The sequence below is a fragment of the Micromonospora sp. WMMC250 genome (assembly GCF_027460215.1).
Lineage (GTDB): Bacteria > Actinomycetota > Actinomycetes > Mycobacteriales > Micromonosporaceae > Micromonospora > Micromonospora taraxaci.
This window is the reverse complement of the sequence record NZ_JAPZBJ010000002.1, coordinates 692,059-807,401: the sequence shown is the minus strand read 5'-3', so window position 1 is coordinate 807,401 and position 115,343 is coordinate 692,059. Positions and strand designations below refer to the sequence as shown.

Below are 115,343 nucleotides of genomic sequence, written 5' to 3'. Positions count from 1 at the left end.
GGCCCTCGCAGCCTGCGGCACCTCGTCGAACCCGACCGCCGACCCGCCGACCAATGCGCCGACGGCACCCCCCAGCGCAGGCCCGCCGGCCGCCGTCCGCTCCCCAGCGGCCTTCGACAAGGCGCTGCACGACGAGTTGGTCGCGATGCTGGACCGTGACCAGGCCGATCGTGGGGGCACACCGCAGACCGAGTCCGACCAGGCCCGCACCGCACGGTTGAAGGACATCATCGGCACCCACGGCTGGCCGACCTTCGCGCTGGTCGGCGAGGACGGCGCCAACGCCGCGTGGGCCATCGCCCAACACTCCGACCTGGACCCGGCCTTCCAACAGGAGGCCCTGGTTCTGCTGCGCGCGGCGGTCGCCAGCCGCCAGGCGTCGCCGGGCAACCTGGCCTATCTCGAGGACCGGGTCGCGGTGGGCAGGGGCGAGCCTCAGGTGTACGGCACACAGGTCCGCTGCGGTCCGGACGGACCTTCCCCGACGACCCCGATCACGGACGAGCCGGGTGTCGAGCGGCGTCGGGCCGAGGCGGGTCTGCCCACCCTGACCAGCTACCTGGCCGAGATGACCACGATCTGCGCGCAGGACAACCAGGGCACGCCCTAGCTCCGGTCGCGCTCGCGGGTGTCGCGGGCGGCCTGCACCTCGGGCACCGAGGCCTCCAACAGGTCGGCGAGCCCGCGTAGCTGGTCGGCGACCCGGGCGCCGAGGGGCGTCAGCGAGTATTCGACGCGGGGCGGGATCGCGGTGAGCACCTCGCGGGTCAGCATTCCGTCGCGTTCGAGTGTCTGCAGGGTCTGGGAGAGCATCCGCTCGCTGACCCCGTCGATCCGGCGGCGCAGGGCGTTGAACCGGTAGCGACCCTCGCCGAGCGCCAACAGCGCCAGCGAGGCCCACTTCGAGGTCACGTCCTCGAAGGCCGCCCGGGAGGTGCACCCTCGGGCGAAGACATCGCTGACGAATTCCTGGGTAGGCCCCGCCGGGTCCTGGACGGGCATGTCGCTCACCTCACCAGCCTACCTTACGGTTACTCGAAGATAGTGCTGTAGATTCGTAAGTGCATGCAGATTAGACACCACCTTTCGGAGGTTCCCATGCCCACCTATGCCGTGACCGGCGCCACCGGCCGCCTGGGCCGCCTCGTGGTCGGGCAGCTGCTCGACAGCGGCGTACCGGCCGCCGAGATCGCCGCTGTCGTCCGCAGCCCGGAGAAGGCCGCCGACCTGGCCGCGCGCGGGGTCGAGATCCGCCAGGCCAACTACGACGATCCGTCGACACTGCCCGGCGCCGTGGCCGGCGTACGCCGGCTGCTGCTCATCTCCGGCGACACCCCCGGTCAGCGCGTCCCGCAGCACACCGCGGTCATCGACGCCGCCAAGCTCGCCGGGGTCGAACGGCTGATCTACACCAGCATCCTGAAGGCGGACACCACCACGAACCCCCTCGCCCCGGAGCACAAGGCCACCGAGGAGGTCCTCGCCGCGTCCGGCCTGACCTACACCGTGCTGCGCAACGGCTGGTACACCGAGAACTACACCGACCAGCTGCCGCAGTACCTGGGGTCCGGCACCATCCTCGGCGCCACCGGCGGCAGCAAGATCTCCGCCGCGACCCGGGCCGACTACGCGGCGGCGGCCGTGGCGGCGCTGACCCGCGAGGAGGACGGCAACGCCGTCTACGAGCTGGGCGGCACCCCGTTCACCTTCGACGAGCTCGCCGAGGCCGTCACGGAGGTGACCGGCACCCCGGTCGTCCACCGGGACCTGTCCGCCGCCGAGCTGGCCTCGGCCCTGGAGAACGTCGGCCTCGACGCGGGCACGGCCGGATTCGTCGCCGCGCTCGACAACTCGATCGCCATCGGCGAGCTGGTGACCGACAGCGACGACCTCAGCCGGCTGACCGGGCGGCCGAGCACCCCGCTGCGGGACGCGATCCGGGCCGCGCAGGCCTGATCTGATCGTCGTCCACGCTGATTCCGGGCGGGTGACGGGCAGACGCCCGTCGCCCGCCCGGACCCACCCGTCCTCGTCGTGGGTCGACCGACACCGCCGGTACGCCGATCAGGTCAGCCCGCCTCGGTCGACCCGGCGAGCAGCAGACCGGTCAGCAGACCGCGCAGGGTCCGCTCGACGAGGTCGGCCCGGGGCGCCGGCTCGGAGGGCTGGCGGAACGCCGCGACCAGGTGCGGGTACGCCGCGAGGTCGGCCCCGGCGAGGCTGAACGCCCCGGCGGCGGGCTCGCGACGGGCGAAGAGGCTCACCACGCCGGTCATCATCGCGATGGCCTCGAACTTGGCCGCGACGGGGCAGCGTACGGGCTCCAGGACCCGGATGCAGTTGTCGAACCAGGCCAGGCTCTCCGGGCCGACCCCGGATGGCCGGTGGATCACGTCGCGCAGCCACGGGTGGGCGCCGAACAACGCCAACTGTCGACGTCCCAGCAGCACCATCGTGTCCAACCAGCCGCCGTCCGCCTGCGGGTACGGGCGCAACTCCCCCACCGCCCGGTCGGTCATCAGGTCGAGCAGGTCGTCACGGGACGACAGGTACCGGTAGAGGGATCCGGCCCCCGTGCCGAGCGCACCGGCCACGGCGCGCATCGACACCGCGGCCAGCCCTTCGGCGTCGGCCAGGGCGATGGCGGCCGCGACGATGGCGTCCCGACTGTGCGCCGGAGTGGGTCCACGGGTGCCGCGTTCCGGCCTGCTCCAGATCGACTGCCGGTCGGGGCCGGCACTGGCGGGTGCGTCGCTCACCGATCTACTGTAAACTGCAAACGTCGTTCGCAGTTGTTGTCGGTGTCGGAAGGATGGGCCAACCATGGAGCAGGTCAGGGCACGGGACGGCGCGACGATCGTGCTGCATTCCACGGGGGCGGGGCCGGGGATCGTCGTGGTGCACGGCGGCGGCACGACGATCGGCGTCTACCGACGGCTGGCCCGGGCGCTCGCCGACCGCTTCACCGTGCACCTCTACAACCGACGCGGGCGGGCCGACGCGCCGCCGAGGTCGATGCCCTACACCGCCGACCAGGAAATCGACGATCTCGCCGCCGTGCTGGAGCACACCGGGTCGGGCAACGTCATCGGCCACAGCAGCGGAGGGTTCCTGGCCCTCGAAGCCGCACTCCGACTGCCGATCGACCGGCTCGCCCTCTACGATGCCGCGATCTCGGTCGACGGCAGCTTCCCGTCGGCGTGGCTGCCGTCCGCGCGGGCGGCAGCGGAGGCTGGTGACACCGCCAGGAGCCTCGCCATCACGACCGCCGGGATCAACTCGCACATGGCGGCGGGGAAACTCCCGCTCGGCGTCCGGATCGCCATCATCCGCGCCTTCCTGCGTACGTCGATCGGCCGCACCATGGGCGATCTGCTGCCGACCACACTGGAGGAGACGGCCCTGATCCTGGCGCACGACGCCCCGGCCACCCGGTGGGCCGGGGTGAGCGCCGAGGTGCTGCTGGCCTGCGGCGCCGACGGTCCGCCGTACTACGTGGACCAGAACGCCGCGCTGGCCCACGCGCTGCCGCACGCCCGAACGCTGACGATTCCGCGCAGCGGCCACGACGCCATCAACCGGGCGCACCCGAGGATCGTCGACCCGCTCGCCGAGTTCTTCGGAGCGCCGGTGACGCCGGAGCGGGCGCGTCACTGACGAGCGGCGCACGATCGCGCACCGTCATTGATCTTGGCTAGGCTGGTGGGCATGCCCGCACACCAGCCGCACCGCCACGACGACGGCCGGAGGTGGGCCCCCGCCACCGCCCCGGCGCGCCCGATCGAACCGGCCGGTCGGTGAGCGACGCACCCGCACCCGCCCAGCGAGGCGGGCCGGCCACGGCCCCACCTGACCGAACCGGTTGGGCCGCCCGCTGCGCCCGACTCTCCCGGTCGCGGCCCTTCGAGATCGCCATCGTCGTGGTCATCCTCGCCAACGGAATCGTGCTGGGCCTGGAGACGTACGACGACCTCAGCCCGGCGGGCACGGCTCTGCACTGGCTGGAGTTGTTCTTCCGCGCCGTCTTCGTCGTCGAGATCGGCATCCGACTCGCCGCATACGGCAGGCGTCCGCAGGACTTCTTCCGGCACGCCTGGAACGTCTTCGACTTCGTGGTGATCGCCGCCATGTTCATACCGGGCCTGCACGGCGACCCGGCACTGCTGCGGGTCGTGCGGGTCGCCCGCATGGTGCGGCTGGTGCGGTTCTCGCCGGGTCTGCGGACCATCGTCTCCGCGCTGTGGCGCAGCCTGCCCGGCGTCACCGGCTTCCTCGCCCTGGCGGTGGTGACGCTCTACGTGTACGGAATGGCCGGCTGGTTGATCTTCGGTAACAGGTATCCGGAGGAGTACGGCGACATCGGCCGGTCGTTGCTGACGTTGTTCGTGCTGCTGTCGCTGGAGACACTGCCGGACCTCATCGAGCAGGGCATGGCCATCTCGCCGTGGACGCTGCTGTACTACGTCAGCTACGTCGTCATCACCGTCAACCTGCTGCTCAACATCCTCATCGCCGTCATCGTCAACTCGATGGAGGAGGCACGCCGGTTGGAGATGACCGAGCGGCTGGCCCCCGACTACGACGAGGACGGCGACGGCGTACCGGACGAGGTGGACCGCATCGCGCTGACCCAACGGCTGGACGACCTGCGGGCGGTCATCGCCGAGTTGGAACGGGAGTTGCGGATCGACCGGGAGGACGGGCACGGCCGGCCGCACGGCGCCCGCGCCAGACGGTGATCCGACACTCGCGCTGCGTACTTCAGTTCGGATAGTGTCGGCGGCGGTCCCACCGCTTCGGCCGAAGGGGCACCAGCATGACGTCCACTGTCGACAGTGCGCGATCCACCAGCGACGTCGCCGACACGCTCGGCGCCGTCATCGACGAGGTGATCCGGCCGCAGGCGCCGTCGGTCGACCGGGAGGGCGTCTTCCCCCGGTCGGGTGTCGACGCTCTCGCCGCAGCCGGCCTGCTCGGTCTGGCCTCCTCCACCGAGGTCGGTGGCGGCGGCCACGGCATGCGGACCGTCGCCGAGGTCGTCGAGCGGCTGGCCGCCGAGTGCGGCTCCACAGCGATGGTGGTGCTCATGCACTACGCGGCGACCGCCGTGATCGAGGCGCACGGCCCGCGCGAGGTCCGCGCGGCCATCGCGACCGGCGGCCACCTCACCACCCTGGCCTTCTCCGAGTACGGGTCACGCAGCCACTTCTGGTCGCCGACCGGCACCGCGACCGTCACCGACGACGGCAGCGTCCGCCTCGACGCCCGCAAGAGCTGGGTCACCTCTGCCGGCGAGGCCACCAGCTACGTCTGGTCGAGCCTCCCACTGTCCGGCGACGCCGGCCCGATGACGCTGTGGCTCGTGCCGGCCGACAGTGCCGGCCTCACCGTGAGCGGGAGCTTCGACGGGCTCGGCCTGCGCGGCAACGGTTCCCGGCCGATGACCGCCGACGGGCTGCGGGTCCCGCCGACGGCGATGATGGCTGCCGACGGGGCGGGGCTGGACACCGCGCTCGGCACGGTCCTGCCCTGGTTCCTGGTGCTCAACGCCGCGTTCTGTCTCGGCCTCGCCGACAGCGCGGTCGCCGAGGCGGGCCGGCACCTCACCGCGACCACGCTCACCCACACCGGTGCCGCCCTGCGCGATGCGCCGGTCACCCGCCGCGACCTCGCCCGACTGATGATCCGCACCGATGCGCTGCGCGCCTTCCTGGGTGACACCCTCACCGCACTGGAGACGGGCCGTGCCGACGCGATGCTGCGCGTGCTGCAGGTCAAGGCGCTCGCCGGGGAGACTGTCGCCGAGGTGACCGACGGCGCGATGCAGCTCTGCGGTGGCAGCGCGTTCCGCAAGGAGCTGGGCCTTGAGCGTCGCTTCCGCGACTCGCGTGCGGCCCGGGTGATGGCACCCACCTCCGACGCCCTGTACGACTTCGTCGGGCGGGTCGCCACCGGTCTGCCACTGCTCGACGAGGCGAATCGCTGATGTCGACGCCCGGCGTCCTGATGGGCGCGGTCGCGTACGACCCCAAGGTCGTGACCATCTGGGAGGGTTTCCGCGCCTGGCTGCGCGGCCGTGGCCTGGACTTCGACTTCGTCCTCTACTCGCACTACGAACGCCAGGTCGAGGATATCGTCGCCGGGCGGATCGACGCGGCGTGGAACTCTCCCCTGGCCTGGCTACGCGCCGAACGACTGGCGACCGCCAACGGCACGAGGGTGCGCGCGTTGACGATGCGCGACACCGACCAGGACCTCACCTCGGTCGTGGTGGTCCGGGCCGACTCACCGGTGCGCAGCACCGCCGACCTGCACGGGCTGACGGTCGCGGTCGGAGCGGTGGACAGCCCTCAGGCGACGTTGATTCCGCTGGGTCACCTCGCGGCGGCCGGGGTCGCTGTCGACATACGTCGCTTCGATGTCGGCGTCGGCCTGCACGGCGACCACATCGGCGGTGAGCGCGACGCCGCCCGTGCCCTGACGGCCGGTGAGGTCGACGCCGCCTGCATGATCGACGCCAACCACCTGGCGTTCGTCCGGGAGGGCACCCTGCCGCCCGACGGCACCCGGATCATCGCGCAGACCACACCGTACGACCACTGCAACATGACGGTCCGCGAACCGGAGTCCGCCGGGGTCCGGCTCTTCGGCACGCTGCTGCTCGGCATGTCGTACGCCGATCCGCAGGTACGCCCGCTGCTCGACCTGGAGGGGCTGACGGCCTGGAAGGACGGCCGGACCACGGGGTACGACGCCCTGGCCAGCGCTGTCGACGCCAGCGGTTTCTACTCCCCCGACGGGCGGGTGACGGCCACGGACTACCGGCCGTGAGCGCGACACCGGTCGCCGAGGTCGACCTCGGTGACCTCGGTTTCGGCCGGGGCGCGCACCTGCTCGTGCAACGCGCCCTGACCGGGCTGCCGCCCGGCGGCCGGTTGGCCGTCTCCGGCCGCGACCCGGCGTTGCGCGTACACCTGCCCGCCTGGTGTCGTGGTCGGGGCCATCGGGTCGAGTCGCCCGAGCGTGACGACCGGAGCGACCTGGTCGCGGTGATCGTGCGGGGCAAGGCGGACGACGACCGTTGGTTCGGCGCGGAGCGGGCCGGGCCGGCCCTGCCGACGGCGCTCAGCAGTCGCCCGCCGGCGCGGTGGGGGCTGGGTGCCCGGGGCGCGCTGCTCGAATCCGGTGGCCCCGAGGCCCGATTCGATCTGGACGACCGTGACCTGGTGTGGGCCGACGTCGCTCCGCACCTCTACGCCCAGGCGGCGGCGCGGCAGTGGGACCCGCAGACCGCGGTGCCGTGGGACGACACGTTCGCGCTGCCGGCCGACGTGGAGGCCGCTGTGGTGCAGGTGATGACCTACCTGGTCGAGAACGAGCAGGCAGCTCTCGTCGTGCCGGCCCGGTTCGTGGGGCGCATCCACCCGCACTTCCGGGAGGTGGTGCAACTCCTCGCCGTGCAGATGGCCGACGAGGCCCGACACATGGAGGTCTTCAGCCGGCGGGCGCTGCTGCGCGGCACCGAAATGGGCACGTCGTCGGCCGGCGGCCGGCAGTCGCTCTTCACGCTCGTCGCGGAGTCCGACTTCGCGCTGGCCTCGTTCCTGCTCTCCGTGCTCGGGGAGGGCAGCTTCGTCGACCTGCTCTCGTTCCTGCACGAGAACGCGCCGGACCCGGTGACGCGCCGGATCTGTTGGCTCGCCATGCAGGACGAGCGCCGGCACGTGGTGTTCGGCATGGCCCACCTGGAGCATCAGGCACGGCTCGACCCGATGGTGCGCGACCGGCTGCGGGCGGCCATCCACCGTCGCCACGACGCGCTCGCCGACACCGCCGGCCTCAACGCGGATGTCTTCGACGCGCTGGTGGTGCTCGCCGCGGGTGGATGGCACCCCGACGACGTGGCCGCCGGCTTCGACCGGGTGCAGGCTCTGCAACAGGCGATGGACCAGGGCCGTCAGCGCCGGCTGGTACGCCTGGGTTTCCGGCCCGACGAGGCTGCCGCGCTGTCGGCCCTGCACACCCGTAACTTCATGTAGGCGCGGCCCCCGCGCCCGACGTCTCGTCCGCGGGGGCCGAGGTCCGGCGTCACTGGCCGAGCAGGGTCCGGATCTGCTGGGCGTAGCCGGCCACCGTGAACTCCGGGCTGACCGAGTCCACCAGGATCAGGTCGTTGATCGTGTGTGCGGTGCGCAGCGACAGGATCGCCTGGTACTCGGGCGAGTTGTACCAGGCCTTCGCCGTCTCCGCGTCCGGGAACTCGATCAGCACGACGGAGCCGGGCCAGGCGCCCTCGATGACCTGCACCTGGGCGTCGACGGCGAGCCACTTGGCGCCGTACGCCTCGGTGGTGGCCTGGACCTGCTCCAGGTACCGCAGGGACTCCTCGGTGGGCACGCCGCCGGGGATACGCAGGTGGTTGATCAGGTAGGTGCTCATGTCGGACTCCTCAGTGCGGTTGGTGGGCCTGCCGGCCGAAGGCGTACGACCGGTCGTCTTATAATGGGCAGGAACCGAGGCTCAGGTACGACGCCCCTCGCCCCAGCTGGTGATCGACAGGGATCAGGTGAGGATCCGCGTCGTGGTGATCGCGAAGAACTCCCGCAGGGCATCCGGGTTGCCGGAAGCCTTCGCCCGCGCCGCCGCCCCCTCGTAGCCGGAGACCACGAAGCCGGCGAGGTCGCGGGCCGGTTCGTCGCCGTGCAGCTCGTCGGCGGCGCGTGCCTGTTCGATCGCTTCGCTGAGTGCGGCGACCCACCGACCGAAGCCGGCGTCGACGGCGGCGCGTAGGACGTCACTGTGCGCGGGGATCTCGCTGGCGAAGTTGCCGAGCAGGCAGCCCCGGTCACCCATGGTGTCGCCGAGGCCGGTGATGTAGCGAAGGTGGTTGACGATCCGCTCGCGCGGTGTGCCGCTCTGCTTCTCGTCGAGCATCTCCAGCCCCATCGCCGCGGAGTATCTCGCCACCGAGTCGAGGGCGAGGTCCTCCTTGCTGGCGAAGTGGTTGTAGAAGGTGCCCTTGGGCGCTCCGGCGGCGGCGACGATGTCCTGGACGCTCGTGCCGTTGTAGCCGCGCAGGTGGAACAGGTCCAACGCGGCGTCGGACAACCGTTGCCGCGTCCCGGCGGAGGCTGGCGACTTCGATCGTGCCATGACGGGCTCCTTCCGCTGACGGTTCCGGCTTGCTGACACCGCAAACGATATGACCGGTCGTCTCGGAATGCAAATACTGTGACCGCCGTCATTCGGCAGTACCGTGGAACGGCCATGGACAGGAACTCCGCCGCGATCCGCGAGGAACTACTGCGGCTGCGCCAGCAGACCGAGGCGCAGGTCGCCGCCCTCGACGGCGACCTGCGCAGCCTCTTCGAAGCGTCCCGGGCGTCGAACGCCGACGACGAGCACGACCCCGAGGGCGCCACCATCGCCTTCGAACGCGCACAGCTCACCGCCGTCCTGGACGCCGCCCGCCGCCGCCTCGCGGAGCTGGACGTCGCGCTGCGACGGGTCGAAGACGGCAGCTACGGGGTGTGTGAACGGTGCCGTCGTCCCATTCCCGCCGAGCGACTGGTCGCCCGCCCGTCGGCGCGCACCTGCGTGGCCTGCGCGAGCCGACGCTGACAGCCCTGGGCCGGTCAGGTGATGGTGGGACTGCGCCGCTCCAGCAGGACCACGTCACGCCAGCGTCCGTGGTGACGACCGACCCGTTCGCGTACGCCGACGACACGGAACCCAGCCCGCTGATGGAGTGCCAGGCTGGCGGTGTTCTCCGGGAAGATTCCGGACTGGATCGTCCAGATGCCGGCTGCCTCGGTGGAGGCGATCAGCACGTCCAGTAGCAGCCGACCGGCACCACGGCCCTGGGCAGCCGGGTCCACGTAGACGGAGTGTTCGACCACACCGGCGTACACCTTTCGGGTGGAGGTCGGCGAGACCGCGACCCAGCCGAGGACCGCGCCGACGCGGTCGACGGCCACGAAGCGGTGCGCGGTCAGGCGCGCGGCGTCGAACGCCGCCCACGTCGGCGCGGTGACCTCGAAGCTGGCGTTGCCGGCGTCGAGGCCGGCCTGGTAGATCTCCAGGACCCGACCGGCGTCGCCGTCGGCCATGGGCCGCACCGTGATGTCGCTCATCTCTGGGCGCAGCGACGGGCGCTGGGCTGGCCGCCATCGCGGGTGTGCTGACGAGCGGTATACCTCAGAGTCATCATCATGATGACTCTGAGGTATACCGCCTACCACCGCGTCCCTCCCCACAAGGTGCCCGACGGCTGGCGGCCGTCGCGCCAGTGCCGCATCCGCGCGGTGCGGCGATGTCAGCGACTCCCGGCGTAGACGGCGCGGTCGCCGAGCTCCTCCTCGATGCGGATGAGCTGGTTGTACTTGGCGGTGCGGTCCGAACGCGACAGCGAGCCGGTCTTGATCTGGCCACAGCCCACGCCCACGGCCAGGTCGGCGATGGTGGTGTCCTCGGTCTCGCCGGAGCGGTGTGACATCACCACCCGGTACCCCGCCTTGTGGGCGGCGTCCACCGTCGCGAGGGTCTCGGTGAGTGTGCCGATCTGGTTGACCTTGACCAGGATCGCGTTGGCGTAACCACCCTCGATGCCGTCGCGCAACCGGTCGACGTCCGTGCAGAAGACATCGTCGCCGACCAACTGCACCCGATCCCCCGCCAGTGCCGTCAGCCGCTGCCAGCCGGCGATGTCGTCCTCCGCCATCGGGTCCTCGATCGAGCTGATCGGGTACCGGGCGGCCAGGTCCACCAGGTGGTCGATGTGCTCATCCACGGTGCGCTGACGCCCCTCGCCGACGTAGTCGTAGACGCCGTCGCGGTAGAACTCCGAGCTGGCCGGGTCGAGGCAGATCGCCACCTCGGTCCCCGGCTGGTAGCCGGCGTCCTCGACGGCGCGCACCACGAAGCGCAGCGCCTCGTCGGCGGTCGAGAAGTTCGGCGCGAACCCGCCCTCGTCGCCCACGTTGGTCTGGTGACCGGCAGCGGCCAGGGACGCCTTCAGGGTGTGGAAGACCTCCGAGCCGACCCGGACCGCCTCGGCGAAGGTCCGTGCCCCGACCGGGGCGATCATGAACTCCTGGAAGTCCAGCGGGTTGTCGGCGTGCGCGCCGCCGTTGACGATGTTCATCATCGGCACCGGCAGCAGGCGGGCACCGACGCCGCCGACGTAGCGGTAGAGCGGCTGCCGGTGAGCCGACGCCGCTGCCTTCGCCGTCGCCAGGGACACCGCGAGGATCGCGTTGGCGCCCAGTCGACCCTTGTCCTTCGAGCCGTCGAGATCGATCATCGTCTCGTCGATCAGCGCCTGGTCCTCGGCGTCGAGCCCGATCACCGCGTCGGCGATCTCGCCGTTGACGGCGGCGACAGCAGTCGTCACACCCTTGCCGTGGAAGCGGGCCGGGTCCCCGTCGCGCAGCTCGACCGCCTCGTTCGCGCCGGTCGACGCACCGGACGGTACGGCCGCCCGGCCGACCGAGCCGTCGCCGAGTTCCACGTCGGCCTCGACGGTCGGGTTGCCCCGGCTGTCGAGGATCTGCCGCGCACGCACACGATTGATCACCGTCATCACACACTCCCTGGTCACACTGCCTTTTCGCCGCCAGACTGGCAGGAAACGGCGATCCTGGCACCGCGACGATGGACACGTTGACCCGTACCCCAGGGTGCGGGTTTAGGGTCGCGGGATGCGGGTGGGTGAGCTGGCACGACGGACCGGGACGACGGTCCGGGCACTGCGCTACTACGAGTCGGCGGGGCTGGTCGTGCCCCGGCGGCTCGGCAACGGCTACCGCGAGTACGACCCGATCGCGGTGCGACTGGTGGCGCAGATCCGCGAGCTGATGGCCCTCGGCCTCACCGTCGAGGAGACCCGCCCGTTCGTCGAGTCGATCGCCGGTGGCGCCGACGACACCGACGTGTGCGCGGCGGCGGTGGCGACGTACCGCAGCACCATCACCACCCTCCAGGAGCGGATCGGCAGGCTGACCGCCCAGCGGGACGCGCTGGACGCACGCCTGGACGCGGCGGCGACCCAGGTCGTACCCGGCGGTGGCGAGGTCGGCGGCGACCCCGCCGCGTTGGTCGGCACCAGCCTGCCGTCGCTGTCCTTCTACGGCACCGACGGCCGCCCGGTCGACCTCGGCGCGCTCGGCGTCGGACGCACCGTCATCTTCGTGTACCCACTGACCGGACGGCCGGGCGTCGACCTGCCGAACGGGCTGCTGGAGGTCCACGGCGCCCGGGGCAGCACCGAGCAGGCCGCCTGGTTCCGTGACCACCACGCGGAACTCCGCGCGGCCGGCGCCGCCCGGGTGTACGGCCTCTCCGCGCAGTCGACCGGGTACCAGCGGGAACTGGCGTACCGGTTGCGGCTGCCCTACCCGCTGATCCCCGACCCGAGGCTGACCCTGGCCGACGCGCTGCGCCTGCCGACCCGCACCGCTGGTGACATGACGCTCTACGAGCGGCTGACCCTGATCATCGCCGACGGCGTGGTGGAACACGTCTTCCACCCGATTCCGGACCCGGCGTCGCACCCCCTGCACGTGATGCGGTGGCTCACCAAGCGACGCCAGGCCCCGGGATCGGTTGCCGCCTAGAAGTCGTCGTCGAAGGCGACAGTGCCGGTCACCCCGACCTGGTACGCCGACACCCGCCGCTCGAAGAAGTTGGACAGCTCCTGCACGTCCTGCAACTCCATGAATGCGAACGGGTTGCCGGACCCGTACTGCGGGGCGATGCCGAGCTGGGCGAGTCGGCGGTCGGCGACGTGCTGGAGGTACTCCCGCATGTCGGCCAACGTCAGGCCGGGCACGCCCTGGCCCACCAGGTCCTCGGCGAACTGCACCTCACACTCGACGGCCTCGGTGAGCATCTGCCGCACCTGCTCGGCGAGGTCGTCGTCGAACAGGTCCGGCTCCTCGGCGCGAACGGTGTCCACGACGTCGAACGCGAACGCCATGTGCATGCTCTCGTCGCGGAACACCCAGTTGGTGCCGGAGGCGAGGCCGTGCAGCAGGCCACGGGAGCGCAGGAAGTAGACGTACGCGAACGCGCCGTAGAAGAACAGCCCCTCAATGCAGGCGGCGAAGCAGATCAGGTTGAGCAGGAACGCTCGCCGGTCCTCGCGCGAGCGCAGCTCCCGAAGGTCACCCAGGGAGTCGATCCAGCGGAAGCAGAACTCCGCCTTGCGGCGGATCGAGGGGATGTTCTCGATCGCGGCGAAGGCCTCGAACCGCTCGGTCTCGTCGGGCACGTACGTGTCGAGCAGGTTGAGATAGAACTGGACGTGCACCGCCTCCTCGAACAGTTGCCGGGACAGGTAGAGGCGACCCTCGGGGCTGTTCACGTGCTGGTACAGGTTGAGCACCAGGTTGTTCGCGACGATCGTGTCGCCGGTGGCGAAGAACGCCACCAGGCGGCTGACCAGATGCCGCTCGGCCGGGGACAGTTTGTCCAGGTCGGCAAGGTCGGCGTGCAGGTCGACCTCCTCGACCGTCCAGGTGTTGCGGATGGCGTCGCGGAAGCGGTCGAAGAAGTGCGGGTAGCGCATCGGGCGGAGGGTGAGGTCCATCCCGGGGTCGAGCAGCATGTGCGTGGTCCTCGTCTCGGAGGTGATGGGGTGGGCGGCGCTCACTGGCAGGCCTCGCACGACTCGGGGTTCTCCAGCGAGCAGGCCAGCGCCTCCGCGTCGAGGGCGACGGGCGCGAGGGCGAGGGGCGCGAGGGCCGCGGGCACGGGCGCGACGGCGCTGACGGTGGCCTGCTGGATCCGCGTCGCGGGGCGCGAGCGCAGGTAGTAGGTGGTCTTCAGCCCGGCCTTCCAGGCGTACAGGTACATCGAGGAGAGCTTGCCGATGGTCGGTGCGGCCAGGAACAGGTTCAGCGACTGGGACTGGTCGATGAACGGGGCACGGGCGGCGGCGAGGTCGATCAGCGCCCGCTGCGGCAGCTCCCACGCGGTGCGGAACAACTCCCGGACGCCGGCCGGCAGCTCGGCGATGTCCTGCACCGACCCCTCGGCCCGCTTGATCGCCGACCGGATCCGGTCGGTCCACAGACCACGGGCCTTCAGCTCGCGGACCAGAGCGGTGTTGACCTGGAGGAACTCCCCGGACAATGTCTCGCGCTTGAACAGGTTCGACACCTGCGGCTCGATGCACTCGTAGCACCCGGCGATCGAGGCGATGGTGGCGGTCGGGGCGACGGCCACCAGCAGCGAGTTACGCAGCCCGTGCGCCGCGACCCGCTCCCGCAGGGCGTCCCACCGCGCGGTCTGCGTACCCTCGACACCCCACAGGTCGGGCTGCAACTGACCCCGCGCGGCCCGGGTCTGCGGGTACGTCGGGTGCGCGCCGTACTGTCGGGCCAGGTCGGCGGAGGTCTCCAGCGCGGTCAGGTACAGCTCCTCGCTGACCCGGGTGGACAGCTCCCGCGCGGCGGGCGAGTCGAACGGCAGCCGCAGTGCGAAGAAGACGTCCTGCAGGCCCATCAGCCCGAGCCCGACCGGCCGCCAGCGGGGGTTGCTCGCCGCAGCCTGCGTGGTCGGGTAGTAGTTGATGTCGATGACCCGGTCGAGGAAGGTCACCGCGGTACGCACCGTGGCGCGCAGCCGCTCCCAGTCGATGTCACCGTCGACGAGGTGGGCGGCGAGGTTCACCGAGCCGAGGTTGCACACGGCGGTCTCGGCGTCGCTGGACACCTCGACGATCTCGGTGCAGAGGTTGGACAGGTGCACCACGTTGCCCGGTTCGGCGGTCTGGTTGCACAGCCGGTTCGACGCGTCCTTGAAGGTCATCCACCCGTTGCCGGTCTGCGCCAGGGTGCGCATCATCTTCCCGTACAGCTCCCGCGCCGGGACCTGCCGGACGTAGCGGCCCTGCGCCTCGGCCTCGCGGTACGCGGCGTCGAACCGTTCTCCCCACAGGTCGGGCAGCTCGGGCACCTCGTGCGGGTCGAACAGCGACCACATCTCGTCGGCCTCGACGCGGCGCATGAACTCGTCCGGCACCCAGTTGGCCAGGTTCAGGTTGTGGGTGCGGCGGGCGTCCTCGCCGGTGTTGTCCCGCAGCTGCAGGAACTCCTCGATGTCCGGGTGCCACGGCTCCAGGTAGACGCACGCCGCGCCCTTGCGCCGGCCGCCCTGGTTGACCGCCGCGACGCTCGCGTCCAACGTGCGCAGCCACGGCACGATCCCGTTGGACTGCCCGTTGGTGCCGCGGATCAACGCGCCTCGGGAGCGGACCCGGGAGTACGCGATGCCGATGCCGCCGGCGAACTTGGACAGGTTGGCGACTTGGGCGTACCGGGCGTAGATCGAGTCCAACTCGTCGAGCGGTGAGTCGACCAGGTAGCAGGAGGACATCTGGGTGTGCCGGGTGCCGGAGTTGAACAGCGTCGGTGAGCTGGGCAGGTACGCCAGGCTGGACATCAACCGGTAGAAGCCGACCGCCTCGTCCGGCGTACGGGACAGGCCACAGGCCACCCGCAGCAGCCAGTACTGCGGGGTCTCCAGCACGAACCGGCTGGTGGGGTGGCGCAGCAGGTACCTGTCGTAGACAGTGCGGAGGCCGAAGTACTCGAACCGCCGGTCGCCGTCCGGGTCGACGGCATCGTCGAGCACCGCGGCGTGCGTGGCGACGAACGCGGCGGTGTCGTCTCCGATCAGGCCCTCGGTGTGGCCGGTCCGGATCGCCGCGCTGAACGAGGCCATGCCCTGCCGACGCACCTCCTTGTCGACGTAGCCGGCGAGCAGCCGGGCGGCGAGGCGCGAGTACTGCGGTTCCTCACCGATCATCTCGGCCGCGGTCTGAATGGACAGCCGGTCCAGTTCGGCTGTCGTCGCGCCGTCGTACAGGCCGCTGATCGTGCGGGTGGCGACGCGCATCGGGTCGACGTCGGTCAGGTCGTCGGCCCACCGCTCGACCGCCCGGACGATCTTGTTCACGTCCACGGGTTCGGTGCCGCCGTCGCGCTTGCGGACCTGCATCGGCGTCCGCCGCAGTGCCGCGTCGGCGCCGGCCGGGACTACCTCGGTGACTGTCACCACTCGCTCCTCGGAGTTCGAGACCTGGAGGTCCGAACACGCGGAGACAGACACCGACGGACGCCACGCCGGCGGCGTGGGTCAGGTGGCGTCAGCCGTCCCACGCGGCCTCGGACCGCCGCACACCCGGGTGCGGGTACGCGGCGCGCTGGCAGGTCTTCGGACTCGTGGGCACGACCGGGCTCGCCGGTCTCCTACCGGCCGTCGCTTCCCAGACCGTGCGGTCCAGTGCTGATGACGGCTGTCGTTCCCACTCACCGCTGCGGGACAGTCCCGGATTTCCACCGGGTTCCCTCTTGCCTCGACCGCCCCGGGTGAGCGGTCGAACCAGCTGCGTTCGACACCATATATAGGGACGCAGCGGTTGTCACACCCCACATGTCGGTGTCGGCGTGTCGGCGGCGGAGGCGGTGACGACCGTCACCCGACCGCGCCCCGCCGCCCGACCTCCGGGCGGCCGACGCCGGCGGGAGGTGGCGGTCAGCGGCGGGACAAGGCCGCGGGATGGCCGAACAACGGTCCACAAAGATGTGATGTATGCAGGATCCAGATGTAAGGAACGTTGCTCATAACCCGCGGTCGATGTCGGCAGTCAGGGTGAACATCCAATCTTCAAAACCCTCGGTCGGGCGCTGACCCCGACCCTCGTTCCGACCGGCGCACCGCCGCCCAGCATTCGACACGTTCCACGGGCCGGGGTTCCACTTCGAACAGCACGCGCCCACCACCAGCGGTTAAGGTTTCGACCGCAGTGCCCATGCGCGAACGTGGGCCGCAACGGCGGGGCACCGCCGCCGTGACGGCGGTCGCTCGGCGTCCGAACACGCCACGTGGGAAGCGCCTCCCGCCAGACGTCCGATCCCGATAAGAAACATTGGATGTCTGCATCGGTCAGGTGATCGACGTCGTTGACGCACCTGAACCAGCCTCCGTATACTTCGATTGATCATCTGATCTTTTGCCTAGTCGGGCGAGGAGCGCATGCCGCAGATCACTGCTGTCACCGTCGAGGACGTCCGCTTCCCCACCTCCCTGACCGCTGACGGGTCAGACGCCATGAACAAGGACGGCGACTACTCGGCGGCCTACGTCGTCCTGCACACCGACGGCACCGACAGCGTGGGCGCGCCGCTCGCGGGCCACGGCCTGACCTTCACGATCGGTCGGGGCAACGACATCGTCGCCGCCGCGGCGGTCCACCAGGCACAGCTCCTCGTGGGCCTGGACGTGGCGACGATGGCGGCCGACATGGGGGCGGTCTACCGCCTCCTCACGTCCGACTCGCAGCTGCGGTGGCTCGGGCCCGAGAAGGGCGTCGTCCACCTGTCGCTCGCGGCCGTGCTGAACGCCTCGTGGGACCTGGTGGCCCGGCTCGCCGACAAGCCGCTGTGGCGGCTCCTGGTCGACATGACCCCCGAACAACTCGTCGACATCGCGGACCTGCGCTACCTGTCCGACGCGCTCACCCGGGACGAGGCACTGGCCATCCTGCGGGCCAAGGAGAGCACGAAGGCCGACCGCCTCGCCGAGCTCCACCGGACCGGCTACCCCGCCTACACCACCTCGGCCGGCTGGCTCGGCTACGGCGACGACAAGCTGCGCCGGCTGTGCCAGGAGGCCGTCGACAGCGGATACGGCTACGTCAAGCTCAAGGTGGGCGCCAACCTCGACGACGACATCCGTCGGTGCGCGATCGCCCGGGAGATCCTGGGCCCGGACCGCAACCTGATGATCGACGCCAACCAGGTGTGGGACGTCGGCCAGGCCATCGAGTGGGTCACCGCCCTCGCCCGGTTCACACCGCTGTGGATCGAGGAGCCGACCAGCCCCGACGACATCCTGGGCCACGCGGCCGTCCGCCGGGCGGTCGCCCCGATCGGCGTCGCCACCGGCGAGCACTGCCACAACCGGGTGATGTTCAAGCAGCTGTTCCAGGCCGGGGCCATCGACTTCTGCCAGTTGGACACCGGCCGGCTGGCCAGCATCAACGAGATCGTCGCCGTGCTGCTCCTCGCCGCGAAGTTCGACGTGCCGGTCTGTCCGCACGCCGGCGGCGTCGGGCTGTGCGAGATGGTCCAGCACGTGTCCGTGCTCGACTACGTCGCGGTCTCGGGAGACCTCACCAACCGGGTCACCGAGTTCGTCGACCACCTGCACGAGCACTTCACCGACCCGTGCGTCATCCGTGACACCGGCTCGGGCAGCGGTTACGTCCTGCCCGACCAGCCCGGCTACTCCACCCGGATGCGCCCCGAGTCGATCGCGCTCTACCGCTTTCCCGACGGCCACTACTGGGCGGCGGCGGACCCGACTACCGTGTCATCTCCGGAGCCGTACGTGATCGCGGGTGGGACGGCCACATCCGCTGGCCGCTAGGGGGACCATGTCACGCACCGACGAAGTGGTGAACGGCATCAAGCAGATGATCCTGGACGGGAAGTTCAAGCCCGGGGACCGCCTGCCGATCGAGAAGGACCTCGCCGAGTCCCTCGGTGTCTCGCGCGGCTCACTGCGCGAGGGAATGTCGGCCCTGTCGATCCTCGGCATCGTCAACATCCGCCAGGGTGACGGCACCTACGTCACCAACCTCGACGCGCCGCAACTGCTGGCCCCGATGGGCTTCGTGGTGGACTTCCAGGGTCAGGACGACCCTCGACACATCCACACCGTCCGGCGGCTGCTGGAGTGCGAGGCCGCCCGGTTGGCCGCCACCAGGATCACCGACGAGGCCCTCGCCCAGGCCGGGGAGCTGCTCGACGAGGCCGCCCGAATGGTCGGCCAGTCACCGCAGGACCACGAACGCATCCTCGAGATCGACATCGCCTTCCACCGGATCATCGCCGTGCACGCCGAGAATCCGGTGCTCGTCGGGCTCATCGAGGCGTTCGCCGGTCGCACCATCCGCGGGCGGCTCTGGCGGAGCCTGCACGAGGAGGGCGCGGACCGGCGTACCCATGACGAACACGTGGCGATCCTCAAGGCCCTCGTGGCGCGTGACCCGGAGCGGGCCCGCACCCGGATGGCCAACCACCTGATCGGTGTGGAGGAGTCGTTGCACGGATTGCCCGACGACGGTGACCCGACCACCACCGAGATGACGGGCCCCTGACCGCTGACGCTACGGCTGCACGTCGAGCAGCCCCGCCTCGTACAGCGCCGCCCAGAGCTGATCCGGGACGTCGGTGTCGAACCGGCGCAGGGTCTCGGTCACCTGGACCGCGTCACGCACGCCGACCACTGTCGAGACCACGGCCGGGTGCCGACGGACGAACGCCAACGCCGCCTGGGGCAGCGTGACCCCGTACGTCTGGCAGACCCGCGCTATCCGCCGGGCCTGACCGACCACCTCCACCGGCGCCCGCTGGTAGTTGTAGGCGGCGTCGCTGGGCGGCAGGTCCCGGGCCAGCAGCCCGGAGTTGTAGACCCCGGCGATCACCACACCGACGCGACGGGCCTGCGCGGCGGGTAACAGGTCGGTCAACGCGCCCTGCTCCAGCAGCGTGTACCGGCCGGCGCACATCACCACGTCGACGTCGGTCTCCGTGACGAAGCGGGCCAGCATCGCGGACTGGTTCATCCCCGCGCCGATCGCGCCGATCACGCCCTGCTCGCGCAGCTCCACCAACGCCGGCACCGCCTCGTACGCGGCCTGCTCCCAGTGGTCGTCCGGGTCGTGCAGGTACACCACGTCGATCCGGTCCAGGCCGGTGCGTCGAAGGCTCGCCTCCACCGACCGGTGTACGCCGTCCCGGCTGAAGTCCCAGACCCGCCGGTGGTCGGCGGGCACGTCGAACCCCTCCGGGTCACGCAGGTGCGCGGTCTCCGGCGACGGCACCAGCAGCCGACCGACCTTGGTGGACACCACGTACTCGGCACGGGGTCGGGAGCGGAGGGCGGCACCCAGACGCCGCTCGGACAGGCCGAGCCCGTAGTGCGGCGCGGTGTCGAAGTATCGGACACCCCCGGCCCACGCGGTGTCCACCGCTGCGGCGAACGCCTCGTCCGACGTCCTCCGGAAGAGATTGCCGCCCTGCGAGGCACCGAATCCCAGTGGGCTGAACCGCACCTGTGGGCGGGCGGTGTCCACCGCGGTCCGCCGACCGAGGGGGCCGGTCACCGGCTGCGCCAGCCGCCGTCGGCCGGGACGTTCGTCGTCACCGCTCGTCCCGGTCCGTGCTGGTGCTCCCGGTCATCGCCGCCACCAGGTCGTCGGTGGTGACCTCGTCGGCGCGGAGTTGGGCCGCGCGGCGGCCGAGGCGCAGCACCTCGACCCGGTCGGCGATGTCGAGCACCTGCGGCATGTTGTGGCTGACCAGCACCACCGACATGCCGGCGTCGCGGGCGCGCCGGACGACGTCGAGAACCCGCCCGGTCTGGACCACGCCGAGCGCCGCGGTGGGTTCGTCGAGGATGACCACGTTGGTGGCCCAGATGATGGCCCGGGCCACCGCGACACACTGCCGTTGCCCACCGGACAACATGGCGATCGGGGTGGTGACCCGGGGGATCCGCACACCGAGTTCGTCCAGGGCCGCTGCCGCGCCCTGCCGCATGGCGCGCTTGTCCAGCAGGCCCAGCCGACCGAGTGGTCCGGAGCGGAGGATCTCCCTCCCGAGATACAGGTTGGCGGCCACGCTGAGGTCGTCGGCGACGGCCAGATCCTGGTAGACGGTCTCCACCCCCGCGCGCCGGGCGTCGACCGGCGTCGAGAACTGCACCGGGCGGCCGCCCACGCGGATCTCGCCCTCGTCCGGTGGGTGCACACCGGAGAGCGTCTTGATCAGAGTGCTCTTCCCGGCGCCGTTGTCGCCGATCAGCGCGACGACCTCACCTCGGTGGACGGTGAAGTCGGCGCCCCGCAGCGCCTCGACGTGTCCGAACCGTTTGACGATGCCGCGAGCTTCCAGGACCGGCGCTTCCCCGCCGGATGACAGTTCGTCGGTGTCGGCGGTGGCCGTCGGAGTCGTTCCCATCACTGCACCGGGGGGTTGGCGCAGCTGGGCTCGAGCACCGCCTTGATCTCCGCCGTGTCGATGTTCTCCTTGGTGACGAAGGTGACGCCGGTGTCGGCCGACGCGAGGGGCGCCTTGTCCCGGAGGTGCTTGACCATCTTGTCGACGCCGAAGTAGCCCATCTTGAACGGGTTCTGCACGACCAGGGCCGAGATCTGGCCGCTGCGCAGCCCGGCCACCTCGTCCGGGGCGGCGTCCCACCCGATGATGACGATCTTGCCCGACTTGCCCGCCGCCTGGATGGCCTGGGCGGCGCCGAGCACGCTCGGCTCGTTGGCCGCGAAGATGCCCTTGAGGTTGGGGTTGGCGGTGAGGATGTTCTCGGTGACCCGTCGGGCCTCGTTGACGTCGCTCTTGCTGGGCTGTTGGCCGACCAGCTTCAGGTTGGGGAACTGGGCCAGGCCGGCCTTGAAGCCGTCGACCCGCTCGGTGTTGGTCTGTGATCCGGGCTGGAACTCGACCAGGGCCACGTCGTGGTTGCCGGGGCCCAGCTCCTTGGCGAGCAGCTTCGCCGCCTCGGTCGCCGAGGCGCGGTTGTCGGTGGCGAACAGCGGAACGCTCGACGGCTGCGGGCTGGTGCCGGAGTCGATCATCGCGACCGGGATCTTGGCGGCCAGCGCCTGGTCGGTGGCGGGCGCCAGGGCGCTGGAGTCGGTCGCCGCGTAGACGATGCCGTCGACCTTCTTGGTGACGAAGTTCTGGATCAGGTTGACCTGGCCCTCGACGTCGGTCTCGGCGGTCACCCCGTCCCACTGGACGGTGACGTCCCCGGCGCGCTGCGCGGCGCACTCCGCGCCCGCCTTCACCGTGTTCCAGTAGTCGGCGCCGACGGCCTTCGGTACGACGGCGAGCTTCAACGGCCCGCTCGCGTCCTTGCTCGCGCCGTCGCCGCCGCCGTCCCGGACCTCGACGCCGCCGCAGGCGCTGAGCAGGGCGGTGGCCGCGACCGCAGCCAGGATGGCCTGGGCACGAAGGAGACGCGTACGCGCCGGTCGACTGGTGGTGGTGTGTGCCATGGTGGGTGTCCTTCCTCGTTCGGACTCGTGGAATGGCATGTCAACCCCGCGATTCCAGCCGCCGGCGGCGGTACTGGTCGAAGTAGACGGCGGCCCAGATGATCAGGCCGACGATCACCTGCTGGTAGTGGATGCTGATGTCGAGCAGGACGGCCCCGTTACGCACCAGGGCGATGAGGAAGGCGCCGATGATCGTCCCGACGATGCGGCCCTGCCCCCCGAACAGGCTGGCTCCGCCGATGACCGCGGCGGCGATGACGTCGAGCTCCAGCGAGATCCCGTAGTTGGGCTGGCCGGAGTTGACCCGGGAAGCGGCGATCATGCCGCCGAGCCCGACCAGCACACCCGCCAGCACGTACACCCCGGTCAGGTGACGGCCCACCCGGATGCCGGAGCGACGCGCCGCCTCCAGGTTGGAGCCCATCGCGTACGTGTATTGCCCGAAGCGGGTCTGGGAGAGCAGGAAGGCGACCCCGACGGCGACCAGGACGGTGATCACGACGGCGAACGGAATGCCGATGATCTCCCCGTTGCCCAGCAGTTGGAACGACCGGGGCAGGCCGTAGACGCCGACCGCGCCGGTGATGATGAAGACGAGACCACGGCCGACGGACATCGTTCCCAGCGTCGCGATGAACGGCGGAATCCGGGCGGCCGTCACCAGCAGACCGTTCAACAGCCCGGCCAGAGCGCCGACGCCGATCGCGACCGCCGTCGCCGCCAGGAGGGAGAAGCCGAGGTCGCGGACTGTCATCGCGCCCAGCACGCCGGCGAGCGCGGCCACCGACCCGACCGAAAGGTCGATGCCCTTGGTGATGATGACCATCGTCTGCGCCGTGGCGATGATGGCGATCACCGCCGTCTGGGCCCCGATGTTGAAGAGGTTGTCCGCCGTCAGGAAGTAGGGACTCGCGAAGGTCAACGCGACGAACAGGACGACCAACGCGGTGGCGGCGGTGAACTCGGAGACGGCGTGGGAGATCCGTTCCCGGAGCCAGTCACCGATGTCGCCGCGCTGCGCGCCTGCGGATGCCTCGGCGGTACTCATCGTCGGACCTGACCTCCCCATGCGTGGGGCCGGCACTCGACGGAAGGACCCGCCGTCGCGCCGAGCACCTATGAGCGACCGAGCCTCCCCGCGGAGGAGAGAACTTGGCGTCGACCTGCCGCACCGTCACGATAGGTCAGATGTTTCCCTTGATCAGCCGTTACCATGCCATGCACCCCCGTGGATTGCCAAGGTCTTACAACCATGTTTTGACATCGTTACCCGAGCCGCCCCGCACATACGTCTGATCAAATCGGCACAAGTGCGGTCGAGCGACGCGGCGGCTTCTGGCGACGGTCGGTCACGGGACACTGGACCGGCACGAGTCCACACGGGATCGGCAGGTCCGGCCCCGACGACCATGCGCACCCCGCACCCTAGGGTGGCCCACCGGCTCGATCCGGCGGACCATCGCGAGCATGTTATCGATAACATGCTATGCCCGGCGGCGGTTGCGGGCACCTCTTTCTCCGCCGAACTCCCGGCGGGTCACGACGCCGCGAGCCGGTACTCCCGGCTGGCCGTCTGTCGCCAGATCGCCGCGCGCTCGTCGTCGGTCAGCGGATCCAGCAGGTCGCCGAGGACCCTGACCCAACGGGTGTACGAGGTGGCGAGCAGACACACCGGCCAGTCCGAGCCGAACATCAACCGGTCCGGCCCGAACACGTCCAGTGCGTGCTCGACGGCCGGCCGCAGGTCCGCCACCGTCCAGGAGCTGCCGCTCACCTCGGTCACCAGGCCGGAGAGCTTCGCCGTCGTGTTGGGTGCGGCGGCGAGCGTCCGCAGGTCCCGGGGCCAGTCGCCGAGGCCGCCGCTCCCGAGCGGTGGCTTGCCGAGGTGGTCCAGGACGAACCGGACCTGCTGCAGGTCACGGACGAGCCGGGTGGCCGCCGGCAACTGATGGTGGCGTACGAGCAGGTCGAAGGCGAGGCCGGCAGCACCGACCGCGGCGATGCCCCTCCGCACGTCGGAGCGGTCGAGATACGCCGGGTCGGGCTCGGACTGGACCAGATGACGGATACCGACGAGCCGCTCGCCGCCCCGCGCCGCCCGAAGTCGCTCCAGGCGCTCGACGACATCGTCGGCGGTGAGGTCGACCCACCCGACGACTCCGGCGATGAGAGGGTCGTCGGCCGCGATCCCCAACAGCTCCGGCGTCTCCGACCGGGCGGCGACGGATTGCACGACGACGGTCTGGGTGACTCCGGCGACCCGGGTAGCCGGGCCGAGATCGACCGGGGTGAAGTCGTCGTCGATCGCGGCCATGGTGTGCGGGTCGATCCAGGGTTGCGGGTGTCGGGCGCGAACCCAGAGGTGATGGTGCGCGTCGACGATCCCCGACTGCCGCACGGCCGCACCGGTCGTCATCGGACCCGACCCGGCGCGCTCACGTCCACCCACCCCGTTCCGCCACTGGTCGGACCTCCGGCTCGGCCCGGTGCCGTCGACCGCTCTGGCAGGATGACCATGTTAGCGGTAACAGACCGGTCGCAGGCCGCAGAACGCGCGTACCAGCCGGAACTCCCCAGCACTCCGGCCGGGTGAACACCGTCGACTGGCCGAAGTGACGATGCGCCGCCACCCGCACGTCGGCGAGCCGCGGGTCGCTGCCCGGGGACCGGGTTGACCGCCTGAGGCGGCACCGATACCGTCGACCCACTATCTGCGGCGACGCGAGGGAAGCCGGTGTGATTCCGGCGCGGTCGCGCCACTGTGAGCGGTTCCCCCACCTCAAGAGGGGCCGCGAGCCAGGACGCTCGGTCGTCCGCAGCCTTGCGATGGGGACGCGTCATCCCCGGGAAGGTTCGTGATCACATGTCCAGTTCCACGTCCAGCCAGCCGTTGGTGAATCCCGCTGGCACCACGCGTCTGCTGTGGACGGTGTTGATGACCGTCGCCGCTCTGGCGTTGCTGGCCTACCTCGTCGCCTTCGACCAGGGCGCGGTGTCGCGCAGTGGCATGTACCTGCACGAGCTGATGCACGACGGCCGGCACCTGCTGGGTGTTCCGTGCCACTGACGGCCACCACCGCTCCCCCGTTCGTCACCGTCCTCGTCCGCGGTCTGCTCGCCGGCCTGATCGCCGGTCTGCTCGCCGGGACGTTCGCCTATGTGGCGGGCGAGCCGCACGTCGAGGCGGCCATCGCGATCGAGGAGGCGGCGTCGGCGCATGCCGAGCCGGCCGCCGGTGCGCACGACCACGAGGATGCCCTGGTCAGCCGCAATGGCCAGCGCGGCGGCCTGTTCCTGGCCACCGGCCTGTTCGGTGCCGCGATGGGTGGCCTGCTGGCCACGGCGTACGTCCTGCTGGCGCGCCGACGGCGGACCTACGACGACGGACGGTCGGGCCTGCTACTGGCCGGCGCGGCGCTGCTCGGCGCCGTGGTCGTGCCGTTCCTCAAGTATCCGGCGAACCCGCCGGCGGTCGGCGACCCGGCCACCATCAACCAACGCACCGTCACCTACCTGCTGATGGTGGTGCTCGGTCTGGTGGCTGTGTGGGCGGGCTCGCTGGGCTACCGATCGGTCGGCGCGCAGGCACCGCTGTGGCAGCGCGTCGCCGCTGCCGTCGGCGGATTCCTGCTGGTCACCGTGGTCTCCTATGTGGTGCTTCCGTCGTTCCAGGAAGTCCCCGCCGACTTCCCCGCGACGCTGTTGTGGGACTTCCGGCTGGCCTCCCTCGGCACCCAGGTGGTGCTCTGGACCGGGATCGGCCTGCTGTTCGCGGCCCTGATGCACCACGACCGTCGTCGCCGGGCCGCCGCCGCGCTTCCTGGCACGTGACCGCCACCAGCCTCCGGCTGGTCGCCCACGCGCACACCATCGCCCTGCGTCAGGCCCGCTTCGGCGGACCGAGCGACGGCCTGGACGAGGGCGGCCTGCGTGCCGCCCTCGCCCTGGCCCAGGCCCGGCGTGGGCACCTGGGCGTCCGGGACGCCTGCGTGTCCAGTCCCGCCGCGGCGGCTACCGATACCGCCGACGCACTCGGTCTGCGGCCCACCGTCGAGGCGTCGTTGGCGGACTGCGACTACGGCGACTGGACCGGACGGTCGGTCGAGGAGATCGCCATCGAGCAGCCGCAGGCGCTGCACGAGTGGATGTCCGAACCGGATTCCGCACCGCACGGCGGTGAGTCCGTCGCCGCGGTCCGGGACCGGGTCGGTGCCTGGCTGGACGGGCAACGAGACGCCGACCGGCGGATCACCGCGATCGCACACCCGCTGGTGATCCGGATCGCTGTCGTGCACGCCCTGGACCTGCCGTTGGCGACGTACCGGCAGGTGGACGTGGAGCCGTTGGCGATCGTCCGGCTCACCGGCCGTGGGGCGCGGTGGCACCTTCGGCTGGGCGCGCCTCGGGTGGATTGAGATCGCCCTGACGGCTCAGGCCGTGACCGCCACAGTTGGTGGTCACGGCCTGAGTCGTCCCTGTGTCGCGTCTCAGCGCCGCCGGTGCGGCAGGTGCACCTCGACGGGCTCGGGTGGGAGGTCGTCGACACCCGCGTCGACGGCCTGCTGGTGACGGCGACGCGCCGACGGCAGTGCGAGTGCCGCGAAGACGGCCAGCACGGCGACGCCCGCGCAGACCCAGAAGCCGGCGGTGAAGGCCGTGTCGGTGGGCAGACCCTGCGGGGTGCTGTGCGACGTGATGACGGCCGCGACGACCGCGGCGCCGATGCTGCTGCCGATGGTTCGCGCGATGGTGTTGACGCCGCTCGCCTCGCCGGTCTGCCCGGCCGGAACGCTCTCGATGATGGCGTTGGACATCGCCGCGAACGCGAGGCCGATGCCGGCGCCGGTGAGCACTCCGGAGAGCAGCACCTGCCAGGTCGCGCCGTGGGCGAGTGCCGGCAGCACGAACGCTACGACGACGAGGACCGCGCCGAGGAACATCGGGACCTTGGGACCGAAGCGACGGTCCAGCAGACCGGCGAGCGGCCCAAAGATCACCATCATGAGGACGGTGGGAAGCAGGAACAGGCCGGCCTGGGACACGGTCTTGCCGAATCCGTAGCCGGTGACCGCAGGAAGTTGGAGCAGGGTCGGCACGAGCACGAAGGTTCCGAACATCGCGAATCCGAGGATCAGGGCGACGAGGTCGGTGGCCCAGACGCCGCGAATCCTCATGAGACGCATGTCGATGAGCGGCTCGCTCACCCGCAGCTCGACCAGGACGAACACGACCAGCGCGACCACGCCGAGCAGGAACAGGCCGATGGTCTTCGGTTCCCCCCAACCCCAGGACTGTCCCTTGCTGACGGCCAGCAGCAGCGAGACCAGCGACACCGACAGGATGGCGGCGCCGAGCATGTCGAGCCGTCCGGGCGTACGCACCCGCGACTCGGGCATCCCGAAGATGGCCCCGAGCAGCGCGACGACGACAAGGACCAGCGGCAACCAGAAGAGCCAGTGCCAGGACAGGTGCTCCACGATCGGGCCCGCCGCCACGATGCCGACGCCGGCGCCGACTCCGAAGATCGCCGACAGCAGGCCGACGGTGACGCCGACCTTCTCGCGGGGCAGTTCGTCGCGCACGATGCCGATCGACAGGGGCAGGATCGCTCCGGCGGCGCCCTGAAGCGCCCGCGCGACGATCAGCACGGTCAGGTTGGGGGCCAGGGCGGCGAGCAGGGTGCCGGCGGCGAGGGCGGCGAGGACGCCGATGAGGACCCGGCGCTTGCCGACCATGTCACCGAGACGGCCGAGGATGGGTGTCAGTACCGAGGCGGCCAACAGGTACGCCGTGAGCACCCAACTGATGTCCCCGGTGGAGACGCCCAGGTCCCTCCCGATGGTCGACAGCGCGGGCGCCACCAGCGACTGCAGCACCGCGAACGCCAGGCCACCCAGCGACAGGTACAGCACCAGGAGGGTGCTGTTGGCGCGCGGGGCGGGGCTGGACGCGGGGCCGACGCGGGTCGACTCCTCGATGGTGTGGGTCATGAGATTCCCGAAACTAGATGTAAACGTTTGCTGACTTACCAGTATCCGCAGCCGCGGGGCCATGTCAACAGTCGTTTACGTCACCCCGGAGGGGGTTGGCGACCTTGCTTGGGGGCGCAAGTCAACATATGTTTACATTGCGTCGGTCGCACCGCCACCGAGAGCGAGAAAGGACGCGTCGTGACAGCCGAACCACCCGTCTCCCCCGCCACACCTGGCGAACCTGCCCCGCGCCGTCGCCGGGATGCGACCGAAACCCGGCAGCTCCTGCTCGACGCGGCTCGGCAGCGCTTCGCCCGCGACGGCTACGCGGCGACGACCGTGCGGGACATCGCCGACGACGCGGGGGTCAACGTCGCTCTCATCAGCCGCTACTTCTCGTCGAAGGAGGGTCTGTTCGAGGCGTGTCTGCGGGCAGCGGGCGACGAGCTGCACCGGACGGCCGGTCAGACGCCGGCCGAACGGGTCCCGGAAGCCATCGCCCGGCACATCGCCGACCTCGGCACGGCGGGGCTGTCCAGCCAGCTCACCCTGCTGTTGCGCTCGTCCGGCGACGCGGGAGCCGACGAGATCCGCCTCGGTGTCCTCAGCCGGGCCAGCCAACAACTGGCGGCGGCCCGGGGATGGCGTCCCGGCGAACCAGGCAGCGAGGAGATCCTTCTCCGCGCCCAGATGGCCCTCGCCGCCGGCATCGGCGTCGCGGTGCTGCGGTCGTCGTCGATCCGGTTGGAGCCGCTGAGCGCCGCCACCGAACAGGACCTGGTCGGGCCGCTGCGCGAGCTGGTCGACGCACTGCTGCCACCTCGCTGATCGGACGCGAGCAGCACGTGTGCCGCCATCGCGGTCGACGGTACGGCGCTGCGGCGGTCAGTTCCGCCCGTGTTGGGCGGGCCGTCTTCCCGGCCCGCCCAACACGTCGACTCCGTCCTAGCCGGTGACGGTGAACGGTCGGGACACCTTCGTGGCCGACGTCCCGCCGGTCAGCGTGACGCTTGTCGCCCCGGGCTTCGCCCCTCCCGGAACGCTCACCGTCGCGCCCGCGATGACACCGTCACCGTTCGCGCGCACTGTGGTGACCGCGACGCCGTTGCCGAAGGCGATCGTGACCACCTCGTTCGGCACGAACCCGGAACCGTCGACGGTGATCGCCGTCGCGCGCGGCCCCGAGACCGTCAACAGCGCCACCCTCGGCTGGTAGGTCCGCGCCTGCGCCTGCTCGGTCACCTGGACGGTGGCCGTGGCCGGCGTACGGGAGGACGCGCCGGTCGCGGTGACCGCGTACCGACCGGGCTGCGCGCCCTCGGACGTCGGAACCGAGACTCGTACGGTTCCCTTCGCCGAGGCCGCGACCTTCGTGCTCCGGGCCGGGTCGGTGCCGACGTTGACGGTCACCTGCTCGCCGGCGGCGAACCCACTGCCGTCAACGGTGATCGCGCCGCCGGTCGCGACGCTGCCCGCCGAGGAGAGCGCGATCACCGGCTGCGATCCACCCCTCGCGACGGTGACGGTGAACGCCTTGGTGCTGCTGGACAGCGTGTCCCACGCGGTGACGTGCACCGTGTAGGTGCCCTCGCGGGAGTAGGTGTGCTGCCCGGTCATGGCACCGGACGCGTCGACCGTGACGTCCTGCGGGGCCGTGCCGTCACCCCACTGGACGCGGGCGCGGTAGCCCGTCGTACCGGGAACGCCGCCGGTCACCGAACCGAGGTTCGCCGTGAGGGCCTGCCCGGCGGTCGCCGTCTGGTCCTTCGGGGCGTCGGTGGTCAGCGCGGGGGCCGGCGTGCCGTCGTTGGCGACGGCGAACACGTGGATCCGGCCCGCCGAGCGGGGGTCGCCGGTCTGCGTCGGCAGGGTCACCGACACCAGCGTCTTGCCCGCCGGGATCTGGTACGGCGCGGTGGCGAACAGGAACGGCTGGGCACCGTCCCGGCTGGTGCCGTGCAGCCGGTACGCCGTCTTGGCGACGATGATGTTGCCGTAGGACGGGGTGCCGTTGGCGTTGCCGCCCAGCGTCCAGTCGCTGAACTGGATCGGGATGCCGGCCGTGGTGCCGTCGCTGAACGTCGCGGTGCCGGTGGTGCTCTGGTTGCCCTGCGTTCCGGCGCCGATGAACGAGACGGACCGGGCGTCGGCCGGCAGGTCGAGAACGACAGTCGCGCCGTTGCCGGTGGCGTTGTCCGGCTGCCCGGGCGGGATCACCGGCAGGGTGAACTGCAGTGCCGTTCCGGGGACCTGCTGCCGCTGGCCCTGGACCGCGCCGCCCGCCGTCAGGGCGGCCCGCGAGTACGCCCACGACTTGGCGTCGCAGTCGGCCGCGAGGACCCCTTCGTCACCGACGCAGACGGTGTCGAAGGCGGCGGTGAGGCCGGACGTCGGGGCGTACGCCACCTCGACGCCGACCGTCGCGGAACTCTGGCTCTCGCCGTCGGTCACCGTGACGCTGGCCTGGTGGTAGCCCGGCGTGGCGTAGGTGTGCGATCCACCGACGCTGTAGACGGCCCGCGAGCTGAGCGTCAGGGTGCCCTCGGTGACCGGCGTGCCGTCACCCCAGTCGATGGTGGCCCGGTAACCGTCGGCGGCGCCGCCGGTGACGGATGCCAGCGGCACCGAGACGGGCACACCGGAGTTGGCGTGCACGCTCCCGGCGGGGGTCACCGTGATGTCGCCGCCGCCGATGGCCAGGTCCCCACCGGCGAGCAGCTCGATCTCGGCGAGGTTGGTCTGCGCGGCGCCGACGGTCTTCGTCACGGCGAGCCGGAACTGCGCGAACTTACCCGGCTTGTCGATCGGGTACGGACGGGTCTGGTTGCGCCACCGGAACACCTGGTCGGTGCGGGTGTCCAGAGTGGTCCAGGTGATGCCGTCGTTGGAGCCCTGCAACCGCCAGTCCGCCGGGTCGCCGGCAGCGGCCCCGGACGTCACCGTGTAGTACGTCGGCCTCTGCTTGCCACCACGGTTGGTCCAGGTGATCTGCGGCGTCGCCGAGGTGAGGGTCAGCTGCGTGGTCGACGAGTCGTCGAACAGCTTGGACGCGTCCTGACCGCCGGTCGCGGTGGCGGTGCCCAGACCGGGGCCGGTGGTGTCCTGCAACGGCTTCGGCGCGTCCTCGCCCTTGGTCAGCGACGGGGGCGCGTCCTTCTTGCCGCTGCCCCAGGACGACGGGTTGGGGCCCATCTGAAAGTCGATGGTGCCGCCCTTGGCGAGCGTGGCCACGTCCAGCGACAGGCCGCGCTGCTTCTTGCCGTTGACCTTGACGTCCTGCACGTAGATGTTGCGCGTGCTGTTGGCCGGCGCGTTGACGACGATGTCACCGGTGGGGCGGCGCACCGTCATCCTGGTGAACTGCGGCGAACCGATGGTCCACTCGGCCGATCCGGCCTGCAACGGGTAGATGCCCAGCGAGCTGAGGATGTACCACGACGACATCTCGCCGTTGTCCTCGTCGCCCAGGTAGCCCTGGCCGATCTCGCTGCCGACGTAGAGGCGGCGCAGGATCTCGCGTACCGCCGCCTGCGTCTTGGCCGGCGCGCCGGCGAAGTTGTACATGTACGGGATGTGGTGCGAGGGCTGGTTGCTCATGCCCAGCTGACCCATCCGCACCGCGCGTGCCTCGATCATCTCGTGGATGATGCCGCCGTACCCGCCGGGCCGGTCGGCGTTCTCCGGGGTGGCGAAGAACGTGTCGAGCTTGTCCCGCAGCGCCTGCTGCCCGCCGTACAGGTTGGCGAGGCCCTGCCCGTCCTGCTGGGCGGTGAAGGCGAAGTTCCACCCGTTGGTCTCGGTGTAGACGCCACCCCAGTCCAGCGGATCGCCGGCGAGGAAGGTGCCGGCGGCGTCGCGGCCCTGGAACAGCTTCGTCTTCGGGTCGAACAGGTGGACGTAGTTGCGGGCCCGCTCCAGGAAGTAGCGGGACTCCTCCTTCAGCCGGGTGCGCTCCGACTTCGGCGTGGCCGGGTCCTTGGCCAGTGCCGCGGCCATGTTGCCGATGCCGTAGTCGTTGATGAAGCCCTCCAGCGCCCACGACACCGACTCGCCGGTGGAGGTGGGCGTGTAGCCGAGGAACAGGGAGGTCTCGATGCCCTTGCGGCCGACCGCGCTGCGCCCGGACGCGACCGTCGCGTCCTTGACCGCCGCGTCGTACGCCGCGAGCGGGTCGGGCAGCTTGACCCCGGTGAGGTACGCCTGGGCCAGTGCCACGTTGGCGCTGGTGCCGGTCATCAGGTCGGCGTACCCGGGAGACGACCAGCGGGCGATCCAGCCGCCGTCGCGGTAGTGCTGGACGAACCCGTCGGAGATCTTCGCGGCGACGTCCGGGTACAGCAGCGAGTAGGCGGGCCACACGGTGCGGTAGGTGTCCCAGAAGCCGTTGTTGACGTAGATCTGCCCGTCGACGATCTTCGCGCCGGTCTGGGTGGGCGTCGACGCGCCGGTGGGCGCGGAGACCGGGCTCGCGTACTGCCAGCGCGGGGCGGCGGCGGTGCCGGTGTTCTCCGACTGCGAGTTCGGGTAGAGGTTCAACCGGTACAGGTTGGAGTACATCGTGACGAGCTGCGATTCGTTGGCGCCACGCACCTCGACCCGACCGAGCCGGTCCTTCCACGCCGCCGTCGCGGCGGCGTGGACCTGGTCGAAGCTCCTGCCGGTGACCTCCAGGTCGAGGTTGCGGCGGGCCTGGTCGACGGAGAGGAACGACGTCGCGAGGCGCATCGTCACCTCCCGGTTCGCGGAGACGTCGAAGGTGGCCGACGTCGCGGCGGACGCCGTGGGCGCCCGGTCGAAGGCACCCGCCACGAACATGCGGCTACGGCCGGCGGACAGGCCGCTTCCGTTGTCGACCCAGCCGGTGAGCGTGCCGTCCGTGCCGATGGTGAACGTGCCGTTGTAGAAGACGAGACTGCCGGTCGACTGCCCGGTCGGGAAGGTGAACCGCATGATCCCGGCGTGGTCGGTCGGCGACATCTCCGCGACGAGGCCGTTCTGCAGCGTGACCCGGTAGAGGTCCGGCTGGGCGATCTCGTCGTCGTGGCTGAAGGCGAGCGCGCGGCTGGCCGGCTGACCGGTCAGGGAACCGCCGCCGACGACCGGCATCACCGACATCTGGTTGCGGTCACCCATCCACGGGCTTGGCTCGTGGGAGATCGCGAGGCCCTGCAACATGGGCAGGTTGGCCGCGTTGTTGATCCGGTGGTACTCGTACTCCCACGAGTTCGAGGTCGCGTCGGTGACCGGGGTGAAGAAGTTGAACCCGTTCGGCACAGCGGTGATCGGCAGGTTGTTGCCGCGCGAGAAACCGCTGGTCGAGTTGGTGCCGCGTCGGGTGTCGACATAGTTGGTCAGCTTCGAGCCGTCGATCGACGCCGGCGTGGCCGTCAGCTCGATGTCGTCGAGCCAGCCCTGGAACTGGGTGTCACCGGTGGCCTGCGGGTTGTCGTACGCGAGCAGGACGCGGTCGATCGTCTTGCCGCGCGCGACGGTGCCGAGGTCGGTCTGCACCAGGTTCCACTGGTCGGCGAAGAGCGCCTTCGACGCGCCCTGGCCGGCGGCGGTGAGCGAGTTGCCGTGCTGGTCGGCAGGCGAGCGTCCACTCAGGTAGCTGCCGTCGGTGAAGTGCAGGTCGACGGCGGCGTAGGTGGACGGGTACCGGGCGTTCCCGGCGGTGAACTCCGGGAAGATCTTGTACGACAGCCGGGTCTTCGGCCCCACCGGGACGTTGACGTCGAACAGCTTGTTGGTGGCGTACGAGCGGCCGTCGCCCTCGGCGCCGCCGGAGTAGCGCAGCGCGGCGAGACCGGTGAACCCGGCGTCCGGCTTGGTGGTGTAGCCGCCGTTCGGGCCGGCGGTGGCCTCGGTGACCATCGGGGTGGCCGGCGGATGGACGTCCGAGCCGTCGCCGACGTTCCAGTCGGCGAGTTGCAGCAGGTCGTCGCCGGAGTTCGCGGTGACGTTCAGCCGGTAGTACGCGTAGGCGGTGCTGTTGGTGACGCTGTAGCGGTTAGTGGCGAACCGGCCGCCGAACGTCTGACCGGTGCGCTTGTCCAGGTCGGTCCACGAGGTGCCGTCGGTCGACCCCTGCACGACGAAGTCCTTGGGGTCGCGGCTCGGCGCGTCGTTGGCCGAGGTCAGCGAGTAGCGCTTGACCGTCACCGGCTCGGCGAACCGGTAGGTCACCCAGCCGGTCGTCTGGAACACGAGCCACTTGGTCGACGAGTCGTCGTCGGCGAGGTTGGCGGCGATCTCGCGGGGCTGGTATTCGTCGCTCGCGGTCACCGCGCTGACCTGACCGAGCAGGCTGCCGGGCAGCGTGGTGACGGTGCCGCTCAGGTTCGCCTGGATCGGCTTACCGTTCGCGCCGACCTCCACAGTGCTGGTGGCGGGCTGCGGGTCGGCGGTCTCGAACGAGGAGCTGAAGTCGCCCGGCGTCGCGGAGGCGGGAGCGGCGTTGGCCAGGGGTGCGGCCACGAGCAGGCCCAGCGGCAGCAGGACGGCTGTGGTCGCGGCGACCAGGCGGGGAGACAGGGAGCGTGCAGGGGGGCTATGTGACATGGGGGACGGTGCCTTTCGACTCGAACCGGTCGAGTACGTCGAAGGTCGGGGCAGTGTGGAGCGTGCGGTGGCGCTGGTCAGGCCCTGACATCGTTGTCATGCCGGCTGGCGATCAACGAGGGTCGGGGCGGTGAACTGTTCGCTGATAGTTCCGGGCGCACCACGGCCCTGTCAACGGGTTGCCCGGAGCGAGGCGTACCGGGCCTCGACGCCGCACGGTGGCGGACGCCGAGGCCCGGCGGGACATCAGCAGTAGAGATTGGCTCCGGCCGACACACCGAGGATGCCGACGAACTGCTGGTACCTGGTGACGCGGCTCTGCACCTGGGCGGGGTTACCGCCGTTGCACTCGATCGAGCCGTTGATGCTGCGGATCGTCTGGCCGAACCCGGCCCCGGTGACCATCGCGTTGTGGGCGGTCATGGTGCCCGGCCCGTTCTGGGTCATCCAGTACCAGATCCCGGTCTTCCAGGCCACCGCGGCGTCGTTCTGCACCAGCCAGGGGTTGGTCAGCAGGGGCAGGTTGAGCGCGATACCGGCGGCGTTGTAGTTGAAGTTCCAGCTGAGCTGGATCGGCCCCCGCCCGTAGTAGGCCGCCTGTCCGGCCGGGCAGCCGTACGACTGGTTGGGGTCGCAGTAGTGCGGGTAGTTCGCCGTGTTCTGCTCGACGATGTGCACGAGCCCACCGGTCTCGTGGTAGACGTTCGCCAGGAAGGCCGCGGCCTCCTGGCGTTGCACTGTGGTGCTGCCGCTCTTCGCGAACGCCGGATAGGCGCTGAGCGCGGCGACGAGCCCGGAGTAGGTGTAGAAGGAGTTGCGACCCGGGAACATCTGGTTGAACTGGGCCTCGGTGACCACGAAGCCTCCCGGGTTGGTGGGCGGCGGGGTGGTCGGCGGTTGGCCACCACAGGTGTACGGCTCCCAGTACCAGGTGCTGACGACCGGGTCGTACCCGGGATTGTCGTGCTCGGCGACGTAGTAGAGACCGTTGGTGTACCGCACGATGGCTCCGGCGGCGTACCAGGTACCGGCGACCCAGTTCGGGTGGTTGCAGGTGCCGCCGGTGGGCGGTGTGGTGCCTCCCCCGCACGCTCCGAGGTCCTCCCAGACGCCTGTCGTCCCGGGTGGCGCCTCGTTCTGGGTCCACCATTTCGCCCGGTAGTTGCGGCCGTTGTGGGAGACCTGGGCGTCTCCCCAGTAGACGGCAGAGGCCTGCCACGATGCCGAGCAGGCCGCCGCCGACGCGGCGGTGGGCGGGATGACCGCGACGAACGTACCGGCGACGATCAGTGCCGCCAGCGCGACCAGCGCGCGCAGTCTCGTCATGTGCTCACTCCTTCCTGGAACTCCAACAACCGGAATCCAGCCTGATATCGATGGCAGTGACTGTAACATCTTCTGTTCACAGTCTTTACTGTTTCCCCTGACACCGGCCGAGGATGGCCACCAGGCGTCACGCTGACATCGACACCGGTATTTCCGACAGCTTTCCGGATCATGTCGCGACGGGTCGGACGCCAGGCGCGGTCGAGCCGCCGAGCAGACGACACCCAGCCAGTCAGACATGCAGCACAGGGGGCCGATCAACCGCCCACAGTGTCCCCTGACGCGTTCCGGAGCTATTCCGGAAGTTGTTGACGCGTTGGAATTCCCGCTGTAATACTCCGATCCATCGAGGTCAATGCGAGCCATGTCGGCCGGCATGACCTCCCCACTCATCCACACCCGTCCGGACCGTGCTGCCCAGGCATCCGGCCGGCCTGCGCGAAGGGGCACCAGATGAGCAGGCTCTTCCCCCGCACGGCCCTGTGGTCGAGGCGGTTGCGCGCGGCGCTCGCCGTCCTCGCCACCGCCGTCGCGATGTGCGGCGTCGTCCTCGCCGCCACCACGACCTCTTCGAGCGCCGCGACCTGCAACGGGTACGTCGGCCTCACCTTCGACGACGGCCCGACCGGCAGCACCGGCGCGCTGCTGAACGTGCTGCGCAGCAACGGCGTACGGGCCACCATGTTCAACGTCGGGCAGAACGTCCAGAACAACCGCTCGGCGGCGCAGGCACAGGTCTCCGCCGGCATGTGGGTCGCCAACCACAGCTGGAACCACGCGCACATGACCTCGATGAGTCAGTCGCAGATGCAGTCGGACCTGTCCCAGACCAACTCGGCGATCCAGTCGGCGACCGGCGTCCGGCCGCAGCTGTTCCGGCCGCCGTACGGGGAGACCAACTCCACCCTCCAGTCCGTCGCGTCCTCGCTCGGCATGCGCCAGGTGATCTGGGACGTGGACTCACAGGACTGGAACGGGGCCAGTGTCAGCCAGATCGTCTCCAACGCGAGCCGCCTGCAGGCCGGTCAGGTCATCCTCATGCACGACGGGATCCAGAACACCCGCGACGCGATTCCCCAGATCATGGCCAACCTGACCAGCCGCAACCTGTGCCCCGGCATGATTTCGCCGTCCACCGGCCGGGCCGTCGCGCCCGACGGCACGACCCCGCCGACCGATGGCGGCACCACCCCGCCGCCCGGCGGCGGTACCTGCACCGCGACGGCGACGACCACCAACGTCTGGGGCGACCGGTACAACACGTCGGTGACCGTCAGCGGCGCCAACACGTGGACGGTGGTCGTGGCCCTGACCTCTCCGCAGCGGGTCTCCACCATCTGGAACGGCACCGCCACCTGGGACAGCAGCGGCACCGTCATGACCATGAGGTCCAACGGCAGCGGCAACACCTTCGGCTTCACCACGATGACCAACGGCAACAGCGGCGCCCGTCCACAGATCCGCTCCTGCACCTCCGGCTGACACCGTCGGGGCGAGACGTGCGCGGCGGGTGCGCCCGGCACCCGCCGCGCACCGCGCACCCCATGACCTCGACCGGATGCCACTAACCTGCACCTCATGCGCCACACCCTCACGCCCGCTGACGACACACTGCACGGCCACTTCTCCCCCGACTTCCGACCGGTGCTCACCGTCGATCCCGGCGACACCGTCACCTACCGCACCCTGGACTGCTGGTGGTCGTCCGGCCCGTACCGCGGCGGAGCGAACCGGGACCGCCCCCGGGTCGCACAGCATCGCCCCGACCATGGACACGCGTTGGTCGGTCCGGTCGCGGTCCGCGGTGCGCGCGCCGGCCAAACCCTCGCGGTACGCATCGACGCGGTCGTCCCGGCCACCTGGGGGACGACTGTCGCCGGCGGTTGGCCGAGCGACTTCAACAAGCGGTACGGCGTCGAGGAACAACCGGTGGTACACGCCTGGACACTGGACCCGGCGACGATGACGGGCCGCAACCAGCACGGCCACACCGTCGCCCTGCGTCCCTTCATGGGGGTGCTCGGCATGCCGCCGGCCGAGCCGGGACGGCACTCGACGATCCCGCCGCGCCCCTGGGGCGGCAACCTGGACTGCAAGGACCTCACCGCCGGCAGCACACTGTTTCTGCCGATCCCGGTGGACGGCGCGCTCTTCTCGGTCGGCGACGGGCACGCCGCACAGGGCGACGGCGAGGTCGGGGGCACCGCCATCGAGTGCCCGATGGACGAGGTGACAGTGACCCTCGACGTCCGGGACGACTTCCCGCTCACCGGGCCGGTGGCGCGCACCCCGGACGCGTGGCTGACGTTGGGCGTCGGCGCGTCCCTCGACGACGCCACGTTCACGGCCCTGGAGTCGATGCTGGACCTGATGCAGCGGCTGCACGGGCTCAGCCGCGCGGACGCGGTGGCGCTGGCCAGCGTCACTGTCGACGTCCGGGTAACGCAGATCGTGAACCAGACCGTCGGCGCGCACGCCGTGCTGCGCGACGACGCGCTGGGCTGGCCGGGGCGGTGAGCACACGGGTCCGCGCCGACCAGCGCGAGCCGGTTCTGTCGGGGGCGGTCGTTAGCGTGTTCTCACTGTCGCCGCGCCGGCCACGTCGAGCCGGTCGCTGACCCCTCGGAGGCCCGACCATGTCCCAGGAGACGACCTACCTCGAACTGTCCGAAGTGGACGGTGCGCACAAGTTCTACGAGGTCATCGTCGACAACGCCACACTGACCGTGCGCTACGGCCGGATCGGCGACCAGGGTCAGGTCAAGGCCAGCGCCTACCCGGACAACGCCCGTGCCCGCGCGGCCGCGGCGAAGAAGATCGGGGAGAAGATCCGCAAGGGGTACGCGCCGGCCGTCCCGGGCGTCCGGCAGAAGCGCTCCGTCTCCCGGCGGCAGATCGTCAGCACCCGCTCGACCGCGCGCACCGCCCCGGTGCTCTGGCGCTACGACTCCGGCGCTCCCGCCTTCGGCATCTTCGTCGACGGGCAGCACTGCATGGTCGGCAACGAGCACGGCGTGATCACCACGCTCGACCACGATGCCCGGGTGCGCAGTCAGGTGCGCCTTCCCGACGGGGTGAAGTGCATCGTCGCCGACGACGCCTGGGTCTACGCCGGCTGCGACGACGGCAACGTCTACGACCTCTCCGGCAAGGTGCCCCGAGTGGCGTACGCGATCGCTCCCGAGATCGACATCTACTGGCTCGACATCCACGACGGTGTCCTGGGTGTCTCCGACGCCGACGGTGGGATCACCGCCGTCGACCACGAGGACGAGTTCCTGTGGCGCAGGCCCGGGCGGGGGCGCTCGGCCTGGATGGTGCGGTGTGACCGCGACGCGATCTACCACGGCCATTCCCAGGGCGTGACCGGCTACGAGTGGCGTACCGGCAGCGAGTTGTGGCACACCAGGACCGGCGCTGTGCTGTTCGGCTGGCAGGAGGACGGCAGTGTGTTCGCCGGGACGAGCACCCGTGAGGTGGTACGCCTGTCCAAGTCGGGTCGGCACGAGCGCACCTATCTCTGCGACGCCCCGGTGTTCTCCTGCGCGACCGCCGAGGGCGGCCGGTACGTCTTCGCCGGCGACAGCCAGTCCTCGATCTACTGCTTCGACGCGGACGGCACCCGGCTGTGGAAGCTCGGCACCGGCTGCGGCTCGGCGTACTCGATGCAGTACCACGACGATCGGCTCTACGTCGTCACCACCGGCGGCCATCTGGCCTGCATCGACGCGAGCGAGCCGGCGATCCGCGCCGCGCAGGCCGGTGACGTGCCCGAGGTGCGCGACATCAAGGCACCCCGCCAGGCGCCACGGCCGGCGCAGCCGACAGTCGTCGAGGTGACCAGCGACCTCGGCGGCGGCGTGGTGGTGCAGTGCCTGGACGATCGGGGCCGGTTGCGCGTCCAGGTGCTGTCCGACGGCTACCGACGGGACTGGTCGGTGCAGTTCCCGAAGGGCATCCGCGAGCCGGGTGCCCGCTACCTGGTGACCGAGGTCCGCGAGTCCAGCCGCGGCGGGTTCTACCGGGCGTTCGGCGACATCCGCCGCCTGGGTTGACCGTCACGGGTGATCGTGCCGTCCCGGCCGAGGGCCGCCCGGCTGAGGGCGGCACGGCTGAGGGCGGCACGGCTGAGGGCGGCACGGCACCGCCCTCGGCCGGGTGGCGGCAACCCCGCCACGCTGGGCGGCTGGCCCGTCCGCGCCCGGCCGGTCTGGGTAGCCTGGGGCCATGATCTTCATTACCGCCAAGTTCCGCATCCTGCCCGAGCACGCCGACCAGTGGCCGCAGATCGCCGCCGAGTTCACCGAGGCGACCCGGGCCGAGCCCGGTTGCCTGTGGTTCGACTGGTCGCGCAGCGTGGACGACCTGACCGAGTACGTGCTGGTCGAGGCCTTCCGCGACGGCGAGGCCGGCGGGGCTCACGTGCAGTCGGCGCACTTCCGCAAGGCGCAGGAGACTCTGCCGCCGCACCTGGCCGAGACCCCGCGCATCGTGAACGCCACAGTGCCGCAGGACGACTGGTCGCTGCTCGGCGAGATGGCCGTCCCCGAGGGCCGCTGACCGGATCAGGTCCTCGGGAAGCCGTCGGCGGGTCCGTCGCCGACCCGCCGACAGCAGCACCGCACCGCCGACAGGAGCACCGCCCCGCCGGCGGCGGAAACGACCTGCCGACAGCAGCGCCGTCGCGCCGACAGCGGGGCCGACCTGCGGTCAGCGCAGCCGGCGGGCGGTGAACCTGGCCGGCGGGTCGGCGATCACGTCCTGCGCCGCGACGAGCTGGATCTCCCGGGTGCCCGCCGCGACTGTCGCTTCGAGCACGGCGAAGACGGAAGCGATGGTGCGTTCCAACGCGACAGCGGGTGAGCCAGTCGTCCAGAGGTGCGCGAGGTACAACGCCGCCGTGACGTCGCCACCGCCGTTCGGGTTGATCGGCAGCAGCGGTGTGGTCACCGCCCAGGCACCCTCGTCCGAGACGGCTACCACCTCCAGCGAGTCCGACGGCAGGTCGCCGTGCAGCACGCTGGTCACCAGGACGTGCCGCGGGCCGGTCGCGCGTACGACGTCGACCGCGTCGAGCACCTCCGCCAACGAGGTCGTCGTACGCCCGGCGAGGAAGTCGAGTTCGAAGTGGTTCGGCGTGATGATGTCGGCACGCGGCACGACGGTGTCGCGCAGGTACTCCGGGATACCCGGGCGGACGAACATCCCGCGGCCGGCGTCGCCCATCACCGGATCGCAGCAGTAGACAGCTGCGGGGTTGAGAGCCTTGACCTTCTCGACCGCGTCCAGGATCACCGCCCCCATGGCCGGGTCACCCTGGTAGCCGGACAACACCGCGTCCGCGCCGCCGAGGACCCCACGGTCGGTGATGCCCGCGATCACCTCGGCCACGTCGGCCGCCGCCAGCATCGGTCCGCGCCACGCGCCGTACCCGGTGTGGTTGGAGAAGTGCACGGTCAGGACCGGCCAGACCTCGTGCCCGAGCCGTTGCAGGGGAAACACCGCCGCCGAGTTGCCGACGTGACCGTAGGCGACCGACGACTGGATGGACAGGATCTTCACCGGCCCATCATGGCCGCCGCTGCGGTGATCGCATGCGCGGCCCGCCGATTCTGTCGGCTGGCCCACTCACCGCCCACCCGTCGGTGCCGGCACGAGCGGGCGGCCCGGACACTGTCGTCCGGGCCGCCCGAGTGGTCGTACGGTCAGCCGCCGAGGCTCGCCGCCGCCGAGGCGATCGACGAGGCGAAGTAGCTCACCTGGGTGTAGACGCCCGGGTAGTTGGGTCGGGCGCAGCCGTTGCCCCAGCTGACGATGCCGACCTGGATCCAGGCGTTGGAGGCGTCGCGACGGAACATCGGGCCACCCGAGTCACCCTGGCAGGTGTCCGTGCCACCGCTGGCGTAGCCGGCGCAGATCTCCTGGGCGGGGATGAGGTCGCCACCGTAGTTGGCGTTGCAGACGGAGTCACTCACGAACGGGACGGTCGCCTTGAGCAGGTACCGCTGCTGCCCGCCACCCTCGCGGGCGGCGCCCCACCCGGCGACGGTGAAGGTGCCGCTGTCGTAGGCGGTCGTGCTGGCGATCGGCAGCGTGCTCAGCCCGGTGACCGGGCTGGCCAGGCGGATCAGCGCCCAGTCCCGGCCGGCCCCGTTGTAGCCGGGGGCGCGGTAGACGTAGTTCGACCGGACGGTGATCCGGCTGGACGACTGGAGGTCCACCGCCCCGAGCGTCGCGGTGATGCTGGTGTTGGTGCCGGTCGCGCCCACGCAGTGAGCCGCGGTGAGCACCAGCCGGGAGCTGTACAGGGCCCCGCCGCATCCCATCGAGAGTCGAACCATGAACGGGAACTCGCCCTGGGCGGCCCGGGTGCCGCCGACGACGTTCGGCGTCATGGGGTTGTCGGCCGCGGCGGCCGGCGCGGTGAGGGTGAGGCTGGCCGCGGTCACCGCGGCCAACGCGGTGGCCAGCAGGCCAGTGAGGGTACGCCAGCGAACCATGCATTCCTCCGCATCAGGATGGCACGCCTCGTGAGCGCACCGGCATTCGAGATAGCGGTCATCATATTGATGTCTTTGGATCTAGCGCGTCATCCTCTCTGGGTCGTACCACCGGCGCTATGGACCTCGGCAGACGCACCGCGCAGGTCCGGTCGGACAGCTCGGCCGCGCACGCTCGTCATCCGCCCGGCGTGCCGGTGCTCTCTCGTCGGACGAGCCGGAACGGCGTCTGCACTGTCAGCGGCGCCGCAACCGCCGTGCCCTCGATGCGGGCGACGAGTCGGCGTACCGCGAGACGGCCGATCTCCCGCTTGTCCGGCGCGATGGTGGTGAGAGTCGGCGTACCGAAGCGTCCCTCCTCGATGTCGTCGATCCCGACCACGGCGACGTCCTCCGGCACCCGGAGACCGGCCTCGGCCAACGTCCGCAGCGCGCCGATGGCGACCAGGTCGTTGTAACCGAACACCGCGTCGGGCGGGTCGCCGAGGGCGAGCAGGTCACGCATCGCACGCTTGCCGTCGAGTCGGCCGAACGCGTCGGTGCGGGCGACCAACCGGGGGCGGTACGGCAGGCCGGCGGCGACGAGCGCCTCCCGGTAGCCGCGTACCCGCAGGTGCGCCGACTGCCGGTCACCGCCGGGCGTGGCGCCGATGAACGCGATCCGTCGGCGGCCGATCGCCACGAGGTGCTGGATCGCCGCGTGACTGGCGGCGACGTTGTCGATGGCGATGTGGTCGTACGGTACGTCGGAGACGCCCTCACCGATCAGCACGAGCGGAGTGTCAGCGGTCCGGGCGAGCACCTCCTCGCGGCCGATCCGCACCGGACTGAGGATCAGGCCGTCGATGATGTGTCGCCGGGTCCCGTCGAGGAGGGCCAGCTCGGCCTTCCGGTCGGCGGCGGTGTTCTCCATGACGAGCGTGTAGCCGAGCGCGGCGGCCTCGGAGATGGCGATCTCGGCGAGTTCGGCGAAGTAGGGGTTGTTCAGTTCCGGGATGGCCAGGGCGATCAGCCCGGTACGCCCCCGTCGGAGGTGCCGGGCACCCAGGTTGGGGCTGTACCCGAGTTCGTCGATCGCCTGCTGCACACGCTGCCGGGTCCGCTCCCCCACCGGCCGGTACCCGTTGACCACGTTCGAGACGGTGGCCAGCGACACCCCGGCGCGCTGGGCGATGTCTTTGAGGTTGACGCCCATCCACCGACCCTTCTCGTGGGGACCGCCGGACCCGAGACATCGACCAACAAGGATTGACGGGAGGGCCGGTGCGGCTCTATAACGTTATACAGGCGATGACGGATGTCAATATGCCCACCATCTGACGCGCGGAGACCACACCGACGCCCGTTCGTCGTCAACCACCACCCGATGCCCACCGCCCACGCGCTTCGGGCTTGGCTGCACCGCCCGCGGCGACTCGCCCCACGGAGACGGCATGACACGTCAGGTCCCCATCCGCCCCACCCTGCCGCTGCTGCTCATCCTCACCCTGGTCGCCGGCATCCTCGCCGCACCAGCCGCGCCGGCGCACGCCGCACCGGCCAAGACGCCACCACTGACCACCCCCTGGACCGGCCAGGCCCTGGCCGGTACGCCGCTGCCCGAGTACCCACGACCGCAGATGACGCGACCGGACTGGCTCAACCTCAACGGCGAGTGGCAGCTGCGCCAGTCGGCCACCGACGACGCCCCGCAGTTCGGCACCAACCTGCCCGAGCGGGTGAACGTGCCCTTCCCGGTGGAGAGCGCGCTGTCCGGCATCCAGCGGGCCGCCAACGACAACCGCAACTACCTGTTCTACCGGCGCACGGTCACCATCCCCGCGAACTGGTCGGGTCGCCGCACCCTGCTGCACTTCGGCGCCGTCGACTGGCAGAGCACCGTCTGGGTCAACGGCATCCGGGTCGGCGCGCACACCGGCGGCTACGACGCCTTCACCTTCGACGTGACCCCCCAGCTCACCACCGGCACGAACGAGATCGTCGTCAAGGTCTGGGATCCCACCGACACCCGTCAGAACGGCAGCCTGCCGGCCATCGGCAAGCAGACCAAGACACCCAGCGGGATCTTCTACACCCCGAGTTCGGGAATCTGGCAGACGGTGTGGCTGGAGCCGGTGCCCACGGCCTCCATCAGCAGCGTTGACGTCTACCCGAACCTGGGCAACAACACAGTGCGGGTGCGGGTCTTCACCAGGGGCACCGTGAGCGGCCACAGCGTGCTCGCCGAGGCGCTGAACGGCAGCACCGTGGTCGGAACGGCCACCGGCGGCTTCACCGACTTCAGCGTGCCGGTGCCCAACGCCCGCCGCTGGTCGCCCGACGACCCGTTCCTCTACAACCTGCGGATCACCCTGCGCAACTCCGGAAACGCGACAGTGGACCGGACCACGCACTACTTCGGCATGCGGGAGATCAGCACCGGTCTGGTGAACGGGGTGCTGCGCCCCAAGCTCAACGGCCAGTTCGTGTTCCAGGTCGGCACCCTCGACCAGGGCTACTGGCCGGACGGCCTCTACACCGCGCCGACCGACGCCGCCCTCGCCTTCGACCTGCAGAAGCACAAGGACCTCGGCTTCAACATGGTGCGCAAGCACATCAAGGTCGAACCGCAGCGCTGGTTCTACCACGCGGACCGGCTCGGTCTGCTGGTCTGGCAGGACATCCCGTCGTTGACCGCCCAGGACATCAACCCCACCGACGCCCAGCAGGCCCAGTTCGAGGCGGAGGCACGCGAGATCGTCGACGAGCACCGCAGCTCGCCCGCCGTGGTCGCGTACACGCCGTACAACGAGGGCTGGGGCGAGCGATCCCTCGCCGACACCCGGCGGGTCGCGCAGAACATCAAGAACCAGGACCCGACACGGCTGGTCAACCCCCACAGCGGTCACAACTGCTGCCAGTCCCTCGGCAACCCCGGCAACGGCGACATCGACGACTGGCACGTCTACCTCGGGCCCGACTCCCCCGTGCCGTCGAGCAGCCGGATCGCCGTCCTCGGTGAGTTCGGCGGGCTGGGCCTGCACACCCCCGGTCACGAGTACAGCCCGAGCGGCAGCTTCTTCGCCTACGAGTGGCAGACCAACTCGACGGCTCTCACCGACAGATACGTGGGACTGGTGCAGGGCAGCCAGAACCTGATGCTCGGCAAGGGACTCAGCGCCTCGGTCTACACCGAGATCACCGACCTGGAGGGCGAGCTGAACGGCTTCCTCACCTACGACCGGCAGGTGGTCAAGATGGATCAGGCGCGGGTCCGAGCCGCCAACACCGCCCTGATCAACGCCTCGAAGACCATCGGCAGCTCGGCGCCCGTGGCCCTGCCGGTGAACACCCGACGGTCATTGCAGGTGACGACGCCCGGCTACACCAACAGGTACCTGCGTCACCAGGACAGTCTGGCCTTCACCGAGGTCGTCGACGCCGCGAGCTCCAGCCTGCTCAAGGCCGACGCCACGTACACCGTCCGGACCGGTCTGGCCGACGCTGGCTGCTACTCGTTCGAGTCGGTCAACTTCCCCGGGCAGTACCTACGCCACCAGAACTCCCGGGTCCGCAACTCGCCCGACGACGGCTCGACGTTGATGCGCGCCGACGCCACCTGGTGTGCGCGTGTGGGGCTGACCGGCGCGGGGGTCTCGCTGGAGTCGTACAACTTCCGGGGTAGGTACCTGCGGCACTACAACTCGGAGATCTGGCTCAGCAACGGCGCGGGCGGTGACGCGTACAACACGCCGACGTTGTGGACCGCCGACAGCACCTGGAACGTCACCACACCCTGGGCACCCTGACCCCGTACGCGGGAAGGTCGTCACGACAGGACGTCGAGGGGGCCTCCGGCCTGGCCGGAGGCCCCTCGACGCGGGTGTCATCGTCGAGCGCCCACTGTCGGGAGCGCGACGACGCGGCGACGTCACCGGTCGACAGGAAGATCGTTCTTCCGGTCATGAGGGAGAGCGGCACGTCGAACCCACAGTCCGTCATGGTCGGCTGCCCACCCCTGACGTCGGAGGGCCCGCAGGCCTGGGTTGACTGACGACACAAGGACCAACTCGCAAGTTGCAGACCGCCGTGTTCACCTGGCCGTTGCAACCCGCATTATGTCGCGCATTAAATAGACGTAGACCTATCTTGACTTGTGCAGCCGCTCAGCGCACCGTAAAGAGCCATAGGCAGATGTGCGCCATTATCGGCCCAACTGAACGTGGATCGTCGAATGGGGACGCTGCCGGTTTCGCGCCGCGTGCATCAGGAGGCGTTCCATGCGGTTGAATCCGTTCACCGGGACCTATCTCACCGATCCGGCAAGCATCTGGCGGCGCATTCTCGACGATCCTGACGGGGCGCACTACGCCGAGGATCTGGGCCTGTGGTTGATCAGCCGGCACGCCGACGTCCGGCGGGCCCTCGCCGACGTGACGACCTTCGCCAACACTCTCACCCTCGCCCCGGTCTACGAGGTCTGCCCGGAGGCGTTGAGCGTGCTCATGCAGATCGACGCGCCCCCCACGACGGCCGCCGCGGACCCGCCGGTGCACCCGCGAACCCGTCGGGCCCTCCGCGCGACCTTCGCGAACACCGCCGAGCGGGTCGAGGCCGACTACGGCGCGATCGTCCGGCGCAGGGTCGACCAACTGGTGTCCCGGCTCGCCGCCCGCCAGGGCGACCAGGTCGACCTGATCCCGGAGTTCGCCACCGAACTTCCCCTGCTGGTGGTCCTGGACATCCTCGGCGTGCCCGACGCCGACATCGGACGGATCAGGAGGTGGGCCGACGGCCAGATCGCCCTCGTGTGGGGGCAACCCGACCCGGCCGAGCAGGTACGCCTGGCACGGGACCTGCTGGAGTTCTGGCACTACTGCGAGGAGCTCGTCCGGCAGCGCGTGGCCGGCGGACACGAGGGCGACGACTTCATCAGCCGCGCCCTGTCGTACCGCGACGACGACGACACGGTGCTGACGGTGTCCGAGGTGGCGAGCCTCGCCTTCAATCTTCTGGTCGCCGGCCACGAGACCACCGCCGGGCTGCTCGCGCACGCCCTCGACCAGGCGCTGTCCACCCCGCAGCACTGGTCGACGCTGACCACGGACCCGAAAGCCGCCGCCGCGTTCGTGAACGAGACCCTCCGGTTCGCGCCCGCCATCGACGGCTGGCTCCGGGTGACCAGCCGCGAGGTCACCGTGGGGACGGTGACGATTCCCGCCGGGGCGCGTTGCCTGCTGTTGATCGGAGCCGCGAACCGCGACCCCGCGGTGTTCGCCCACCCCGACCAGTTCCACCCACACCGGGTGGACGCGGGCAATCACCTGTCGTTCGGCCACGGACCACATTTCTGCATCGGAGCGGGATTGGCGAAACTGGAGGCCGAGATCGCCCTCACCCGGCTCGCCGGCGCCATTCCCGGCCTTCGTCTGTCGACCGAGCAGCAGCGCTCGTACAAGCCGAACGTCGCATTCCGTGCGCACCGCACGCTGCTCGCGACAATCGACACCCGCACGCCTGCCGACATCCCGGCGGCGCGCGACGAGGTGGCTGCCGAAGCGCACGCCGCGTGACATGGGCGAGCGTCAGCACATCGGACCGAGGGCGCGGCGGGCACCGTTGCCCGCCCCCGGGCACACGCAACAGGTCCGGCACGCATCCTTCACGCTTTGCCTCACGATCGATGTCGGCGAACGTCTTCACACTGATCGGTTCCTGGGATAAGAATTGCCCTCTATGAATGTTCAGCTCATCCGCCAATCCCGATCTGGCGTCCGCTGCTGATTCCCGTAGCCACGAAGGTGAGCGCATGGAGCACACGTCCCCGTCGAGCTCTGCTCACTCCGCGGCCAGCCAACGGTTCCGGTGGGAACTGCGCGACTGCCGGGTCCGGCGCGGCCTGACCCAGCGCGCCCTGGCGGATCTGGTGCGGTTCAGCCGGGAGACGGTCGCGGCGGTCGAGTCGGGTCGACGGTTCGGCAGTCACGAGTTCGCGCTGCGCTGCGACGACGTGCTCGGTACCGGTGGACGGCTCGCGGCCCTCTGGCCGCAGGTGGCGGCCGAACAGTTGGCGGCCGACGGCCGGCGGGGACCCCGCGACTCGCAACCACCTCACCAGCAGCGGCGGGTGCCACGCCAACGTGATCGGCGCGACGCCCGTGACCCGGGTGCCGTGGTCGACGCGATCGACGAGCTGCGTGAGCTGATCGGCCAGGTGCTCAACACCCCAGCCGACCCGGGCGAGCCCAGCGACGCGCAGCGACGACAGACACCGGGGGGCACGATGCCGGCCTCCGACCACCACGACGACCAGCGCTGACCCCACGGATCCAGCTCCGTCTCTCGGCGTCACCGGTTGCTGACGTTGGGTACAGATGCTGGTACGGGCAGTTTGTACCACGGCCAGGTCTGGTCTACGAGCGCGGCTTCCGGCCGAATGGGACTTGCATTCGGCAACGTGCGGATAGACCGTCATCGACGAGTCGTGGGAGTCAATCTTGGCGTCGAGCACCCGGTCCCACGCGGCCAGACCCTACCCGACCCGCCGACGCGGTTGGAAGATTGCCGGCCGGATGCGCCTCATCGTCGCGGCACCGCTCGTCGCCGTCATCGGCTTCGCCGGGCTCGCGCTGACCGAGAGCGCCCGCCAGACGGCCCGTGCCAGCGACCTTCGGATCCTCGCCCAGGTCGGCGCCGAGGCCGGCGATCTTGCCTACCGCCTGCAACGCGAGCGCATCGCCGCCGCCGACCTGCTCACCTACGGCGCGCCGGAGCAGCAGGACGCCTTCAGCGTGGAGATGACCGCCACCGACGACGCGGTCGGCCGCTACCGCGCGCAGCGTGAGCGGCTGACCGCCGACACCGACGCCAACCGGGACCTCCTGCGCCGCATCGACGCGGCCCTGGACGGCCTCGCCCCGCTGCGCACCCAGGTACGCACGGCGACGCACGCATCGGTGTCGGCGATGACCTTCAGCTACCGCATCGCGATCGCCGATCTGATCAATTTCCGGGAAGCCGTCTCGCACGGCGTGGTCGACGCCCGGCTCGCCGACGGGATCCGCGCCTCGGCGGCACTGTCGAAGACCGCCGAGGCGATCGGTCAGCAGCAGGTCGCCGTGCTGCGGACCGTCGCGGGCGGTGAGCTGACCCCGGCCATGCAGCAGGACATCACCGCCGCCCGTACCAGCTACACCGAGTCGAGCCTGTCGTTCCTGGCCCTGGCCCCACCCGAATGGAGCAGCTGGTGGGAGCAGGCCGGCACCGGCAAGGAGGCGCTCGCCCTACAACGCATGCAGGACGAGGTGTCCCGCGCCCAGCCGGGCTCACGGCTGCAACTGGAGACCGGCAGCTGGGTGTCCACCACGCAGACGCGTGCCGCCCGCCTGGCCGACCTGCGGGCACGGGTCGACGCCGCGGTCCGTGACGACGTGCGGGCCGCGCACGCCGACCAGCGCCGCCGAGCCGTCGCCGAGGCCGTCGGCGTCCTCCTGGCACTGATCCTCACCGCGCTGGTGACCTGGGTCGTCGCCCGGCAGATCACCCGGCGCCTGCGTCGCCTGCGGGACGCCGCGAACGCTGTCGCGTTCGAGCAGCTCCCCGCTGTGGTGGCCCAGCTCCAGCAACCGGGCAGCGCCGCCGTCGACCCGGACAAACTGGCCCGCCAGCAGTCCTCCGCCGCGCTCGAACCGTCCAGCGACGACGAGATCGGCGAACTGGGCCAGGCGTTCAGCGCCGTCCACCAGGCCGCCGTACGGACCGCCGCCGAGCAGGCCGTCATGCGCGCCAACACCGCCGACATCTTCATCCACCTGAGCCGCCGCGAACAACGCCTCGTCGATGCCGTCCTGGCACAGGTCGACCTGGTCGAACGGGACGAGACCGACCCCGACCGGCTCCACCAGCTGTACACGCTGGACAACCTGGCGACCCGGATGGGGCGGATCAACGCGAGCCTGCTGGTGCTCGGCGGCGTCGGCGTAGGCCGCGTACGCCAACGCGACGTCCCCCTGCAACAGGTGCTCCAGGCGGCGCTGTCCCAGATCGAGCACTACGCGCGGATCCGGCTCGGCATGATCGACGGGGACGTCGCCGTGGCGGCGAAGACCGTCGACGAGGTCGTGCACCTGCTCGCCGAACTCATGGACAACGCGACGACGTACTCACCGCCGGGCAGTGAGACGTGGGTGAGCGGCCGGAGCCTGGGCGACCGCGTCATCATCCAGATCAGCGACGAGGGCGTCGGGCTGTCGCCCCAGCGGATGCAGCAGCTCAACGAGTTGTTGGCCCGCCCACCCGCCATCGACGTGGCCGCCGTACGGGCGATGGGGCTGGTCGTGGTGGGTCAGCTCGCACAACGCCTGGGCGCCACCGTCCAGCTGCGACGCGGCCCTCGACGCGGCACCCTCGCCGAGGCGACGCTTCCCGCGGCGATCATCCGGTCGCTGCCGCCGGAGGAGTACCTTCTCGCCCCCGGACGGCTCTCCCGGAGGGCGGCCCGCACGACCGGCGCCCCGCCGCCGTACCAGCCGCGGCCCGAGCCCACCGCCGGGCACCCACCGGCCGAGCGGACCCTGCCCGCTGCCCCGGTGTTCCGAGCGTCACCCCCGCCCCCGGACCGGGGGGACGCGCCCACCGAGGAGCTCCTCATCTTCGAGCAGGTCAACCACTGGTTCCAGAGCGACGTCGTCGAGGGCCACGAGACCCGGGAATGGTCCAGCCCCGCCGACGACGCCTGGCGCACCGCCGCCCAGGCGACCACCCCCGACGTCATTACGACCACCACCTCGGGCCTGCCCAAACGGCAGCCGCAGCGGCATCTCGTGCCCGGTGGCGTGACCGTCCCCCAGCAGCAGCAGAGATCCGAGTACCGCGACCCGGCCCAGGTGGCGACAGCGATGGCCGCGTACGCGCGGGGTGTGGCGAACCGACGGCGCACCCCGATCAACCTCGGCAACACATGACGCGACAGGAGAGCACGTGAGCGACCAACAGGATCTCGGCTGGCTGCTGGACAATTTCGCGGCGCGTGCCAGCGAGGTCAGCCATGCGATCGCCATCTCCAGTGACGGGCTGATGGTGGCCGCCACCCGCGACCTGCCGCCGGACCGGGCCGACCAGTTGGCCGCGACGGGTAGTGGGCTCGTCAGCCTGCTGCGCGGGGCGGCGGCCTTCTTCGACGCCGGCGCGGTGATCTCCAACGTCACGCAGCTCGAGGGCGGATTCATGTTCTCGATGGCCTTCAACGACGGTGCCTCGCTGCTGGTGCTCGCCGCGCCGGAGTGCGACGTCGGCAAGGTCTCCTACGAGATGACCGAGCTGGCCAACCGCATTGGCGACGCCCTCACCCCCGCGGCCCGGGCGGCACTCGCCCGTAGCCGCTGACAACCCCGGCGCCCCCACGCCGGAGACCCCTCCCTTCCCTCTGGAGAAAGACATGTCTCTCACCACCCCGTGGCGCAGCCGTGCCCTCACCGCCGCACTGCTCGCGGTCGTCCTGACCGGCAGCGCGGCCTGCGGTGACGACGCGCCGGGTACGAGCGCAGGCGGCTCGATAAAGATCGGCCTGCTCGCGTCCCTGTCCGGGACGTACCAGGCCGTCGGTACGGAGATCCGCGACGGTTTCCAGCTCTACCTCGACACCCACGACGGCAAGCTCGGCGGCCGACAGGTCGACCTGGTCGTCGCGGACGAGGGCAACGGCGCCCAGACCGCGGTGCCGGCGGCGACCAAACTCCTCAAACAGGACCGGGTGTCCGCCCTCACCGGCATCGTCGGCGGCGGCTCGGTCGCCGGGGTCGTCCCCCTGCTGGAGGAGACCAAGGTGCCTCTCGTCGGCTCCAACGGGCGGCCGGAACTCAAGGACGTCTCCCGCGTCTGGCACACCTCGTACCTGTCGGACGAGCCCGGAGCGGCGATCGCCCAACACGTCCGGGACAACGTGAAGGGCTCGGTGTACGCGATCGGCCCGGACTACCAGGGCGGCTGGGACGAGCTGCGGGGGTTCACCGACGCCTTCGGCAAGATTGGCGGGAAGCTCGCGAACGCCGACGGCAAGACGACCTTCACCCCGTTCCCGGCGACCACCAACTTCACGCCGTACTTCGCCCGCATCAAGGCCTCCGGCGCGGCGGCCGTCTTCACGTTCTACGCCGGCAGCGCCGCCGTCGACTTCGTCAAGCAGTACGCGCAGTCCGAGATCAAGGACATCCCGTTGTACGCGGCCGGGTTCCTCACCGAGGGCGGTGTGCTCAACGCGCAGGGTGACGCGGCCCGGGGCATCTACTCGGTGCTCAACTACTCTCCCGACCTCGACAACGCCGAGAACCGCGCCTTCGTGGCGGCGTGGAAGGCCAAGCACGACGGTTCGCCGACGACCTACGCGCTCGCCTCGTACGACGCGGCGGCGGTGCTGGACCGGGCGATCGGCGCCGCCGGGAACGACCCGACCCCGGAGGCCATCAACACGGCCATCGGCCAACTCGGCCAGATCGCCAGCCCGCGCGGCACCTGGCAGTTCTCCACCAGCACGCACTCACCGGTGCAGAAGTGGTATCTGCGGCAGGTCCGCCAGGACGGCCGGGCGCTGTCCAACACCGTCGTGGGTGACCTCGCGACCGTCGGCCGGTGATGGCGGTGGCGGCCGGCACGAACCGGATCGACCCGTACCTGATACCGGCGCTGGACGGAGTCGCCTACGGGCTGCTCGTGTTCGTCGCCGCGGCGGGCCTGGTCTTCTGTTTCGGCGTCGCCAACATCCTCAACCTGGCGCACGGCATGCTCTACGCGATCGGCGGTTACACCGCCGCGGCGCTGCTGGACGGCGGCTGGGCAAGCCTGGCGTTGGCGTTGGGGGTCGGTGTGCTGGCCGCCGCCGCGGCGGGGGTGCTCCTCGCCGGCCTGCTCGCGCCGGTCGCCGCCGGCAACCACCTGGGTCAGGCGCTGCTGACGTTCGGCGTGGCGTTGGCCGGCGGCAGCCTGCTCGTCGCCGGCTTCGGCCCCGACGACCCACAGGTCGAGGTGCCCGCCGCCCTGGAGGGCTCGGTGGTGGTCGCCGGTCACCGCTACGCCGCGTACCGGCTGGTCTTCATCGTCGTCGCCGCGGTGATCGCCGCCGCCCTCTACCTCGTGGTGCGGCGCACCAGGGCGGGGATGCTGGTCCGCGCGGCCGTCGACGACGCGGAGATGGTCGCCTGTCTGGGTGTGAGCCCGGCGCGGATCCGCGCCGGCGTGCTCGCCGCCGCCGGTGCGCTGGCCGGCGCGGCCGGGGTCCTGGGCGCGCCCATCATCGGGCCCGGCACGGACACCGCCGACACCGTGCTGCTGTTGTCCCTGGTCGTCGTCGTCCTCGGCGGCCTCGGGTCCATGGGAGGCACCCTGCTGGCCGCGCTCGCGATCGGCGAGATCCAGACGCTGGGGGTGGCGCTGCTGCCGTCCGCCGCGCCGTTCCTGCTGTTCGCCGCCATGGCCGCGGTGCTGGCCGTGCGCGCACGCGGCCTGGCCAGCAGGTGGAGGACGACGTGAGGCACGAGGTCCTCCGGCGGACACGAGGCGCGGTCGCCGCACTGGTGCTGGCCGGCCTGGTCGTGGCGCCCTGGGTGGTCGACGACTACACCACGGCCATCCTCGCCCGGACGCTGGCGCTGGCCCTGGTGGGGGTGAGCGTGGCCCTGCTCACCGGTGTCGCCGGCCTGCCGACCCTCGGCCAGACCGCGCCGTACGCCGCAGGTGCCTACGCGTGCGCCGTGGTCGGCAGCCGGGTATCCGACGTCGGCGTCGTGCAGCTCGCCGTCGCGGCGGGCGCCGGGGCGGTGCTGGCCGCGCTCACCGTGCCGCTGGTCGTGCACGCCCGAGGAGTGGTCGTCCTGATGATCACGCTGGCGATCGGCGAACTCGCCGTCGTCGTCCTCGGCCGGTGGCGGTCGGTGACCGGTGGCACGGACGGGTTGGCCGGCATCGCCGCGGTCCGTCCCTTCTGGGGGCTCCCGACCCTCGCCAACGACCAGTCCCGCTACCTGTACGCCCTGGTCGTCACTGCCACACTGGTCGGCGCGGTGCTGTTGCTGCTGCGTACCCGGGCCGGGCTGCTGCTGCGGGCGGGCCGCGACGACGAGGCGCGACTGCGGGCCAGCGGGCACCGGGTGCCCCTGTACCTGTCCAGCGCGCACATCGCCGCCGGGGCGATCGCCGGTGCCGCCGGCTCGCTCCTGGTCGTCGCCCAGCAGTACATCTCCCCCGCAGACTTCGGCTTCGACACGTCCGCGCTGCTGCTCCTCGGTGTCGTCATCGGTGGCACCGCCTCGGTGGGGGGCGCTCTGGTCGGCGCGGCGCTGGTCATCGCCGCCCGGGACTGGTTGTTCGGTCTGCTGCCGGGGCATGCGCCACTGGTGCTGGGCCTGCTGTTCGTGGCCACGGTCTACCTGCTGCCCACCGGCGTGAACCGGGCCCGGAACCGGCTACGCCCGCCGGAGGCCCCGTCACACCGGCCAGCCGCTCCCGAGCAGGCCGCTGTCCCGGAGCTGCGCCGATGAGCGGCCTGCTCGACGCCCAGGGTGTCACCGTGCGGTACGGCTCGCTCGCCGCGCTCGACAACGTGGACCTGTGCGTCCACGACGGCCAGCGACACGCGTTGATCGGCCCGAACGGCGCCGGCAAGACGACGCTGCTCAACGTGATCGGCGGGTCCACGAGACCGCAGCGCGGCACGGTGAGCTTCGACGGGCGCGACGTCGGCCGGTGGGGACCGGCGGCCCGCGCCCGACGGGGCATCAACCGCATCCACCAACGGCCCGCGGTCTTCCCGACGTTGACCGCGACGGAGAACATCGTGGTCGCGGCGTTGCCGCGGGTCATTCCACGGCGCAGATGGTGGCCCGGCGGACGTCGCCGCATCGCGTACCACAGGGCGGGCACGCTGTTGGACCAGATGGGCCTCGTCGACGTCGCGGCGGTGCCCGCCGGACACCTCGCACACGGGCAACGACGTCAGTTGGAGATCGCGATGGCCCTTGCCGGTCGCCCCCGCCTGCTACTCCTCGACGAACCGGCCGCCGGACTGTCCGCCATCGAGGTCGGCCGCCTGGCCGAGGTGCTGCGGACGCTGCCCAGGGCGGTCGCCCTGCTCCTGGTCGAACATCGACTGGACCTGGTGTACGCCCTCTCCGACACGGTCACCGTGCTGCGCGACGGTCGAACCCTGGCCGCCGGCACGCCGGACGAGATCCGAACCTCGCCGCTGGTGCGGCAGGCCTACGCCGACGGGGTGGCCTGATGCTGTCAGTGGATCGCCTGTGCGCCGGCTACGCCGGAGGGACCGTGCTGCACGAGGTCAGCCTGCGGGTACGCCCCGGCAGCATCCAGGCCGTGGTGGGCCGCAACGGCGCGGGCAAGAGCACGCTCGTGCACACGATCGCCGGGCTGGTGCGCGCCTCCAGCGGTCGCATCGAGATCGGCGGGGTGCACCTCGCCGGCCGGCAGCCGCACCGCATCGCCCAGTCCGGCGTCGGTCTCGTCCCGCAGGGCCGACGGGTCTTCTCCCGGTTGACGGTGGCCGAGCACCTGCACCTGGCGGCCGCGCCGTGGCGGGCCCCCGCCGCCGGCGGTGAGGGCTGGACGGTGGCCCGGACCCTCGACCTGCTGCCGAGGTTGGCGGCCCGGCTGCGACACCGCGGCTGCGAACTGTCCGGCGGTGAGCAGCAGATGCTCGCCATCGCCCGGGCGCTGCTCGGCCAACCACGGGTGCTGCTCCTCGACGAGCCGTGTGAGGGCCTGTCGCCCGACCTGGCGGCGCGGGTTCGCGAACTCGTCAACGGCCTCGCCGCCGACGGCTTGACCGTGCTGCTCGTGGAACAGCAACTCCAACACGCGATGGAGATCGCGGACCGGGTGGCGGTGCTGGAGTACGGCCGGGTGGTCTACGACCGACCGACGGTCGAGGCCCGCGTCGACCCCACCCCGCTGGCGGCGATGTTGAGCGTCGCCGCCGCCCCCATGCCGCCGCCACCGAACCGGTCGGCCCCTCGGCTCTGGGCCGACACCCCCACGTCACCCGACCCCTCGGAGAGGTAGACACCGATGGCAACCGCTACGAGCGATGGCACGTACACCTTCGACAACGGCCAACCGGAAGCTGTTCCCCAGATGCACGCCCTGGAATCCTTCCTGGACCCGATCACGACGCGCCGACTCGCCCGCCCGGTGCTGCGACAGGGTGCTACCTGCTGGGAGGTCGGGGCGGGTGGCGGTTCGATGGCCCGGCGCATCGCCCGCGCCGTCGGCGACGACGGGTCCGTAGTCGCCACCGACATCGACCCCACGCACCTGGTGGCCGAGGGCAACCTGCACGTACGCCGACACGACGTCCGGACCGAACCGCCACCGGGGGACGCGTACGACCTGATCCACGCCCGGCTGCTGTTGCTACACCTCCCCGATCGACGGCGGGTCCTGCGTACGCTGACCGGCGCGTTGGCTCCCGGTGGGTGGCTGGTGGTCGAGGAGTTCGACTGCACCGCGACGCCACGGGTGCTGACCGCGCCGAGTGACGACGCCGCGAAGCTCTTCGGGCAGGTGATGGACGCCATGATGGGAGTCCTGGAGGACCACGGCGCCGACCTGGGCTGGGCGCAGGACGTGCACACCGAGATGGCCCTCGCCGGCCTGACCGAGCTGGACACCATCACCCACTCGCAGAGCTGGGCCGGCGGTTCGACCGGAACGTCGCTCTACGAGACGAACTCCCGCCAGTTGGAGCCGGACCTGCTCGCGGCCGGGTTGTCGCCGAACCAACTGAACGCCTTCCGGCGGCTGGTCCGGGACCCCGGGTTCGCCGTCATGTCGTACCACTTCGTCTCCACGCGGGGCCGTCTGCCGGAGTGAACAGGTAGACCACCGCGTGGAGAGCGGTCGCGCCGTCCGTAGCTCCCGCCGCAGCACGCCCCCCGCTGAGCCGGACAGCTCTACGGAGGCGTCGACCGCACCGGCCGGGTTCCTGACCAGGAGCCCGGCCGGTCTGTGCGCGAGCCGTTCCCGGCCGGCGTCTGTCAGGGCTAGATCATGCGGCGTCGTACCCGCCAGATGACCACTCCGATCAGGACCGCCGCGACGGCGACGAACAGGGTCGCCTCGATGAGCTGGAACGTCCAGAACCGGTCGGCCGGGTGGTAGACCCCGAACTGCTGGACGCCCCGCGCGTGCAGGAACTGGTTGAGGTTGGTGCCGGCCCGGTTGGCGGCGTCCTCCAGCTCGTAGTATTCGGTCGAGCTCAGCCTGCGCCCGGTGGCGTCCGCGTAGCCGTGTTCGATCACCCAGTCAGCGACGCCGGACACGGGCCGGTGCCCCGCCTGGTCCGTCGAACCGCCGACGGGGACCGGCTCCATGACGGTGAGCGGCGTGGCGTACGCGGGACGGGCCAGCAGCGCCACCGACATCCGGGCGGCGAGGAACGCCCCGAACGCGACGCCGAACGCGGGCAGGCTGCGCCGCAGGATCGCCCCGGCGGCGGTGGCGACGCCGAAGGCGAACAGCGCGTACGCCACCGGAACAAGTCCCTCCAGGTCGAAGGCGTCGTACTGGAACCGCCCTTCCCACACGTCGAATGGCTGACGGAACCAGGTGAGCACCGCGGTGAACATCGCGGTGAGCGCGACGGTGACGCCGGCCAGCGCCGCGAGTTTGGCCGCCAGCCAGCGCATCCGCGGCACCGCCTGCGTCCAGGCGAGCTGCCAGGTGCCGTCCTCCAGTTCGCGGGCGAGCAGCGGCGCACCGAGGAACGCGCCGATGACGACGGGGACCAGATAGAAGGCCGCCAGGAGATTCTCGACGTTCCCGTACTCCTCGTCGAGCCGGCGGAAGGAGGCCACGCAGTCCTCGGTGATGCCGGCCGCTCCCGCACACCGGGCGGGACCGCCGGGGAACAGGTCGTGGGCCTGTGTCCCGAGCACGAGCAGGGCGATGCCGAACAGGCCGACAAGCAGACCCAGGACGCAGACCTCGGTCCGGTGCTGACGCCAGATCAACCACGTCACAACGCCACCTCCGACGTGACGGCGGCGCTCGCCTCGGACGGCCGGCGCAGGTACGCCAGCACCAGGTCCTCCAGCGCGACCGGCTGGGCCTGCCAACCGGGCGCGGCCGGGAGCCCGCCGTCGCGTACCAGCACTGTCGAGTGTCGGTCGCTGTGGACGGCCTCCACGACGGCGGCGGCCCGGTCGAGGTCGGTGGTCGTGCGCGGGCCGACGAGCAGCCGGTGCTCGGCGAGGAGGGTGTCGATGTCACCGGTGAGCGTGACCCGGCCGCGGTTGAGCACGATCAGGTGGTCGCAGACGCGCTCCAGCTCGTGCACGACGTGGGAGGAGAAGAGGACGGTCACCCCGTCTTCGGCCACCGCGCCCATGAGGACCTGAAGGAACTCGTGCCGGGCCAGTGGGTCGAGGCTGGCCACCGGCTCGTCGAGGACAAGCAGGTCCGGTCGCTTCGCCAGGGCCAGCGCCAACGCGACCTGGGCCTGCTGCCCGCCGGAGAGCGTGCCGGCCCTGCGGTCGAGCGGGATCCCCAGCTTCGCCAGCCGGCGCTCGGCGAGCCCCTGGTCGAACCGCAGGTTGCAGGCCCGGCCGAAGCGGAGCATCTCGGCGACGGTGAAGCGCTTGTAGAGCGGGTGGTCCTGGGCCAGGAACCCGATCCGGGACAGGGTCTGCGGGGTGCTGGCGGTGACGTCGTGGCCGAGGACCTCCACCGTGCCGGTGCTCGGCGCCAGCAACCCGACGACCAGGCGCAGCAGTGTGGTCTTGCCCGCGCCGTTCGGCCCGACCAGGGCGATCACGCCGCCCGTCGGCAGGGTCAGGGTGCAGTCGCGCAGCGCCCAGCCCTTCCGGTACCGCTTGCCCACACCGTCGGTGCGCAGCGCGAAATCGGTCGTTGTCACGCCACGTCCTCATTCCTGGTCTGCTGGTGGACGGACGTGAAGAGCGCGTCGACCGCGTGCTCGTCGAGGCCGGCCGCGTAGGCGCGGCGCAGCCAGGTCGCCAGGCCGCGCCGCAGCGACGTGTACGTCGATGCCGACATCGCGGCCGACTGCTGTTCGTTGACGAACGTGCCCTGGCCGGGCCGGCCGGTGACCAGGTTCTCCTGCTCCATCTGCCGGTACGCCTTGGCGACGGTGTTCGGATTGATCGCCAGGTCCTCGACCACCTCGCGGATGAGTGGGAGGCGGTCACCGGGTTGGAGAAAGCCCAGCAGCACCGCCTGGCGGACCTGCTGGACGAGTTGCAGGTACGGCGGCACGCCGGAGTGGGTGTCGAGCCGGAAGACGAACACGGCAGCTCCTTACTGCTTTCCTAGGGCCACAGTAAAGCAGTAAATCGGTGGTCAAGACAGCCGACGTGCCCCACGACCGTCGCACCGGATCTGGAATCGGGCAACATGCCGCGGTCGGTCAGACCGCCCCGCAGGGAGGACCGGGCTGTCGGTGTGGTTCAGCGTGGGATGGTCTCCTGGCCGGCCAGGACAATCAGGTCGTCAGGGCGGGCGGACAGGGGCCGGTCGCTCCAGCCGCCACGCTCGACCCCTTCACCGACGCGCAGATGGCGGACATCGTCGCCGGGGACGTGCTCGACGGTTCGTTCTGCTGGACAGCCGGGCTCGGGTGGCTGGCCTGGGACGGTTTGAGGCACGTGGGGCACCCGGTCTCTGCACACCTCGGCCACCCCTGGCCCATACGTGTGAACACCCGGGCCACCCCCGGCCGACTGGTCGAAGAAGCCGGGTGAACACCCCCGCTACCGCTGGCCCACTCCTACTACGTCCCACCCACGAACGGAGGAGACGACCATGACCACCACGACCATCGGCTACCTGTTCCCTCACCCGCGCCACGGCGCCATCTCCCTGGTCGTCCCCTGCGAGCCGTGCCGCGCGTTCCACTGGCACGGGGCCGGCACCATCGACCGGCCGCTCCACGCGCCGGGTGACGTGACTGAGCGGCTGTCGCACTGCCCGAACGGTAACGAGTACTCCGACATCCGCATCTCGGCCGACCCGTTCCGCCGGGCGTGGATGACACCGCAGCGCGGCCGGTTCTCCGCCGCGTACCGGCGGCACGTAGATGTGACCCGATGAGCGAGTGGCGCGAGGCTCCGCCGGGGTCGGCCGCGGAATGGCGAATGCCAGCGACCCGGGCTGAGATCGTGGCGGAGCTAGACCTCTGCGAGGTGCCGGTGACGGCCACTCCAGCGCAGGCGTACTGCCGCCTGGAGCTGTCCGGCTCGTGGGTCGCTCGCGGCCCGATGTCCGCCGCGCTGCGCTACCGGCGCGAGCGAGTGTCCGTCCTGTCCGGACGGGGGGACAGGTAGGACAGCCACGGACAACGGACGGCCCGGACAACCGGTGTTATCCACACGGCTGGCCACGTTCGGGAGCGCTCCGATGTCCGCGCTGTCGGGTTGCTGGTTGTCCGCCTGGCCGACACCACCGATACGTCTGGCCCGGACCTAGGTCCGGGCCAGACGTTCTCCCTGTTCAACGCCGATGGGTCCACTGACCTAGGTCGCCGCCCCAGGTCCGGACAGCCCGCGTGTCCGCGCTGTCCGCGTGTCCGCTGTCAGGAGGTTGTCCAGCGCTCGGACACGGCCACGTCCCCCGGGTTGTCCAACCTGTCCGCGTGTCCGTCGCTGTCCGCGTCCAAGGCTCTCCGGCTGTCCACCCGTGCCGGTGAACAGTTCAACCGGAAGGTGCAGCCCTAGGCGATGAACTTGCGGAGTCCGGGCGCAAGCGGCGCTCGCGCCCGGACTCGTCGCGCTACCGCCGGCCCCGGGGAGGCCGCTTGCGCAGCACCACCGCAATCGCCCCGATCGCGGCCAGGGCAATGCCGCTGATGGCGGGAATCGCCACCGGGGCGACGTTGCCCTTCTCCTCCGCGCTACTCAAGACGATGCAGAGCAACGCCCCGATGGACAGCGCTGTCACCAGCAGCAACCCTGCGATCAGGGCGTTCTCCGTGCTGCCAGCTCCCCCGGGCTGGTGCGGCCCGGTACCTCTCGTTACCGTGGTCACTTGGTCTCGTTCTCCCTCAGAGATGGTCCTTGCCTCGGACATGAGCGGACGTGACCGTTCAAGGCGGCCCCGGGGATGCCAGTCCCCGGGAGTCCGCCGCCTTGACCTGGCGGACCAGGCTGGCTACTTCCGTTGGAGCAATGTAGCTAGCGGACCGGACAGCGAACCCACCACCGAGCGTTCGGCGGCCCTCTCTCCCGCGCTCGGTTGGACTGTAATGGCACCTCCCCCCGCTACCGTCCCGCCCCGCACGCGCCAACGCGGCGCAGCCAAAGGGCAAATGCACATCAGTGCGACAGCTTCCGGAGCGCCGCTGTGGATAAGCATGTGGACGCTGTCTGATGGATCGGTGGTTTCGCCGCCCGTCTCCCACCATCAGAACGAACGCGGTACACGAACGTTTCTTGCGCAGCAGTGCGGTGTCCTTGTGTTCCACCTCGGGCGCGTAGCGCAGGCAGCGCACCTCCCGAGGCGGTCCGCGAACCGTGTCCGCCCCCTCACCGCCCGGGTATGTCAGGCGGTCTGTATCACCTCAGCGAACATGTCGAAGTCCCCGGAAAAACCTCCCCGGAACCGATGCTAGAAACCGCAGCAGTAGTCGATCTTCTCGGCGACCCCACCCGCGCCCGCGCTTCGGCTGCGCCCACGATCCGGCCAACGTGATGTACATGCCGGGCCACTTGCGGACCAGCCCCAGCTCCGGCGCAGGCTACTCGGCCTGGACGTCCCCGCCGCGCTGGTGATCCAGCACGAGCAAGGCGTGATCGCGTGAGCCCGCTCGCCCGGCCGGACGTGACCGGTGCCGCACTCGGTCGGTGCCGCATCCACCGCCGGCCACTGCTGGCCGAGCAGCCCGCCGTCCTCGCGGAGCAGATCGCCACCGACCGGCTTGCTCGGGACTCCGGCACACCTGGCCCGCTGCCGCTCCCCCAGCCGTCGCGCCGACATGGCTACTGCTCGGACTGCGTGGCCTCCCTGGCCGCTGCGGCGGTGGTCTACCTGAACGGAGACGACCAGTGACGCCCGAGGAGGAGTGGCAGGCCAGCCAGGCGCGACGGGCGGCAGAGGCAGCCCGGTGGGAGGAATCCACCCGCCGCAAGCTGGACGCCAACCGCGCCGCGCTGGCCACGAGGCAGGCATGGCAACCGGCCGAGATCGCCGAGATTCAGCACCGGTTCCGCGTGGCCATGATGGGCGGCGGATCGCTGCTCCCGACGAACGGGGACGACCAGTGAGCATCTACCCGACCGACACGCGCGTGAGATACGCCCCCGACCGTGGCGTGTGGGCCATGACCACGCCGCAGGGGCAGACGACATCCTCACCGCGATGATGGTCTACGCCGAGCGCGCCGGGCACCGGGTTGCACCTGCGGTCGGCAGCCGTCCGGCGACCACTTCGCCGGTCTCCAGACCTCCGAGCCGCGAGCGCACCGGATCGGGTCGCAGGGCGCCACGGTGCTCTACGGGCACGGGCCGGTCGGTTTCAGCGGCCCCGACGCGGTGGAGGCCAACGCGCAGCACTGCCCGCACGACAACCGGGAAGGCGAGGAACGGGCGCGGGTCAGCGACCTCCGCAGGTACGGCGCTGCGTACGCGACTTTGGCCGAGGCGCAGGAGTTAAGCGATCTCCGCGAGGCCCTTAGCGGTGTAGAAGGCGCACTAAAGGATCAGGACCACATCGGGGTCGGAGCGCACGCGCGGTACGTCTCGGAAGCCCTGGAGAGGATTGCCAAGCGCTAACGGCACCAAGACGAGCGGCCCGGACCCACTAACTCCGGGCCGTTTCAGCGTGCGTCCGGGTCCGCGTCTCGTGCTTGGTGTGGCCGGTGCTCGGTGATCCACGCTTCCACGTCTTCCACCAACCACACCGCTCCCCCGGCCAGGCGATCGAACGGCTCCGGGAAGTCTGGCCGGCTGGTGATCTGCACGACGCGGGCGCGGGACACCTGGAGGCGTTCCTGTAGCTCGGCGCTGCCGTACAGCCTGCGGACCATGGACCGGACGCTATGCGGACCCGACAGTGTCACATGTGATAGCTGTCAGACTTGACACTGTCGGGTGCGACAGGGCACGGTTCCCTAGAGGGCTCGTACGGACGGCAACCAGCCAGGGCCTTTCGGTGAGCGGTCCGGGTTCCTGATCAGGGATCGGTGCCCGGATCTGCCCGTTTCTGGGAGGTGGAGCCGTGGCCATGGACGACGGACCCGTGACGCCAGCGCTGGTCATCTGGACGGCGCAACGGGTGATTGCCCAGCATCACGAGCCACCGAGTGAGCACCGGGCCACCGGTGGCTGCGGGCAGTGCCAGGGCGACCGGCGCGAGATGTTGACGTGGGCGCGGGGCACGCTCCGGGAGCACCGCAGGTGATCGAGCGGGAGTTGCCCCGGTCGGTGTGGGTGCCGATGGTGGCCCGGCAGACCATCGCGGAGCACCAGGCCGGCAGCGCGTGTCGGCGCTGTCGGCCGGACGGGTGCACCGAGCTGCGGTGGGCGCGCGACCGGTTGAAGGCGTACCGGGTGGCCGGGAACCGGTCGCAGCGGTACTGACACCGGACAGTCATCGGCCCCACCCCTTACATGGGGGTGGGGCCGATTCCTTCTCCCACGTCTCTAACGGTGTGTCGCCACCGTGACCAGACTGCACGGACCCGCACGACCTGACCGACCGGTCCGCGCGCGGGCAGGGGAAGGTCAGGTGGTCACTTCGGGACGTTGAAGCGCAGGTGCGTGACGTGCGGTGACTCGATCACCGCGGTGCGCACGAGTTCGATGTGGTCGGTGCCCAGATCGTCGAACGGGCGCGTGCCGGTGCCGAGGAACACCGGTACGAGTTGGAGGTGGATGTCGTCCACCAGCCCGGCCTTGACGAACTGTCGTGCGGTGGTGGGCCCACCCATGATGAGGACGTTGCGGTCGCCCGCCGCGTGACGCGCCTGGCGCAGCGCGCTGTGCAGGCCGTCGGTGACGAACGTGAAGGTGGCGCTCTTCATCGTCAACGGTTCGCGCGGCTCATGGGTCACCACGAAGCACGGCACCGGGAACGGGGTGTCCTCCCACAGGTCCACACCAACATCGAACGTCCGCTTGCCGACGACCACGGCGCCCGTCGTCGCATGGACCTCTCGCGCCTGTGCGGCGTCGACGCCGACCGGGGTGACCCCGTCCGCCGCCACGGCACGGTCCCCGTCAGCCCGGAACAGCCACTCGTGCAACCGCTCGCCGCCGGCGCCCATCGGTTGTTCCCTGGTGACGTCAGGTCCGGCGGCGAAGCCGTCCAACGACACGCTCATGCTCAACAGAACGCGGCCCATCGCGTCCTCCTCGTCGTTCGGGTCCGTCAGAAGAACGGTCAGCGGGAGTATGACGTGACTCGATGGTGCTGAGGGGGCACCGCCGTGATCCACTCGATATCGGGGAGGTTGGGGTATCCGGGCGGCTCGGACACCCCCATTTCGGGGAACGCGAGTGGATCAAGCTGGATACCGGCCTCCGGGACCAGAGGCGGCGAGTCGGCGACCGTGTCAGCCGGTGTCGGTCGCGTGTCGGGGCGGTGTCAGCGGGCCCGCGCATGCTGTACGCATGACAGCTGACCTGGTGATCGAGGCCGAGGGCCTCGTCAAGACCTTCGGGAAGACGAGGGCGCTGCAGGGCGTGGACCTCGCGGTTCCCCGGGGCACGGTGCTCGGGGTGCTCGGCCCCAACGGCGCCGGCAAGACCACCGCCGTACGCATCCTCTCCACCCTGCTGACCCCGGACGGCGGGACCGCCCGGATCGGCGGTTTCGACGTGGTACGGGACGCCGAGCGCGTTCGGCAGAGCATCGGACTGACCGGCCAGTACGCCTCGGTCGACGAGGACCTGACCGGGCGACAGAACCTGGAGCTGTTCGGCACCCTGCTGGAGCTGGGGCGTTCCGGCGCCCGGCGGCGGGCCGCCGAGCTGCTCGACTGGTTCGACCTGACCGACGCCGCGAACCGGCCGGCCAAGACCTACTCCGGCGGCATGCGGCGACGGCTCGACCTGGCCGCCAGTCTCGTCGGCTCCCCCGACGTGATCTTCCTGGACGAGCCGACGACCGGGCTCGACCCGGCCAAGCGCGAGGACATGTGGGACGTGGTCCGCTCGCTGGTGGGCAACGGCTCAACGGTGCTGCTCACCACGCAGTACCTGGAGGAGGCCGACGCGCTCGCCGACGCGATCACGGTGATCGACCACGGCCGGGTGATCGCGCACGACACACCCGAAGGGCTCAAGCGGGTGGTCGGCGGGCAGACCCTGGAGGTCCGGCCGTCCGACCCGGCGCACCTGCCCCGGACGGCGGAGATCCTGACCCAGGTCGGCTCCGGCGCGCCGGCCGACGAGATCCGCAAGGGCGTCCTCGCGGTGCCGGTCACCGACGACGCGGCCCTGACCGAGAGCGTCGCGCGCCTCGCCACGGCCGGCATCGCGGTCACCGAACTGTCCCTGCACCTGCCGAGCCTCGACGAGGTGTTCTTCACCCTCACCGGGCGTACGGCGTCCGACGACGACACCACCCGCCCCACGGAGGTCGCGGCATGAGCACTCTGACCGACGCACCACCCACCCGGAACAAGGCACTGTCGACGATCACCGCGCACCCGCGACCGTTCCGACTGGTCCGGCACTCGTTGGCGCTGGCCAAGCGCAGCCTCATCAAGACCTGGCGTACGCCCGAGGCGCTCATCGACGTCACGTTGCAGCCGGTGCTGTTCCTCGTCATCTTCGTGTACGTCTTCGGCGGCGCGGTCGCCGGATCGACCCACGACTACCTGCAGTTCCTGCTGCCCGGCATCCTGGCGCAGACCATCGCGACAGGTGCCATCGCGATCGGCGTCAACCTCAACACCGACATCTCCAAGGGCATCTTCGACAGGTTCCGGTCGTTGCCGATCCCCCGCTCCGCACCACTTGTCGGCGCGGTCCTCGGCGACGTCGTCCGGTACGTGATCGTCACGGTGTCGACCCTCGCGATCGGCTACGTGATGGGTTTCCGGATCGAGACCGACCTGTTCCGGGCCATCGCCGGGTGTCTGCTCGCGGTGCTGTTCGCGCTCTGCCTGAGCTGGCTGCCGGTGCTCGTGTCGATGAAGGTGCGCACGGCGGGTGCCGTGCAGGGCGTCATGTTCGCGCTGATCATGCCGCTGAGCTTCGCGTCCAACGTCTTCGTCGGCGCCGACACCCTGCCCGGCTGGATGCGGGCGTTCGTGGACGTCAACCCGATGACCCACCTGGTGGCGTCGGTCCGGGGTCTGTTCCTCGGCACCCCGCTCGGCTCGCACGTGTGGTGGACACTCGCCTGGTGCGCCGGCTTCGTGGTGCTGTTCATGCCACTGGCGCTGCGCGCATACCGGAAGAAGATCTAGGCCCTAGGCGAGCAGGTCGCTCATCAGCTCGCGGATCCGGGCGGCCGCGGCGGCGACCGGTCGGCCGCGCCACGCGACCAGCAACGACTCGCGCCGCTCCTCGTCAGCGAGGGCGGCGTCGAGTCGTTCGGCCTGCCCGGGCGGGAAGAACATCCCGACGTGGGTGCCGACCCGCGTGGCGAGCGTGAACAGCTCCCGCGCGGTCTCGTCGTCACCGCGGTACGCCGCGAGTTCGGCGCCGCCCTGCGCCCACGCGCCGATGATGGGCAGGTCCTTCGAGGAGAGCGCGTCTTCCCGGGCGAGGGTCAACAGGGTGACCGCGTGCGCGTCGGGGTTCTCCCCCGGCATCGGCCGCGCCTGCGCCACCCGCAGGTCGAGGACGGCCACGGCGACGCGCAGCATGGCTTGCGGCTGTGGCTGTGGGCTCGTCCAGCCGCGCAGGATCCGGGTGACCCGGGCGCCGCACGCGCGGGCCTCGTCGTACTGCTGACGCTGCCAGGCCAGGTGGGCCAACCCGAGGCAGGCGACGGCGGCGTCCACCGCCTCGCCGTCACCCGGGGCGGCCATCTCCGCCAGGCGTCGTTCGGCCTCGCCGTCACCGGTCAGGGCGAGCTGCACGTCCAGACGCACCCGGATCGACCGGGCGTCCTGGGCGGCACCGATCATCTCCATGTGGTGGACGCTGCGCGCCAGCCACTCGGCCGACCCGGTGTCCCCGGTGGGATTGAGGAACTGCCCGACGGCACCCGCCGCCATCGCCATGCCCCAGTGGTCACCGGCGATCGCGAAGCGGTGGTAGGCCTGCTCGGCATCGGTGACCGACGCCTCGGGCATGCCGCCGTTCTCCCGAGCCGCGGCGCGGGCGAACAGGCCGAGTGCCTGCACGTGCGGGTCGGGGTGCGCGACCAGTTCGTCAGCGGCCTTCATGCTGCGATCCACGTCGGAGGCGTCGAACTCGGGCAGCGCCGACGCGAGCGCTGTCAACCGGGACGAGACCTCGTCGGGTCGCTCGGCGAGGAGCGTGCGCAGTGCCCGCCGGGCGAGCACCGCGAGCCGGAGTTCACCGCTGATGCCGGAGTTCACCCCGGTCAGCAGGCACAGCCAGGCGAGCCGGTCGGCGTCGGGTAGTGGTCGCCCGGCACCACGACCGTGCAGGATCGCCGAGTGGCGTCGCCGGACCGGGTCGGAGACACCCATCATCCCGCGCGCCCACCCGAGGACCTCCAGGTGAAGGCCGCGCACCGTCCAGAGGTGGAACAGCGCCGTCGCGACGTCGACAGTGGCCGGCTCGTCGTCCTCGGCGAGCGCCCAGCGCAGGGCGGCGAGCAGGTTGTCCTGCTCGGCGGCGCAGCTGCGCAGCGCCTCGACCTGGCCGGGGCCGACGAAGCGGCCGGCGAGCGCGACGGCCCGCTCCCGGGCCCACGCGACCAGCCCGGTCATGGCCGCCGCCCGGGCACCGACCGCGTCGAGCCGGGCTTCGCCGTACTCACGGACCGTTTCGAGCATTCGGTAACGCGGCGGGCCGTCGCCCTCGACCAGGGTCAACAGGGACTGTTCGACGAGTGTCGCCAGGCCGCGACGGACGTCCGGGGTCTGCGCGACGGCGGCGGCGAGGTCCGCGGTGAAGGGCGCGGGGATGACCGCGACCCGTTGCAGAAGGTCGCGGTCGTCCTCAGTGAGGAGTTCCCTGCTCCAGTCGACGAGCGCCCACAGGCTCGCGTGGCGCTCCGGCAGGCCGCGCAGGGCGTCGTCGAGCAGCGCGAACCGATCGGTCAGCCCGGCGAGCACGTCGTCGATCGGCATGTGTCGCAGTCGTGCCGCGGCCAACTCGAGGGCCAGGGGCAGGTTGTCGAGCCGGTGGCAGAGGGCCAGCGCCCGGGCGGTGTCCCAGGTGGGCACCGCGCCGCCGGCCCGGGCCCGCGATTCGAGGACGGCGAGCGCGTCGGCGTCGGGCAGCACGGTCAGCCGGTGCACCAGTTCGCCGGCCAGGCCCAGCGGGGCCCGGCTCGTGGCGAGTACCGCGGCCTCTGGGGACGCCACAGCGACCAGGTCCGCCACGACGGTGGCCACCGCGTCGAGGACGTGCTCGCAGTTGTCCAGCACCAGCAACCCGTCGAGGTCGGGCGCGACGGCGCGAAGGCGTTCCTCGGGGCTGAGCACCCGCCGTTCCAGGCCGAGATTGCCACCTGTCGACGAGGTGTCCGCACCCCCGAGGGCCGCGAGCACAGTGGGCAGCACCTCGTCGGGTGAGCGCAGGCCGGCGAGTTCGATCACGCGTACCGACTGCCCGGCCGCCGCCGTGCGCCGCGCCACCTCGGCGGCGAGGCGGGTCTTGCCCGCGCCGCCGGATGCCACGATCGTCACCACCGCCGCGTCGGCGAGTGCCTCCGCCACGGCCTCGACGTCCCGTTCCCGGCCGACGATGGCGGTCATCGGCCGCCGCCAGGCGGTCGGCAGGGCGATCCGCGCCGGTTGCCGGGGTGTCTCCACGACGGCCGGGGTGGTCAGCTCGCCGCGCAACAGCGCCAGGTGGACCTGTGTGATCACCGGAGACGGGTCGGTGCCGTACCGGTCGGCCAGCTCGGCCCGGAGTCGTTCGACCACCTCCAGCGCCTCCGCCTCCCTTCCCTGGGCGGCGAGGATCCGGACGAGCAGTGCGGCCGAGGGCTCGTCCGGCGGCGTACGGGCGACGAGCCGGCTCAGGTCGGCCTCGTCGAACGAGCCCACACCGGCTAGTGCCGCCTGCGCGCGAAGCGCGGCGACATCGGCGAACAGGCGGGTGTCCTCGGCGCTGACCAGCTCGGGCACCTCGGGGAAGAGGGCGCGCGCCTGGTCGGCGAGGCTGCGGGCGGCCGACAGCTCGCCGGTGTCGAAGGCGGTCCGCGCCCGGTCGACGAGCGCCCGCGCCTCGACCGCGTCGACGGTGACCTCCTCGGCGGGCAGCCGGTATCCGCCGGGCACCGCGACCACGGACAGCCCGAGGCGGCGCACTCGGGACACGAGTGCCTGCACGGCACCCGTCGCGTCGTCGGGTGGGGCGCCGTCCCACACGGCGTCCACGAGCAGGCTCGTGGAGACCGCCCGACCCCGCGCGTCGACGAGCGCGCGGACCACCGCCGCGAGACGTTCACCCCGAACGGGCTGACCGTCGACTGCCAACGGACCGAGGGTGGTGATCTGCACGGACCCAGCATCCCCCACGCGCGCGAGCCCGCGACGACCGCCGGTCCATCCCCGGTGACCTGACCCGTTGGCCGACTTGACACGCCGGCATTTCGTTAGGTTAGCCTAACCTCATGCAGAACGAGTTGGCGTCGGCCAACGGCGAGCGCAGCCTGGCCGGCGTCGACCTCCGTCTGGGCTACCACGGTGTGCCGGTAGTGCACGGCGCCATGATCAACCTCCGCGCCGGCGCCGTGACCGCCCTCGTCGGGCCCAACGGCAGCGGCAAGTCCACCCTCCTGCGGGCCCTGGCCCGCCTACACCCGATCGAGTCCGGTCTGGTCCACCTCGCCGACGGCGTCGCGGCCGCCAGCCTCCCGTCCCGTGAGTTCGCCCGGCGGGTCACCCTGCTCGCCCAGAGCCGTCCGGTGCCCAGTGGGGTCACCGTCCACGATGTCGTCGGTTACGGCCGGCACCCCTACCGGGGGCGCTGGCGCACCGAGGATCCGGACGGTCCCGCCGCCATCGCCCGCGCCATGGACGTCACCGGCGTCGCCGCGATGGCCGAGCGTCCGGTCGACGAACTCTCCGGCGGCGAGTTGCAGCGGGTGTGGCTGGCCACCTGCCTGGCCCAGGACACTCCGGTGCTGCTCCTCGACGAGCCCACCACCTTCCTCGACCTGCGCTACCAGGTGGAGATCCTGGACCTGGTCCGGGACCTCGCCGACGACCACGGCGTCGCCGTCGGCGTCGTCCTGCACGACCTCAACCAGGCCGCCGCCGTGGCGGACGACGTGGTCCTGCTGCACCAGGGCAGGGTCCGCGCCACCGGCACCCCGGCCACCGTGTTCACCGAGGAAGCCCTCACCGAGACCTACGGAATCCGCATCGAGGTGACCACCGATCCGATCAGCGGACTGGTCACCACCCGTCCCGTCGGGCGGCACGCGGTCCGCGCCCTGGTCTGAAACACACCCTCATCCCCAGCAGAGAAAGACCGTCATGACCCGTACCCGTTTCACAGCCCTCATCGCCGTCGTGGCCGCCCTGACACTCGGCGCCTGCGGCACCACCGAGAAGGCCGCCACCCCCGAGACCTCCGCCTCGGCGGCCGGCGGGCCGGTCACCATCACCGACAGCCGCGGCAAGGAGATCACCCTCAAGGCCCCGGCGACAAAGGTCGTCGGGCTCGAGTGGGGCGAGGTCGAGATGCTGGTCAGCCTGGGCGTCATGCCCGTCGGTGTGGCCGACCCGAAGGGCTACGGCACCTGGGTCACCTCCGCGAAGCTCGACCCGAGCGTCAAGGACGTCGGCGCTCGTGGCGAACCCAGCGTCGACTCGATCGTCGCCCTCCAGCCCGACCTCGTCGTCATGGAGGACGACCGGGGCGGCGCCATCGTCAGTCAGCTGGAGAAGTTCGTCCCCGTCGTGGTCGCCAAGGGCAGTGACGCCACCGACAACCTCGGCCGGATGCGCGCGGACCTCACCATGATCGCGAAGGCCGTCGGCAGGACCGCGCAGGCGGAGAAGCTGCTCGCCGACTTCGACACGGCCATCGCCGACGGCAAGAAGAAGATCGCCGACGCCGGGGCTGCCGGTCGGCCGTTCGCCATCGCCGACGGCTGGAAGGAGGGCAGCACCGTCAGCATTCGGATGTTCGGCACTGGCGCGCTCGTCTCCCAGATCGGCATCCAGCTCGGCCTCACCAACGCCTGGACCGGCAAGACCGATGAGGTGTGGGGTCTCGGCCAGACCGACGTCGAGGGCATGACCGTGCTCAAGGACCCGAACGTGCACCTCTTCTACAACGCCTCCGACGGCGACGACGTGTTCGCCGACGGGCTCGCCGGCAACGCCATCTGGAAGTCGCTGCCCTTCGTGCAGAAGGGCAACCTGCACAAGATGCCCAACGGCATCTGGACCTTCGGTGGGCCGCTCTCCGGCAAGCAGTACATCGACGAACTCGTCAAGACGTACGCGGTGTGAGCGTGCTGGACGCACCCCCACGTCCGGAGCCGGCCACCCGGTCGGCTCCGGGCGGGCGCCTGGCCGTACCCCGCGTCGCCGGGGTCTTCGTCGCGGCGCTCCTGCTGCTGCTCGTGGTCGGCGCGGTGCACCTCACCCAGGGCACCTCGAACGTCGGGGCCCTCGACCTGCTCCGGCTCGTGACCGGCGGCGACGACGAGGCGGCCCGCGTCCTGGTCGCCTCCCGGCTGCCTCGGCTGCTCGTCGGGCTGGCCATCGGCGTGGCGCTCGGGTTCGCCGGCGCGGCGTTGCAGTCGATCGCCCGCAACCCGCTCGCCTCCCCCGACACGCTCGCGGTCAACGCGGGCGCCCACCTGGCGATCGTCGCCGTCGCCGCGTTCGGCATCTCGTTGCCGGCGCTGCCCTCCGGCGGCCTCGCCTTCTGCGGCGGGCTGGCCGCGGCCGGCCTGGTGATGGCGATGTCCTCCGGTGGGCAGGCCGGCACGACCCGGCTGATCCTCGCCGGGTCGGCGACGGCGCTGGCGCTCGGGTCGGTGACCACCCTGCTGCTGCTCCTCTTCGAGCAGGCCACCATCGGTCTGTTCGCCTGGGGCAACGGCTCGCTGGTGCAGAGCGACCTGACCGCGCTGACCCAACTCGCCCCGGTGATCGTCGGCGCAGCCCTCGTGCTCGTGCTGCTCGGACACCGCCTCGACATCCTCGCCCTCGGCGACGACACCGCCACCGTGCTCGGTCTCGACGTACGGCGTACCCGGCTCACCGTCATGGTGCTGGCCGTGCTGCTCTCCGCCGCGGCGGTCACCCTCACCGGCCCGGTCGGCTTCGTCGGCCTGTGCGCGCCGGTGATCGTCCGGCTGCTCGCCCCCGTGGTGCCGGGGGTGCACCGGCACCGCGTCCTGCTGCCGTTGTCCGGCATCGCCGGGGTCATCATCGTGCTCGGCTCCGACGTGCTGCTCCGTGCCGCGATGGGCGGGCAGGCCGGCGTCGACATTCCGACCGGCGTGGTCACCACCCTGTTCGGCGCGGCGATCCTCATCTGGCTGGCCCGCCGCCACCGTGACGCGGGCCCCACCCGCCGGCCGCCCGGCGGGCACGCGGCCGTCCGCTCCGCCGCCTTCCACCGCGGCGTCGTCGCCGTCACCGCCGTCGTGACCATCTCCGCCGTGACGGTCGGCATGCTCGTCGGCGACACGTGGGTGCTGCTCGGGGATGTCGTCAACTGGATCAACGGCAGCACCGGGCCCGCGTACACCTTCGTGCTGGACCAGCGGTGGCCGCGCGTCGCCGCGGCGGTCCTGGCCGGCGCGGCGCTCGCGGTCGCCGGCACCACGGTGCAGGCGGTCTGCCGCAACCCGCTGGCCGAACCCGGCATCCTCGGCATCACCGCCGGCGCCGGGCTCGGGGCGGTCTCCCTGCTCACCTTCGTGCCGTTGGCCGGCGTGTGGGCCGTCTCCGGCGTCGCCGGGCTCGGCGCGATGGCGGCGTTCGCCCTGGTCTACGGCCTGGCCTGGCGCGGCGGGCTGAGCTCCGACCGGCTGGTGCTGATCGGCTTCGGCGCCTGGCAGGGCGGCATGGCAGTGATCACCTTCCTGGTCGTCGCCTTCGACCCGTGGAACACCGGGAAGGCGTTGACCTGGCTCTCCGGCTCCACCTACGGCCGGATGCCGACCCAGGTGCTGCCGGTGCTGATCGCCCTGCTCGTGCTCACCCCGGCAGTGGTCGCCGCCCGTCGCGAACTCGACCTGATGGCGTTGGACGACGACACCCCCCGGGTGCTCGGCGTCCGCCTGGAACGCACCCGGTTGGTGGCGCTCGGGGCGGCGGCGCTGCTCACCTCCACAGCGGTCTCGGCCGTCGGCGTCATCGGCTTCGTCGGCCTGGTCGCCCCGCACGCCGCGCGAGCTCTGGTGGGCGGGCGGCACTCCCGGGTGCTCCCGGTGGCCGCCCTGCTCGGCGCCGCGCTCGTCAGCATCGCCGACACCCTCGGCCGGACGATCATCGCCCCGGCCCAGGTCCCCGCCGGCCTGGTCACCGCCATGATCGGCACCCCGTACTTCGTCTGGCTGCTGTGGCGCTCCCGCGCCGTCACGAACAACCCCCGCTAGCTGCCGAGCCGAGAGAGGCACCATGACCGAGACCCTGCCCATCGCCCCCTGGCGCGTGTTCACCGTCACCGTCGCGGCGCTACGCCGGCTCAGCCCGTCCTTCGTCCGGGTGACCTTCACCGGCGTCGACCTCGACCGCTTCGCGGACAACGGGTACGACCAGCGGATCAAGCTGGTGCTGCCGGTGCCCGGTCAACACGGTGTGAACCTCACCGGCGGCGCGGACTGGTACGCGGCCTGGCGGGCCCTGCCGGAGCACCTGCGCAACCCGATCCGCACCTACACGGTGCGGGCGGTCCGGCCCCACCTGGCCGAGGTCGACGTCGACCTGGTGCTGCACGGCGATGGTGGTCCGGCGACGCGCTGGGCACGGCGCGCGAGCGTCGGCGACGAGATCGCCCTCGTCGGTCCGGACACGGGATACGACGGCAGCCACGGCGGTATCGAGTTCCGGCCGTCGACCGGGAGCTGCCTGCTGCTGGCCGGGGACGAAACCGCCGTGCCGGCGATCGCCGGCATCTGCGAGCGGCTCCCCCTCGACACCCGGGGCACCGTCCTGCTGGAGGTGCCCGACGCCGACGACGTGTTGCCGCTGGTCACACCCCCGGGCATCGAGGTCCGCTGGCTTCCTCGGGGCCTCGACGCACACGGCAGCCGGCTGGTGCCCGCGGTCGCCGCCGCAGCGGAGGAACTGCTGCTTCCTGGCCCGTCCGGGACCGGGCAACCCGTCGCCGACCTGGACACGGACACCGAGATCCTGTGGGAGGTCCCCGAGGAGGTGGCCGCGGCACCCCTGTACGCGTGGTTGGCCGGGGAGGCGGGCGTGATCCGCACCCTGCGGCGGCACCTGGTCTCAGAGCGAGGGCTGGACCGACGGGCGGTGGCCTTCATGGGTTACTGGCGTCTCGGGCACGCCGACCCCGCCTGACCGCCGCGAGCCGCGCCGCCGGCCGGGGCAGCCGCGCCGCCGCACGGGCGGGCCGAGGGCCGGGGCAGCCGTGAGGTGCGTCGGTGGCCGCGCGGTGCGTACAGTTTCGGGTCGGACTTGGGGCGAGCCGGGGTGACCCGGCACGGGATACGGGACGAGACGACGACGCATGACGGTGGACAACATTACCGAAAACGGTCAAGAAGGCATTGACCGAGAACGGCTGGAGACCTGCCTCAGCGTCTTCGAGGCGTTGGAGGCGCTGCCGTCGGACCACCCGGACGTGGTGCGGGTGCAGCGGGCCACCGCCCGGCTCTACAAGGTGGTCAAGCAACGGCGACGAGAGGAACGGCGGGACGCCATCCTCGCCGCCGACCGAGCGGTGACGGAGGCCACCGCCACCGGCGCTCCCGGAAGGATCGACGACGAGACCCAGGGCATCCCGCTCGCGTCGTCGGTCGCGGGCGAGACGGCGGGCTTCCTGCACAACCCGCGCGGTTGCTACGTCTGCAAGCAGCGCTATCACCAGGTGGACGCCTTCTACCACCAGCTCTGCCCGTCCTGCGCGGCGCTCAACCGGCAGCGCCGCGACGCCCGTACCGACCTGACCGGTCGGCGCGCGCTCCTCACCGGCGGCCGAGCGAAGATCGGCATGTACATCGCGCTGCGGCTGCTGCGCGACGGCGCCCACACGACGGTGACCACGCGGTTCCCGCACGACGCGGTACGCCGGTTCGCCGCGATGCCGGACAGCGCCGACTGGCTGCACCGCCTGCGCATCGTCGGGATCGACCTGCGTGACCCGGCCCAGGTGATCGCCCTCGCCGACTCGGTGAGCAGTCAGGGTCCCCTGGACATCCTGATCAACAACGCGGCACAGACCGTCCGCCGCTCCCCCGGGGCGTACGCGCAGCTGGTCGCCGCGGAGGCCGCGGCCCTGCCGGACGGCCCACTGCCGGAGTTGATCACCTTTGCCAAGCCGGGTGGGCAGGACGCCCCGGCGGGCGCCCTCACCGCCGGGCTCACCCCGCACGCGCTCACCGCGTTGGCGCTCACCAGCGGTTCCGCCTCGCCGGAGCGGATCGCGGCGTCCACGGCCATCGACGCCGGGGGTCTCGTACCGGATCTCGACTCGGTCAACAGCTGGGTCCAGCGGGTGCAGGAGGTCGACCCGGTCGAGCTGCTCGAAGTGCAGCTGTGCAACGTCACCGCGCCGTTCGTGCTGGTCAGCAGGCTACGCCCGGCGATGGCCGCCGCGCCGGCCCGCCGCAAGTACGTGGTGAACGTGTCGGCGATGGAGGGCCAGTTCGGCCGTGGCTACAAGGGGCCGGGGCACCCGCACACCAACATGGCCAAGGCCGCGCTGAACATGCTGACCCGCACCAGCGCCGAGGAGATGCTGACCGACGGCATCCTGATGACCAGCGTCGACACCGGCTGGATCACCGACGAGCGGCCGCACCCGACGAAGATGCGCCTGGCCGACGAGGGCTTCCACGCCCCGCTGGACCTGGTCGACGGCGCCGCCCGGGTGTACGACCCGATCGTCCGTGGCGAGCAGGGCGAGGACCTGTACGGCTGTTTCCTGAAGGACTACGCGCCCTGCGCCTGGTGACCGCCCGCAACAGAGCTGGTGATCAGCCGCAACAGAGCGAGTGACCGCCCGCGACGACGAGGAGAAGAACATGTCAGACGACCGTGACACGTGGCCGACGCTGGACGAGCTGCTGCACGAGGAGAGCGAGCTGGAACTCGCGGGCCTGTCCGAGACGGACGCGTACGAGCTGGGGATGCTCGCCGTCGCCGCCGCGCGGGAGCAGGGACTGCCGGTGTCGATCGGGGTGTGGCGGGCGGGACGCCAGCTCTTCCACTGTGGTCTGCCGGGCTCGACGGCGGACAACGACGCGTGGTTGCGTCGCAAGGGGCGCGTGGTGACGCGCTTCGAGCACTCGTCGCTGTACATGGCCCGGTTGTGCCACGACAAGCAGGTGACGCTGGCCGAACGGTACGGTCTGCCGGCCGAACGGTACGCGGCGGCCGGGGGCGCGGTGCCGCTGCGCGTGCGGGGCACCGGCGTGGTGGGCTGGGTCGGCGTCTCCGGGCTGCCGCAGCTCGACGACCACCGTTTCGTCGTCGACATCCTCCGCAAGCTTCCCCGCTGACGCTGCGGACCCGGCGGCCCCGCACGGGGCCGCCGGGTCGGTCGTCAACGCGCCCGTCTGTTGGCGCGCAGCGCACCGATCAGCACGCCGGGCCGGGCCAGCGAGCGCGGATGTTCACGCATGGAGACGACCTCGTTGAACCGGCGTGCTGTCGCCACGTCAGTGACGGTCGCCTCGATGATCTGCCGGCTCGCCCAACTGGAGATCCGGTAACCGCGCGGGTAGGGCCCGTCGACGTGGGGCAACGCCAGGTCGGCGGAGGTCGAGATCGACCAGGCGGCGTCGACGACCACCTGCTGCAACGCGAGGAAGTGACGCGCGGGTGTCCGCAGATCCGGCGCGGACCGCAGGTACACCGACAGGCAGGCCGCGTGCAGGGCCGCCGACGTCATCCCCTGCCCGTACACCGGGTTGAACGACGCGACGGCGTCGCCGACGCTGACCAGGCCGGCCGGGAACCGCTTCAGCGCGTGGAAGTCCCGTCGGCGGCTGTCGGCGTGGTGGTAGGTCTGGACGTCGCCCAGCATCTCCTGGTCGGCGACCTCGCCGAACTCCGGCGGGAACTGCTCGCGCAGGCGGCGGACGAAGTCCTCCGGCGTGCGGCCCGGTCGGTCGTTGCCGTAACCGGCCATCATGGCCATCCACCGACCGTCCTCGATGGCGAAGAACGCGGCACCGGCCACGTCCACTCCCCTCTTCGGGGTGTGCAGCGCCATCACCACGGTCGTGGCCAGGGTGACCTCCGGGCGGCGGAACAGGGCTGTCGCGTAGTTCAGGTGCACTGTCATCCGCCGCGTCACCGGCCGCTCCCAGCCGGCCTGCTCCAACCAGTCCGAGAGTCTGCTCGACCGACCCATGGCGTCCACCACGAAGTCACCGGTCTCCACGCCGGTCACCCCGGCGCCCTCGCAGCGGACCCCGCTGACCGTGTCGCCGTCGAACACGAGACCTGTGGCGCGTGCGGTGACCGTCTTGACGTTGGGGAGCCGGAGCACCTGTTGGCGGATCAGCCCCTCCAGGAGCGGACGGCTGCCGGCCAGGCTGTCGGCGTCGTCGGGGACGACGACCTTCGGGCGGCCGTCGAGGTAGTTGAGCCGCGCCTCGGGCGGCGCCTCGACCGCTCCCTGCGCCAGCGCCGCGTCGCGGAAGCCGGGAAACAGGCGCTCCAGCTGGAGAAAGCCGCCGGGCAGCAGCGCGTGCAGCTGTGTTCCCTGGGGTACGCCGGGCCGCGCGCCGGCCACCTGCGGGTCGTCCCGGTCGATGATGACGACGCTGTCGGCGTGATCGGACAGCACCCGGGCGGCCAGCAGGCCGGCGACGCTGCCGCCGACCACGACGGCCCTACCGATCGTCGGCGAGGTCTGCTCAGGGGGTCGGACCGCGTTCAGCTCCGCGAAGACCCGGGATGGGGAGAGGGACATCGTGCTCTCCAAGGGATACGAGGTGTGGTGCCCTCCGAGCCGCCGGCGTTCGGTGGGCGGGCGGACCGGTGGACGGTCGTCCGACGGGACGCTCGCCGATCGTCGCACAACCACCTGAAGGGCAACCGTCTGTGTCCGCCAGATGACCACGTGTCGGACGAAGGGGGTGGACACGACCGACGTTCGGACGGCCGATTGGCGTACGACGATGTCGACTGTCACGATCTCCGGCATGCCCGTTGCGCGTCGTACCCTCCTTGTCGCCGGTCTGGCCGCCGCGACCTCCGCAGTCACCGGATGCGGCGACAACGGCGCGCGGGATTCCGGTGTGGCCGCGCCCGGTGACGCGGTGACCGCGACCGACGCCGCCGGCAACCGGGTGGGCTTCGGCTCGGCCGGGAAGACCACACCGCCGTCGGGTACGCCGAGCGCCACCGCCTCCCCGAGCGGCGGTGCCGCGCCCGCCGGTCAGGCCCGCTATGCGCAGGAGGTGACGGCGCTACTGCGGCGGCACCTGCCCGCCACGCCGCAGACGGTGCAGCACAAGGGCTTTCCCGGCGCGGTGGCCGTCGTCCTGGTCGACGGGAAGACGGCTGTGCACACCGCGGTCGGGGAGGCGTTGCGCTACGGTGCCGGGCCCAAACTGCTGCCGGCGGGCCAGCGCGTCGAGATGCGCCCGGACTCGATCTTCGACCTGGCCTCGGTCACGAAGGTGTACACGGCCATCCTGCTGTTGCAACAGGTCGACAAGGGGCGGGTCGAGCTGGGCGCGCCGGTGCGTGACTACCTGCCCGGCTTCAGCGGCGCCGGCACCGAGCGGATCACCGTCGAGATGCTGCTGACCCACACCAGCGGTCTCCCGGTCGGCGCCAAGGTCACCGGGCTCGCCAACAACACGGCCCGCTGGAACGCCGTGCTCACCACCGGGCTGGTCTCCGGCGCCGTGCCCGGCACCACGTTCCGCTATTCCAGCGTCGGGCTGATGGTCGCCGGCAAGATCGTCGAGAAGGTCACCGACCAGCGGCTCGACCAGGCGCTCAAGAGCAACCTCACCGGCCCGCTCGGCCTGCGCGACACCGGCTTCAACCCGAACACCTGGCTGTCGGGCAGCGCGAAGGCCGGCCGTCTCGTCGCCACCGACGCCCGCTCGTCGCGAGGGCTGCTCCGGGGCACCGTCCACGACGACGTCGCCAACCACCTCGGCGGCGTGGCCGGTCACGCCGGCATCTTCGCCACCGCCAACGACCTGGCCGTCATCGGGCAGATGCTCCTCAACGGGGGCACCCACCAGGGCAGAAGGATCCTCGCCGCGACGACGGTGCGTCGGATGCTCACCAACCAGAACTCCGGGAAACCGGCGATCGACCCGGAGCGGCCCAACCGGACCGCCGCCCACGGACTCGGGGTCGTGCTCAACCAGAGCTGGCTCATGGGCCGGCTCGCCGCTGCCCGGACCTTCGGCCACACCGGCTTCGCCGGCCCGTCACTAGTGGTCGACCCGGCCCGGAAGCTCGTCCTCGCGCTGCTCACCAACCGCGCGCACCCCAACTGGAGTTGGTCGAATCCCGATCCCGTCCGCGCCTCTCTCGGCGACCTGCTCGCGAAAGAGGTCAACTGATCGACGACCCTCAGGTGTAGACCGACGCGCCGCACCCTGACACGATACTTGCGCTATCAGTGCAGATACTTCGTCGCCCAAGGGTGGAGGACCGATGCACGTGTCTCGCCGGAGACTGCTCTCCGTACTGGCCGGGGGCGTTCTCGCGGTCGGCCTGTCCGTCGCTCCCGTCCCACGGGCCGCCGACGCCGCCACCACACCGACGTACCGCCCGGTGATCTTCGTGCACGGCAGCGCCGGGTCGGCGACGCAGTTCCAGTCCCAGGCCAAGCGTCTCGCCAGCAACGGCTACCCGATCGAGGTCATCGAGGCCCACGAGTACGACTCACCGAACATCGCCACGATCCTGCCTGAGGTGTACGCGGGGCTCGACGCACGGATCACCCGCCTGCTGGCGACGACCGGCGCGGACCGGGTCGACCTGCTCGCGCACTCCCTCGGCACCTTCGTCATGCAGGGCTATCTGAACAGCTCACCGGCACGCGCCGCCCGCGTCGCCCACTACGTCAACCTGGACGGGCGTCCCGCCGCCTCCCCGCCCGGTGGTGTGCCCACCCTCGCCATCTGGGGTGAGGGCGACCCGGCCCGCGCCGTCGTCGGTGCGACGAACGTGCACCTCCCCGACCAGTCCCACACGCAGACCGTGTCGTCGCCGGAGTCGTTCGGTGAGATCTTCCGGTTCTTCCAGGGTCGGGCGCCGCACACGACACGGATCACGCCCCAGCTCTTCGGCACCGCCCGGGTCTCCGGTCGCGCGGTGCTCTTTCCGAGCAACGCCGGCGTCACCGACGCGACTGTCGAGGTCTACCCGGTCAGCTCCCTGACCGGCGGTCGGTTGTCCCACCGGCCCACGCACCGCTTGGCGGTGGGTGGCGACGGCTCGTTCGGTCCCGTCCCGGTGCTCGCCACCGCCCGCTACGAGTTCGCGATCGTGCGCTCCGGCGCACCGACGCACCACTTCTACTTCCAGCCGTTCCTTCGTTCGGACTCGTTCGTACGCCTCGCGACGAGCGTGCCCGGCGAAGGGCTCGGCGCGCTGGTGGACACGAGCGACCGGCACACGGCGCTGACGATCCAACGCCAGAAGGAATGGTGGGGCGACCAGGGCGAAGCCGGCGACCACCTCTGGATCAACGGCACTGACGTCCTGAACGCGGCGAACGCGCCACGGGCCAAGCGGACCATCGCGATCTTCGCGTTCGACGACGGCAGCGACGGCGTGAGCGACCTGACCGCTCCCCTGCCGGAGTTCTTCAGCCAGACCTTCATCACCGGCATGGACCTGTTCATCCCGGCGGCACCGGCGCACCTCGGCCTCGTCCGGATCACCGTGGGGCAACGCGGCGGCGGACACGACGTGATCAACGTGCCGAACTGGAGGTCGAGCGCCCATCGCGTGTCGGTCAACGTCAACGACTTCTGACCCGAGCCTCCTCGTGCCGCATCGGTGACCCGGCCGCCTCAACCCGCGAGAGCGGCCGGGCCCTTCAGCCCGCGAGAGCGGCCGGGGTTCGCTCGCGCTCGCGTCGCCCGACGGCGAAGCTGACCACCCCCAGGGCCAGGCCGACGATCGCCAGGACAGCACCGACCCAGGCCGGTGCGAGGTAGCCGAGGCCGGCGGCGATGGCGACGCTGCCCAGGGCCGCGCCCAGGCTGTTCGCGATGTTCATGGCCGACTGGTTGAGCGCCGCGCCCATCAGCTGCGCTCCGGGAGCGACGGTGATCAGGCGCGCCTGGAGGACCGGCCCGAGGTAGAGGCTCGTCGCGCCGACCAGGAACGCGCCGACGAACAGGCCGACCGGGCTCGACGCGACGAGGCTGAACGTCGTGATGCTCACGATCATCGCGACGAACCCGATGATCATGCTGCGCTGGAGGTCCCGGTCCGCCAACCAGCCACCCAGGGCGTTGCCGACGGTCATGCCGAGACCCACCGCCACCAACGCCCAGGGCACCGTCGCGGCCGATAGTCCGGCGACGTCGGTGGTGACCGGCGCGATGTAGGTGTCCACAGCGAAGAAACCGGCGAAGCCGATCGCGCCGGTCGCGGCGACCAACCAGACCTGCGACGTCCGCAGCGCCCGCAATTCGGCGGCCGGCGAGCCGTCGACCGCCGCGGCGACCTCCGGGACGACCGCCAGGACCGCCAGCAGGGTGAGCACGAAAACACCGGCGATGACCAGGTACGCGACGCGCCAGCCGGCCGCCTGTCCGAGGCGCGTGATGAGGGGTACGCCGACCACGTTGCTCACGGTCAGACCGCTGAGCACGATGGCGAAGCCGCGAGCCTCGTTGCCGGGGCCCATCAGGGTGGCCGCGAGCAGGCCCGCCGCGCCGAAGTACGCGCCGTGCGGCAACGCCGCCGCGAACCGGGCCACCATCACCAGGTCGAAGGTGGGGGCGATCGCGGACGCGAGGGTGCCGACGGCGAAGAGCGCGAGCAGTCCGAGCACGAGCTTCTTGCGCGGCAGGCGCGCGCTCAGCGCGGCGATCAGAGGCGCGCCCACGACCACGCCGAGCGCGTACGCGGTGATCATCCAGCCGGCGCGGGCGACCGCGTCGGACGACGACCGGGCGTACTCCTGCGGGAGCAGACCGCGCGCGATGTCGGGCAGCAGGCCCATCGCCACGAACTCGGTCAGACCAATCGCCACACCACCGAGTGCCAACGCGACAAGCGCCGCCACGCGTCGTCCTCTGCTCATCCCGATCACCGAGAAAATTTAGCAACAGCGTTGCGTAATAGAGTGGCGAGATGACTCGCATCACTGCCGACGTCACGTTCCTGCGCGGCTACAACCAGGCTCGGGTCATGGCGTTGGGGCGTACCGGGCGGACGTTCGAGCGGTCGACGGTGGTCGAGGCGACCGGGCTGACGCCGCAGGCGGTCTCCAAGGTCATCGCGCGTCTGACCGGCGACGGCTTGATCCGCCCCGCCGGTGTGCGCCGTGCGGGCATCGGCAAGCCTGCCGTCGTCTACGAACTCGTTCCCGACAGCCGGTACGCGATCGGCGCACACGTGGCCCGGCGCACACTGCGGCTGGTCCTGGTCGACCTGGCCGGTGCCGTGCGCCACTCGACGGTCAGTCCGCTGCCGGCCGACTTCACCCCCGAGCAGCTTCTCGACGCCCTGGCGTCGGGCGTCGTGGCGATGACCGACAGCGGCGACGTGCGGAGCCGACTCACCGGCGTGGGCATCGGCATGATCGGCCCGTTGGACCACGCCAACGGCCTGGTCCGGGGTGCCCACGGTCTGCGGCACTGGCACGACGTACCGCTGCGCGAGATCGCCGAGAAGCACCTCGACCTGCCCGTCCACCTCGACAAGGACGTCACCGCGGGGGTTACGGCCGAGGCCTGGCGGCACGGCGCGACGTTCGGCGACGCGGCCCTCATCATGATCGAGTCAGGTATCGGTGGCGGCTTCTGGCTGGGCGGCACCGCCCACCGGGGCGCGCACACCAACGCGGGCGAGTTCGGCCACACGGTCGTCGACCTGGACGGACCCCGCTGTGTCTGCGGCCGCCACGGGTGCCTGGAGATCGTGCACCACCACGCCGCCGACGCCGGAGACATCGCCCGCGCCGCCCGCGTCGTCGCCGTGGGCGTGGTCAACCTGCTCCAGACCCTCGACCTGGCCCACGTCGTGCTGGCCGGCGCGGACCTCCTCCGGCATCCGCAGACCTATCTCACGGCGGTGACCGAGGCCGTACGGGCCGACGCGCGACGCGTGGACTGGCTCACCACGACGGTGACCCTGTCCAGTCTCGGCGCGGACGCCATCGCCGCGGGTGCCGCGATGCAGGTGCTCGACCAGCACTTCGGTGTGCCGGAACTGGCCCCGATCTGAGCGCCGCCGGACGGTCAGGGCACGGGCACGGCCACCGACACCGGTTGGCGGCGCGCCCAGGTGCGCCGCGCCGTCGAACCGCTACGCCGCCAGCGCGGCGGCGAATTCCACGTGGGTGCATCCGCTGGCCGGGCTCTCGCTGAAGGCGATGACCGCGTCGAGCCGGTCCCGCGCGCTGCGGAGTTGGGTGATCTGCTCGTCGATACGGGCACGTTCGGCGCGCAGCAGCGCCCGGGACTCCGGCGTGTTGACCTTCGCGTCGACGCAGGGCAGCAGGTCCAGGATGGTGCGGCTGGACAGGCCGGCCGAGTACAGCGTCTGGATGAGGTGCACCCGCTCGACCGCGTCGTCGCCGTAGTGACGCTGGCCGCCACTGCTGCGTGCGGCAGTCAGCAGGCCCTGCTCCTCGTAGTAGCGCAGGGCGCGTACCGACACCCCGGCCGCCGTGGCGAGTTCGCCGATGCGCATGGATCCTCCCCCGGCCGGTGACGCCTGCCACACGACCTTGTCCCTCACGTTCACGTCAGGTTTTAGCGTAGCTCGCGTACCGCTCGTCCTTGACACCTGACAGGAGGCAACAGGTCATGCAGATCAACGGTTCGATCGCACTGGTCACCGGCGCCAACCGTGGCCTCGGCCGGCACTTCGCCCGACATCTGCTGGAGCGCGGCGCGACCAAGGTGTACGCCACGGCCCGCAACCCGGAGCAGATCGACATTCCCGGTGTCGAGAAGCTTCGGCTGGACATCACCGACCCGAGCTCCGTCGAGCAGGCGGCGGCCGCCGCGCCCGACGTCACTTTTCTGATCAACAACGCCGGCATCACCACCTTCACCAACCTGGTGGACGGGGACCTGGGCAAGATCCGGTCCGAGCTCGACACGCACTTCTGGGGGACCCTGAGCATGGTCCGGGCGTTCGCACCGGTGCTGGGTGCGAACGGCGGAGGGGCGATCCTCAACGTCCTGTCGGCGTTGTCGTGGTTCTCCTACGACGGCGCCAACGCCTACGGCGTGGCGAAGGCGGCCGAGTGGAGCCTGACCAACGGCATCCGGCTCGAACTCGCCGGCCAGGGGACCCTGGTGAACGGCCTGCACCTGGGCGCCGCCGACACCGACATGATGGCCCACTACGAAGGCGACAAGATGGATCCCGCCGACGTCGTACGCGTCGCCCTGGACGGCATCGAAGCCGGCCGGATCGAGGTCCTCGCCGACGAGTGGAGCGCGTACGTCAAGGCGTCCCTCGCCAACGATCCGAGCGCCTTCTACACCCCGACCGGGCGATAGTCGCCTGCCGGCTCAGCCGGTGGGCCCCGGCGGCGACGAGCCGCCCGCGACCGCGCCCGGGCGCGGCGTCGCGGACGGGGCCGACGAAGGACCAGTGGGTACGGGCAGTGCACTGCCCTTGACGAACTGCTCCCAACTGGTGTTCCAGGCCGTCCAGCCGTTGCCCGCCTCCAGCCGGACCTCGGTGCCGGTGAAGGTGACCAGATCACCGACCTGGGTGACCGTCATCAGCCAGTCCGCGTTGGCCGGCGAGATGTTCGTGCAGCCGTGCGACACGTTGCGGTGCCCCTGATCCGACACGGACCACGGAGCTGCGTGGATGAACTCACCGCCCCAGGTGAGGCGTTGCGCGTCCGCGACGTTCACCACGTAGCCGCCGTTCGGCTCGCCGCGGGTGTCGAAGGTGGTGCGCTGGTGCTTCTCCATGATCACCATTTTGCCGCTGGACGTCGGGGTGCTCGGCTTGCCCAGGCTGACCGGGATCCTGCGGATCACCTTGCCGTCGCGCAGCACGTGCATCTGCTTGGTGGCGTTGTCGACCTCGAGTGCCACCTGACGCCCGATCCGCGACGTCGCGGTGCGGTCGGCGTCTCCGACGAGGTTCTCGCCGATCGGCAGACCCTCCAGAGCGGCGCGGACGCTGATCGTGGTGCCCGGTCGCCAGAAGTCGGGGGCGCGGTAGTAGACCTGACTGCCGTCGTCCAGCCAGGACCAGACCCCGGGCTGCGGTGGGTTCGTCGTGACGAACAGCCGACGCTGCACGTCGGCGCGGGCCGCCCTGGTGATGGGCGGATCGAAGCCGATGGTCACCGGCATGGCAGTGCCGTACGTCCGGCCGTCGGCGAAGTACAGCGTGCTGGTCACCTGCGGCTTCGTCGACGTCGGCATCGTGGTGAAGGTCGTCGTACGGGTGGTGGTCCGGCCGGAGTCGCCGACGGCGACCGCCTCGACGGTGTAGGTGCTCCGCGGTCGCAACGCGACGGTGGGCACCCAGGCCGAGCCGTCCTCCCGTCGTTCGGCCCTGACCAGCATGCCCTTGTCGTCGGCGATGCGTACGGCGACGACCTCGCCGCCGGTGACCCGTGCGGTGACCTCGGCGCTGACCGGCACGTCGCGGGACCGGTCGGCGGGCGTCAGAGTCACCTCCGGCGCCGGCACCTCCCGTTCGGCGGGCCGCACGGGGGCCTTGCGGTCGGTGGTGCATCCACCGAGGGCCAGAGGCGTGGCCACGACGGACACCACCACCAGCGCCATCCGTCGCCACAACCCCATCGAACGCCCCCGACTCTCGTGTTTCCGTGGCCGCAATTCTTCCCCGCCGGACACACCGACCGCGTCGTTTCCGGCAATCGCGGCAATCACGAAAGAGAGTCGTAAACGGCTTGCTGCCGCGTACTCAATGAGGAGTTCCGTGTGCTGACTCCTGCGGCGCGGCGGGCTACGGTGTCGGCTTCGGGAACATCGGGTTGAGGCCATCCGGTGCGGACGTGTCCGCGCCCGGTGACGACAGGGAGGAGCCGGCGGTGGCGATGGTCGAGCAGCTCGTTTCCCGTACGGACGCCGCCTACCGGCGATGGTTGGCGTCGGTCACCGACGACGTCGCCGCCGATGGCGTGGTCGTGTACTGCCGGGAGTCCCTGCCGGAGCGCAACACGACCTACGCGATCGGCGAGTGGCTCACCGGCTACCTCATGATCGGCCAAGAAGGCGACCGTGGATTCTTCCTCAGGTCCGACGACGGCGGCGGCCCGGTGTTCTCAGCCGACCTGGGCGGCCTCGGCGAGGTCGACCTCGCTGTCGTCGCCCCCGTGTTCGAGGTGTGGCTGCGTTCCGGTTTCGCCCTGCCAGCCGAGCCGGAGCCAGACCTGCCGCCAACCGCCGACGTCTACGTGGACGGGATTCCGGTCGACCGGGTTCAGCTGCTGGCACGGGCAAGGAAAATTCTGGGTGTGGATTGGCGGTTCGGGGATTTCCGGAGCCTACTAGCCGCCCAACCGTTCCTGGCGGCGAGATCAGCTCGTCTGTACGTGCTGCTCCGCGACCTGGAGGGCGCCCCGAGTTGCGGCCCTACCTGCTGTACGCCACCGATCACGGCCTGGAAACGGTGTGGCCGACCGAAAGCCAGTAGGCCGAACTCCGCGCGGCGCTGCCCCGGGCCCGGCGCCGAGTATCCACACCGAACCCGATTACAGTTTTTCGAAGAAAATCAAAGAATTGAGACTGAATCGACAGCCGGGCCGCTCCGCACAGCGGACCGAGCAATCGCAGAGCGATATTTAAGCGAGACTTAATCGTCTCGGTTGGAATGGAGCAGGGGGTCGACTCGTACTCTTCCTTCTCGGAAGAAAGGTGACCCCTCTTGTTCACTGTGCGATCCACCCCTACGCTTCGCCGTTCCGTCACCACCCTGCTGTTGGTGGGTGTGGCGTTCGCCGGCGGTTGCAAGGACATTCCGGGAACGCCCGGGGCGTCGAGCCCCTCCAGCGACACCGGCATCGGCTCCTCCGACCCGCAGACGCCCACGTCCGCCGCCCCCAGCGACGCGTCGGCCACGCCGGGCGCGCCGAGCGCCTCGGCCACCCCGCCCGCGTCCGGCAAGCCGGCGACCCCGTCGACCAGCACCGCCCCGCCCACCGCCTCCGGTGGTTGGATCACCATCGACCCGGCTGGGCAGGCCGCCGCGACGAAGGCGTTCTTCGCGCGCAAGCCCAAGCCGGTGACCGGCAACCCCGTCAAGGTGCCCGAGTTCAACGTCGGCTGCAAGGTCAGCCACCACAACAGCGACGACCCGATCGTGCTGCCGAAGCTGGTCGGCGGCTCCCACAACCACACGTTCTGGGGCAACAAGTCGACCGACGCCAACTCGACTGCCGAGTCGCTGCGAGCGGCGAAGCCGACGACCTGCAACTCGCCGGACGACCAGTCCGCCTACTGGGTGCCGACGATGTATCAGAACGGCAAGGTCGTCGACCCGACGGAGGTGACCGTCTACTACGGATCGCGCCTGAAGGACCCGAGCAAGACCCAACCCTTCCCGTTCGGCCTTCGCATGATCACCGGCGACGCGAAGAACCAGGTCGACACCCCGGACAAGCAGGGCAACCACTTCTGGTGCGCCGGCATCGGCGGCGAGGTCGGCCGTAGCGCGGACAAGACGTTCCCGGTCTGCGCCAAGACGGCGAACATCGTCCGCCAGATCACCTTCCCGGACTGCTGGGACGGCAAGCATCTGGACAGCCCGAACCACAAGGCCCACATGGCCAACGGCGACCACACCGGGGCGTGCCCGAAGAGCCACCCGGTGCCGGTCCCCTCGGTGTCGTTCGTCATCTCGTACCCGCTGAGCGCGAACACCGACGGCATCACCCTCGCGTCCGGCACCTCGTTCTCCATGCACGCGGACTTCTTCAACGCGTGGAAGGACGAGGCGCTCGCCGCGCGGGTCCGCAACTGCCTCGACCAGGGCGTGAAGTGCAACTCGGCGGGCAACTTCTAGGCACGGCAGCACCGCATCTCCTGACGGCGGCGGCACAACTCCCCCACACGGGGCCTGGACCCCGCTGCCGCCGTCAGCAGATGCGACGCTCACCGGCGGCCGTCACGAAGCAGGATGCCGCAGAAACAGGGGCATTGACCACCGGCGCTGTTCGATAGCATCAGCGAACGACGGGCTCCCGCTTCGATTGGTTGCCCGACCGACCTGGGAGCGCTATGGCCGAGGACATTTCACCGGCCGCCGCGCTCGGGCGCCTGCGAGGGCGGTCCGGCCAGGTGGTTGGCACGGCATTTCTCGTCACAGCCGATCTCGTCATCACCTGCGCCCATGTCGTCAGCGCGGCGCTCGGGGGTGACCACTTCGACGCCGCGGCACCGACGGAGACCGTCACTATCGAGTTCCCGCTGGTCGGTGACGACGCGCCGGGGAGCTCTTATCAGGGTTCCGTGGTGAGCTGGTGGCCCGCCCGGCTCGACGGCAGTGGTGACACCGCTGTGCTGCGACTCGACCGACGGCCGCCGGTGGGCATTCACCCCGCCCGTCTCACTCTGACCGAACCTGATTGGGGGGACAAGGTCCGGGTTTTCGGCTTCCCCGCCGATCTGACCGACGAGTACGGCGTATGGGTCGAGGCCGAGCTCCGTGCCCGGCAGGGGGCCGGCTGGTTGCAGGTCGAGTCACCGCCGCACCAGAGAGGGATCGGCCAGGGGTTCAGCGGCTCCCCGGTGTGGAGCCCTGCGGCCGGGATCATCGGCATGGTGGTGGCGGCCGAACGCGGCAACACCACGGCGTACCTGATTCCGGTCCGGACCCTGGTCGAGGCTCACCCGGACATCGCCGCGCCGGACCCGACCGAGACCTCCCCCTACCGAGGGCTGGAACCGTTCCTCGAAGAGCATTCGGCGTACTTCCGCGGTCGCGAGGCGCTGACCAAGCAAGTGATCAGACAGGTCGAGCGGCATCCCCTGGTGACCCTCGTCGGGCCGTCCGGCAGCGGTAAGTCCTCGCTGGTGTACGCCGGGCTGACGCCATCGCTGCGCAGGCTCGGCATGCTGGTCACCACCTTCCGCCCGCTGCCCGGCGCCCGATCCACCTCGCTGCTCGCCAACGCGGTCATCGGCGTCCTGGACCCGACACTGCCCGGGGTGGGTCAGCACGATGAAGCCGAAGCACTGGCGGACATGCTCGACACCACACCGGCCCGGACGCTGTCCTGGCTCGCCGACCAGTTGGTCGAGAAGGCCGGCGACGGTGGCCTGCTGCTGTTCTGCGACCAGTTCGAGGAGTTGGCAGCCGAGGACGCCCAGCGGCTGTGGCGGCTCCTGCACGACCTGCTCCACGTCGCTCCACATCGCGCGGACGGCACTCCGAGGCTGCACGCCGTACTGACGATGCGGTCCGGCGCACTGGACTTGCTGGTAACGGAGGACACCGCGGAGGCCGCCACAGTCGGGATGGTGTTTGTTCCCCCGATGACCCGCGACCAGTTGCACGAGGTCGTCACGGCTGCCGACGTCGATTTCGAACCCGGGTTGGTGAGCCGGATCATCGACGACACCGGCACCGAGCCCGGGCAACTACCGCTGGTCGAGTTCACCCTCGCGCAGCTCTGGAAACGGCGGAGCACCAGCACGTTGACCCATCGCTCGTACGAGGAGTTGGGCGGTGTGTCCGGTGCCCTGGCCAGGTACGCCGACGACGTCTACGACGCGCTGCCGGCCTCGGATCGCCTGGCCGCCCGGCGGCTCTTCACCCAGTTGGCCCGCCCCGAGGACAGTGGTGACTTCCTGCGTCGACCAGTCCGGCTCGCCGACCTGAACGACGACCTCCGACCGGTCCTGGGGCGGCTCGCGGCCAGCCGACTGGTTGTTGTCAGCAGAGCCGCCGACGGTGCCGAGATCGCCGACCTCGCCCATCAAGCGCTGCTCCGGCAATGGCAGAGGCTGCGGGAATGGCTGATCCACGAGCGCGACTTTCGCGGCTGGCAGGAGGGGCTGCGAGTCCGACTCGCCGCTTGGGAGGCCGCCGGCCGGGACGCCGGTGGCCTGCTGCGCGGGGTCGCCCTCGCCACCGCGAACAGGTGGGAGCGGGAGCACCCCGAGGACATCGGGCCCGCCGAGCGCGCTTACATCACGTCGAGCAGCGCCGGAGAACGGCGCAGAGCCTGGGTGCTGCGGTCGGTGGTCGCTGTGATCTCGGTCCTGGCCCTGGTCGCCAGCGGCCTCGCGGTGGTCGCCGCCCGGCAGACCGACCAGGCCGACGCTCGCCTCCGTACCGCGGCGTCGCGAGCGCTCGCCGATGAGGCGAGTCGGCAACGCGCCACCGACCCCCGCGCGTCCCTGCAGTTGGCACAGGCTGCGTGGCATCATGACCAGACAGCCGAGGCATCGGGCGTGACCTTCACCTGGTACGCGGCCCTCCAGTTCGTGGAGCGGATCTACCAGGACGCGTGGAAGGGCGACCTGGACAAGATCCTCGCGAGCTCCGACGGGTCGACCGTGGTCTTCGTCAACAAGTCAGGCCTGCCTGCGGTGTGGACCGGCATGAACGGCGAGAACCCCCAGCAGTGGCGACTGCCGACCACCGGCGGCGGCTGGGAGGGCGGCACCTTCGCGCTCAGCCCTTCCGGCCGTCACCTCGGCTACAGCAGCGGCCTCGGCCGCGTCGCGCTCTGGGACATCGCGCAGCGCAGCGAGCCGATCGAGCTGGCCAGGCAGACGACACGCGACGACCTGAGCGTCAACGGGCAGACCAGTTCGGTGTCGTTCTCCCCCGACGGCAGCCGGTTCATGGTGTGGTCGCACAGCGAGCGGTCGGAGACGTCGCAGATCCTGGTCTGGACGGTCGAGGACGGCCAGCCGGTCCGGGTTACGGCACCAGCCCTTCCCGCCAGCTCGCTCACCTCGGTGTCGTTCGGTCCTCGAACCGACACCCTGCTGCTCGTCGGGTACGGGGTAGCACGCCTGCACCAACTCGACACCGGGCGACTCCTGAAGGCTCTGCCCGTGCCGGAGTCGGTGGACCCGCAGCCCGTCAGCAACGGCTCACTTCTCGCCCACTGCGATCCGGATCGGGACCTGGTGCAGGTCACCGATGTGGCGACCGGCGAAGCCCTGCGGACGGTCCCGATGCGCTCATGTGCGACGCCTATTCTGAGGCTTGACGGTCCGCCGTACCTGGTCTCCGCCAACTCGTTCGACGTCTCCGACTCGAACTCCGAGATCAGCGTCACCGACTTACGGACAGGCCAGACCTACCGATTCACCACACCACCCATCGACTTCAACCCGCTGAGACAGTCCCACCGCATCGCGCTGTTCGGCCGGCCGGACGGCCGTGTCGCCGCCCTCGTCGGGGACCGGAACCAGGGCTACCGGCTGGCGGCGACCACCCCGCAGCCGCCGGCACCCGAACAGCCGAAGCAGGGGCCTGCGCGGCCGTTCGGGTCGCTCAGCCTCGGTAGCCCGGACGACCGCTGGGAGGTGGCTGTCAACGGCGAGACCGGCCGCATCGATCTGGTGGACGTCGAAACGCGACTGACAATCGCCAGCGCCACCGGCACGCCGACGACCGACGCCGCGAAGGTGATCTTCAAGGGATTCTGGTGCGGCTTCACGAGCGACGGCACCCGCTTCCTGATGGTTCAGGGTGACGAGTTGGTCGCCTACTCGATTCCCGAGCTGACTGTCGAGCATCGGATGCGACTACCCGTACAGCCCGAGATCGGGACCCCGCCGAACGAGCCCGGCATGTCCGCCTGGGCGAGCTCGGTGGCGGCGGACGGCGACGGCCGGGTGATCGTGTTGCACGCCGGTCTGCTGACCCGCTGGGACACCGCGACCGGAGCCATGACGGACGGTCCCGTACCGCTGAGAACCGACCTTTCGACGCAGCAGCATTCGGCGCTGCTGGCGGTCATGTCACCACTGCCGAGGCCGGGGCATCCCGGCGAGGTCGCTGTCGTCGAGCCCAATGGTGAGGTGGAGATCTGGAACATCGACCAGCGGCGGGCGATCGCGACCTTCACGGTCGGCGCGGCGAGAGGTCCGGGCACGCCCGTCTTCGATGTGACCGGGTCTCGCCTCGCCGTCCGATCGAGCAACGAGCAGGTCAAGATCATTGACGTGGATGGGAGTCGGGCCGAGAGCAGCATCCCCGCCGGCCAGATCGACGCGGTGCTCGGCTTCACCCCCGACGGCAGGCTGCTGACCGTGTCCCAATCACTCAAGCCGGTTGCTCAGTTCTGGGACGACCGTAGTGGAAAGCTGCTGGCAACCCTGACCCTGGCGGCCAGCCCGACCCGCTGGACCCTGGCCGGTGATCTCCTGTCGCTGTCTGACGCCGAGCAGACCCGTTCGTTGCGGCTGAGGCCCGAGGTGTGGATGGAGCTTCTCTGTTCCCTGAACGAGCGCCCTTACGACGGGACCGAGCGGGCCGTGATCAAACGGCACTCAGGTGCGACCGAGCGCCCGTGCGGCTGAGTCGTACGCTGCGCCCAGGGCTTACCGACCCCAGAGGAGTTGCGGGATGACACACGTCGTGGCGATGCCGGTCGACGGAGGCGAGACGGTTCTGATCGAGGTCTCCGACGACCGGACCGGTATCGAGCGGGTCGGTCGGCCCGGCGAGGTCGTGCGCACCGCCGGGGAGACACTCCAGCAGGCGCTCGCGCGGGTCCGGCCGGCGGCAGAGGCGGTTCTGGACAGCGTCCGGGGTATGGCGAAGACCCCGGACCGGGTCACCGTCGAGTTCGGTATCAAGCTGACGGCGGAGGCTGGTGTGGTGGTCGCCCGCACGGCTACGGAGGCCAACTTCGCCGTCACCGTCGAGTGGTCGATGCCCGCGACGACTGAGCCCACCGGGTGACGGTGCTGGGCCCGACGCCGGGGACCTCGCGGCAGTCGGGTCCGAAGCCGTCGGACCAGCACAGCGTCGTCGGCTCACCGACCTACTTGCGCAGCAGGTTGAGGAAGTCGGCGGCTGCCGGGAACGCCCGGTCCTCGGCGAACTCGCCGATGTAGACGACGGCCTCCTCGTCCTGGCCGTAGGAGTAGCCGTCCAGGGCAGGCCCGACCACGAGGATGGTGCCGCCCCGCCGCCAGGCCGCGTACCGCCAGGAGTAGCTACCGATGGCGAGGTACCTGCCCTCGGTCCGGACGTCGCACTCCGGTGGGCCGATCCGTTCGGCGAACCTGTCGATCGCCGCGTCGAGGTACGCCTCGAACTCCACGCGCCCGGCGCCCCGCTCGCTCGTCCAGCCGGGCTGCGAGCCCCAGAAGTCGTCCGGCCACAGCTCCCCGCCCACCACGTAGTAGTGGACGAAGGGCAGGTAGAGGCCGTAGTCGGTGTACACGGCGTGGCCGGCCGGGGTGACGAAGCGCGCCTCGTCGGTCGGCATACCGTCGGTGGACCAGTCGAGGTTCCGCATCGCCCGGCTGGTGACGGACGGCTCGTGCCAGGGTAGGTCGGCCAACCCGATGAGCTGATCGGCCAACTTCGCGTCGATCGGGCAGCTGGCGACGCAGTTCTCGATGTCCGTCTCGTCCTCGCCGGACTCCGGCTGGTGATCTTCCGACATGGCCGGGAATTCTTCCGACGCCGGCACCGCCGCGCAAGCACGGGCCGTGACGAGACCGCCGCGTACGTCTGCTCGACTACGCGAGTGCGCGGGCTTTCACCTCTCCGTCCGAGATCCGTGTGCGCGGCGGCAAGGGAGGTGGTGACCAGCAAGGCGTAGACCTCGGGTAGTTCGACGTCGTCACGGACGGCACCGGCACTGTTGGCATCAGACGAGGCGCTGGATGCGGACCTTCGGCCGCTCGTTCCTGAGGTGGCAGTGCTTGTGCTGGCGGACCTGCTCGTCCCAGACAGCCTGGTCGTAGTCCGGGTCCGGCGGGATCCACTTGTGCGAGCCGTCGCTGTAGTGGAACTTCTCATCACCGGGTCGCAGGATGCTCATCGAGTCCAGCCGAGGAAGCGGTGATGCAGGTAGCCGGCGGGAACGTGGGCCAGGTCCTGAGTGGCGTCGACGAGATGGGCGGCCAGGTAGAGGGCCAGCGACACCGGGGCTCGGTCGTACTCGGCTCGCAACTCCCAGCGCCGGGTCCGGCAAGGCCACTCCCGCGCACACCCGCCGCACGTCCAGGCCGGCTTGACCGGATGGTGCGTCGTCACTCCGGGCCGTCCTGGCTGGGCCACCGGCCGCAGTTGATCGGACGGCCCCGCGAGGACGCCACCCGCCGCCCGACCGGCACCAGCTCAATGCCGCCCACGAAGCCACCGCCGATCCGGCACCGCCCGCGTGGTCTCCTCCACCGGTATTCGATCCGCCTCCGCCTCGGCAAGAAGCCGCCGCTTGGCCGCTTCCCGCTCGGCCGCCTGGATTTGCTCGCCCCGGCCTGCCGCCGGCTCGCCACCCTTACCCGGCATTGCCACCTCCGTCACCGAAACGCGGCAGCGCCCTCCGCCATCGCAGCTTCACAATGACGTCAGAGCGTCACCAGTTGCGACGGCACAACATGCGACAGAAAGGACACATTGGTGACGACATTCAGGCGACATAGCGCTATCGTGGCGGTCATGGCCGCCCCCAACACCGCGTTGCGCGCTGTCCGTACCGGAATGCGCATGAGCCAAGACGACTTCGCTCGCGCGCTCCAGGCTGCCGGCCACCGCGTCGGCGAACCCAACGACGCCAACAAGAGACTCGTCCAACGATGGGAGTCGGGCGCGATCACCGCGCCGCGCCCCGTCTACGCCCGCGCGCTGGAGGTCGTCACCGGCCTACCCATCTCGCTACTGGGCTTCGCCTCGGTGCCCGGCGAACACGTCATTGACGACGAACGGGGTGGCCACGACCTCACCTCTCCCCTGTCCAGCCTGGCCACGCCGACACCAACGGCCAAGCCCGCCACGGTCCACGGGTCGTACGAAGGTGTTTGGCTCAGCCGCTATCAGTACTACTCCAGCGGCCGGGGGGACTCCTTCGCCGGGCAACACTTCGTCGTGATGCTTCAGCATGGCGACAGGCTGACCGTGCGCAGCCTGCCCGGCTCGGCGGCCTCGTCGCTCTCGATGGACCTGACCGTGGACGGTGCCGTTGTCACAGGCACGTGGGTGGAGCAGACCGACCCCGCCGGCTACTACCGGGGCGCCCGGTATCACGGCGCGGTCCAGCTCCTGGCCGAGCCCACGGGTCGCCGGATAGCCGGAAAGTGGGTTGGATTCGGCAAGGACATGGACGTAAACACCGGCCCGTGGGAGCTTGTCTTCCAAGACGCTTCAACGTCCAAGGCAACGCTCGATCGCTACAACACGTCGGCGACGTGACGCGCGTACGGGCGCTGTCGGAACGGCCTGAGTCGGCTCTCGTGTCACGGGCGGTGCCCCCGACGGGCACGACACGTCGAATACGGTGGAGCGAACTCGGGCAGAAGGACGGTCCTCCGATGACCCTGGTACGCGGCAAGCTGGGATTCACCGACCCCAGGTCGTTCAGCCTCATCGGCTACCGGCACGGCGGCCACGGGTACGCGTTGTTCCGTGGATTCCCCTCCCCTGCGGAGATCGAGGATAGTCACAGCGACAGCGAGTTTCGACTGCTCGACATCTGCTTCAGGAACATCGAGCGGATCTCCTGCTGGGCCGGTGCAGGGCCGATCCATCTGCGACACCCGACGGACGACGAGAAAGCCACCATCCAGGCACGGATCGGCCCGACCCGCAACACGAATGTCTACCTGTTGAAGCCGGACTCGATCGAGGACTACGTCCTAGCCAGCGCGGTCTACTGGGCGGAGTACGATCTCGCCCTTACTGCGCCGAGTCCTCTTGTCACCGAGGACGAGGAAGGCCGGAAGGCCCATTCGCCGGTCGGGCAGCCTGTGCAGTTCGTCGATCAGCCATGGACGCCGTACTCCCTGTTCAACAGCACCGGGACGACGACCGCCTAGCCGGTCGGTACGACGGCGGTGGCCGGTCACCCTCGAGGGGTGACCGGCCACCGCCGCGTCGATCAATCAGAGCTTCGCCGCGCCCGCCTCGGTGGCCTCCTGCACGGCCGAGGTACGACGAACCTCGGCGCGCTGGTCGCCAGCGTCCTCCCGGTCCGGGGCGGCCACCCGCGCCGCCCGGTTGGTGGTCGCCGCCGCCTGGTCACCGGTCACGCCACCACGGATCCGGTTGTTGGCGGCCACCTGGGCGACCGGGTCGTTGCCGGTCACCGTCAACTGGCCGTTGATGATGTTGTCGTCCACCGTGACACCACCGGTGGTGCTGGTGATGCTGACGTCGGCACCCCAGTAGCCACCGGAGGCGCAGCTGTCCAGCCCACCGTTGGGGCCGACCTGCACGCCGCCCAGGTTGCCGGCGAACGTGGCCTTGCCGCGTACCGCGCTGCCGCACACCACGCTGCCGGTGGCGCTGTTGAGCACCGACAGCGTGCCGTCCACGAACGAGTCGTGCAGGTCGGTGTAGTAGGTGCCGGTGCTGCTGACGTTGCGCTGCACCTGGGTGCCCCGGTCGAGCCGGACCTCACCGGCGCCGACAGTGACGTTCCCGGCGACAGTCGACTCTTCCGCGAACAGGAAGCTGTCGATCGTCGCGGTGCCCTTCGGCCGCACCGTCACGGTGCCCGTGGTGGCATCCTTGAGGAAGATGCCGTACCCACCGGCGGCGAGCACCACCTGGCCGTCGACTGTCGTCTCCGTGGCGTCGAGGTAGCCGTCCGCGGAGACGCGGACCTCGCCACTGATCCGACCTCCGGTCACCACCAGGTTGCCGCCGGCGGCGACGGTGACATTGCCGGTGATCGTGGTGCCGGTGAGAGCGCAGGACTCGCCGGCCGGCACGTACAGGTCGTTGGGCACGGTCACCGCACCGCCGGTGCCGATGCAGTGGGTGACCAGGTCGGCGTGGGCGGTGGGGGCCACGGTCAGCACCGAGGCGGCGACGACGGCGGTCACGGTGGCCAGCTTGGCGACGGTACGTCCGGGCATCGTGGTACTCCCTGTCGAGAAGATTCGAGGACTCATGCGCCGACGTCCGATCGGGCTGCGGCCCGGACGATGGCGCCCTGCTGTCGCCGGTCGAGCGTTCCGCCGGTCACCAACGCGAGGGTGACCGCCTCGACGTGCCGGACGAAGGCGGCGTGGCCGGGATAGTCGGCGTGTTCGTCGATTAGATCGTTGATGGTGCAGCCGTTGCCGGTGTCGACGTTGCGGACACCGGTGTCGTCACCGTCGATGACCACCGTCGTCCGCGTGTCGGACTCGGGGCAGGCGTCGGTGCCGTCGGCGACCACCGTGAACGTCGTGGACTGCTCGGTGGACGCGTTCCCCGCCTTGTCCGTCGCCCGGAAGCGCACGGTGTGTGCTCCGGTCGCCCGAACGGAGACGGGAGCGGAGTACGCGGTCCAGGCGCCGGTGTCCAGCGCGTACTCCACTGTCGCCACGCCCGAGTCGGCGTCGGTGGCCGTGATGGTCACCGTCGCGCCGCCGACGTACGCGCCGTCGTCGTTCCGGTCGCCGGCCACCGTGGCGGTGACGGTGGGTGGCGTGGTGTCCTCGGCCTGCGGCTCGACGACCGTGAAGTGGGACATCTGCTCGGCCGACGTGTTACCGGCGACGTCGGTGGCCCGGAAGTGCAGCATGTGCATCCCGACCGTGGTGACGACGACCGGGCGCGTGTACGCGGTGAAGGCAGCGCCGTCCAACGAGTACTCGATGGTGGCGACACCGGACCCGGCGTCGGTGGCGGTCAGCGTGGCGGTGGCCGTACCGACGTAGTTGCCGTCGCCGTCGCGGTCGCCGGCCAACGCGGCCTTCACCTCCGGCGGGGTGGTGTCCTCCTGTCCCGGCTCGACGATCCGGAACGACACCGACCCCACCGCGCTGGTGTTGCCGGCCTGGTCGGTCGCCCGGAACTGCACCGAGTGGTCACCGATCGCGGTCACCCGCACCGGCTCGGTGTACGGATGGAAGCTGGTGTCGTCGACCTGGTACTCGACGGTCTCCACACCGGAGTCGGCGTCGGTGGCCGTCACCGTCACAGTGGCTGCGGCCAGGTAGTTGCCGTCGGGGTCCTGGTCACCCGCCACGGTGGCGGCCACCGTCGGCGGCGTGGTGTCACCACCCCCGCCGCCCTCGGTGACGACCAGCTCGCCGACCATCTGGCTGTGGCCGGGGATCGAGCAGAAGTACCGGTAGCGCCCCGGGGTGAGGGTCACCGTCGCCTGGTGGCGGCCGTTGTTGGCGTCGAACGGGCTGGCCAGGATGTTGAGGGTCACGTCGTGGTTGTAACCCTCGCTGCTGGTGTCGAAGGTCAGCGTGTGCGGCATCCCGAGGGTGTTGCCGGTGGCCTCGCTGTTCTCCCAGACGATCGTGGTCTCGCCGGCCACGGCGGTGGCGGGCGCGGACTTGTAGCGGGTGATGTCGCCATCGGCGGTCCAGGTCAGCACCTGTGCCGCGGCTCGGGGGGCGGCGGAGGCCGACGTCGCCACCCACGGGGTCACCGTGAGCAGGAGCGCCGCCAGCACTGCCGTTATTCGTCGGGGCATCGTCTCTCCTAGAGTTCCCGTACGCGGACGTTGCGGAACTCGGCCAGGTCGTTGTCACCGTGGTTCTGCAGACCGATGAAGCCGCGCAGGAACTGCCGCAGATCGGTCGGCGGGTCGCCGGCACGCGACGACTGCTTGCCGGGCGTGTTGTCGAACTCGTTGATCACCACGCCGTTGCGGATCATCGTGTAGTGCTGCCCGACCACGCGGATCTCGTAGTCGTTCCACTCGTTCTTCGGCGTCACGCCGGCCTGGGCGAGCGGCACCGGGTCGAAGTTGTAGACCGAGCCGGTCTTCTGCGGCTCCCCGGTGTCGCCGTCGTAGATCTGGATCTCGTGTCCGCAGTAGATCGCCATCCACGCGGTCGACGTCCGGGCCGAGCCGATCGTGCCGCAACTGCCCGGTGGGCGCTGCTCCAGAGGGGTTCGCAGGTCCGGGAACCGGATGAAGACACCGGTGTTGGCCCGGCCGGTGCCCGGTGCGATGTCCTTGAACTGGAGCCGCAGCGAGAAGTCGCCGAGTTCCTTCGTGTGCCAGAGCATGCCCAGACCACCGCTGGGCCGCAGTGACCCGTCCGGCTGGATCGCGAACGACCCGGTCGGCGCCTGCTGCCAACCGCGCAGCGAGTCGGCGGTGCCGTCGTAGAGCGGCTCGTACCCGGTGTGCCCGTCCCGGCCGATCTCCGACGCGGCGGCCAGCCGGGTCAGGGTGCCGGCCTCCCGGGCGCTGAGCAGGTCGTCGTCCTGCAACGCCTGGGCCACCTCCTTGACGTGCCGGACGAAACCGTCGTGGTCGGCCCACGTGCTCTCGTCGTCGATCAGGTCGTTGGCCGTGCAGCCCTGCCCGACGGTACGACTGGGCACGCCGGTGTCGGTGTCACCGAGCCAGACGTTCTGCCGGTCGTCCGGCACCGCGCAGCCCACCGTGACGGTGCTCTGCACCGTCGCCTTCTCACCGTCGGCGTACGTGACGGTCAGCTTCGCGGTGTAGGTGCCGACCTTCGCGTACGTGTGTCGGGGGTTCGCCTCGGTCGACGTGGCACCGTCGCCGAACTCCCACCGGTGGCTGACACCGCCGGAGCGTGCGCCGTCGAAGGCGATGGTCAGGGGCTTGTTCTGCACGGCGACGGAGTTCGCCGCCGGTACGGGGGTGGGTGCGCCTCCGGTGTAGGTGATCCGGATCAGCTTCTGGTTGGGGTGCAGGCTGAAGAACCCGCCGCCGTAGTCCAGCAGGTAGAGCGCGCCGTCCGGGCCGAACTTGGCGTCCATCCAGCTCTGTAGGCGCGTGTCGCCGTTGCCGCCCGGGATGATGGCTCGCAGCGACTCGGCGTACACCGGTGGGGCCGCCTGCGGCACACCGGCCGGGTCGACGGTCACCGCGACCCGGTTGGCCGCGTTCGACTGGTCGCCGATGAACCACTTGCCGTCCCAGTGCTCCGGCCACGCCACGCCGCTGGCGGTGTCGACGAGGCTGCGGTGGTACGTCGGGCCGGACATGATGGCCTGCCCGCCGCCGCGCAGGTACGGCTGGGTGTAGGTGGCGTCGGCCGCGACATAGGTCGGGAGGCCGCTGCCGTCGGTGCGCTTCGGGAACACCGGACCGCCGCCGTCGGGTGAATACCAGATCATGTTGTCCCGGGCGGCCGGGATGTCCACCAGTCCGGTGTTGCGGGGCGACTCGTTCTTCAGGTTGTCGCAGTCGTACCAGCCGGTCAGGACCGTCGCGTCGGTGGTGCTGCGGTCCCGGTACGGCTGCCGGTTGCCCATGCAGTACGGCCAGCCCTGGTTACCGGCGGAGGTGATGATGGTGGCGGTCTCGTACTTGGCCGGGCCCAGGGTGGGGCTGGGCGACGACGCGTCCGGGCCGACCCAGCCGGCGGTCAGCCACTGGTGCACCGGGTCGATCTGGAGACGGGCGATGTTGCGCACGCCCATCACGTAGATCTCCGGGCGGGTCTTCTCGGTGCCCGGCGGGAACAGGTTCCCCTCGGGAATGGTGTACGTGCCGTCCGCCTCCGGGTGGATCCGGATGATCTTTCCGGCGAGGTCGTTGGTGTTACCCGACGTGCGGCGGGCGTCCTGGAACGAGATCCCCTCGTATTCCTGGGTCCAGTTGTTGCCGGAGTAGCCCTGCGACCCCTCGGAGGAGTTGTTGTCACCGGAGCCGACGTAGAGGTTGCCCTTGGCGTCGAACGCCATGCCACCGCCGGCGTGGCAGCAGCTGTGGATCTGCACCGGGAACTGGAGCAGGTCCTTGCGGGTGCTCTGGTCGACGGTCTGTGCCTGCCGGTCGTAGGTGAACCGGGAGACGGTGCGCTGCCCGACCCGCTTCACCCGGTCGACCGAGTCGTGCGGCATCCAGTAGACGTAGAGCCAACCGTTCTCGGCGAACTTCGGGTCGGGCACGATGCCGAGCAGGCCCTCCTCGTTCTTCACCAACTCGGAGCCACTGCCCCGGTTGCCCATCACCTCCAGGGTGGTGAGCAGCTTGGCCTGCTTGGTCCGCGGGTCCCAGGAGTGGATGGTGCCGCAGCCCTTGCCGACGTTCGGGTTGTTCCAGTCCGCGATCGGGCCGCTCGGGCAGGCGGCCTTGCCGACGTAGAAGACAGTGCCGTCCGGCGCGATGGTGAGCCCGTGCGGCTCGCCGATCTGGTCCAGTTGACCGGTCTGGTTGGCGGCGGTGAGCCGCTCCACCTTGTAGTTCGCGGCGATCGTGGCCTGGCAGTCGCCGCGTACGCGGCCGGTGGTCCAGTTCAGCGCCCCGGTGAGGTGGGTGCGGAACGCCTCCTCACCGTAGCTGCCCTCGGTGTGGCCCATGCCGGTGTAGAACGACCGGCCGCCGTCGTAGTCCCGGCACCAGGAGACCGGGTGGAAGGGGCCGTTGGCGGCCGCCCCCGCGTTGTAGTGCCGCTCCTCGACCTGGGCGAGGGTGTGCACGGTGCCGATCGGGTTCGGGTCCCAGTTCTCCCACCGGTCGGAACGGGTGATGGTCAGCGGCAGCGACGCCGTGGCCGGGTGTTTGCGGTCCAGGATGTTCACCACCGCGCGGTTCACGGCGGGCGGTTCCGGTGTGGTGGTGCTGCCGGTGAACAGGCGCAGGTCGGCCAGCTGGGTCAGTGGCTCCCCGCTGTTCGCGGTGATGTTCAGGCGGTAGCGGGTGAACTCCTGCGGGGTGGCGATGTCGAACCGGCGGGTCTGGAACCGGTCGGGGAACGCCTGGCCGGTGCGCCGGTCCAGATCGGACCAGGTCTGGCCGTCCGTGGAGCCCTGCAGGGTCCAGTCCTTCGGGTCGCGGCCGGAGGAGTCGTTGGCCGACGTCAACGCGTACCCGGTCACCCGCTTGGCGGCGGCCAGTTCGTACGCCACCCAGCCGGTCGGGGTGCGGACCAGCCACTTCGTGTTGGCGTCGCCGTCGGTCAGCTTCTCCTTGGTCTCGTTCGGCGCGTTCTCGCCGCTGGCGGTCACCCGGGCCACCGGCTCGGCGACCGGGATGGCGCCGGCCGGGCGGGTGCCGATCAGGCCGGTGAACCAGGTCGAGTCGACCTGGGCGCGTGCCGCGTCGGCGATGCCGACGAACCCGCCGCCGGCCTTCATGTAACTCTGCAGCGCCGACTCCTGGTCGCGGTTGAGCGCGGCGCCCGTCGCGGAGAGGAAGACCACGCTGCGGTACGCGGACAGCCCCGCCGTGGTGAACACGCCGGGGTCCGTGGTGGCCGTGACATCGATGTCATGGCCGGCACCAAGCTGTTTGATGGTGTCCACCGCGCGGGCCACCGGGTCCTGCTGCTCGGCCACCGGCCCGTGGAACACGAGGACGGCTGTCCTCTGTGGTTGCGCCGCCTGCGGGGCGGCTGCCGGCCGCGGCGCGGCTGCTGCCGTCGTCGCGGGAATCAGTGTCGCGATGGCGGCTACCGCCGCGAGGGCTCGTCGTATCGTCCTGGTCATCCCCGTCCCCACTTTCGGTCAGCTTCCGTGCGTGTGGGTGTGGCCCTGGAACCGGTGGATCGCCTCCTCGGCGCCCGGTGGCATGCTGCCGTCGGCGTTGCGCACCAGGAAGATCCCGGCCATGCCGCCGTCGGAGTGCGTCTGCACGTGGCAGTGGTACATCCACGCCCCTGGTCCGACGCCCTCGCCGGCCAGCACCTGGAAACCGAACGAACTGCCCGGGTTGAGGTCCTTGTTGTCGACGACCAGGCTGGGGTCGCTCGGCCCCTCCAGCATTCCGGTGCGGTTGTCGGCCCACCGGTGGGCGTGCAGGTGGAAGGTGTGGAACAGGTTGCCGTGCCCGATGGCGATCCACTCGACACGCTCGCCCAGGTTCGCCTCGAACATCGGGGTCGCCGGGGCCATCTTGTTGTTGATCATCATGTCGTGGAAAACGGCCGTGAACTGCTTCGACGGCAGGATGTCGCCGCGCCGCCGGACGATCAGCGCTCCGTACAGGCCCTTGGCGACACCGCCGGTGCCGTGGTCGGTGCCCATCGCGTGGTCGTGGTAGTGCCAGTAGCCGGCACTGCCCGGCATGTACCGCCGGCCGGCGGCGGCCACCATCTCGTGGGAGCGCCAGACGTACGTCCGCGTCTCGCCGGGGTTGTTGAACGAGGCGTTGAACGGGCTGCCGTCGGAGTCGGTGCTGTAGTCCACCCCGTGCGGGTGGATGGACAGCCGCTGCGTGGTGGTGTTGACCAGGGTGATCTCCAGGGTGTCACCCTCGTACATCTCCAGGATCGGCCCTGGGACGGTGGCCTGGCCGGGTGCCAGGCCGTAGCCGAACAGGTTGCCCGGCAGTTGCTCGGCGTAGATAGTGATCTTCTTGGTGACGCCCGCGGCGGCCCGCGCGGGGCTGCCCCCGAACGCGGCGCCGATCGCGGGGGCGGACGCGCCCAATGCTCCGGCGGCGAGCGCGCCGCTGGCGATCAGCGATCTGCGGGAGAGGTGGCGGTGAGGGCCACCAGCGTGATCGTCCATGGGTCTCCGTTCCCAACCGGGCGAAGACGCGACGAGGGCAGGGTGCATCGACCCGAGCACGGGGGCGGTAGCACGACTGAGGATGAGGCTCGTCGCGAACTTTGCTCGGAAGGCTCAGAACTTTCGGTGGATGACTGCAACTTATGTAATCCATCGACGAAAGTACAGGGTCTGATTGCAAAAAGATTACCTTGACATCACGACGGCCGTCGATTGACATGAAGCTGACACGCAAGCCCGGCCGGTCTGCGAGACGGCTGCGCCGTCCGTAGGATCGGTCCGATGCGGGAGATACGGCTTGCGGTCCGACCGGCATGTCCGGCCGACATTCCCGCGTTGGTAGAGCTGCGCCTGTCCAATGCGGAGGCTCATCTCGCTCTCGACGCCGACACCTACCGCCGTCCGCGGCGCGAGGCGGTGGTCCACCACTTCACGGCCGTGCTCGCCGACGAGGCGGGTCGAGACGCTGTCCTGGTCGCCGAGGTCGACGGCCGGGTCGCCGGAATGGTCGAGGTGTTGCCGCGCCCCGATCCACCGGAGCATCAGATCCTGCGTCCGGAGCCGTCTGCGCAGGTGCACACGGTGGTGCTGCCGTCCGCCCGAGGGCACGGGGTGGGGTCGACGTTGGTGCGCGCCGCCGAGCAGTGGGCAACGGCTCGGGGGATCCGGCACCTATCGGCCGGCGTCCACCACCGCAACGTCGACGCGATGCGCTTCTACGCCCGGCACGGCTACGGCGACGTCGGCGTCTCACTCGGCAAGAGCGTGTGAGGGCCACTCACGGCAGGGTTGCGGGCGCAGCGAAGGGTGCCCGTCAGCCGCCGCTATGGCTGGCCGCCGACTCGATGTGCTGTTGAGCGATATACCTCAGGGGCATCTCTATGACTCTGAGGTATATCGCTGCCTGCCGTGACCGCTCCGACGGCGGTGAACGACGGTCACCTAAGTCCGTGGGCTGCGCCGACCGTCCGAGCCCGGTCGGGAGCTACTCGGTGACGTGGGTCGGGTCGAGGACCCGGGAGAGGAACGCGCGGGTCCGCTCGTGCTTCGGTGCGCCGAGCACCTCCTGCGGCGGCCCCTGCTCGACCACCACCCCACCGTCCATGAAGACGACCCGGTCGGCGACGTCGCGGGCGAAGGCCATCTCGTGCGTCACCACCATCATCGTCATGCCGTCCTCGGCCAGCTTGCGCATGACGGTGAGCACGTCCCCGACCAGCTCCGGGTCGAGCGCGGAGGTCGGCTCGTCGAAGAGCATCAGCTTCGGATCCATCGACAACGACCGGGCGATCGCCGCCCGCTGCTGCTGCCCGCCGGAGAGTTGCGCCGGGAAGGCGTCCGCCTTGTCGGTCAGCCCGACGCGTTCCAGGTTGAGCCGAGCGATCCGCTCGGCCTCGGCACGGCCACGCCGCAGCACCCGGCGCTGGGCGATGGTGAGGTTGTTCAGCACGGTGAGGTGCGGGAACAGGTTGAACGACTGGAAGACCATGCCGATGCTGCGGCGGGCCGCGTCGATCTCGACGTCCGGGTCGGTCATCTCGATCCCGTTCACCCAGATCCGCCCGGCCGTCGGCTCCTCCAACAGGTCGACGCAGCGCAGCAGCGTCGACTTGCCGGACCCGGACGGGCCGATGACGCAGACCACCTCGCCCTGGCCGACCTCGAAGTCGATGCCCTTGAGCACCTCGAGCGGACCGAAGGACTTGTGCAGGTCGCGGATCTCGACGGCAGGTCGGGACGGGGTCGTCGTCATGGGGTCACCGGGCCTTGGCGTAGCGGAGTTCGAGGCGACGTACCACCTGGGACAGGGGCAGGGTGATGATCAGGTAGGCGAGGCCGGCCACCAGCAGCGGAGTGGCGTTCACCCGGTCGTTGAGCATGTCCCGACCGAACTTGGTGATCTCGATGGTCTGCGCCGTCACGCCCAGCACGTAGGCCAGCGACGAATCCTTGGTGAGAAGGATGAGTTCGTTCGTCAGCGGTGGGATGACGATCCGGAACGCCTGCGGGATGACGATCGTGCGCATCGCGGTGAAGTGCGACATGCCGAGGGTGCGCGCCGCCTCCATCTGCCCCTTGGGGACGGCCTGGATGCCGGCGCGGATGGTCTCGGCCATGTAGGCCGCGGCGGTCAACCCGAGGCCGATCGCGATGGACCCGAACACGCCACCCGGGATCTCCCGCTCCGGGAAGGCGATCGGGATGCCGTAGCCGACGAGGAAGAGCACCAACAGCGCGGGCAGGCCCCGGAACAGCTCGATGTACGCCGTCGCCACCCAGCGGTACGGCGCCACCCGGGACAGCCGCATCAGCGCGAGGACGGTGCCGAACACGAGGCCGAAGGCGAACGCGCCGAGCGTGTAGAGGACGGTGTTGCGCAGCGCGACGGTGATGATCGTCGGGAACATCGACGTGATGATGTCGACGCGGAAGAACGCGTCGGCCAACCGGCCCCAGTCCGCGGCGAAGGCCACCGCGGCGATGACGGCGATGAAGACCAGGTACTGGATCCCGAGGGACAGCCGCTCCCGCTGGCGGCGTCGCAGCTTCACGTTGGCTCGTTGCCTTCCCGGAGTTACCGACACGGAGGGCGCGCGGGACGCGCGCCCTCCGGCACTACACGTGTGATCAGGCGCTCGGCCGCTTGCCGATCCACTTCTCGTAGATCGTGTCGTACGTGCCGTCCTGCTTGGCCTTGGCCAGCACCTCATTGATCTTCTTGAGCAACTCCGGGTTGGCGGCCTTCTTCACGGGGAAGCCGTACTGCTCGCCGGTGTTGAACTCGGCGGTCACCTCGAACCCGCCGGGGTTCTTCTTCAGGTACTCGGTCCAGACCGGCAGGTCGTTGACAGCGGCCTCGACCTGGCCGTTGGAGAGAGCCTGCTGTAGGGCGGCGAGGTCCTCGAACTCGACGAGCTGCAGGCCCTTCTCCGCCTCGAACTTCTTGGCGTAGTCACGACCCGTGGTGGCCGCCTGGACGCCCAGCTTCTTGCCCCTGAGGTCGTCGAGGGACCTGTACGCCTTGCCGGTCTTCACCAGCAGCGCCTGGGTGGCGTCGAAGTACGGGTCGGAGAAGTCCAGGACCTTCTTGCGCTCGTCAGTGATCGTCATGCCGGCGGCGGCCGCGTCGCACTTGCCGGTGTTCAGGTCCTGACCGGACTTGATCCCCTCGAACGGGGTGTCGACGATCGCCTGCTCGACGCCCAGCTCCTTGGCCACCAGGTCCATGATCTCGACGTCGAAGCCGGTCACCTTGCCGCTGGCGTCCTTCGACTGGAACGGCGGGTACGGCAGGTGGGTGCAGACGGTCAACTTGCCGGCCGTGACCAGCTTGACCCCGCTCGCCTGGACCTCGCTGTCGTCCTTCTTGGCGCACCCCGCGGTCACCGCGAGGGCGGCGATCGCCACGACGAGACCGGCCTGACGCACGGCGCTTGGGAACCTCACGGCTGTGTCCCTCCGATTCGGCTTCCATCGCATAGAAAGCCAATCTGGTTCATAGACTTTGCGATTAGCGACCGTACCCGATCCGGCGAGCCGCCCCCAAGATCACGCTGCGGCAGCCACCCAGGGGCGAACCGGACACACGGGCAGCAACGGGTCTCAGCCGCCGGTCCCCTCTGCCGCGCCGTCCGGGGTGAGGGCCGCCTCATGGGGGTCTGTGTCCAGGAACACGTGCTGGTGGCCGTGACCGGCGTCGACGCTGATCTGGTCGAGCTGGGTCGCCGCGACCGACCAGATCGTGGCCGCCTCGGCCGCCTGTCGCGTGCTGATGTCCAGCAGGGCCGCCTGGTGGGCGGCGGGCACACCGGCGGCCAGGGCGTAGGTGTCGACGGCGAGCGCCGCCTGCTGCACCGCTCCGCGCAGACCACCTCGGGCCACGTTGGTGGCGGTGGTCCCCGAGGGCGGGTCGGCGAACGGCTCGGCCGCCTTGCGCATGGTCTCCTGCCAGGTGCGCGCCCGACCCGCATCCGGTGCCCGGCCGGCGGTCTTCTCCTCCTTGACGGCGGTCAGGACAGGGGCCACCTGGTCGCGGACGCGACGCGCCGTCTCGGTCAGCTCCACGACCTGCTGGGCGTCCCGCTTCGCGTCAGCTTCCTTGATGCTCGCGATGGTCGCCGCGGTGGCGTCCGGACGGCCCACCTGGTAGCCGACGAGCCCGCCGATCAGCGCGGTCACCAGTGCGATCGCCCCCGCCACCGCCGCGATGCGCACTGTGCGACGACGACGAACATCGGGCTTCTCGGACAGGTACGAAGGCCGGCCGGTGCGACGCGCCATCGCATCTCCTCACATCGATGGTCTGGGGGCCACAGGGTAACGGGCACCCCGTGCGCCCGTCGATAGTTCCGCAGGGCGGCGCAGGCTGCGCGGCCTAGACCTGGTAGCCCCACTCGGCCAGTGGCTTCTCCAGCGACCGTTCGATCGCGGCGAGCTGCGCCGGACTGAGTTCGTCGCGGTACGCCGCCGCCCGGCCCGCCGGGAAGTCGTACCGGGAGAAGCCCTTCTCGAACGCGGGCGACCAGTGCAGCCCCAGGAAGTCGAGCATCCGGCCGACCTGTTCGCGGGGCTGCTCGACCAGGTCCTCGTAGCGCACGTCGAGCCACTGCTCCGCGGGGTGACGCAGGCGGGCCTGCGCGAACGCCTCCATCAGCATCTTCCAGCCGAGCGCGGCGAGCACCTGGAAGGACCGGCCCGACTCGAACCACTCCTCCCGCAGGTCCGACGGGAGCGGGCCGAAGATCCAGTTGTCGGGGCCCCGCCAGCCGTCCCACCAGCCCATCTGGAGCCAGGAGTTGGCCACCGCCCGGCCGTCGCGCACCACGTTGACGACCCGCAGGTCCGGGTACGCGGCGTGCAGCAGGCCGGTGCGCGGCCAACCGGTGACGTGCTGCACCAGTTGCTGGCAGCCCTGGCGGGCGATCCGCTCGTCGAAGAAGGTCCGCAGCCGGCGGGCCACGAACGGTGTCAGGTCCTCGGCAACCAGGTCCCGGCACGGGCGGGAGAAGCCGCCGAGCACCTGCCTGTCGAGCAGGTGGTACGCCTCCGACGGCGCCACCCGCAGCCGTCCTCGCTCCAGCAACCGTCGGCTGTGGCGCAGCGAGGTCATGCCCGCCGGACGGGGTGCCGAACGCCGGTAGAGCGTCCCGTTGAACCGCCCCTTGAGGTTGAGCCGGGCGAGCTTGTCGTCCAGGCCGGAGACGAAACCGACAGCGGGATGCCGGGAGAGCAACTCCTGGACCAGGGTCGAGCCGCAGCGACCGGTGCCCACCACCAGTGAGAGCATCGTTCAGCCTTCCTGCCGGGTAGCGGGTGACGAGGGGACGACCGGCTCCGGACGGGACGCGGCGGCGGGAGGCGTGGCCGGACGGGACGTACCGGCGGGAGGCGTGGCCGGACGCCGGCGCAACGGGTAGCCGAACCGGGACAGGGCCAGCCCGGTCAGCCCGGTGACCACCGCGTACGCGCGTGTGGAGAGCCCGGTCAGCCACTCGGTGTCGGCGACCACGGGGACCAGGCCGGTGCGGTGCCGCGAGGGGTTGCCGGCCACCGAGTGGGTGGGTGCCAGTCGTGCCGTGCCCGGTGCCGGGAAGGGCAGGTCGTCCGCTGTCGCGCCGGTGAACCGGACGATCCGTGCGGTGGTGCCGACCGGGTCGGCGACGAAGTCCTCGTACCGCACCCGCAGGTAGCGGCCGTCCACGGGCCGGCGGCCCCACAGCCGTACGGTGGCGGTGTTCCACACCAGCCAGAGCACCGCGGCCTTCCAGACCGGCGGTCGGCTCATCAACCGGTCGTCCGCGCGCCCGTCCAGTGGGCGTCGCCGACGCCAGGAGTACGCGGTGGCCCGCGGGTCGCGGACCACGTGCAGGACGTACAGGTCGATGCCGGGCAGGGAGCCCAGCAGAGCGCCGTACGGCGGCAGCTTGGAGGAGTCGACGATGACCCCGCCGGGACGGTCGGCGAGGGCGTGCTCGGCGATCGAGGCGTACAGCCGGGCCAGGTGGGTGTCGTCGCCGTGGCTGTCGACCGGCCGTTGACCGCGACGCCGTCGACGCAGCAGTGCGGGCAACCCGCGCATCCGCAGCCGCCCGGCCAGCCGGTCGGCGATCCCGGTCGGGTCGGCCCCGGCCAGGTCGGCACGTACCCGCGTCCACAGCGGACAGTCGCCCAACGGCACCCCGCAGCCGCACTGCCGGTTCTCCACGATGCCCCGCCGCCACAGGTAGCGCAGCTCTCCCGCGGCGAAGAAGCCCGGGACCTGCCCCAGGACGGTGGTGATCAGCGTGCTGCCGCTGCGACCGCTGCCGGCGAGGTAGAGCACTCGGACGGCGCTCACCGGGCCGCTCCCCCACCGGCCGTCGCGCGGCCTGCGCGCCGCCGGGTCGGCAGCGCCTCGGCGGCCTCCGCGTAGAGCGCGCGGATCCGGGCCAGGTGCAGGTCGGGGGCGAACTGCCGGGCCACCTTCGCCCGGCCGGCCTGCCCCATCCGGTACGCCCGTTCGGGGTCGGCCAGCAGCGCGTTCAGCGCGTCGGCGAGGTCCGTGGGCCGGTCCGCCCCGACGATGCTGCCGTCCACTGTGGGGTCCACCAGCTCGGGAAGCCCACCGAGGTCGGTGGCGACCACCGGGACCCCGCAGGCGAACGCCTCCAGCACCGCCATCGGCTGGTTCTCGTGCCACCGCGAGGGAACGGCGACCACCGCCGCCGACCGGATCAGCTCGTGCAGGCGCGGCTTGTCCAGACGGCCGTGGAACCGGATCCGGCCGGGCGCACGGCGCGCGGCGAGCGCCTCCAGGTCGGGCCGGGCGGGGCCGTCCCCGGCAACGTCGACGGTGACTCCGTCCGGCAGTGCGGCCACCGCCTCGACCAGCACGTCGACGCCCTTCTCCGCAGCCAGCCGGCCGGCGAAGACGACACCGCCGCCGGGCGTCTGCTTGGTGGCGATGCCGCCCAGGTCGACGAAGTGGTTCACCACCCGCAGCCGGTCCGGGTACACGCCGGCGCGACGCATCACGTCCGCCAGGAACTCGCTCGGGCTGACGAAGACCTGCACCGGGTCGTACGCGTCGAACTGCCGGTGCAACCACGACTCGACAGCGAGCAGGCCGCTGCGCGACAGCGATCCGTCCTTGCAGCGGCGGCGGGCCGCCTGGAGAGGGCCTCCGGTGACGCAGGCCTGGCAGGGGCGGCCCCGGTCCAGCAGTTGGTAGCTCGGGCAGGCGAGCTTGTAGTCGTGCAGGGTCAACACGCACGGCACGCCGGCCGACCGTGCCGCCGCGAGCACCGACGGCGAGAGCTGATGGTAGATGTTGTGCAGGTGCAGCACGTCCGGGTGGAAGTCGTCGATCACCTGGGCCAGGCCTCGGCGGCTCGTCGGTGACCACAGCATCCGACCGACGGCCGTCGCGCGGGGTCGTAGCCCGCTCGGCGCCGGCTCCAGCTCCACTTCGGTCGGAAACCGCTGCGCGTACGGGAGCGGCGACTCGTTCTCCGGGTGACTCATGCCGAAGTAGGCGACCGTGTCCCCCGCCGCCCGCTGCAGGTCGGCGAGGTCGAGCAGGTAACCCTCCGCGCCGCCACGACGGTAGAGGAACTTGTTCACATGCAGCACGCGCATCGACTCGGCCTGCTCACGTCGATCGGGCGAACCGGGCCCGGGGGTGGCGACCGGGGTCTGCCCGCCCCGGCCAGGGCCCACCGTATGCAGGGCAGGTCTGCGAGTCCAGTTCACCTATGGCATGTACCTGAACGGTTGATCTTCGTATGCCCGTGCGGCCCGCGCCCTGGCTTACCGCCATGATCTCCCGATAGCCTGGCTGCGCCGCCGGTCGTCCCTGTTTCCCAACGCGCCGGACCGGCGCCCGACCGAGGAGGACCGTGGCAGCCGACGACGAGGTCTCCACAGTCGCGTACACCGCGCGCCGGATCAGGCGGCATCTGCGCTGGGCGCGCACCGAGGGGATCGGGCGGCTGATCGAGGAGGACCGCCTCGACCCCTTCGAGCGGGTCCGCACCGCAGTGGCAAAACGACGCTGGCGGCAGCGGGCCGGCCGGGCGCCCGGCTCGGCGATCCCGGTCTACCTGGTCGGTCTGCAACGATCCGGCACGAACATGCTGGTCCGTGGCCTGGACGCGGCCCCCGAGGTCGAGGTCCGCAACGAGAACGACAGCACCCTCTTCCACCGCTTCCAACTCCGCCCGGACCCGGTGCTGACCGCCACGATCCAGCGCAGCCGGCACGCGTACGTCCTGGTCAAGCCCCTCTGCGAGAGCCACCGCGTGGACGAGTTGCTGGCCCTGCCGGGGTCGACGCCCGGCCGCGCGCTCTGGGTCTACCGCGACGTCGACGACCGGGCCCGCTCCGAGGTCGCCAAGTTCGGTGACGCCAACCTGCGGGCGCTGCACGCCATCGCCGACGGCAGCATCGGCCGGCGGTGGCAGGGGCAGCGCCTCGACGCCGACGCCGTCGAGCTGATCCGGGCGCACGACCCGCAGAGGTTGGACCCGCACAGCGGGGCGGCCCTCTTCTGGTACGTCCGCAACTCACTCGTCTTCCAGCTCGGCCTGGACCAGCGCGCCGACGTGCTGCTCTGCCGCTACGACACTGTCGTCGCGGAGCCGGAGGCGCAACTGCGGCGGCTGTGCGCGTTCCTCGACTTCCCCTACCGGCCGGGGCTGCACGCGCACATCGCCCCGCGCCGGTTCCACGGCGCCGCAGCGAGCCACCAGCCGTTACCGATCGACAGGCGCGTGCGGGCTCTCTGCGACGAGCTGACCGACCGGCTCGACAGGTGCGCGGCCGACGCCCGGTCCGAGACGAAGGCGGCCGACCGTGGCTGAACCAGCGACCCGTACCGCACCGATCTTCCTGGTCGGATGTCAGCGCTCCGGCACGACGATGGTGCGCCTCGTCCTGGACTCCCACTCCAGCATCAGCTGCGGCCCGGAGACCCGGTTCCTGCCCGACCTGCGACGGATCGTCGGGCGGGACTGGGAACGGTTGGCCCGCTTCGGGTTCCCCCGCGAGGACTGGCTACGCCGGATCCGGGACTTCTTCGGCGGCGTCCACGCCGACTACGCCGCCGCGCGGGGCAAGACCCGGTGGGCCGACAAGACCCCGCTGTACGCGATGTCACTCGACTTCGTCACCGAGGTCTTCCCGGACGCCCAGATCGTGCACCTGATCCGGGACGGCCGCGATGTCGTGGTCTCGCACCGCAAACGGTTCGGCTACTGGTCCGCCGTCAAGTGCGTGGTGAAGTGGCCGCGCTACATCCGCGCCGCGCGGGCCGTCGGCGCCACCCTGCCGCCGGACCGGTACTACGAGCTGCGGTACGAGCAGGCGGTGACCGAGCCGGAGAAGACGATGCGCGGTCTCTTCGAGTTCCTCGGCGAACCGTGGGAGGACGGCATCCTCGACTACGACAGCAAGCAGCACGACGTGGCGCAGAAGTACACCACCGAGGCGGAGAAACGGCGGGCCGCCGCGAGCGTGACCGAGCCGATCTACGGCTCCCGGGTCGGCACCTACCGCCGCGAACTCGACCCGTTCCTCCGCCTGTTGGTCTGGGTCTTCTCCGGTCGGACCCTGCGCTCCCTCGGCTACCGGTGAACAGCCCTCGCCGGTTGGGCGCGCTCGCCGCGGCCCTCGTCGCCGCGCTCCTGGTCACCGCCGGCTGCACCGCCCGCCGCGACGATCCGCCGACGCCCGCACCGGGGGCCGGCACCCCATCGGCCACGCCCGCTCCGGGAGGCGCCGTCAACGGGGTGAGCAACCCGTTCGGCGCGCACTGGGACTGGTCGCGCTACCAGCAGTTCGCGCCGTACCTGCGGCGGATCGCCGGGTCGGCGACCTACGAGGAGATCTCCTGGTGCGAGATCGAACGCACCTCGGGGCAGCCGGACTGGACCGGGCTGGACGAGATCGCCAGCCGCAGCCGGGAGCTGGGCATCACACTGCACCTGAAGATCCGTACTGGGGTGTGCTGGGCGACGGGTGGCACCGCGCGCTACACCCGGGGGGCGGCGAACAAGACCGAGTCGGCGATGCCCACCGATCTCGCCGCGTACCAGCGGTTCGTCCGCTCGGTGGTGCAACGCTACGGTCCGTACGGAGTGCGCGAGTACGCCATCGAGAACGAGGTCAACGCGCCGAGTTACTGGGCCGGCAGCCCCGAGGACTACGTACGGCTCGTCAAGGCCGCCGCCGAGACGATCCGCGCGACCGACCCGCAGGCGCGGGTGGTGGACTCCGGCATCAGCAGCGTCGCGTACGGCATGGGTGTCGCCGACCGGCTGGTGCGCGCCGATCGAGTGCCCGAGGCCGTCGCCGCCTACCAGGCGTACTTCCAGCGCCGGGTCGGCACCAGGGGCCAGCAGATCCCGGCGGTCACCGGGGCGGAGCAACTCCTCAAGGCGCTCGGCACCGAGACCAACAGCCGCAGCCTGCGGTTCCTGGCCGCCACCGAGTCGCTGCTGGCCGACCGCACCGTCGACGTCCGGCAGGTGCACTTCTACGAGCACTTCAGCGGTGTCGCGCCACTGCTGGACTACCTGCGTGCGACGACGCCTGCCGGCATGCCGATCCAGGCGTGGGAGGTCGGTCAGTTCTGGCGTGACGGCGACGGTGACCCGGCCGGCCGGGCCGCCGAGATGGTCAAGACGGTCACCCTGCTGGCCGCCGGTGGGATCGGCGAGATCAGTTGGTTGCCGTTGGCGTACAACCCGAACAACGCGGCCGGCAGCGAGGTCCGCTACGGCCTGCTCGACCCGGACGGCACCGAACGCGAAGCCGGCCGGATGTTGGCGAGCCTGGCCGACGCGGCCCGGGGCGCCACCGTCACCCCGCTGCCGGCCTCGGTGGCGGACAAGCTGCACGGGGTGGCCTTCGTCCGTGGTGGGTCGAGCACGCTGGTGCTCTGGTCGGCGTCGAACGCACCGGTGACA

At 70.7% G+C, this 115,343-nt stretch carries 100 protein-coding genes, 1 pseudogene and 2 riboswitches (2 of these 103 only partly in view); of the genes and pseudogenes, 57 read left to right on the top strand and 44 right to left on the bottom strand.

From position 1 onward, the window contains the following. Positions 1–610 carry the 3' portion of a DUF6624 domain-containing protein gene (locus O3438_RS03055; protein WP_269678469.1) on the top strand. It extends 44 nt beyond the left edge of the window, so the window shows 610 of its 654 coding nt (coding positions 45–654); its start codon lies beyond the left edge, outside the window; it ends in the stop codon at positions 608–610. Here O3438_RS03055 and O3438_RS03050 read toward each other — a convergent pair. Continuing rightward, a complete protein-coding gene (locus O3438_RS03050; protein ID WP_332367490.1) occupies positions 607–1,002 on the bottom strand; it encodes a winged helix-turn-helix transcriptional regulator in 396 nt (131 codons plus the stop codon). The genes O3438_RS03055 and O3438_RS03050 overlap by 4 nt on opposite strands. Before the next feature lie 96 nt (positions 1,003–1,098). On the opposite strand from O3438_RS03050, the gene O3438_RS03045 reads away from it, so the two are divergent. Further along, on the top strand, positions 1,099–1,956 hold the full coding sequence (locus O3438_RS03045; RefSeq protein ID WP_269678467.1) for an SDR family oxidoreductase: 858 nt from the start codon (positions 1,099–1,101) through the stop codon (positions 1,954–1,956). A 113-nt stretch (positions 1,957–2,069) separates the two neighbouring features. Here O3438_RS03045 and O3438_RS03040 read toward each other — a convergent pair whose 3' ends face one another. Beyond that, complete coding sequence (locus tag O3438_RS03040; protein WP_269678466.1) at positions 2,070–2,759, bottom strand: TetR/AcrR family transcriptional regulator; 690 nt, start codon at positions 2,757–2,759, stop codon at positions 2,070–2,072. Positions 2,760–2,823: 64 nt separating this feature from the next. On the opposite strand from O3438_RS03040, the gene O3438_RS03035 reads away from it, so the two are divergent. The 5 genes from O3438_RS03035 to O3438_RS03015 all read left to right on the top strand — a co-directional run bounded on the left by O3438_RS03035 (position 2,824) and on the right by O3438_RS03015 (position 8,039). After that, on the top strand, positions 2,824–3,657 hold the full coding sequence (locus tag O3438_RS03035) for an alpha/beta hydrolase (RefSeq protein WP_269678465.1): 834 nt from the start codon (positions 2,824–2,826) through the stop codon (positions 3,655–3,657). A gap of 140 nt (positions 3,658–3,797) precedes the next feature. Continuing rightward, the gene (locus O3438_RS03030) at positions 3,798–4,739 is read left to right on the top strand and encodes an ion transporter (protein WP_269678464.1); all 942 of its coding nucleotides are present in this window, start codon (positions 3,798–3,800) and stop codon (positions 4,737–4,739) included. Positions 4,740–4,816: 77 nt separating this feature from the next. Beyond that, positions 4,817–5,986, top strand: a complete 1,170-nt coding sequence (locus tag O3438_RS03025; RefSeq protein WP_269678463.1) for an acyl-CoA dehydrogenase family protein — start codon at positions 4,817–4,819, stop codon at positions 5,984–5,986. Then, entirely contained in the window at positions 5,986–6,831 is an 846-nt protein-coding gene (locus tag O3438_RS03020) for a phosphate/phosphite/phosphonate ABC transporter substrate-binding protein (RefSeq protein ID WP_269678462.1), read from the top strand. Before O3438_RS03025 ends, O3438_RS03020 begins: the two co-directional genes overlap by 1 nt. Further along, complete coding sequence (locus tag O3438_RS03015; protein ID WP_269678461.1) at positions 6,828–8,039, top strand: ferritin-like domain-containing protein; 1,212 nt, start codon at positions 6,828–6,830, stop codon at positions 8,037–8,039. Before O3438_RS03020 ends, O3438_RS03015 begins: the two co-directional genes overlap by 4 nt. Before the next feature lie 49 nt (positions 8,040–8,088). Here the strand turns inward: O3438_RS03015 and O3438_RS03010 are convergent, their stop codons facing one another. Continuing rightward, complete coding sequence (locus O3438_RS03010) at positions 8,089–8,439, bottom strand: DUF1330 domain-containing protein (protein WP_269678460.1); 351 nt, start codon at positions 8,437–8,439, stop codon at positions 8,089–8,091. Positions 8,440–8,562: 123 nt separating this feature from the next. Then, a complete protein-coding gene (locus O3438_RS03005; protein WP_269678459.1) occupies positions 8,563–9,153 on the bottom strand; it encodes a TetR/AcrR family transcriptional regulator in 591 nt (196 codons plus the stop codon). A 114-nt stretch (positions 9,154–9,267) separates the two neighbouring features. On the opposite strand from O3438_RS03005, the gene O3438_RS03000 reads away from it, so the two are divergent. Next, positions 9,268–9,621: a TraR/DksA family transcriptional regulator gene (locus O3438_RS03000; protein WP_269678458.1), complete on the top strand. Its 354-nt coding sequence runs from the start codon at positions 9,268–9,270 to the stop codon at positions 9,619–9,621. Positions 9,622–9,635: 14 nt separating this feature from the next. On the opposite strand, the gene O3438_RS02995 is transcribed toward O3438_RS03000, so the two are convergent. Together O3438_RS02995 and eno are read right to left on the bottom strand one after the other, a co-directional pair. Beyond that, complete coding sequence (locus O3438_RS02995; RefSeq protein WP_269678457.1) at positions 9,636–10,133, bottom strand: GNAT family N-acetyltransferase; 498 nt, start codon at positions 10,131–10,133, stop codon at positions 9,636–9,638. Between the two features lie 182 nt (positions 10,134–10,315). After that, positions 10,316–11,581, bottom strand: a complete 1,266-nt coding sequence (gene eno / locus O3438_RS02990; RefSeq protein WP_269678456.1) for a phosphopyruvate hydratase — start codon at positions 11,579–11,581, stop codon at positions 10,316–10,318. A gap of 118 nt (positions 11,582–11,699) precedes the next feature. Here eno and O3438_RS02985 point away from each other — a divergent pair, with 118 nt between their 5' ends. Next, a complete protein-coding gene (locus O3438_RS02985; RefSeq protein ID WP_269678455.1) occupies positions 11,700–12,614 on the top strand; it encodes a MerR family transcriptional regulator in 915 nt (304 codons plus the stop codon). On the opposite strand, the gene O3438_RS02980 is transcribed toward O3438_RS02985, so the two are convergent. After that, positions 12,611–13,606 carry a ribonucleotide-diphosphate reductase subunit beta gene (locus O3438_RS02980; RefSeq protein WP_269678454.1) on the bottom strand — a complete coding sequence of 332 codons (996 nt, stop codon included), beginning with the start codon at positions 13,604–13,606 and terminating at the stop codon, positions 12,611–12,613. The two genes, O3438_RS02985 and O3438_RS02980, sit on opposite strands and share 4 nt — an antisense overlap. 41 nt (positions 13,607–13,647) lie before the next feature. Then, a complete protein-coding gene (locus O3438_RS02975) occupies positions 13,648–16,002 on the bottom strand; it encodes a ribonucleoside-diphosphate reductase subunit alpha (protein ID WP_269683551.1) in 2,355 nt (784 codons plus the stop codon). 190 nt (positions 16,003–16,192) lie between these two features. Beyond that, positions 16,193–16,406, bottom strand: a riboswitch (cobalamin riboswitch). Between the two features lie 634 nt (positions 16,407–17,040). On the opposite strand from O3438_RS02975, the gene O3438_RS02970 reads away from it, so the two are divergent. Together O3438_RS02970 and O3438_RS02965 are read left to right on the top strand one after the other, a co-directional pair. Then, the gene (locus O3438_RS02970) at positions 17,041–18,435 is read left to right on the top strand and encodes an enolase C-terminal domain-like protein (RefSeq protein ID WP_269678453.1); all 1,395 of its coding nucleotides are present in this window, start codon (positions 17,041–17,043) and stop codon (positions 18,433–18,435) included. A gap of 7 nt (positions 18,436–18,442) precedes the next feature. Then, on the top strand, positions 18,443–19,168 hold the full coding sequence (locus tag O3438_RS02965) for a FadR/GntR family transcriptional regulator (RefSeq protein ID WP_269678452.1): 726 nt from the start codon (positions 18,443–18,445) through the stop codon (positions 19,166–19,168). A gap of 9 nt (positions 19,169–19,177) precedes the next feature. Here the strand turns inward: O3438_RS02965 and O3438_RS02960 are convergent, their stop codons facing one another. The 5 genes from O3438_RS02960 to O3438_RS02940 form a co-directional block, all read right to left on the bottom strand. Further along, positions 19,178–20,176: an aldo/keto reductase gene (locus tag O3438_RS02960; protein ID WP_269678451.1), complete on the bottom strand. Its 999-nt coding sequence runs from the start codon at positions 20,174–20,176 to the stop codon at positions 19,178–19,180. 37 nt (positions 20,177–20,213) lie between these two features. Beyond that, positions 20,214–21,032 (bottom strand): ATP-binding cassette domain-containing protein, encoded by an 819-nt coding sequence (locus O3438_RS02955; protein ID WP_269678450.1) that lies wholly within the window; start codon positions 21,030–21,032, stop codon positions 20,214–20,216. Then, on the bottom strand, positions 21,032–22,087 hold the full coding sequence (locus O3438_RS02950; protein WP_269678449.1) for an ABC transporter substrate-binding protein: 1,056 nt from the start codon (positions 22,085–22,087) through the stop codon (positions 21,032–21,034). Before O3438_RS02950 ends, O3438_RS02955 begins: the two co-directional genes overlap by 1 nt. A 40-nt stretch (positions 22,088–22,127) precedes the next feature. Further along, the gene (locus O3438_RS02945) at positions 22,128–23,135 is read right to left on the bottom strand and encodes an ABC transporter permease (RefSeq protein ID WP_269678448.1); all 1,008 of its coding nucleotides are present in this window, start codon (positions 23,133–23,135) and stop codon (positions 22,128–22,130) included. Positions 23,136–23,624: 489 nt separating this feature from the next. After that, on the bottom strand, positions 23,625–24,503 hold the full coding sequence (locus O3438_RS02940) for an amidohydrolase family protein (RefSeq protein ID WP_269678447.1): 879 nt from the start codon (positions 24,501–24,503) through the stop codon (positions 23,625–23,627). 267 nt (positions 24,504–24,770) lie between these two features. Then, positions 24,771–24,915, top strand: a riboswitch (cobalamin riboswitch). Between the two features lie 35 nt (positions 24,916–24,950). On the opposite strand from O3438_RS02940, the gene O3438_RS02935 reads away from it, so the two are divergent. Genes O3438_RS02935 through O3438_RS02925 form a run of 3 tightly spaced genes read left to right on the top strand, consistent with a single transcriptional unit; the run spans position 24,951 to position 26,502 of the window. Continuing rightward, complete coding sequence (locus O3438_RS02935) at positions 24,951–25,154, top strand: CbtB domain-containing protein (protein WP_269678446.1); 204 nt, start codon at positions 24,951–24,953, stop codon at positions 25,152–25,154. Beyond that, positions 25,145–25,918, top strand: coding sequence for a CbtA family protein (locus tag O3438_RS02930; RefSeq protein WP_269678445.1), 774 nt, complete (start codon positions 25,145–25,147; stop codon positions 25,916–25,918). Before O3438_RS02935 ends, O3438_RS02930 begins: the two co-directional genes overlap by 10 nt. Next, on the top strand, positions 25,915–26,502 hold the full coding sequence (locus O3438_RS02925) for a histidine phosphatase family protein (protein WP_269678444.1): 588 nt from the start codon (positions 25,915–25,917) through the stop codon (positions 26,500–26,502). The genes O3438_RS02930 and O3438_RS02925 overlap by 4 nt, the downstream gene beginning before the upstream one ends. Positions 26,503–26,574: 72 nt before the next feature. On the opposite strand, the gene O3438_RS02920 is transcribed toward O3438_RS02925, so the two are convergent. Further along, entirely contained in the window at positions 26,575–28,077 is a 1,503-nt protein-coding gene (locus O3438_RS02920) for an MFS transporter (protein ID WP_269678443.1), read from the bottom strand. Positions 28,078–28,257: 180 nt separating this feature from the next. Here O3438_RS02920 and O3438_RS02915 point away from each other — a divergent pair, with 180 nt between their 5' ends. Next, entirely contained in the window at positions 28,258–28,887 is a 630-nt protein-coding gene (locus tag O3438_RS02915) for a TetR/AcrR family transcriptional regulator (RefSeq protein ID WP_269678442.1), read from the top strand. 117 nt (positions 28,888–29,004) lie between these two features. On the opposite strand, the gene O3438_RS02910 is transcribed toward O3438_RS02915, so the two are convergent. Next, positions 29,005–34,620: a GH92 family glycosyl hydrolase gene (locus tag O3438_RS02910; RefSeq protein ID WP_269678441.1), complete on the bottom strand. Its 5,616-nt coding sequence runs from the start codon at positions 34,618–34,620 to the stop codon at positions 29,005–29,007. Positions 34,621–34,866: 246 nt separating this feature from the next. Then, positions 34,867–35,946 (bottom strand): glycoside hydrolase family 19 protein, encoded by a 1,080-nt coding sequence (locus tag O3438_RS02905; RefSeq protein ID WP_269678440.1) that lies wholly within the window; start codon positions 35,944–35,946, stop codon positions 34,867–34,869. 453 nt (positions 35,947–36,399) lie between these two features. Here O3438_RS02905 and O3438_RS02900 point away from each other — a divergent pair, with 453 nt between their 5' ends. The 4 genes from O3438_RS02900 to O3438_RS02885 all read left to right on the top strand — a co-directional run bounded on the left by O3438_RS02900 (position 36,400) and on the right by O3438_RS02885 (position 40,506). After that, the gene (locus O3438_RS02900; protein WP_269678439.1) at positions 36,400–37,428 is read left to right on the top strand and encodes a polysaccharide deacetylase family protein; all 1,029 of its coding nucleotides are present in this window, start codon (positions 36,400–36,402) and stop codon (positions 37,426–37,428) included. Positions 37,429–37,524: 96 nt separating this feature from the next. Beyond that, on the top strand, positions 37,525–38,463 hold the full coding sequence (locus tag O3438_RS02895) for an acetamidase/formamidase family protein (protein WP_269678438.1): 939 nt from the start codon (positions 37,525–37,527) through the stop codon (positions 38,461–38,463). A gap of 119 nt (positions 38,464–38,582) precedes the next feature. Further along, a complete protein-coding gene (locus O3438_RS02890; RefSeq protein ID WP_269678437.1) occupies positions 38,583–40,001 on the top strand; it encodes a WGR domain-containing protein in 1,419 nt (472 codons plus the stop codon). 172 nt (positions 40,002–40,173) lie between these two features. Next, positions 40,174–40,506, top strand: coding sequence for a putative quinol monooxygenase (locus O3438_RS02885; protein ID WP_269678436.1), 333 nt, complete (start codon positions 40,174–40,176; stop codon positions 40,504–40,506). Between the two features lie 150 nt (positions 40,507–40,656). Here the strand turns inward: O3438_RS02885 and pdxY are convergent, their stop codons facing one another. From pdxY to O3438_RS02870, 3 genes are all read right to left on the bottom strand, one after another. Beyond that, positions 40,657–41,508, bottom strand: coding sequence for a pyridoxal kinase PdxY (pdxY, locus tag O3438_RS02880; protein ID WP_269678435.1), 852 nt, complete (start codon positions 41,506–41,508; stop codon positions 40,657–40,659). 143 nt (positions 41,509–41,651) lie between these two features. Next, complete coding sequence (locus O3438_RS02875; protein WP_269678434.1) at positions 41,652–42,446, bottom strand: S1 family peptidase; 795 nt, start codon at positions 42,444–42,446, stop codon at positions 41,652–41,654. Positions 42,447–42,624: 178 nt separating this feature from the next. Then, complete coding sequence (locus O3438_RS02870) at positions 42,625–43,641, bottom strand: LacI family DNA-binding transcriptional regulator (RefSeq protein WP_269678433.1); 1,017 nt, start codon at positions 43,639–43,641, stop codon at positions 42,625–42,627. Between the two features lie 238 nt (positions 43,642–43,879). Here O3438_RS02870 and O3438_RS02865 point away from each other — a divergent pair, with 238 nt between their 5' ends. The 11 genes from O3438_RS02865 (at position 43,880) to O3438_RS02815 (ending at position 57,302) form a co-directional block, all read left to right on the top strand. Next, positions 43,880–46,234: an AbfB domain-containing protein gene (locus O3438_RS02865; RefSeq protein WP_269678432.1), complete on the top strand. Its 2,355-nt coding sequence runs from the start codon at positions 43,880–43,882 to the stop codon at positions 46,232–46,234. Between the two features lie 471 nt (positions 46,235–46,705). Then, positions 46,706–47,998 (top strand): cytochrome P450, encoded by a 1,293-nt coding sequence (locus tag O3438_RS02860; RefSeq protein ID WP_269678431.1) that lies wholly within the window; start codon positions 46,706–46,708, stop codon positions 47,996–47,998. 236 nt (positions 47,999–48,234) lie between these two features. After that, entirely contained in the window at positions 48,235–48,744 is a 510-nt protein-coding gene (locus O3438_RS02855) for a helix-turn-helix transcriptional regulator (protein ID WP_269678430.1), read from the top strand. A 253-nt stretch (positions 48,745–48,997) separates the two neighbouring features. Next, a complete protein-coding gene (locus tag O3438_RS02850; protein WP_269678429.1) occupies positions 48,998–51,388 on the top strand; it encodes a sensor histidine kinase in 2,391 nt (796 codons plus the stop codon). A 16-nt stretch (positions 51,389–51,404) separates the two neighbouring features. Beyond that, positions 51,405–51,809: a roadblock/LC7 domain-containing protein gene (locus O3438_RS02845; RefSeq protein WP_088989969.1), complete on the top strand. Its 405-nt coding sequence runs from the start codon at positions 51,405–51,407 to the stop codon at positions 51,807–51,809. A gap of 52 nt (positions 51,810–51,861) precedes the next feature. Then, positions 51,862–53,055, top strand: a complete 1,194-nt coding sequence (locus tag O3438_RS02840; RefSeq protein ID WP_269678428.1) for an ABC transporter substrate-binding protein — start codon at positions 51,862–51,864, stop codon at positions 53,053–53,055. Then, positions 53,055–53,948 carry a branched-chain amino acid ABC transporter permease gene (locus tag O3438_RS02835; RefSeq protein WP_269683550.1) on the top strand — a complete coding sequence of 298 codons (894 nt, stop codon included), beginning with the start codon at positions 53,055–53,057 and terminating at the stop codon, positions 53,946–53,948. Before O3438_RS02840 ends, O3438_RS02835 begins: the two co-directional genes overlap by 1 nt. Then, positions 53,945–54,955, top strand: a complete 1,011-nt coding sequence (locus O3438_RS02830; protein ID WP_269678427.1) for a branched-chain amino acid ABC transporter permease — start codon at positions 53,945–53,947, stop codon at positions 54,953–54,955. The genes O3438_RS02835 and O3438_RS02830 overlap by 4 nt, the downstream gene beginning before the upstream one ends. After that, a complete protein-coding gene (locus O3438_RS02825; protein ID WP_269678426.1) occupies positions 54,952–55,695 on the top strand; it encodes an ABC transporter ATP-binding protein in 744 nt (247 codons plus the stop codon). Before O3438_RS02830 ends, O3438_RS02825 begins: the two co-directional genes overlap by 4 nt. Then, positions 55,695–56,492: an ABC transporter ATP-binding protein gene (locus tag O3438_RS02820; protein WP_269678425.1), complete on the top strand. Its 798-nt coding sequence runs from the start codon at positions 55,695–55,697 to the stop codon at positions 56,490–56,492. Before O3438_RS02825 ends, O3438_RS02820 begins: the two co-directional genes overlap by 1 nt. A 6-nt stretch (positions 56,493–56,498) precedes the next feature. After that, complete coding sequence (locus O3438_RS02815; RefSeq protein WP_269678424.1) at positions 56,499–57,302, top strand: class I SAM-dependent methyltransferase; 804 nt, start codon at positions 56,499–56,501, stop codon at positions 57,300–57,302. Between the two features lie 170 nt (positions 57,303–57,472). On the opposite strand, the gene O3438_RS02810 is transcribed toward O3438_RS02815, so the two are convergent. From O3438_RS02810 to O3438_RS02800, 3 genes are read right to left on the bottom strand one after another with little or no spacing between them, the layout of a single operon-like run. Then, a complete protein-coding gene (locus tag O3438_RS02810; RefSeq protein ID WP_269678423.1) occupies positions 57,473–58,450 on the bottom strand; it encodes an ABC transporter permease subunit in 978 nt (325 codons plus the stop codon). After that, on the bottom strand, positions 58,447–59,346 hold the full coding sequence (locus O3438_RS02805; RefSeq protein ID WP_269678422.1) for an ABC transporter ATP-binding protein: 900 nt from the start codon (positions 59,344–59,346) through the stop codon (positions 58,447–58,449). The genes O3438_RS02810 and O3438_RS02805 overlap by 4 nt, the downstream gene beginning before the upstream one ends. Next, positions 59,343–59,738: a GntR family transcriptional regulator gene (locus O3438_RS02800; protein ID WP_269678421.1), complete on the bottom strand. Its 396-nt coding sequence runs from the start codon at positions 59,736–59,738 to the stop codon at positions 59,343–59,345. Before O3438_RS02800 ends, O3438_RS02805 begins: the two co-directional genes overlap by 4 nt. 513 nt (positions 59,739–60,251) lie before the next feature. Here O3438_RS02800 and O3438_RS02795 point away from each other — a divergent pair. Next, positions 60,252–60,539, top strand: a complete 288-nt coding sequence (locus tag O3438_RS02795; protein WP_269678420.1) for a hypothetical protein — start codon at positions 60,252–60,254, stop codon at positions 60,537–60,539. 68 nt (positions 60,540–60,607) lie between these two features. Next, on the top strand, positions 60,608–60,772 hold the full coding sequence (locus O3438_RS02790; RefSeq protein WP_269678419.1) for a hypothetical protein: 165 nt from the start codon (positions 60,608–60,610) through the stop codon (positions 60,770–60,772). A gap of 445 nt (positions 60,773–61,217) precedes the next feature. Here the strand turns inward: O3438_RS02790 and O3438_RS02785 are convergent, their stop codons facing one another. Then, positions 61,218–61,472: a hypothetical protein gene (locus O3438_RS02785; RefSeq protein WP_088989982.1), complete on the bottom strand. Its 255-nt coding sequence runs from the start codon at positions 61,470–61,472 to the stop codon at positions 61,218–61,220. A 768-nt stretch (positions 61,473–62,240) separates the two neighbouring features. On the opposite strand from O3438_RS02785, the gene O3438_RS02780 reads away from it, so the two are divergent. Together O3438_RS02780 and O3438_RS02775 are read left to right on the top strand one after the other, a co-directional pair. Further along, a complete protein-coding gene (locus O3438_RS02780) occupies positions 62,241–62,492 on the top strand; it encodes a hypothetical protein (protein ID WP_088989983.1) in 252 nt (83 codons plus the stop codon). Then, positions 62,489–62,707: a hypothetical protein gene (locus tag O3438_RS02775; protein ID WP_088989984.1), complete on the top strand. Its 219-nt coding sequence runs from the start codon at positions 62,489–62,491 to the stop codon at positions 62,705–62,707. Before O3438_RS02780 ends, O3438_RS02775 begins: the two co-directional genes overlap by 4 nt. A gap of 551 nt (positions 62,708–63,258) precedes the next feature. Here O3438_RS02775 and O3438_RS02770 read toward each other — a convergent pair. Then, positions 63,259–63,468 (bottom strand): helix-turn-helix transcriptional regulator, encoded by a 210-nt coding sequence (locus tag O3438_RS02770; protein WP_088989986.1) that lies wholly within the window; start codon positions 63,466–63,468, stop codon positions 63,259–63,261. Between the two features lie 337 nt (positions 63,469–63,805). Here O3438_RS02770 and O3438_RS02765 point away from each other — a divergent pair, with 337 nt between their 5' ends. Beyond that, a complete protein-coding gene (locus O3438_RS02765) occupies positions 63,806–64,021 on the top strand; it encodes a hypothetical protein (RefSeq protein WP_157742581.1) in 216 nt (71 codons plus the stop codon). A gap of 152 nt (positions 64,022–64,173) precedes the next feature. On the opposite strand, the gene O3438_RS02760 is transcribed toward O3438_RS02765, so the two are convergent. Beyond that, the gene (locus tag O3438_RS02760; RefSeq protein ID WP_269678418.1) at positions 64,174–64,785 is read right to left on the bottom strand and encodes a dihydrofolate reductase family protein; all 612 of its coding nucleotides are present in this window, start codon (positions 64,783–64,785) and stop codon (positions 64,174–64,176) included. A 268-nt stretch (positions 64,786–65,053) separates the two neighbouring features. On the opposite strand from O3438_RS02760, the gene O3438_RS02755 reads away from it, so the two are divergent. Continuing rightward, complete coding sequence (locus O3438_RS02755; RefSeq protein WP_269678417.1) at positions 65,054–66,034, top strand: ATP-binding cassette domain-containing protein; 981 nt, start codon at positions 65,054–65,056, stop codon at positions 66,032–66,034. Then, positions 66,031–66,858, top strand: a complete 828-nt coding sequence (locus tag O3438_RS02750) for an ABC transporter permease (protein WP_269678416.1) — start codon at positions 66,031–66,033, stop codon at positions 66,856–66,858. The genes O3438_RS02755 and O3438_RS02750 overlap by 4 nt, the downstream gene beginning before the upstream one ends. A 3-nt stretch (positions 66,859–66,861) precedes the next feature. On the opposite strand, the gene O3438_RS02745 is transcribed toward O3438_RS02750, so the two are convergent. Then, positions 66,862–70,041, bottom strand: coding sequence for a BTAD domain-containing putative transcriptional regulator (locus tag O3438_RS02745; RefSeq protein ID WP_269678415.1), 3,180 nt, complete (start codon positions 70,039–70,041; stop codon positions 66,862–66,864). A gap of 113 nt (positions 70,042–70,154) precedes the next feature. On the opposite strand from O3438_RS02745, the gene O3438_RS02740 reads away from it, so the two are divergent. The 6 genes from O3438_RS02740 to O3438_RS02715 all read left to right on the top strand — a co-directional run bounded on the left by O3438_RS02740 (position 70,155) and on the right by O3438_RS02715 (position 77,201). Further along, on the top strand, positions 70,155–70,988 hold the full coding sequence (locus O3438_RS02740) for an ABC transporter ATP-binding protein (RefSeq protein WP_269678414.1): 834 nt from the start codon (positions 70,155–70,157) through the stop codon (positions 70,986–70,988). A gap of 34 nt (positions 70,989–71,022) precedes the next feature. Then, positions 71,023–72,006, top strand: coding sequence for an ABC transporter substrate-binding protein (locus O3438_RS02735; protein ID WP_269678413.1), 984 nt, complete (start codon positions 71,023–71,025; stop codon positions 72,004–72,006). 5 nt (positions 72,007–72,011) lie between these two features. Further along, a complete protein-coding gene (locus O3438_RS02730) occupies positions 72,012–74,111 on the top strand; it encodes an iron ABC transporter permease (protein ID WP_269683549.1) in 2,100 nt (699 codons plus the stop codon). A 22-nt stretch (positions 74,112–74,133) separates the two neighbouring features. Continuing rightward, positions 74,134–75,039 (top strand): siderophore-interacting protein, encoded by a 906-nt coding sequence (locus O3438_RS02725; RefSeq protein ID WP_269678412.1) that lies wholly within the window; start codon positions 74,134–74,136, stop codon positions 75,037–75,039. A 169-nt stretch (positions 75,040–75,208) separates the two neighbouring features. Beyond that, complete coding sequence (locus tag O3438_RS02720) at positions 75,209–76,654, top strand: SDR family NAD(P)-dependent oxidoreductase (protein WP_269678411.1); 1,446 nt, start codon at positions 75,209–75,211, stop codon at positions 76,652–76,654. A 70-nt stretch (positions 76,655–76,724) separates the two neighbouring features. Continuing rightward, positions 76,725–77,201 carry a heme-degrading domain-containing protein gene (locus tag O3438_RS02715; RefSeq protein ID WP_269678410.1) on the top strand — a complete coding sequence of 159 codons (477 nt, stop codon included), beginning with the start codon at positions 76,725–76,727 and terminating at the stop codon, positions 77,199–77,201. A 44-nt stretch (positions 77,202–77,245) separates the two neighbouring features. Here the strand turns inward: O3438_RS02715 and O3438_RS02710 are convergent, their stop codons facing one another. Next, positions 77,246–78,622, bottom strand: coding sequence for an FAD-dependent oxidoreductase (locus O3438_RS02710; RefSeq protein ID WP_269678409.1), 1,377 nt, complete (start codon positions 78,620–78,622; stop codon positions 77,246–77,248). Between the two features lie 232 nt (positions 78,623–78,854). Between O3438_RS02710 and O3438_RS02705 the strand changes: the two genes are divergently transcribed. Both O3438_RS02705 and O3438_RS02700 read left to right on the top strand, forming a co-directional pair. Continuing rightward, positions 78,855–80,240, top strand: coding sequence for a serine hydrolase domain-containing protein (locus O3438_RS02705; protein WP_269678408.1), 1,386 nt, complete (start codon positions 78,855–78,857; stop codon positions 80,238–80,240). A gap of 94 nt (positions 80,241–80,334) precedes the next feature. Further along, positions 80,335–81,663 (top strand): alpha/beta hydrolase, encoded by a 1,329-nt coding sequence (locus O3438_RS02700; RefSeq protein WP_269678407.1) that lies wholly within the window; start codon positions 80,335–80,337, stop codon positions 81,661–81,663. A gap of 64 nt (positions 81,664–81,727) precedes the next feature. Here the strand turns inward: O3438_RS02700 and O3438_RS02695 are convergent, their stop codons facing one another. After that, positions 81,728–82,945 carry an MFS transporter gene (locus O3438_RS02695; RefSeq protein ID WP_332367443.1) on the bottom strand — a complete coding sequence of 406 codons (1,218 nt, stop codon included), beginning with the start codon at positions 82,943–82,945 and terminating at the stop codon, positions 81,728–81,730. 50 nt (positions 82,946–82,995) lie between these two features. On the opposite strand from O3438_RS02695, the gene O3438_RS02690 reads away from it, so the two are divergent. Continuing rightward, positions 82,996–84,090 (top strand): ROK family transcriptional regulator, encoded by a 1,095-nt coding sequence (locus tag O3438_RS02690; RefSeq protein ID WP_269678405.1) that lies wholly within the window; start codon positions 82,996–82,998, stop codon positions 84,088–84,090. A gap of 81 nt (positions 84,091–84,171) precedes the next feature. Here the strand turns inward: O3438_RS02690 and O3438_RS02685 are convergent, their stop codons facing one another. Further along, positions 84,172–84,558 (bottom strand): MerR family transcriptional regulator, encoded by a 387-nt coding sequence (locus O3438_RS02685; RefSeq protein WP_269678404.1) that lies wholly within the window; start codon positions 84,556–84,558, stop codon positions 84,172–84,174. A gap of 116 nt (positions 84,559–84,674) precedes the next feature. Between O3438_RS02685 and O3438_RS02680 the strand changes: the two genes are divergently transcribed. Beyond that, the gene (locus O3438_RS02680) at positions 84,675–85,379 is read left to right on the top strand and encodes an SDR family oxidoreductase (RefSeq protein WP_269678403.1); all 705 of its coding nucleotides are present in this window, start codon (positions 84,675–84,677) and stop codon (positions 85,377–85,379) included. A gap of 12 nt (positions 85,380–85,391) precedes the next feature. Here the strand turns inward: O3438_RS02680 and O3438_RS02675 are convergent, their stop codons facing one another. Next, complete coding sequence (locus O3438_RS02675) at positions 85,392–86,651, bottom strand: L,D-transpeptidase (RefSeq protein WP_269678402.1); 1,260 nt, start codon at positions 86,649–86,651, stop codon at positions 85,392–85,394. Positions 86,652–86,902: 251 nt separating this feature from the next. On the opposite strand from O3438_RS02675, the gene O3438_RS02670 reads away from it, so the two are divergent. The 4 genes from O3438_RS02670 (at position 86,903) to O3438_RS02655 (ending at position 93,741) form a co-directional block, all read left to right on the top strand. Then, the gene (locus tag O3438_RS02670; RefSeq protein ID WP_269678401.1) at positions 86,903–87,670 is read left to right on the top strand and encodes a hypothetical protein; all 768 of its coding nucleotides are present in this window, start codon (positions 86,903–86,905) and stop codon (positions 87,668–87,670) included. A gap of 77 nt (positions 87,671–87,747) precedes the next feature. Beyond that, complete coding sequence (locus tag O3438_RS02665; protein WP_269683548.1) at positions 87,748–88,875, top strand: DUF1996 domain-containing protein; 1,128 nt, start codon at positions 87,748–87,750, stop codon at positions 88,873–88,875. 215 nt (positions 88,876–89,090) lie between these two features. Next, entirely contained in the window at positions 89,091–93,356 is a 4,266-nt protein-coding gene (locus O3438_RS02660) for an nSTAND1 domain-containing NTPase (RefSeq protein ID WP_269678400.1), read from the top strand. Between the two features lie 46 nt (positions 93,357–93,402). After that, entirely contained in the window at positions 93,403–93,741 is a 339-nt protein-coding gene (locus O3438_RS02655; RefSeq protein WP_269678399.1) for a CU044_2847 family protein, read from the top strand. Positions 93,742–93,823: 82 nt separating this feature from the next. Here the strand turns inward: O3438_RS02655 and O3438_RS02650 are convergent, their stop codons facing one another. The 3 genes from O3438_RS02650 to O3438_RS02640 all read right to left on the bottom strand — a co-directional run bounded on the left by O3438_RS02650 (position 93,824) and on the right by O3438_RS02640 (position 95,049). Further along, positions 93,824–94,453 carry a hypothetical protein gene (locus tag O3438_RS02650; RefSeq protein WP_269678398.1) on the bottom strand — a complete coding sequence of 210 codons (630 nt, stop codon included), beginning with the start codon at positions 94,451–94,453 and terminating at the stop codon, positions 93,824–93,826. Positions 94,454–94,660: 207 nt separating this feature from the next. Next, positions 94,661–94,834 (bottom strand): hypothetical protein, encoded by a 174-nt coding sequence (locus O3438_RS02645; RefSeq protein WP_269678397.1) that lies wholly within the window; start codon positions 94,832–94,834, stop codon positions 94,661–94,663. Continuing rightward, complete coding sequence (locus O3438_RS02640; protein WP_088990013.1) at positions 94,831–95,049, bottom strand: flavin reductase; 219 nt, start codon at positions 95,047–95,049, stop codon at positions 94,831–94,833. Before O3438_RS02640 ends, O3438_RS02645 begins: the two co-directional genes overlap by 4 nt. Before the next feature lie 405 nt (positions 95,050–95,454). On the opposite strand from O3438_RS02640, the gene O3438_RS02635 reads away from it, so the two are divergent. Together O3438_RS02635 and O3438_RS02630 are read left to right on the top strand one after the other, a co-directional pair. Beyond that, positions 95,455–96,204: a helix-turn-helix domain-containing protein gene (locus O3438_RS02635; RefSeq protein ID WP_269678396.1), complete on the top strand. Its 750-nt coding sequence runs from the start codon at positions 95,455–95,457 to the stop codon at positions 96,202–96,204. Between the two features lie 119 nt (positions 96,205–96,323). Further along, complete coding sequence (locus O3438_RS02630; protein WP_269678395.1) at positions 96,324–96,827, top strand: hypothetical protein; 504 nt, start codon at positions 96,324–96,326, stop codon at positions 96,825–96,827. Between the two features lie 66 nt (positions 96,828–96,893). On the opposite strand, the gene O3438_RS02625 is transcribed toward O3438_RS02630, so the two are convergent. The 4 genes and pseudogenes from O3438_RS02625 to O3438_RS02610 all read right to left on the bottom strand — a co-directional run bounded on the left by O3438_RS02625 (position 96,894) and on the right by O3438_RS02610 (position 104,397). Next, entirely contained in the window at positions 96,894–97,871 is a 978-nt protein-coding gene (locus O3438_RS02625) for a hypothetical protein (RefSeq protein WP_269678394.1), read from the bottom strand. A gap of 257 nt (positions 97,872–98,128) precedes the next feature. Further along, positions 98,129–99,364, bottom strand: a pseudogene (locus O3438_RS02620) (OmpL47-type beta-barrel domain-containing protein); the annotation flags it as partial. Between the two features lie 74 nt (positions 99,365–99,438). Next, complete coding sequence (locus tag O3438_RS02615; protein WP_269678392.1) at positions 99,439–103,374, bottom strand: ThuA domain-containing protein; 3,936 nt, start codon at positions 103,372–103,374, stop codon at positions 99,439–99,441. An 18-nt stretch (positions 103,375–103,392) separates the two neighbouring features. Further along, entirely contained in the window at positions 103,393–104,397 is a 1,005-nt protein-coding gene (locus O3438_RS02610; RefSeq protein WP_269678391.1) for a multicopper oxidase domain-containing protein, read from the bottom strand. A gap of 282 nt (positions 104,398–104,679) precedes the next feature. Between O3438_RS02610 and O3438_RS02605 the strand changes: the two genes are divergently transcribed. Beyond that, a complete protein-coding gene (locus O3438_RS02605; protein ID WP_269678390.1) occupies positions 104,680–105,168 on the top strand; it encodes a GNAT family N-acetyltransferase in 489 nt (162 codons plus the stop codon). 214 nt (positions 105,169–105,382) lie between these two features. Here the strand turns inward: O3438_RS02605 and O3438_RS02600 are convergent, their stop codons facing one another. The 7 genes from O3438_RS02600 to O3438_RS02570 form a co-directional block, all read right to left on the bottom strand. Beyond that, the gene (locus O3438_RS02600; RefSeq protein WP_269678389.1) at positions 105,383–106,150 is read right to left on the bottom strand and encodes an amino acid ABC transporter ATP-binding protein; all 768 of its coding nucleotides are present in this window, start codon (positions 106,148–106,150) and stop codon (positions 105,383–105,385) included. Between the two features lie 4 nt (positions 106,151–106,154). After that, positions 106,155–106,949 (bottom strand): amino acid ABC transporter permease, encoded by a 795-nt coding sequence (locus tag O3438_RS02595; RefSeq protein ID WP_269678388.1) that lies wholly within the window; start codon positions 106,947–106,949, stop codon positions 106,155–106,157. Between the two features lie 76 nt (positions 106,950–107,025). Then, positions 107,026–107,844, bottom strand: coding sequence for a basic amino acid ABC transporter substrate-binding protein (locus O3438_RS02590; RefSeq protein ID WP_269678387.1), 819 nt, complete (start codon positions 107,842–107,844; stop codon positions 107,026–107,028). Positions 107,845–108,000: 156 nt separating this feature from the next. Further along, positions 108,001–108,678 carry a hypothetical protein gene (locus tag O3438_RS02585; RefSeq protein ID WP_269678386.1) on the bottom strand — a complete coding sequence of 226 codons (678 nt, stop codon included), beginning with the start codon at positions 108,676–108,678 and terminating at the stop codon, positions 108,001–108,003. Between the two features lie 94 nt (positions 108,679–108,772). After that, positions 108,773–109,684: a sulfotransferase family protein gene (locus O3438_RS02580; RefSeq protein WP_269678385.1), complete on the bottom strand. Its 912-nt coding sequence runs from the start codon at positions 109,682–109,684 to the stop codon at positions 108,773–108,775. Between the two features lie 3 nt (positions 109,685–109,687). After that, complete coding sequence (locus O3438_RS02575; protein ID WP_269678384.1) at positions 109,688–110,734, bottom strand: sulfotransferase; 1,047 nt, start codon at positions 110,732–110,734, stop codon at positions 109,688–109,690. Then, positions 110,731–112,014 (bottom strand): glycosyltransferase, encoded by a 1,284-nt coding sequence (locus O3438_RS02570; RefSeq protein ID WP_269678383.1) that lies wholly within the window; start codon positions 112,012–112,014, stop codon positions 110,731–110,733. Before O3438_RS02570 ends, O3438_RS02575 begins: the two co-directional genes overlap by 4 nt. A 260-nt stretch (positions 112,015–112,274) precedes the next feature. Here O3438_RS02570 and O3438_RS02565 point away from each other — a divergent pair, with 260 nt between their 5' ends. The 3 genes in view from O3438_RS02565 to O3438_RS02555 are tightly spaced (each overlapping or abutting the next) and all read left to right on the top strand, a layout consistent with a single transcriptional unit that may run on beyond the window. Next, a complete protein-coding gene (locus tag O3438_RS02565) occupies positions 112,275–113,237 on the top strand; it encodes a hypothetical protein (RefSeq protein WP_269678382.1) in 963 nt (320 codons plus the stop codon). Further along, a complete protein-coding gene (locus O3438_RS02560; protein WP_269678381.1) occupies positions 113,230–114,009 on the top strand; it encodes a sulfotransferase family protein in 780 nt (259 codons plus the stop codon). The genes O3438_RS02565 and O3438_RS02560 overlap by 8 nt, the downstream gene beginning before the upstream one ends. After that, positions 114,006–115,343, top strand: partial view of a hypothetical protein gene (locus tag O3438_RS02555; protein ID WP_269678380.1) — the 5' portion only. It continues 141 nt past the right edge of the window; 1,338 of the gene's 1,479 nt are visible here — the first part of the coding sequence; the start codon lies at positions 114,006–114,008; its stop codon lies beyond the right edge, outside the window. The genes O3438_RS02560 and O3438_RS02555 overlap by 4 nt, the downstream gene beginning before the upstream one ends.

Coding starts and splice junctions, on each gene's coding strand:
- O3438_RS03050 (WP_332367490.1), bottom strand. CDS start 1,002: ATGCCCGTCCAGGACCCGGCGGGGCCTACCCAGGAATTCGTCAGCGAT.
- O3438_RS03045 (WP_269678467.1), top strand. CDS start 1,099: ATGCCCACCTATGCCGTGACCGGCGCCACCGGCCGCCTGGGCCGCCTC.
- O3438_RS03035 (WP_269678465.1), top strand. CDS start 2,824: ATGGAGCAGGTCAGGGCACGGGACGGCGCGACGATCGTGCTGCATTCC.
- O3438_RS03025 (WP_269678463.1), top strand. CDS start 4,817: ATGACGTCCACTGTCGACAGTGCGCGATCCACCAGCGACGTCGCCGAC.
- O3438_RS03020 (WP_269678462.1), top strand. CDS start 5,986: ATGTCGACGCCCGGCGTCCTGATGGGCGCGGTCGCGTACGACCCCAAG.
- O3438_RS03010 (WP_269678460.1), bottom strand. CDS start 8,439: ATGAGCACCTACCTGATCAACCACCTGCGTATCCCCGGCGGCGTGCCC.
- O3438_RS03005 (WP_269678459.1), bottom strand. CDS start 9,153: ATGGCACGATCGAAGTCGCCAGCCTCCGCCGGGACGCGGCAACGGTTG.
- O3438_RS03000 (WP_269678458.1), top strand. CDS start 9,268: ATGGACAGGAACTCCGCCGCGATCCGCGAGGAACTACTGCGGCTGCGC.
- O3438_RS02995 (WP_269678457.1), bottom strand. CDS start 10,133: ATGAGCGACATCACGGTGCGGCCCATGGCCGACGGCGACGCCGGTCGG.
- eno (WP_269678456.1), bottom strand. CDS start 11,581: ATGACGGTGATCAATCGTGTGCGTGCGCGGCAGATCCTCGACAGCCGG.
- O3438_RS02985 (WP_269678455.1), top strand. CDS start 11,700: ATGCGGGTGGGTGAGCTGGCACGACGGACCGGGACGACGGTCCGGGCA.
- O3438_RS02980 (WP_269678454.1), bottom strand. CDS start 13,606: ATGCTGCTCGACCCCGGGATGGACCTCACCCTCCGCCCGATGCGCTAC.
- O3438_RS02975 (WP_269683551.1), bottom strand. CDS start 16,002: ATGCAGGTCCGCAAGCGCGACGGCGGCACCGAACCCGTGGACGTGAAC.
- O3438_RS02970 (WP_269678453.1), top strand. CDS start 17,041: ATGCCGCAGATCACTGCTGTCACCGTCGAGGACGTCCGCTTCCCCACC.
- O3438_RS02965 (WP_269678452.1), top strand. CDS start 18,443: ATGTCACGCACCGACGAAGTGGTGAACGGCATCAAGCAGATGATCCTG.
- O3438_RS02955 (WP_269678450.1), bottom strand. CDS start 21,032: ATGGGAACGACTCCGACGGCCACCGCCGACACCGACGAACTGTCATCC.
- O3438_RS02950 (WP_269678449.1), bottom strand. CDS start 22,087: ATGGCACACACCACCACCAGTCGACCGGCGCGTACGCGTCTCCTTCGT.
- O3438_RS02945 (WP_269678448.1), bottom strand. CDS start 23,135: ATGAGTACCGCCGAGGCATCCGCAGGCGCGCAGCGCGGCGACATCGGT.
- O3438_RS02940 (WP_269678447.1), bottom strand. CDS start 24,503: ATGACGACCGGTGCGGCCGTGCGGCAGTCGGGGATCGTCGACGCGCAC.
- O3438_RS02935 (WP_269678446.1), top strand. CDS start 24,951: ATGTCCAGTTCCACGTCCAGCCAGCCGTTGGTGAATCCCGCTGGCACC.
- O3438_RS02920 (WP_269678443.1), bottom strand. CDS start 28,077: ATGACCCACACCATCGAGGAGTCGACCCGCGTCGGCCCCGCGTCCAGC.
- O3438_RS02910 (WP_269678441.1), bottom strand. CDS start 34,620: ATGTCACATAGCCCCCCTGCACGCTCCCTGTCTCCCCGCCTGGTCGCC.
- O3438_RS02905 (WP_269678440.1), bottom strand. CDS start 35,946: ATGACGAGACTGCGCGCGCTGGTCGCGCTGGCGGCACTGATCGTCGCC.
- O3438_RS02900 (WP_269678439.1), top strand. CDS start 36,400: ATGAGCAGGCTCTTCCCCCGCACGGCCCTGTGGTCGAGGCGGTTGCGC.
- O3438_RS02895 (WP_269678438.1), top strand. CDS start 37,525: ATGCGCCACACCCTCACGCCCGCTGACGACACACTGCACGGCCACTTC.
- O3438_RS02890 (WP_269678437.1), top strand. CDS start 38,583: ATGTCCCAGGAGACGACCTACCTCGAACTGTCCGAAGTGGACGGTGCG.
- O3438_RS02885 (WP_269678436.1), top strand. CDS start 40,174: ATGATCTTCATTACCGCCAAGTTCCGCATCCTGCCCGAGCACGCCGAC.
- O3438_RS02875 (WP_269678434.1), bottom strand. CDS start 42,446: ATGGTTCGCTGGCGTACCCTCACTGGCCTGCTGGCCACCGCGTTGGCC.
- O3438_RS02870 (WP_269678433.1), bottom strand. CDS start 43,641: ATGGGCGTCAACCTCAAAGACATCGCCCAGCGCGCCGGGGTGTCGCTG.
- O3438_RS02865 (WP_269678432.1), top strand. CDS start 43,880: ATGACACGTCAGGTCCCCATCCGCCCCACCCTGCCGCTGCTGCTCATC.
- O3438_RS02860 (WP_269678431.1), top strand. CDS start 46,706: ATGCGGTTGAATCCGTTCACCGGGACCTATCTCACCGATCCGGCAAGC.
- O3438_RS02855 (WP_269678430.1), top strand. CDS start 48,235: ATGGAGCACACGTCCCCGTCGAGCTCTGCTCACTCCGCGGCCAGCCAA.
- O3438_RS02850 (WP_269678429.1), top strand. CDS start 48,998: ATGCGCCTCATCGTCGCGGCACCGCTCGTCGCCGTCATCGGCTTCGCC.
- O3438_RS02840 (WP_269678428.1), top strand. CDS start 51,862: ATGTCTCTCACCACCCCGTGGCGCAGCCGTGCCCTCACCGCCGCACTG.
- O3438_RS02835 (WP_269683550.1), top strand. CDS start 53,055: ATGGCGGTGGCGGCCGGCACGAACCGGATCGACCCGTACCTGATACCG.
- O3438_RS02825 (WP_269678426.1), top strand. CDS start 54,952: ATGAGCGGCCTGCTCGACGCCCAGGGTGTCACCGTGCGGTACGGCTCG.
- O3438_RS02820 (WP_269678425.1), top strand. CDS start 55,695: ATGCTGTCAGTGGATCGCCTGTGCGCCGGCTACGCCGGAGGGACCGTG.
- O3438_RS02815 (WP_269678424.1), top strand. CDS start 56,499: ATGGCAACCGCTACGAGCGATGGCACGTACACCTTCGACAACGGCCAA.
- O3438_RS02795 (WP_269678420.1), top strand. CDS start 60,252: ATGACCACCACGACCATCGGCTACCTGTTCCCTCACCCGCGCCACGGC.
- O3438_RS02770 (WP_088989986.1), bottom strand. CDS start 63,468: ATGGTCCGCAGGCTGTACGGCAGCGCCGAGCTACAGGAACGCCTCCAG.
- O3438_RS02760 (WP_269678418.1), bottom strand. CDS start 64,785: ATGGGCCGCGTTCTGTTGAGCATGAGCGTGTCGTTGGACGGCTTCGCC.
- O3438_RS02755 (WP_269678417.1), top strand. CDS start 65,054: ATGACAGCTGACCTGGTGATCGAGGCCGAGGGCCTCGTCAAGACCTTC.
- O3438_RS02750 (WP_269678416.1), top strand. CDS start 66,031: ATGAGCACTCTGACCGACGCACCACCCACCCGGAACAAGGCACTGTCG.
- O3438_RS02740 (WP_269678414.1), top strand. CDS start 70,155: ATGCAGAACGAGTTGGCGTCGGCCAACGGCGAGCGCAGCCTGGCCGGC.
- O3438_RS02735 (WP_269678413.1), top strand. CDS start 71,023: ATGACCCGTACCCGTTTCACAGCCCTCATCGCCGTCGTGGCCGCCCTG.
- O3438_RS02725 (WP_269678412.1), top strand. CDS start 74,134: ATGACCGAGACCCTGCCCATCGCCCCCTGGCGCGTGTTCACCGTCACC.
- O3438_RS02720 (WP_269678411.1), top strand. CDS start 75,209: ATGACGGTGGACAACATTACCGAAAACGGTCAAGAAGGCATTGACCGA.
- O3438_RS02715 (WP_269678410.1), top strand. CDS start 76,725: ATGTCAGACGACCGTGACACGTGGCCGACGCTGGACGAGCTGCTGCAC.
- O3438_RS02710 (WP_269678409.1), bottom strand. CDS start 78,622: ATGTCCCTCTCCCCATCCCGGGTCTTCGCGGAGCTGAACGCGGTCCGA.
- O3438_RS02705 (WP_269678408.1), top strand. CDS start 78,855: ATGCCCGTTGCGCGTCGTACCCTCCTTGTCGCCGGTCTGGCCGCCGCG.
- O3438_RS02700 (WP_269678407.1), top strand. CDS start 80,335: ATGCACGTGTCTCGCCGGAGACTGCTCTCCGTACTGGCCGGGGGCGTT.
- O3438_RS02695 (WP_332367443.1), bottom strand. CDS start 82,945: ATGAGCAGAGGACGACGCGTGGCGGCGCTTGTCGCGTTGGCACTCGGT.
- O3438_RS02690 (WP_269678405.1), top strand. CDS start 82,996: ATGACTCGCATCACTGCCGACGTCACGTTCCTGCGCGGCTACAACCAG.
- O3438_RS02685 (WP_269678404.1), bottom strand. CDS start 84,558: ATGCGCATCGGCGAACTCGCCACGGCGGCCGGGGTGTCGGTACGCGCC.
- O3438_RS02680 (WP_269678403.1), top strand. CDS start 84,675: ATGCAGATCAACGGTTCGATCGCACTGGTCACCGGCGCCAACCGTGGC.
- O3438_RS02675 (WP_269678402.1), bottom strand. CDS start 86,651: ATGGGGTTGTGGCGACGGATGGCGCTGGTGGTGGTGTCCGTCGTGGCC.
- O3438_RS02660 (WP_269678400.1), top strand. CDS start 89,091: ATGGCCGAGGACATTTCACCGGCCGCCGCGCTCGGGCGCCTGCGAGGG.
- O3438_RS02655 (WP_269678399.1), top strand. CDS start 93,403: ATGACACACGTCGTGGCGATGCCGGTCGACGGAGGCGAGACGGTTCTG.
- O3438_RS02650 (WP_269678398.1), bottom strand. CDS start 94,453: ATGTCGGAAGATCACCAGCCGGAGTCCGGCGAGGACGAGACGGACATC.
- O3438_RS02645 (WP_269678397.1), bottom strand. CDS start 94,834: ATGAGCATCCTGCGACCCGGTGATGAGAAGTTCCACTACAGCGACGGC.
- O3438_RS02635 (WP_269678396.1), top strand. CDS start 95,455: ATGGCCGCCCCCAACACCGCGTTGCGCGCTGTCCGTACCGGAATGCGC.
- O3438_RS02630 (WP_269678395.1), top strand. CDS start 96,324: ATGACCCTGGTACGCGGCAAGCTGGGATTCACCGACCCCAGGTCGTTC.
- O3438_RS02625 (WP_269678394.1), bottom strand. CDS start 97,871: ATGCCCGGACGTACCGTCGCCAAGCTGGCCACCGTGACCGCCGTCGTC.
- O3438_RS02615 (WP_269678392.1), bottom strand. CDS start 103,374: ATGACCAGGACGATACGACGAGCCCTCGCGGCGGTAGCCGCCATCGCG.
- O3438_RS02610 (WP_269678391.1), bottom strand. CDS start 104,397: ATGGACGATCACGCTGGTGGCCCTCACCGCCACCTCTCCCGCAGATCG.
- O3438_RS02605 (WP_269678390.1), top strand. CDS start 104,680: ATGCGGGAGATACGGCTTGCGGTCCGACCGGCATGTCCGGCCGACATT.
- O3438_RS02600 (WP_269678389.1), bottom strand. CDS start 106,150: ATGACGACGACCCCGTCCCGACCTGCCGTCGAGATCCGCGACCTGCAC.
- O3438_RS02585 (WP_269678386.1), bottom strand. CDS start 108,678: ATGGCGCGTCGCACCGGCCGGCCTTCGTACCTGTCCGAGAAGCCCGAT.
- O3438_RS02580 (WP_269678385.1), bottom strand. CDS start 109,684: ATGCTCTCACTGGTGGTGGGCACCGGTCGCTGCGGCTCGACCCTGGTC.
- O3438_RS02570 (WP_269678383.1), bottom strand. CDS start 112,014: ATGCGCGTGCTGCATGTGAACAAGTTCCTCTACCGTCGTGGCGGCGCG.